A 114,243-nucleotide genomic window follows, 5' to 3' on the forward strand; every position below is an offset into this window, starting at 1 on the left:
AGTCATGATGGCATTCTTAAACGGCTCGGCCGTCCCAACGACTGCGTAACATCAGGGAGTAAAACACCCTCTTGTCATTGCGAGGAGGCACGACGATGCAATCCTTCCTCTCAGAGAGCCAAGTTTCCTACACAGACAAGCCCCTGACGTATGCTAACGCCAGGGGCTTGGTCTTACAAGTGACATTCTCAACTCATTGAGGAAGGATTGCGTCGTCGTGCCTCCTCGCAATGACACGTATCCCCTCACCTGTTACTTGTCACCTGTCAACTCAAAACCAATCACTCTGGCCTTGGCTTGCTTAGCATCAGCTTTAGATTGAGGCGCACGACGTCGCCCATGCTGCGGCAGCGGCGGAACTGGGTGGTACGATGGTGCTCATTTAGCTGCTGTTTTAGCAGCTCTACTTTTTCCGGTGGCGACACGTTGTCGCGGCGCAGGCAGTCGATGAGGTCTTTGAGGCGGTAACGTTCGGAGCGGGCGCGGCGGGCCATGAGCGTGCGTTCCTCGGTTTGATACTGCCGGATCGTTTCGGGCTTAAGCAGGCGGCTGCACAGCTGGACTACGGCCCGATTGTCTTTAAAAAACTGCGGCAGATACATCGTTTTCTTCCCTTCGTAGCACTGCTGGTCGAAGTCGATGGCCCTGACGCGGTACTGCTCATCCTCGAAGTCGGGCGTTACGTCGATGACGTAATTGTAGGCGCGCATGTCGCCGAGTAGGCGCGCAAAGCACCGCTCATTGAATTTCACAAACTCCTTGGCGATGCGCACTTGGTTGAGGTGGGGCGCCGCCAGCCGGTCCCGAATAAAATCGTCCCCGGGAATGCCCACAATATGCTCCTCAATGAGCGTGTCGCTGCCCGATACGCGGTAGTTGAGGTTGTTGGGCGAAAGCAGATGCTCCAGCTCCAAGCCGTACACGCGGGAGGCGTCGGCTTTTTTCACGTAGAAATAGTCGTAGTTGTCGTTGAGTTGGTTCACAATCCGCACCCGAAACGGATTGGAATTGCCGAAGCGGCAGTAGTCGACGCGGTCGGCGAGCAGGTGCTCCGTGAAGCTCAGGTCGCCGTCGGTCTTCAGCTCGGCGTACACCTGCGTAAGTCCTTCACTCAGCTCCAGCAACGTTTGGGGCTCGTAGAACACGGTTTCCCACATGGTGTCGCGGCCTTGGCGGTCGGGGAGCGGAAACGAGCCGCTGGTCCGCGTGAGGTCGGCGTACGTAACGGGCAGCGTAGCTACCCGATCATACTCCCGCAAGTAGGCTTGCAGCGGCTCCTGAATGGGGTAGGTGATTTTCTTCTTGCTGATAATCACGGATCACGGATTAGCACGGATTTTAACGGATTTCACGGATTTTGTGGACGGCGCTGATGGTCCGTTGGTCCGTTGGGGCTCTTACGGCGGCAAGCTAGTCTTTGGGGCAGAATTTGTAGACCATTTTGGCCTTACGACACAATGTAGTATCGCTGGCGCTGCCGGCGCCCTACCTTATCCTGCCTTACCTTATCCTAACCGCAACAGGTAGCGGTAGCGCAGATGATGGGGCGATTGACGGGCAGCAAAGTGGCGCTACAGCGCTACAGATGAAAAACGGCCGCGCTCGGTAAAGCCGGGCACGCGCCGTCCACAAAATCCGTGAAATCCGTTAAAATCCGTGCTAATCCGTGATCTTGGCTAACTTCGCAGAATCCATTTTCAGGTGTTGCCTTTCTACCATGAAAAAACCTTTTCTCCTCCTCTTGTTACTGGCCTTGCTGGTGCCGATTACGTCGCCGGGCTGGGGTTACTTCGGGCACCGGACCATTGCGCAGCTATCGGTGTACACGCTGCCAGCCAGCATGCAAACCTTCTATTTCCACCACATGAAGATGCTGGTGCGCTTGTCGACGGCCCCGGATGAGCGGCGCGACTCCGACCCAAAGGAGGCCAGCAAGCACTTCATCGACATGGACCATTTCGGCGACAATCCGTTCGGGGCCATGCCCAAAGCCTGGGACAAGGCCGAAGCCAAGTATACCGCCGACACGCTACAGAAGTACGGCACCGTGCCGTGGACCATCATGGACGTGAAGGAAAACCTAACCGAGGCCTTCAAGCAACGCGATACGGCCGCCATCGTGCGCCTCTCCGCCGACCTCTGCCATTACGTGGCCGATGCCTACGTGCCGCTGCACACCACCGAAAACTACGATGGCCAGCTCACCAACCAAGCAGGCTTGCACTCCCTGTGGGAAAGCAAGCTGGTGGAGCGCCACATCAGCGAGTATAAGCTGGATGCGGCGTCGGCTAAGTACGTGAAAGACCCGCTAACCGACATCTGGATGGTGATTCAGGAGTCGTATGGCTTCCTGGGCGAGACCTTCGACCGGGAAGAAAAAGTGACCCGTAAGTTCACGCCCGAAACCAAGTACGTCTTCTCCCACAAGTACGGTAAAACCCGCCGCTCCTACTCCGACGCCTTCGCCGATGCGTACCACAAGGAAGTGGGCGGCATGGTGGCCTTTCGCCTGAAGCTGGCGCCCACTTTCGTGTCGTCGTTGTGGCTCACGGCCTGGAAAGATGCTGGCAGCCCCAACCTAAACGAGCTGCTCATCAAGAAACCAAGCAAAGTTGAGAAAGACTCACTCGTGGCGCAGCTAAAAGTGTGGAAGGACAACGGGCTGGTAGAACAGCAGATGCTGCTGGCCATGCGCAAAGAGAAAGCCGTGGTGCAGGCCGACCAAATCAATGCCGCCACCGATATGGCCCCGGTGATTCTGGAAACGGAGGAAACAGCTCCGGCCACTCCGGCTGCTCCGGCCATTGCTGCCGACGCGAAAGGCACGGACAAAGTGAAGGTGAAAACCAAAACTGAAGCCGGCAGCACCAAGGTGAAGGAGAAGCAGAAAGAACCCGGTAAAAAGGAGCCAAACCAGAAACAGAAAGGCGCGAAAAAGAACGAGGATTCGAGCTGGTAGCCCTAGCTCGACCTAAAAAGTTGTACGCCGGCTGGCAAAGCCCAGCCGTTAAGCCAAAGGAACCGCCTGCTCATCAGCGGGCGGCTCCTTTGGCTTTTTTGTTTCTCACCTTAATCCTTCTGTCCTATGATTCTGCGCTATGACCGACTGGCCGTGGAGCTGCCCAAGCCCAAAAATCCTTCGCCCAACGATGCTTCCGCCATCCAGGAACTGCTCGGCGGCAAATACGGGGAAATGTCGACGCTGATGAACTATACGTTCCAGTCGTTCAATTTCCGGGGGCGCAATCGGCTGCGGCCGTTTTATGATCTGACGTGCAGCATCGCGGCCGAAGAATACAGCCACATCGAGGCGGTGAGCTATGCCATCAATCTGCTGCTGAACGGCCAAACACCCCGCGGCAAAGACCCCGTACCGGGGCCACTCAAAGAAATGGCCGACGCCCGCAACCACTACCATTTCCTGAGCAGCGCCCAGGCGGCAGTGCCCTTCGACTCGATGGGCAACCCCTGGACCGGCCAGTACGTGCACGCCAGCGGCAACCTGAAGCTGGATCTGCTGCACAATTTCTTCCTGGAGTGCGGCGCCCGCGCCAACAAAATGCGGGTATACGAAATGGTGACTGACCCGTGCGCGCGGACTATGGTGGGCTACCTGTTGGTGCGCGGCGGCCTACACGTGGTAGCTTACGCCAAAGCCCTGGAGAAACTGACTGGCGTTGAAGTAAGCAAGCTCGTGCCCGTGCCCGATCTGAGCAACGATGCTTTCCCGGAAGCCAAAAAGCTGCAAGACCAGCAGAAGCTGCACCTCAAGCTCTACACGTTCAGCCCCGAAGACTACGGGCAGGTAGACCAGATCTGGAACGGCCGGCACCCCGAAGACGGCCAGCCGCTAGAAGTGCTGCATGGCGGTATGATGGGCGTGCCCTACCCCGAACTCGACGAAGAGCCTCAGCTCAACTCGCCCGGCGCCGACGACTACGACCCGGAGATGTTCAAGGACATTGCCAGGAAGATGGGCGTGAAGCTGTAAGCAGATTTCGGCGCGTTTTGCGGCGGCTGCTACCTTTGGGCGGCGGCCTGGTCCTTCGGGAACCGGGCCGCCGCCTTGTTTTTTCCCGCGCAAGTCAACGGTTCCTTCGAGTATGCACCCCTCCGTTTCCTCTGCTTTGGCGCTGCGGCGCACCTTGTTCCAAACTACCATTCTAGCACTGAGTGGCGTGGGGCTGCTGGCCTGCAACCGGCAGCAGCCAGTAGAAGAAACGGCCCCGGCGCCGGTTTCGGCGGAACGGTCCGGTCCCGGCCCCGGCCTCACGGCCCTCGCCGACAGCAACGCCGCCGCGCTGCTCCTGCCCTATGGCAAGCAGTATCCGGCCTCGGGCGTTGTACTGCACACCCGCCTCGGCGATATCCGGGTGAAGCTCTATGATGATACGCCCATTCACAAAGCCAACTTTCTGCTGCTGGCCCGCCGGGGCGTGTTCGATGAAACCGTCTTCAACCGCGTAGTGAAAGGTTTTGCGGTGCAGGGCGGTAGTTCCGACCACCGCACCATTCGGATGAGCCGCTACCGCCTGCCACCCGAAATTCGGCCCCACCATTTCCACCGCCGCGGCGCCCTAGGCATGGCCCGCTACGACGACAAGCAGAACCCCAATCAACTCTCGTCGAACACCGATTTCTACTTTGTGCAGGGCGAAAAACTGACGCCCGCCCAGAGCCAAGCTATGGCTGGCCGTAAGCTCACCCCCGAGCAGCAAAAAGCCTACGCCACGGTGGGCGGGGTGCCCGCTCTGGATGGTAAATACACGGTTTTCGGCGAGGTAGTGGAAGGCCTAGATGTCGTGGACAAAATAGCCAATGAGCCCGTAGACGCCTACGAATGGCCCAAAAAGGACATCGATATCAAAGTAGAAGTGCTACCGTAAAGCTTGGTCCCTGACGGCAGTCTTGAGCCGACTTTTTCGGCGTGACTGCCAGCCACGAAGCCAGGCCAGTCTTTAGACTGGCTTAGGAGCTGTTGGAGTTAGCTGTAAATCCATTTAGATCGGTCATGTTTCGACAAGCGGACACCAGATCAAGTATGACCAACTGGACTTTTAGATAGCTTCACGTCTTCCCCTGCTTAGGAAGCCAGTCTGAAGACTGGCCTGGCTTCGTGGCTGGCAGTCACGCCGACTGCGTCGGCTCAAGACTGCCGCCAGGACATGCCAGGGCACCATGCTACGGGCGCCGGACTTTGATGAGTTTGCTTTTTGTTACGTCGCCGCGCTGTTCTTGAAGCAACTCCCGTAGTTCGGGATAAGTGTAGACCAAGGAGCTAGCGGCCGGCTCAAAAGCCAGTTGGCGCAGGTCAGCGTCGGGGCTGGGGGAATCTTGGCGGGCGGGGTGCAGGTACACGCTGTCGGGCGTGGCGCGGTAGACGTGGTAGAAATAGTAGCGCATGGTAGTGGCACTCTGGGGCTGAAACTGCACCACGTATACGTCGCCCACTTTGGGATTGGCAATCTGTTCCTCCACCGATTGGTTGCAGGAACAAGCAGCGAGCAGCAGTGGGGCGAAGGCAAGCAGATGAAAGACTTTGTGCATAGCGGCAAGATAGATAGGATTGACTGGCTGGCTGACGGTACAGCAGACATAAAAAAGGCAGCTCTTGCGAGCCGCCTTTTTTGATTGTTCAGCAATTCAAGCAAGTAAACCTACCAAATCTTGGCGCGCTCGGTTTGGGCGCGCACCATCTTGGCGTCTTCCTTGCAGCCGAAAGCCTCGTAGAACTGGGGCATGTTCATGAGTGGGCCGTTGGTGCGGAACTGAGCCGGCGAGTGCGGGTCGGTGAGCACCTGCTGGCGCAGAGCCTCAGGCCGGGCATTGGTGCGCCAGATCTGCGCGTAAGCCAGGAAGAAACGCTGTTCCGGCGTCAGGCCGTCGTATTTCGGGCGGGGCTTGTCGCCGAAATCTTGCTGCAGTTTCTTTTGCAAGGCAGTGTAGGCAATGTTGAGGCCGCCTAGGTCGGCGAGGTTTTCGCCCATGGTCAGCTTGCCGTTCACATACACCGAATCGAGCGGCGAGAAGGCGTCGAACTGCTTGCCCACTACGGCGGCGCGAGCATCGAACTTCTCGGCATCTTCCTTGGTCCACCAGTCTTTCAGGTTGCCCTGCGCATCGTACTGCCGGCCCTGGTCGTCGAAGCCGTGCGTGATTTCGTGGCCGATGACGGCGCCCATGCCGCCGTAGTTCACCGCGTCGTCGGCTTTAGGGTCGAAGAAGGGAGGCTGCATGATGCCGGCCGGAAACACGATTTCGTTCATGCTTGGGTTGTAATAAGCATTCACGGTGGGCGGCGTCATGCCCCACTCCTTGCGGTCAATCGGCTTACCAAACTTCTTCACGTTGTCGTTGATAGCCCACTCACGAGCAGCCAGCACGTTTTTCAGGTACGACTCGCGCGAGATAGTCAAGGCCGAATAGTCCTTCCACTGGTCCGGATAGCCAATTTTCACCGTGAAGGCGTCCAGCTTCTTCTGGGCTTCGGCTTTGGTGGCGGCGCTCATCCAATCAAGCTGCTGAATGTGCTCGGTGAAGGCCGCCTTGATGTTGTTCACCATTGCCAGCGCCTTCTGCTTGGCTTCGGGCGTGAAAGCCTTGTCTACGTAGAGCTGGCCGAAAGCTTCGCCCAGGGCGCCATCCGTAGAACGCAACATCCGCTTCCAACGAGGCTGCTGCTTTTTGGCGCCGGAAAGCACCTGCGTAAGCTTAAAGGCTTCGTCGGCATAGGCTTTTGGCAGCGCCGATGAAACGGACGTTACCAAGTGCCAGCGCATGTAAGTTTTAAGGTCGGCTAGCGGCTCGGCCTTCATCATGGCGCTTACTTCCTTGAAGAAAGCTGGCTGGCCCACAATTACTTCTTTGGCGTTAGCCAAGCCCATCTGCTGCAATGTGCTCGGCAGGTTCAGGTTCGGGAATTGCTTGCTGGCCGCCGCTACGGTCATCTTGTTGTAGTTGGCGTACGGGTCGCGCAGGTCCACGCGGCTTTTGCTGGCCTTGGCCATGCGCGTTTCGAGGCGTAGCACGGTGGCCGCGTTTTTCTGAGCCGTAGCGTCGTTGTCGCCGAGCAGCTTGAACGTGTTAACTAGATACGTGGTGTAGGCGGCGCGAATGGCTTTGGAGCGGGCGTCGTCCTTGAGGTAGTAGTCGCGGTCGGGCAGCGAGAGGCCACCTTGGTAGAGGTTTACGGCGTACTCTTCGCTCTTTTTGTCGTCTTGGCCTACGTAGGCGTTGAAGAACGCGCCGGTTTGAATTTTCTGTCCCCGTACAACGGCAGTTTGCAATCCCTTCAAGTCCTTAACAGCGCTGATGCGGTCTAGCTCTGGCTTGAGGTATTTCAGGCCCGCCGCCTCAATGGCCGCCGAGTCCATAGCCGTAGCGTAGTAGTCGCCTACTTTCTGGGCGTTGGTGCCTTTGGCAGCCGACGTGTTAGCAGCGGCTTCTTGCAGAATCTGCCGCATTACGGCGTTGTTCTTATCGGCCAACTCGTTGAACGAGCCCCAGCGCGTTTCGGCGGCCGGAATAGGATTGTTCTTCAGCCAGTTGCCCGACGCGTACTGAAAGAAATTGTCGCACGGATTCACCGACTTGTCGAGGTTGGCTACGTTCAGGCCCACACCGGGCGTCACGGCTTCGGCGGTGGTGGTCGTAGTGGGAGCAGCGGTAACGGTATCCGGCGCGGTGGTGGGCGTGCTGCTGGCAGCACAGCCGGCCAGCGCCAAACCCGTAGCGGCCACTACGGACAGCGTCAGGCTATTGCGTTTTTTCATTAGGTGTTGAATTAGTGGGAAGGCGGGTTGAGGGGGCCAAAATAAGGCGGGAATCGTAAACGAAATGACCCCTGAGCCGACCTCGGCGCAACGGCAGAGGACGGCCCAAGGGCCGAAAAGACAGTTCGGAGAAGCAACCGTTGCACGAGCAACGCAAACTTCGCTGCTACCAGTCGTAGTACACGCGCCAGGGGCTCAGGTCCAAGTGGTGCGAGAAACGTTTTCCTAGCTCGTTCTCGCCGTCAGTTTCCTCGTTTTTCACGAGCAGCACCGGCCGCAGCTGCAACAACGAATCGAGGCCAGCAGGCGACACCGTATTCAGGTTCACTACGGTGCGGCGCCAACGCTGGTCCCGCTCAAACTGCGTTTCGCGCTGTAGCGCGTGGTTGCCAGCATACAGCGATATAGGTACGCGGCCTTCCGAAAACGCCATGGATGGCAGCAGCTCGTTGTACACCAGCACCGGCCGGTTGGCGAGGTCATGCTGACGCAAAAGCTCAGTTAAGGGCCGCGTACCGTGGAATGCCAGTTCATTGGCGTGCAGCACGGGCTTGGCGGCCAGCAGCAACGCGGCCGTAAACAACGCCGCGCCTAGCAGAATACCATTCTCAGCCAGCCGGTGACGACTCTGCCACACCACTACAACCAGCGCGACCAATCCTGCCCCGGCTCCTACTGCCGTGAGCGGTGGCACGGCGAGATGCAGCGTACGCCCCAGCAGCGGCAGTAACCCAAGAGCCAACAATATCATGCCCCAGAATCCTAGCAGCCCCTTAGCCCAGCTGCGCAGGGCCGCGGCGGGCAGCAGGCTCAGATAATACACCGTAAGCAACGCCACGGCGGGAAAAATTGGGAGAATGTAGAGAATCAGCTTCGACTGTGCCACTGAGAAGAACAACAGCGGCACCAGCACCCCGAAGCCCCAGACGTTACGCCACAGCAGCGGCAACGCGGCCCAGCCGGTGCGCACGGTCCGCACCAGCAACAGCCCCGACCACGGCAAACTGGTAGCCGGCGCAAGCACCAGATAGAACCACCACGGCTTGGCCCGGTCGAAGGCAGCAGGATTGGCCAACCGTTCTAAGGTTTGGCCTACCAAGAAATACCGCAGCAAGCCCGGCGTTTCGCGAATCAGCAGCAAATACCAACTCAGCCCCATCACTACAAACAGCAGCACGCCCAACCCGTGGTGCCACGTGAAGGGCCGCCGCGCTTGTCCGCGCCGGAAGTAGTACCCCATCACCGCCAGCAGTGGCAGCACCGCGCCAACGGGTCCTTTAGTAAGAAAAGCCAGCCCAAGACTCAGCCAAAACATGTACAATCCCCACCAGCGGCCAGTCTGGTAGTAGTGCAGCACGCCGTAGGTGGCCGCCAGCTCCAAAGTAGCCAAGTACACATCCGTCGTGACATTGAGCGCCGATATCAGCACCACGGGTAAGGTCCCGTAAACAACCGCCACTGCCAAGGCCAGGGCTTGGTTTCCCTTGAAAAAAAGTTTACCTAGCCCGTACATCAACCCAACCTGGGCCAGCAAGGCCAGCACGGGCAGCAGCCGTACGCCCGTAGCTGTTGGCCCGGCCAGTGCCAACCCAACTGCCGTGAGCCAATACGTGAATGGCGGCTTATGAAAGTGCTGAATACCCAACAACCGCGGATGCAGCCAGTCGCCGCTCACCAGCATTTCGCGGCCGATTTCGGCGTAGCGGGCTTCACTTGTTTCAAGGGGGCCCCAGCTGTTGAGCCCCACGCCAAACGCAATGGCTAGCAGCAGCAAAAACAGCCATAGTGCCCGACGGGACGAAAAAAACTGACTCGTCGACAAAAATAATTGGTTGGACATTAAAACAAAATTAAAATAAAGTTGGTAGTCGTACGTCTTCTATCTCGTACAGATGCGCATTTCGCTGAATAATGCAACCGTTCATGCCGCCACAACACAATATGGTAGCCAACCGTTATTCAGCCATCGTAATTCTTGTGCTTGACATTCGCCCTCATTCTCTCTCGCCCCGTATGCGCACTATTCTAGTTACCGGCTGTGCCGGCTTTATCGGCTCTCACCTGAGCGAACGGCTACTAGCTAGTGGGCACCACGTAATTGGAATCGACAATTTTGATACTTTCTACGACCGTAGCACCAAGGAAGCCAACCTGTTCACACTGCGTCAGCATCCACTTTTCACGTTCTGCGAAACGGACTTGCGCAGTGGAGCCGCGGCTCTAAGCACAGTCCTGCCCGAGGTGGCCTACGACGCCGTAATTCATCTGGCCGCCAAGGCGGGAGTGAGCCCTTCCCTGCGCGACCCAGCGGCCTACATAGAAAACAATGTCCTGGGCACTACGCACTTGCTGGAATGGATGCGGGAACATGGCGTGAAAACGTTACTGTTTGCTTCCTCTTCCTCGGTTTATGGCAATACGCCCTCTATTCCTTTCCGGGAAGATGAGCCGCTGTTGGCCCGCTGCATTTCGCCTTATGCGGCCAGCAAACTGGCCGGCGAGGAGCTTACCTTCACGTACCACCACCTCTACCAGATGAGCGTACTCAACGCGCGGTTCTTCACGGTGTACGGCCCGCGCCAGCGCCCCGATTTGGCTATTCATAAGTTTACGCGCCTGCTCCGTGCCGGCCAGCCCATTCCTTTGTATGGCGACGGCAATACGGCCCGCGACTATACCTTTGTGGCCGACACCGTAGATGGCATTATGAGTGGATTACGCTACCTGCTGCAACATCCGGGTACTTACGAAACCGTCAACCTTGGCAACAGCCAACCTGTGTCGTTGCTGGAATTGGTGGCGGCCGTAGGAGAAGCCGTCGGTGTAGTGCCAGCTCTGGAGTTTCTGCCCATGCAAGCCGGCGACGTTGACATCACGTATGCTGACAACACCAAAGCGCAGCGCCTGCTGGGCTATACGCCGCGTACGTCCCTGAAAGAGGGTTTACGCCAATTTGTGGCCTGGCTCGATATGACCGACGGTGCCGCGCTGGCCCCGGCGCCGGACGATGCCGGGCGCGTGGCCATTCATCTTTCACCTACTTCATGAGCGAAAAGCTGCTTTTCCGCCATCCTGCCTGGCGCACCGTGGTGGTAGCACTGGTTTGTATCTGCACCTTTTTCCTGCATCTGGGCCCGGCTGAGGTGAACCTGATGGAGTCCCGCAATTTCGTGGCGGCCCGAGAAATGGCGGCCGGCGGCTCCTGGCTCATCCCTACCATGAACGGCGCGTTACGGCTGGCGAAGCCCCCCTTGCCTACGTGGGCCGTGGCTGTCGTCATCAAGCTCACGGGCCAGCCAGCCAACCCAGCGCTGTTGCGGCTACCAGCAGCGGTTATGTCGACGCTGCTGGTCTTTTTCTTCTGGGGCTTGATGCGCGAACTGACCCGTCACCAACCCGGCGAGGCAGCAGCTCCCGGCCGCACGGCTTGGCTGGCGGCGTTGGTGCTGGCCACTAGCCTACTTGTGGTTACGGTGGGCCGCGAAGGGCACTGGGACATTTTCGCCAACAGTTTTCTAATCGGCTCCTTGTGGGCCTTGAGCCGCGGCTGGCACGCCGCCCGGCGGGGTTGGCTGTGGTTTGCATTCGGCGGCCTGTTGTTGGGAGGTGCCATCCTGAGCAAAGGTCCCGTGACGCCTTACGGTATTTTGCTGCCTTTTCTGCTGGCGTTTGGGCTGCCGCGCCTATATCCAAATCGTGGGGCGCTCAAACCGCGCCGCGGGGGGTTGCTGCTGTTTGCGGTGGTAGGCTTGGGCGTGGGTTTGGCTTGGCCGGCGTACTTAGCAGTGCAGGATACGGTGGCGCCGGCGGCGTTGGCAGTGGCCCGCCTGGAAGCCACTTCCTGGGTGGATCGGCATTCCCGGCCTTTCTGGAACTACTGGAATTTTCCGGTTTTTGTGGGTCTCTGGACGCCGCTGGCCTTGGTGGCACTGGCGGTGCCTTTTGCGCGGGGCCGGGCGGGCCGCTACGTGCCCTATGCCGCCGGGCTGGCGTGGCTACTGATTTCCTTGTTCTTACTGAGCGCGGTGCCCGAGAAAAAAGAACGGTACATGCTGCCCCTCATGCCGCCCCTGGCCCTACTAATGGCTGGTCTGCTACGCCACTTCGAAACTGCGTTGCAACAAGACCCTGCACCACTTCTAGAAAAGCGCCTGCTCCGTATTTGGGCCGGCCTGTTGGCCCTTATTTTTGCCTTGATACCAGTGGCGGTGGTCTTGTTGCGGCTGCCTGCGTTTGGGCCGGGCACGCTGGTTTTTGGTGTCACGACAGTGATTTTCGTTGGGCTGGCCGGTGCCATGGGTTGGCTGGCGGCGCGGCAACCGCGTTCGGAGGTGCTAGCCGGCGTTTCTATCACGGCCATGCTGGCTCTGGTAGCACTGTTGATGCCCGCCCACGCCAGTTGGATAGAACGGCGCGCCGACCCTGGTTTACGTCGGGCTGAGCACTTGCAAACCAACCCAGCTTTGGCCAACCTGCCTTGGTATACGCTCGAAGAACTGCACATGAAGCAGGTGTGGCGCGCCGGTCGGGCCACGCCGGCGTGGCCCCGCAACCAAGATTCCGTGCTGTTACGCCCGCCAGGCCCCGTAGCAGTTCTCACCGGCTCCAATGTGGCCGAACAGCTCCCTGCTGCTTGGCGCGAGCAAGTCCGCCTGCGCGTAGTCGACAGTTTCTACCTCGACCGGGAGCGCAAAGAAGGCTACTGGCGCGTGACAATAGTTGAGCCGCGGTAGGTTTTTGGTTGTTGGTTGTTGGCTGCGAACCTGCAAACAGAGGTAGACGGCTAAGACAAAATAGCGCACAACTTCTTTGCGCCAACAACCAACAACTAAAAACCAGCAATCAAGCCCTAACAGCTTTAGTTTCCCGGCGTAGCAGCACGATATTGCGGGCGTAGACTACTGTGCCGAAGATGTTGCCGACTATCAGCACCACATCCATTGGTTCGCGCAGCACGGCGTAGATCAGAATTAGCACCGAGCCTACCAGGCTCACCACCCAGAACCCCAGCGGCAGCACCGATTCGCCTTTGCGCTCCGAGTAGAGCCACTGGTACACGAAGCGTAGCAGGAAGATGGTTTGGCCGACTGCTCCCAGCAACAGTACACCGCCAGGAATGCCGTGTTGCAACATTCCTTGCAAGCTAAAATGCCGATTGCCGACGACAAACCAGACTAGCATAGCCAGCGGAAATACGTAGGCAGCAGCCCGGAACACACCGCTCAGCTTACGCCACTCGCCCAGTAGCTGCAAGTTGCGGATGTAGATGCCGTAGCTGATGAGCTGGGCGGCCAGAATCACGGGGTCGTGGCGCAGCATGCCGTAGAGTATCATCAAAAATGATGAAATCAAGCTGATCTGCCAGAACAGTGTTGGCACCAGTACCCGTTTGGCTCGTTCGCTCTGCACCCATTGCAACACAATGCGGCTGCTGAACAACAGCTGGGAGGTGAGGCCGATGGTTAGCGCCACCTGCGCGGTGCTAAGCATGGGGCTGAGGGCGGTGCTGCTCCCCTATTTCGTAGTTCTTCCAGCGGCTCCGAATCCAGCGGAAGCCAAACGTGTCCACGAGTGGCTTCCAGGCGCGGTTCCAGAGGTTGTATTTGGCCGTGCCCGCAAAACGCGGAAAGTGCCGTACTGGCAGCTGCTTCACCCGGCCGCCCTGCAACTGCACCAGCGCCCCCAGGAAACGGTGCATGCCATGAAACAGCGGCAAGCGGCGGGCATATTCTATCTTAATGATTTTCAGTGGGCAGCCCGTGTCCTCAATACCATCGTTGATGAGGGTACGGCGCACAGTGTTGGCAATCCGGGACGAGAGTTTCTTAATGAGCGTGTCCTGCCGCTTGGCCCGGATACCGTTCACCATATCGTACTCGGGTAGAAACTCGAAAAACAGCAGAAAATCGAGCGGTGTGGTCTGAATGTCCGAATCGATGTAGCCTACCAGCGTGCTGCGGCAGTGGTCGATGCCAGCTTTGATGGCCGTACTCAGGCCCCGGTTTTCGCTTAGACTGATGAACTCGTAGCGCGCGTCTTGCCGGCAGATGTCGCGCAGTAACGCCAAAGAGCCGTCACGGGAGCCATCGTTGACGAACAGCACGGAAGTTGGCAGCGGGCTTTGCGCCAGAAACTTGTTCATTTCCACCACGAACTGCGGCAGGCTTTCTTCTTCGTCGTACACGGGGACGAGGACCGTGAAGGTTTGCTGGGCCAGGTAGGCCGCGGCGGGCGGTTGGGTCATAGGAAACTAGGGCAGGCCGGAAAGTGCTGGCAAGATACGGAAGCCATTGCGGCTAGCCCACCAGGCAAGCGGCGGCCTCCCGTTCCAGGGCCCTGCTCGCGCGGCAACGGCAGGCCGCAAGGTGTGCCGGTAGCCTCATCCACCAGACGGCCTTAGCGGCGCAGACGAACCTCCGACCAAGCTTAAGCATGAAGAAGCAAGGGGGTACGGGATAGTTACAAGGTGTTGTAGCGTAGGTACAAGGTGTTTTACTAGTGTTGCAACGACGGAGCGAGCGGGGATGCGGAGCCTTCGGATAAGTCCGAGTTCCTGTGAGCTATTGTCTGAAGTTTGCACCACAATCTATTCTCTGTATCCCTCCACCACCTGTTACCTTTGCCTACACATGCCCCCACTCTATAACCGTCGTCCTGAACCAGGCCTGCCAGCTTCGGCGCCCGTGGCGCTGCCGCTGGCCGAGCTGCTGCTGCGCGTGAAGCAGAGCCTGAGTGAACGGTTTGCGGACTCGTACTGGGTGGTAGCCGAAATTGCCGACCTCACGCTGCCGCGCTTCGACGGCGCCCACTGCTACCTCACGCTCACCGACCAGCACCAGACGGGCCGCGGCGCCCAGCTTAAAGCCCAGGCCCGTGCTACTATCTGGAGCCAGCGCTACCAGCAATTAGCGCCCGTTTTTGAAGAACACACCGGCCAGGAGCTGCGGTCCGGCCTGAAAATTATGCTGCGCGTGCAAGTGAAATTTCACGAGCAGTATGGCCTGAGCCTCGACGTAGTGGCGCTCGATCCTACGTACACCGTGGGCGAGTTAGCACGCCAGCGCCTCGAAACGTTGCGTAAGCTCGAAGCAAAAGGCTTGCTGGAGCGCCAGCGAGCTTTGCCGTTAGCATTAGCGCCACAGCGGCTAGCTATTATTTCCTCACCTACGGCGGCTGGTTTTCAAGACTTCGTACGGCAGCTGGAAGAGTCGTACTATGCTTTTTCGCTGGTCCTGTTTCCGGCGAGCATGCAGGGAGAAGATGCCCCCGGCAGCATTCGGGCCGCGCTGGATGCCATCCGCCCCCGTCGGCAGCATTTTGATGCGGTAGTTTTGATTCGGGGCGGGGGCTCCAAAACCGACCTGCTTGCTTTCGATGATTACGGGCTGGCAGCGGCCATTGGCGCGTTTCCGCTGCCGGTACTCACTGGTATCGGGCACGAGCGGGACGAAGCTGTAGTGGACCTCGCCGCTCACTTAGCCCTGAAAACGCCCACCGCCGTCGCGGCTTTCCTCGCCGAGCGCCTCGCCCGTCTCGATGCCGTATTCGACGGCTACGCGGGCCGCATCCGGGAGCTAGCCAGCGAACTACTGCAAGCTTCAACCAGCCAGCTCGACCGGCTCAGCCGCCACGTGCACCTCGCCGCCCAAGACCGGCTGCAAGACCAACGTACCACGCTGGAGCAGCGAGTTCGGGCGACGGCGCCGCTAGCCCGTGCCCGCCTGCGGCAGCAGCAACAGCAATTAGGCCAGCAGCAGCAAGCTTTGCAGCGCGCGGCGCGGCAGTCGATGCTGGGGCAAGAGCGCCTTTTGCGCCGGCTAGGCAATACGCTGGCCCAGCGTTTTCGCCGCCTGCACCGCCGCCGCCGCGAGCAGTTACTCCACCGCCGCTTTCAGTTGCAGATTGCCGCCGAGCGCCTGTTGCACCGCGCCGAAATCCGGCTGCTGAAACAGGAAATGAGACGGGCAGACAACGCGGCTACCAAGCAGCATCCCTCAATAGCGCCGTAAGCGAACAACTCTCGCTTATCTGCTCTCCTAACCACTTCATTACCCTATCTTCCCCTTCTCATGGAAACTTCTTATCGCGACGCCATAGCCGAACTGGAAAACATTTTGCGCGCTCTTGAAAATGATACCGTTGATGTGGACGAGCTCACAGCCCGCGTGCAACGCTCCGCAGCCCTTATTCGCCTTTGCAAGCACAAACTCCGCACCGCCGAAGACGCTATCGACCGAGTGTTCGAAAACCTCGATCAAGACGATGAATTACCAATCTCAGCCTCGGAACTAGAAACTCCACCCGCTCCTGTGGTGCCACCAATTAAACGTGCTGCTCGCGCCCCCCGAGAATCGGGCGGTGGGCTGCTATTTTGATCTTAGGCACGCTAAAAGCCTTCAAGAAAGCTTGCTCACGATGTAGTTTGGTATATATTTGAATGCCACAATCTGATGGCGGTTCCGTACCATTCCTTTCTTCCACACCTTTTGCTTTCTTGTATGGCCCGTGATTACACCACATCTGTAGATGCCCCTGCCGGTGCCCCCATCAGCCTGTCCGATGCCAAGAGCTGGACAGCCTCGTACCAGAAAGCTTATCAGGATGAGTTACGCTCCGTGTACTTCTCCCGAGAAGCTTTCGAAAAGCTCTTGGAACAAGCTGACACCCCTGGCATCCGCATCTACCGCGCCAACGATGGCAGCCAAGACACGATGGTACTAGTAAGGGCAACCGAAACCACCGATCTGACAGATGATAAATATACCACCGCTGTAGATGCTACCATTGGTGCTCCTGTCAGTCTCTCCGATGCCAAGAGCTGGACGGCCTCGCACCAAAAAGCTTATCAGAATAAATTGCGCGCTGTGTACTTTTCCAGGGAAGTTTTCGAGAGTCTCTTAAAACAGCCTGGCACCCAAGGCATCCGCGTCCACCTCGCCAACAATGGCAGCAAAGACACGATGGTGTTAACAAGCGCAACCGAAAGCACTGACCTGACAAGCCCTGAATACAAGGTTTATAACCACGGTACGTCAACTCCTCCTAACCCCGTTACGAGTTACCTTAATTAGTAAATTATTGCCATGTCAACGGCGGATTCTGTATCACTAGCTTGGGTCATAAACATACTGACCTATGTGGGCCAATCTTCCATCATACTCCCTATTATAATAGCGGTTCGGCGTTGGCAATTTTTATTTCGAAGCCTGCAAATTTTACTTTATTGCTGCCTGATGTGGTTAACTTTCATGGCTTTAGGTATATATACTGGTAAAGTATGGGGATATAATCTAGCAGTTTGGCAGTTGGTAGATTTGTTGGAAGTATGGTTCATTGGCTGGGTTTACTATCATTCTTTGCGGTTCAGATTTCGGCGGTATTTTCTGCTTATTGCCATCCTGTACTCACTCTTCGCCATATTTGACTCGTTTGTGCTAAATGGGCTCTGGTATGCAGCTTCGCACAAATTGGCCTCTGGTAATACTTATACAATAGCTATCAAAAATTTACTAATAATAGGACTTGTCCTGTTGTATTTCGAACAAACTTTGCGGGATCTACGCAATACACGATTGGCACATGATCCTATGTTTGTTGTAAGCGTAGCATTACTTGTTTTTTTTGCTGGCACCGTTGTAATGTTTTTAGTGCGTACTGGGATAACAGATGGCAATGAGTACATGATGACCTATCCAGTTAACGCAGTGCTCAACTTAGTCCTACATGGTTTGCTAGCTCGAGCGTTCTGGCTAGCTGGCCGGCAGCAGACTCCGGTTTACCCTCAGCCACAGTTGTAGCCTCAGAAACTTGCGAGCAAGGCGGCCCATCCCCTCTCTTTGCGGCGCTTGCTGGGTAGCTAGTGGTGCTAAGCTTGAGTGGCTGTTTGATGATGCTGAACCATTTTTTTGGCGAGGTTCAAGCATCCTAGTGTGTTTTTCGAGTATAGTACTTCTGCTTCTGCTCATGCGGCCATTTACTACTTTTATCGAAGTCTTAGGTAGCGGGATCTTGCTCTTTTTATCTCACTGTTGGCACTACTTTCGTACGGCCTGCTTACTTTGACTTTTCACCGCGCCTCCGGGCCGTATTCGCTGTTGTGTTCATGAGTAGTTGGCTGGTTCCTGTGCTGCTAGCAACCCCAGTGCTCCTGCTGCTGGCGCTAGGCATTGTGGCCTTCGTGCTACGCTACCAGCGGCGGCTGTTGCGCCAGCAGGAACAGCTTCGCCAGGTGCGCGATACCTCGCAGCAACAGGCACTGGAAGCGGCGCTCCTGGCCCAGGAAGACGAGCGCCGCCGCATCGCGGCCGACTTGCACGATGGCGTTGGCACCACGCTCGCTATTGTGAAGCTGCACCTAAGTACCCTGGGGCAGCCCGGCCTCACGCAAGAAGCCACGGCACTGCTCGACCAAGCTATTACCGAGGTACGACGCATTTCGCGCAACTTGCTGCCGGCGGCCCTTCAGAAATTCGGCCTGCCTTTCGCCCTCGACGCGCTGGCCCGCACCGTGCCCGCCGACGGCCCCACGCGCCTCACACTCGAACAACGCGGCCAGCCCCGTCGCCTCGACCCCAAGTACGAGCTTATCGTGTACCGCGTGGTGCAAGAACTGCTCGGCAACGGGCTGCGCCATGCGCATGCGGAACAAATCAATATTATCGTCGATTTTGGGACGGATATGCTTTCCTTGCATTACCACGATAATGGCATAGGCTTCGACTCGGCGCTGGTAGACGTAGCGCCGCTGCCTGGGGCCCGCACCGGCCATGGGCTTACTAATTTGCGCAGCCGTGTGGCCGTGTTACAAGGTTCTCTGCGCTACGAATCGGAAGCAGGGGAAGGCAGTCAGGTTTGGATTTCCTTCCCTATTCCCTATCTTGCTGCCATTCAGGCCCCTACCATCCTCACCGTTCTATGAATCCAACCTCGATCCGCCTTGCCGTAACCGACGACCACATTCTCTTCCGGAAGGGGCTGCGCGCCTTGATAAGTGGTTTTCCGGGCATGGAAGTTCTTTTCGAAGCCGGCGACGGTGAAGAGCTGCTGCAGCGCCTCGACCAAGGCTCATTGCCCGATGTCATACTCATGGACCTGCAAATGCCCAACCTCGACGGCCTGCAAACCGTGCGGCTGCTCCGGGCGCAGTATCCTCGCATCCGCGTCATCATTATCTCGATGCACGATGAGCCCGAACTTATCGAAAGCCTCAAAACGGAAGGAGCACACGGCTATCTACTCAAGAACGCCAGCCCCGAAGAAGTCCGTAGCGCTATTCTAGCAGCTTACAACAGCCAACCACGCGCAGCACTGGCCACCTCAGCCGAGCCTGTAAGAAATTAGGCAGCGAACTGGAGGCTATGAGAGGTGAGACCATCTTCCCGTTGTCATCAAATTCTGCAAGACATACACTTCTCTCGCTCCTCGTGCCCCGTAGCTGATTGCTTCGATACCCTGTTTTGGGCCCAACAAAAACGCCAACTTCTTGTGAGAAGCCGGCGTTTTTTCTTGAACGTGGGTTTGCTCCGGCGCGAAAGCCAGCAGTAAACCTGAGAACCTACAATATTGTGGCTGACAGGCCCACGGTGAAGGTCCGGCCCCGGTTGAAGAAGGCTTGGATAAGGTTAGGATCTATTACGTTGGAGTTGTTGCGGTTCGAGACATCGGTGAAATAATACTCGTTCAGTACGTTGAGCACCGAGGCTTTGAAGCCCAGACGCACCTTGTCTTGCAGTAAAGGCTTTATATCATAGCCAAAGTGCAGATCGAGGTTGCGGCTAGTGGGCAGACGGTAGGAGTCAGTGCGGGTAGCTGGATTAACGATGCTCTCCGGATTGAAGGCAGCATAATATTTAGTGAACAGCAAGAAGGAAGGGCGGATATAGGCACCGCGGAACGGCTCGTAGCGCAGGCCCAACTGAAACTGGTTCTGCGCGGCGTCCCCAACGTGCGTGCCATCGAGGTACACCGGCTGGTCGAGCTGAGTGCCGGGAACCTGAATGCCAGCTTCATCGGTCTGGTTGAGTAAACCTTGGCCCACCCAGCGCCAGTCGCCGAGGGCAATGGCGGCGTTGAGCTGCAAGCGGCGGCTGATTTCTTGCGCCACGCTCAGTTCGATGCCCATGTGGCGGGCATCGATGTTGCGGACGGAGCTATAAATGGCTTCTCCCGTGCTAGTGCTCACCGAGTTAGTTGCCTTATTGGCCCACAGGGTGTAGTAGGCGTTCAGGGTGGCTTTCATGCTCGGGTAGTTGATACTGTAGCCCATTTCCAAGCTCGTAATGCCTTCGGTCTTGACGTTGGGATAGCGCAATCCCTGCGTAGTATATACCTGGTTGAAGAACGGCACTCGGCTGTTATAGCCCGCGTTGACAAATAAGTTGTCGTGCTCCGTGAGATTGTAGTTGGCGCCGGCCTTCACGCTGTATCCGGTGAAGCGGGCCCAGTCGGTTTCCACGGTGCGCGCATCGTCGGCGGTGTATACTTGGCCATCGGAGCCGGTGTAGGTCTGCCCGAAACCGATGCTGCGGTCTTCCCCGTCCACGTTCACTACTTTGGCTTGGAAGTAGTCGATGCGCTTGTAGTTGATGCGGGAAACGGTACCACTGACTACGGCCGATAGCACCGGCGTCTTGTACTCAAGCTGGCCGTAGCCACCTAACCACTGGGTTTTGCCATCGTAGTTGTAGCTAAGCTTATCTCCTTCTCTCAACAGAGTGGTAGGATCCGCATTTCTATCGCCGATAGGCTTGGCATACGTACCCCCAAGCAAATCACGAATCTGGCGATAGTGCAGGCCATAATAGCTGCGGCCATCTACACCAGCCGACAGCGTGAGTTTGTCGCCGAGGCTATAGTCGGCGCCCGTCACGAAACCATACCAGCGGTGGCTGTTGACGTTGTTGACCAGGAACTGCGTGGCCTGGCGCTCTGGGCCAAACACTGTGTCTCTGCGCCCAGTAGCCGGGTTACGCGTAACGGATACAATGTCGTGGTTGCGGATGTTGCGGTTGAAAATGCCTTGGAAGTCGGTTTGACCGGTAGTTGAATTCTGGCTGATGGTACTGGAGTTGCCGCTGGTCAGGCCGCTCACACCCCCACCGTTGCCAAACGAAGCGTACACCACCGTGGAAACAAAGAGTCGGTCATTCACCTGCCAGTAATCGTTGAGGTTGATCTGGGGCTTGTGGTAAAAGTTGCTGCGCTCGTTGAGCACCTCTTCGTTGCCAAAATTGCTTGCCGTAAAGGTCGTGGGGTCCCGGTCGTAGCGTCGGAGAGTGCCCCAGTAGGGATTGTACTGAAAGCCTTTATTGCCATCCTTTACCGGTTTGGCACCTAGTTCCCGAGCTTTCGATTCGGAATACACACCCACATTCGACTGAAACGAACGTGTGCCGTGGCTTTGCGGCGAGCCCAGGCCCGTGAGCGACAGCCGATGCTTGCCCATACGTTTGCTGATGTTGCCGAAGTACGTCCAAGCATCATCAAAAGCCTGATCCACCCACCCATCGGAAGTGCGCCGCGAGCCGTAAAACGTGAAAGCCCAGTCGCCCTTTAGCGTGCCGCTGCTGAGCATAAGCGAGGCTTTACGGTAGTTGTTGGAGCCGGTTTCGAGGCGAGCCAGCGCGCTGCGCTTGTCATCGAAGCCGCGCGTGAGCACGTTGATGGTGCCCCCCACCGAAGGCACGGCAATCTTGGACGCCGACAACCCGCGCTGTACCTGCAACGACTTCGTGACATCTCCCAGGTCCCAGTTCGACCAGAACACATTGCCGTTTTCCATGTCATTCACGGGCACTCCGTTCACCATTACGGCCACGTTGCGCTGGTCGAAGCCGCGGATGTTGATGCGGGAGTCGCCGGTGCCGCCGCCGCCTTGCGTGGCGTACACACCGGGTGTTTCATTGAGAATGAGCGGTAAGTCGCGGTTGGAGAGTGTTTCGCGCAGTTTCACCTCGTTCACGGCCGAGAAGGCTACGGGCGTGGAGCGTTCCACCGCAATGCCGAGCGAGCCTACTACCTGCACCTCGTTGAGCGTCGCGTTGTCGGCGTTGAGCGAGAACGTAGCCACCGCGTTTTGGGAGCTAATTGTGACCTTCTGCTCGCCGGATTTATAGCCGATGAAAGAAGCTCGCACCACGTAGCTACCCGGTTTTAGGCCGGATATGGCATAAGAACCATTAGCTTCCGTGCCGCCACCCGTATTTACGCCGTTGCCGCTCACCTGCACGGTAGCACCGGGCAGACTCTCGCCGGTCAGCTTATCGAGCACCCGGCCGCGGATGGAAAAAGTGCCTTGCGCCGCCGCCGTAAGCAGGGTGAAGCAGGCCAGGAAAAAAGTAGTGAGTAAGCGTTGTTTCATACGGTAAAACAAGAGGTGCGGAGTTTGCGCCAAGCAAAGATAAGCGATTGAAGAGGAGCTAGAAAGAGATATAGAGCAGTTTAGGTAAAGAAATAGACAGCTCTTATATTTGGCTCGACTGAGCACCTGCTGCTCGGATTCTTACCGACCTTTTATTTCGCTTTTCTACCCTCATTTTCGGTGATACTTCTCTACCGAGGCGGCTTTTTAGCAGCCTTGCTGTGGTTGCTGCGTACCAGCTTCGCGCAAGCCCAACTCTACCACTACATAGCTCTTCCTACTGAACTCGCGCAAGGTGCCGGCCCACACCCGGTTTATGTTGCGCAAGTTGTCGACGCCCGCGCCAACAAAAACAGTCTTGGGTGGCTCAACAACGGACTTGAGAATAAGCCTAAGCTAGCTCGTTTTCGGCAGGGTTTGGAACAGGAGCTGACCTCCTTCTTCAGGCAGGTTATTCGCCCCGCCGAAGCTCATCCGCTGATATTGGTGGTGCGTCGGCTCAACATTACCGAGCATATCAACGAGAGCTATAAGGAATACTCTTTGGCCGAATTGGTTGCGGACTTCTATTACCGTAGCGCCGACGGCTACTACTTAGCTCACCACGCAACGGAGCTAGCCAGTTCACACGCCCTGGATGTCACCAGCCAACACCCCCGCATGATTAGCCAGGTGTTACTGCATGGTCTGGCTTCCTTGAAAACCTGGACTCCTGCACAAATCGGTGCCAGCTCTTCTCTGACTTGGGAACAAGTGTTAGCCTTATCTCCCGTCCAGCCTTATCCTATCCAGAATGCAACCGTTTTGCGAGCGGGCGCCTACCGCACTGTAGCTGATTTTCGGCAGAATACGCCACAGCCCGATATCCAATGCATAGTAGGAAATACAAAGGTCATGGGGCTTGCGGGATCTCCCATTCGATGGGTGGATGTGAAGCTGCGTAACGCTGCCGGAAAATGGCTTGCCGAAGAACAAGTATGGGGATTTTCCGACGGTACTCAAGCCTACATCCGCCACGGCACCACCTTCTACCCTCTGAGCTACAAAGAGGGCGGGTACGAGTACCAAGCGCCCGTATACGTCGACCCACGGCGGCAGAGCGTTGCTGTTGTCGTCACTCCGGTTGGCGCATTTACCCGCCAGTCGCCCCAGCTACTAGCAGCCACGATGCGGGTGTCGCTCGACACAGGATTTGCTAGCGAAGATGCACCCGTAACTACCTGGACCGACACTCCGGCTACTGGAGCAACTGTGATAGTGTATCGCCGGCCGGATGCTGTGCCGGATAAGGCAGTGCAGGTACGGCTAAACGGCCAAGTAGTGGGTTCTCTACAAACGGGCCAGTATATTTCCCTGGCTGTACCGGCCGTTTCGCAGGCTGACATTAGCGTGTGCGGCCAGACGGAACGCGAAACCTGTTTCCAATTCCGTCCCGATGCGCACGCTACCAACTACCTAGATTGCCGCTTGAGTACCGCCACTCAGACCGCTCCTACGCTACGCTTGGTCTCAGTAGATATTGGAGCGACGGCCGTGCAGGGCTGTACAGTCGGTTCTAAAAAATAGTCGCTTACACTATTTAGGCACTACTCCAATTCCACGGCCGGGTCCCAGAACAGTTTCTTGAAGTCCACGACTTGGTCGTCTTGCACACGTACGCCTTCGGCTTCGAGGGCTTCCTGCATGGCGGTGGGCGTGGAGAAATGATGGCGGCCGGTCAGTAAGCCGTTGCGGTTAACGACGCGCTGGGCTGGTACCCGCTCCAGGCCCAGCGCGGGCGCGGCGGCGATGAGCGCGTAGCCGACCATACGGGCGCCGTGCTTGGCGCCGAGATAATGCGCGATGGCGCCGTAGGTGGTGACGCGGCCAGGCGGTACGAGGCGTACTACTTCATGCACTTCCTCAAAGAAATTACGGGACGCTTCGGTGGGGTTGCGGGGCAGGCTCATAGGCGTAGTCAGGCGGCGAAATAACTCCGTAATCTGGAAGTTTGGAGTAGAATTTTTACGGCAGCGCAAATACCGAGAAAGTATCCTGTTTACGTCGTGGCTTCTTTAGTTGTCGAGGCTAGTTACTGTTCTGTTTTGCAACCCGGGGGCTTTTTCGGTGTCTTACCGCCGTGCCCACCCAGTCACTTTCATTTTAGAGCAAACTCTAACCGGCCGGTTCGCGTTGTGAACCGTTACTTATGGGTTTCCCGTCTGGATGGACGGAGAAAGATCAGCCGGAACTCTCCCCTAGTATGCAAACCAAGGAACAAGAAGTAGAAGTAGCCCAAGCTCCTGCCGGCAAAAGCCACCGCCTCTTGTGGATACTCGTGGCGCTGGCTTTAGTAGCGGGGCTGGTTTTCGTCAAGATAAAGTATTTCCCCTCCCCCAATGCCGAAGGCAAGGGCGGTGGCCGCGGCGGCGCGGGTGGTCTGGGCGGAGCCGGGGGCGGCAAAGGCGGCCAGAAGTTGCCCGTGCAAGTATACGTGGTACAAGCCACCAATCTCTCCGACGAAGTAGCTGCCACGGGCTCCGTCCAGGCCGATGAGTCGGTGGTAATTAAGAGCGAACTGTCGGGCAAAATTACCAGTCTCAACATTCGCGAAGGCCAGCCGGTGCGCAAGGGCCAACTCCTGTTCAGCATCAATGCCGATGAGGCGCAGGCGGCCATTCGCAAGCAGGAATACAACATCAAGCTCTACCGTGACCAGGAACGGCGGCAGCGCACCTTGCTGGACAAAGAATACATCAGCGCCCAAGAATATGAGCAGGCCAACAACCAGCTGCTCACGGCCCGGTCGGACTTGCAGGCGTTGCGGGCTACCTTGAGTAAAGCATACGTGCGGGCTCCTTTCGATGGCGTGCTAGGGTTGACTACCGCCACGGTGGGCACCTACGTAAGCCCCGGCGCCGAAATCACGACCCTCTCCCGCGTGCGGCCCGTTAAAATTGACTTTGCCGTGCCGGGCCGTTTTGCGAGCAATGTGCGCATTGGCGATGTGGTGAGCGTAACCGATGAGGCGACCAACAAGAAATTCGATGCCAAAGTCTACGCCATAGATCCGCAGATTGACCCCGCGAGCCGCACGCTGCCCGTACGCGCCCGCTATGCCAATACCAGAGACGAGTTGCGCCCCGGGGCCTTCGTGAAGGTGAATCTGCGGCTCGGTGAATCGACGGATGCTTTGCAGGTGCCCACGGAGGCGGTAATTCCCGAAGCCAGCGGCTACAGCGTGTACACGGTAAAGGGCGGCAAGATGGTGCCGAAGAAGGTTAAAATCGGTATTCGCTCGGAACAAGTAATCCAAATAACCGACGGCTTGGCCGTGGGTGATAGCGTGATTCGTACCGGCATTCTTCAGGTGAAACCCGGAGATGCGGTGCGCGTGACCAAGTAGAATTTCTCGCAGTGTTTCGCGGGTGTTAGCGCGGTGTTTCGCAGTGCGCTGACGACTGAGCACTGCGAAACACTGCGTTTTACCACTGCGAAACACCGCGAGAAGCAAACGTATGAGCCTTTCCAGCACCAGCATAAACCGCCCCGTTCTCGCCATCGTGATGAGTCTCGTCATCGTGATTTTTGGCGTGATCGGGTTTCGGTACCTCAGCGTTCGGGAATACCCGAGCGTGGATCCGCCCATCATTACCGTGTCGGCAACCTACACCGGGGCTTCAGCCGACGTGATGCAGGGCCAGGTGACAGAGCCGTTGGAGGAAGCCCTCAACGGCATCGCTGGCATCAAGAACTTGACCTCCAACTCCCGCGACGGCCGCACCCAGATTACGGTGGAATTCGACCTCGACGCCGACCTGGAAACCGCCGCCAACGACGTGCGCGACAAAGTATCGGGGGCGCAGGGCCGCTTGCCGCGTGACATCGACCCGCCGGTAGTGAGCAAGGCCAACGCCGACTCCCAGCCGATTGTGATGACCTACTTGAGCAGCTCCAAGCGCAACCTACTGGAGCTGACCGACTACGCCAACAACACCCTCAAAGAGCGCCTGCAAACCATTCCGGGCGTGTCGGAAATTCGGGTGTATGGCGAGCGGAAATATTCGATGCGCCTCTGGCTGGACCCCGTGAAACTGTCGGCGCTGGGCGTAAGCCCCGTGGATGTGCAGGCCGCCCTGACCCGCGAAAACGTGGAGCTACCCAGCGGCGCCGTGCAGGGTCAGAACACCCAGCTCACGTTGCGCACGATGGGCCGCCTGAGTAGCGTCGAGGATTTCAACAATCTCATCATTCGCAAGGATGCCTCGTCCTTGGTGCGGCTTTCCGACATTGGTTACGCGGAGCTGTACCCCGAAAACGACCAGACCATCTTCAAAGTAAATGGCGTGCCGATGGTGGGCCTCGCCGTAATTCCGCAGCCGGGGTCCAACCAAATCGACATTGCCGACGAGTTCAATAAACGCATTGCGCTCTACGGCAAAGACCTGCCCAAGGACCTCGTACTAAAGCCAGGTTTCGACAACTCAGTGTTCATCCGCCAGTCCATCAACGAAGTGGAGCACACCATCATCGAAGCCTTCGTGCTGGTGGTGATTATCATCTTCCTGTTCCTGCGCGACTGGCGCTCCACGCTCATTCCGGTGGTAGCCATTCCAGTATCGTTGGTGGGTATTTTCTTCGTGATGTACCTGCTCAATTTCTCCATCAACGTGCTCACGCTGCTGGCCATCGTGCTAGCCATCGGGCTCGTGGTGGACGATGCCATTGTGGTGCTGGAGAATATTTACTCGCGCATCGAGGAAGGCGAAGACCCTAAGACGGCGGCCATCAAGGGCTCCGAGGAAATTCTGCTGGCTGTAGTGAGCACGACGGTGGTGCTGGCGGCAGTGTTTCTGCCGGTGGTGTTCCTGACTGGTATTACGGGCCGCCTGTTCCGCGAATTCGGCATTGTGGTGGCGGGTTCGGTGTTGATTTCGGCTTTCGTTTCGCTCACGCTCACGCCCATGATGTGCTCGGTGCTGCTGAAGCGTGAGGAAAAGCATAACTGGTTTTACCGCAAGACGGAGCCGTTTTTCGAGAAGCTGATTGGCGGCTACCAAGACAGTTTGCAAACCTTCCTGCGCAACCGTTGGCTGGCGTGGTTGGTAGTGGCTGGTACGGGCGTTGGCATTTGGTTTTTCATGAAAACCATTCCCTCGGAACTAGCGCCAGTAGAAGACCGGAGCCGCGTCAATGTGAATGCCACCGGCCCCGAAGGCGCTTCTTTCGAGTTCATGGATGCCTACATGAACCAGCTCACTCGGATGGCGATGGACTCGGCGGGCGAAAAGAACCTGAGCAGCGTATTTGCCGTGACTTCGCCTAGCTTCGGCGGCGGCACCAACTCCGGTACGGCCCGAGTGCTATTGCTCAACGCTGATAGGCGCCCGCTCACGCAGGACAAAATTGCCTCTAAGCTGAGTGCGGGTGTCAAGCGGCTTTCGGCGGCCCGGACTTCGGTTTCCCAGGACCAAAGCATTGGCTCTGGCGGAGGTGGCGGCTTGCCGGTGCAGTTTGTGGTGCAGACACAGGATTTTGATAAGCTGCGCACGGCCGTGCCGAAGTTTCTGGAAGCGGCCCGCCAAGATCCCACGTTCCAGTTCGTGGATGTCAATCTGAAGTTCAACAAACCCGAGTTGCGCGTGAACATCGACCGGGAAAAGGCCCAGAGCCTTGGTATCTCGGTGCAAAGCATCAGCCAGACGCTACAATCGGGGTTGAGCGGACAGCGCTACGGCTATTTCATTCGGGAAGGCAAGCAGTACCAGATTATTGGGCAAGTGGCGCGCGAAGACCGTAACCAACCGTTGGATGTGCGCTTGCTCTCCGTGAAAAGCGCCGACGGCCAGCTCGTGCAGCTCGACAACGTGATTCGCCTCACCGAAAGCAGCACGCCGCCGCAGCTCTACCGCTTCAACCGCTACAACTCGGCCACTTTCTCGGCCTCGCTGGCGCCCGGCAAAACCCTCGGCGACGGTATCGCGGCCATGCGGGCCATTGCCGACAAGCAGTTGGACGAGACCTTCTCCACGGAATTATCGGGGGCCTCGCGCGACTTTGAAGAAAGCTCCTCCTCGCTCCTTTTCGCCTTCGGGCTGGCGCTGGTGCTGATTTACCTGGTGCTGGCGGCGCAGTTTGAAAGCTTCCGCGACCCAGTTATCATCATGGTGACGGTGCCGCTGGCCTTGAGCGGGGCGCTGCTGAGTCTATGGTACTTCAACCAGACGCTCAACTTGTTTTCGCAGATTGGCATCATCATGCTGGTGGGTTTGGTCACGAAAAACGGCATCCTTATCGTGGAGTTTGCCAACCAGCGCGTAGAGCAAGGTGTCGATTATATGACCGGTCTTATTGAAGGCGCCACGGCTCGTTTCCGGCCCATCCTGATGACCTCGCTGTGCGCCATTCTAGGCATTCTGCCCATTGCCATTGCTACGGGCGCCGGGGCACTAAGCCGGCGCGCTATGGGTATTGGGGTAGTGGGCGGCTTGTTTTTTGCCACGGGCCTCACGCTTTACGTAGTGCCCGTGATGTACTCGTACTTCGCCACCGCCAAAAAACACAGCCAGAAAGTTTCAGACAAAAAGGTGACGGCCTAGAGACGCGTTGCGCGTCCGCCGAAGCTACTTGCGAGAGTAGCCTCGGCGCCGGAACCACTTACTAGCCCCGTAGTACGGGCATGCACCATCACTATCGGGCGCGTGCGCCACGCTTTCACTTGCAATGCTTCGTTCGTTCCTTATCTCCACTTTCTTACTGCTGCCGCTGCTGAGTTTGGCTCAGCAACCGGCGCAACCCTCGAAACAGCCAGCGCAGAAGCCACAGTCCAAACCACAGACGGCCAAGCCGGAAACGGTGGCCGATGCTGCTCCGTTGACGTTGGCCGAGGCAATCCGGATGGGCTTGGAGAATAATTACAACATTCGATTATCACGCAAGGATGAGGAGATTGCGGAAAACAACGTGACGCGCGGCAACGCTGGCCAGCTACCCGTGGTGAACGGCAACTTTACCCGCACTTTCAACCGCAACAACGTGCGGCAGGAATCGTCGGCTAGGCCGGAAGCTAGCATTGCCAACGGGGCGCAGTCGAACCTCCTCAACGCGAACGTGGCAGCCACCTGGACGATTTTCGATGGCCTGGGCATGTTCATCGCCTACGACCGGCTGAAGGCCCTCGACCAAAGCCAGCGGCAGCTCACCCGCGCCACGATGGAGGAAACAGTAGCCAATATCACGGATGCCTATTACGTGGTCGTGCGCGAGTCGGGCAAAATCAATTCCATTGAAGAAGCCCTGAAAATTGGGCAGGCGCGCATTGACCTGACGCAGGCCCGCGTAGACGTGGGCGCCAGCGCCAAAGTGGAAGTTCTTACGGCCCGCGTCGATTTCAACGCCGACCGTTCGGTGCTTATTCAGCAGCAGGAAGCGCTGCAAACCGCCAAAATCAACCTTAACAACCTACTAGGCCGCTCGCCCCGCCTCGACTTCCGACCTGTAGATTCTATTGTGGTGGCTACCAATCTGAGCCGCGAAGGCGTGGCCCAGGCTGTGCAGCAAAACAACCCGCGCCTGCTGCAAGCCCGCATCAACACGGAAGTAGCCACCTACGACCGGAAGCTGGCGCGCGCCTCTCGCTTCCCGCAGATTGGGCTCACCAGTGGCTACGGCTACAACCGTAACATTAACGGCGCGGCCTTTTTCGGTACTCAACTCGTCACCAACACTGGCCGCACCTACGGCCTCAACTATGGTGTGGTAGCGTCTATTCCCATTTTCGACGGATTCAACCGAACCCGGCTGGAACAAAATGCCCGCATTGCGGAAGAGCAAAGCCAATTGCAGCTCAGCCAAACGCAGCTCCAGCTGGAAGCCGAGGCCGAGCAGGCGTACGCGCAGTACCAGAACCGCTTGCAGCTGCTGGAACTGGAAGAAGCTAATATTCTGCTGGCCCGCGAAAACGTGGCCATTGCGCTGGAGCGTTACCGATTAGGATTGCTTGCGCCCTTGGCTCTGCGCGAAGCCCAACGCACCCAGCTCGATGCCGAAGTCCGCCTGCTCGACATCCGTTACCAGGCTAAGCAAGCTGAAATTGTGTTGCGCCGCCTTAGCAGCGGGCTGGTGCAGGAAGGCAGCTAACTCACTGCATTGATGCAGGCTATTAGAAGCATAGCTGCGTTAAGGAGCCAAGCGGATAACTAGGGCTTATTTGCTTCGTCGGGTAGAATGCGTAGTTGGCGGTATGGCCCCTTTGGCTCGGCGAAAAGCCCGGCAATGCAGCCGTTATCGTGCGTAGGTTTGTTCACTTCCTCGCTGAAACACCACGGTGGTAGCCCGGCAGGAAGCCCGCTCCCCGCAGACCTATTGCAACATGCTCACCGCTATTTACCGTTTGCTCTTACTGCTCGTCGTCGTGGCGGGCAGCGCCCTTTCTGCCCCCGATGCCAATGCTAAGCCGTTCCTGCGGCTGCCCTTGCTTCGGGCTCAAAAACACAAAACACACCTATTGCACCGCCCCAACTACCGGCCCTACCGGTCTTACCGATCTTACTAGCCGGGAAGTTAGAGGCAGCAAAAGGGGAAGGCAGCGAAGCTGCTTTCCCCTTCTTGTTTTACGGCGGGCTGCTGTCGGGCACCATGCTACTTCACTTTCAACGCCTGCAACTGAGCTAATGCTTCCATCGTCTTAGCTCGGGTCTTGTTTTCCTTCTCCTCGGCATCTACCGGCGACTTGGGCGCGGCACCGAAGAAAGTGAGAATATTACGGCGCACGGGTGCCGTCAGGCCATCAAACTTGTTGTCGGCGAGTGTGCGCAGCCATTCACCGTAGGTTTCATCAGTCAGCGCGTACTCACCTACTTTGGTGGGCTGGCCGGTGTCGAAATCGGTGTTGGGCAACTGCTGCGTTGAGGCTGTGGTAGTATCGATGGGCTCGGCTTCTACCCGGCGGCGATATTCCAGCATTACTTCCCGGAAGCTGCTCTTGAATAGGTCCTGCGCCTCGGGGGTAGGCAGCTTGAAAGCAAATGGTTTCAGTGGCCCAATTTTGGGCAGCACTCGCACGAAGTACGATAGAATGCGCGCCCCAGTACCAGGCTGCTGGTAGCTGGTGCCGTAGAGTTTGCGGTATTGTTTCTTGCTCTGCCGATACACGTAATCGCGGCGGCGCGCCCGGGGGCTCAGGCGGCGTATTTCTTTCTTCTGCGACTGCCAAGCCGCCCGGCTGGCAATGGGAATGAGCTGACGCACTGCAAACCGATACGAGCCAATTGCAAGGTCCACGTTGAAAATAACTTGCCCAAGCTCCAAGCCATAAGTCTTGTGGAAGGCGCGCTCCAGCACGGGCTTGCTCACTTGAAAGCCCACGGCTCGCTGGTAATCGGCGGTGCGGTAACGGCCAGCGGCCAGCTGCACCACATCGAAGGCAAACTCCAGCTGGGTGTGCTGAATGGGCGCCTCTTCGTAGGTGATATTGTTGCCGAACTTCTGCTGCAATTCCGGATACACGGAGGGCATGGCCTTATTCGTACCTTCAGAATGCCCGATAACATCGGCCGCGTAGTGAGCCAGCGCACCCAGCGCGAAGGCGTATTCATTCCGGTTGTGGGCCTCGTCAAGCAAATTGCGCACGAAATCGCCGCTGCGCACGTAGTGGGTCAGGTTGGTGAACATCTCCGAGCCAAACGGATAGAAACCCATGTCTTGGATGATGGAGCCGCCGTAGGCGTAGCTTTTGGCTTCGATGAGTTCTGCTTCAGTGGCGCCGGGGTAGCGTTTTTGCAGCAATGGTAGCAGACAGCGCGTCCAGGAAGAGTCGATGTTGGCTTGGTGCGAAAGCACGGAGTAGCCAGCCGCAGACGACGGAACTAGTGCCCACAGCACCAGACTCCAGAATAGCCATTTCCACATAAGAGGCAACGCCCCGCGGCAGGCAGGCAAAGCACCTGAAGCCGCAAAGCGTTGCATCTACGCGACAGTAAGCAAGAAGTTGTACAGCTCAGCTTTCAAGTAGTAAGACCTGTGACAGTAGGACACGAGAAGTGAGACAAGCGTCTGTTTTCAAAGTATGCAACTAGCATGTACAGTTACTACTGGCCGATTGGCTGAACGATTACCAGCACTACCTAGCTACGCCACAATTCAGAAAAACAAAAAGCCCCGCCGGTTCGGCGGGGCTTTTCAAGCTATCAGAAACCTCATGTCGCAGAGGAGGAGGGATTCGAACCCCCGGAGGTTTAACCCTCAACGGTTTTCAAGACCGCCGCAATCGACCACTCTGCCACTCCTCTGGATGTGTGAATGCGTTATGCGGTTTCTGAAGCAAAAAGGTTTTCCAGCAATTCTGAAAAAGTATTCCGCAGAGAGGGGGGGATTCGAACCCCCGATACCCTTGCGGGTATAACGGATTTCGAATCCGTCGCATTCGACCACTCTGCCACCTCTCTAGGTCCCAACCGAGTGGTTTGGGACGACAAAAGTAGCAGCGCCCCGCCCTTGCTACAAGTTTTGCCGACATATTTTTCCGACAGGCGCGTTCTTTTCCGGAAGTTGAGGCTGTCCTTAGCTGATTATCAAGCGCTAAACCTGAGCTTCCCGGTGGCGCAGGCGGGCCAGCAGCCGCAACCCGGGCGCTCCGTTGCGCAGGCGGCCCGTTACGGCATCAATGCTCACGTTGATTTCGAAGCCTAGAATCAGGGTCATGCACACGAAATCCAACCACACCATGAAGCCGACGAGCGTGCCGATGGAGCCGTAGAAGTGATTATAAGAGTCGAAAATCTTGACGTACAGGATGAACAGGAACGACACCAGGAAAATGAGCAGCGTCGCGACTATAGCGCCGGCCGAAAGGAAGGGCCACTTGTCGTGCACGGGCGGCACGTAGTAGTACACGAGGCAGGTGGTGAGCAGGAAGAGGCCCACCACGGAACCGTACTTTATAATAGTAATCAGCTCAGAGGTAAACGTTTCGGGCACAATTTCCAGATACACCAGCGCGTCAATGATGTAGGTTCCGAAGAAGATGCCCGCCACCGACACCAGCAGCACCGACGACAGCACCACCGTGAGTAGCGTGGCAATGACGCGCTTACGGACGTAGGTGCGCTTCTTGAACGAGGGGTACTTTTTCTCGAAAGCGTCGAGCAGGGCCATGATGCCGTTGGAGCTGAGCACCAGCGCTGTGGCAAAACCAAACGACAGCAGGCCTCCGTGCGGAATGTTCACGATATCCTCGATGGTGCCGGAAATAGCCACGTACATCTCCCGCGGAATAAGGTCGGCGAGGAATTGTAGGATGTCCACGTTCAGGTTTGGAATCGGGATGTAGGGAATGAGCGTGAACAGGAAAATAATGGTGGGAAAAAGCGCGATAGTGAAGTTGAACGCCATGTAAGAAGCGCGCTTGGCAATGCCATCGAGCTTGATTTCCTGCATGAGCCGGTCCATCACGTCGTACACGGAGGCCCGCCCGCCCGCAAACCGCAGGCGCTTCAGCCACACGATAAACCGCCGGTAACCACGCCGGCGACGCACATCAGGCAAATGGTAACGACGAACAGGAAGATGCATAGGAGTATTGTTTTGTCATTGCGAGCCGGAGGCGAAGCAATCTTTCCTCTCTTTGCTTTGAGCTTTCCTATGCTCGAAGCGCCCTGGACTATACTATACTAAAAAGATTTAGAGCTAAGGGACGAGTATAGCATGGTGAAGGAAGGATTGCTTCGCCTCCGGCTCGCAATGACAGAAAATCATTTCTTTAAAAATGCCGCGGGGGCGGGAGCGTTGGTGGGTGGCTTGGGGGGCGTGAGCGGACCGGCCGTTTCGTCCTCGGAGAAATACCCGGCCAGCTTTTGCTGAATGTGTTGCGGCACGGGCACCGGGCGGCCGGTGCTCATGCTTACGAACACCATCAACGTATGGCCCTCGGTGAGCAGTTCCTGCGCCTCGTTGTAGATTTCGTATTCGAAGAGCACCCGCGAGCCTTCGGCGGGCTGCTTCAGGAGCAGGCGCACCGTCAGCAGGTCGTCGTAGCGGGCGGGGCGGCGGAAACGGGTGCGAATTTCTCCCACCGGCATACCTACGCCTTCGGCTTCGAGGTCTTTGTAGCTGATGCCGAGCTGCCGGAACGCCTCGGTGCGGCACACTTCGAAATATGCCGCGTAGTTGCCGTGGTACACGTAGCCCATCTGGTCGGTTTCAGCATACCGCACACGGATGTGGGTGTCGGATTGATACATGGGTTGATGTGCTGATGTGCTGATTGTTTGATGTGCTGATTGGTTGATGTGCTGATGTGCTGATGTCGTCCTCAATCAACCCATCAGCACATCAGCACATCAAAACCTATTTCATAATTCCCGCCCTACTCAGGGCGGCTTGGTAGCGGCGGGCATTTACTAGGTGTTCCTGCTCGTTGCGGGCGAAGGCGTGGTAGCCGCTGAAGTCTTCCTTGGCGCAGAAGTAGAGGTAGTCGTGGCTTTCGGGGTTGAGCACGGCGTCGATGCTGGCAATGCTGGGCAGCTTGATGGGGCCGGGCGGCAGGCCGCCGTACTTATAGGTGTTGTAGGGCGAGTCTTTGGTGAGGTGCACGTTCAGCACGCGCTTGATGGTGAAGTCGCGGTTGGCGTACACCACCGTGGGGTCGGCCTGGAGCTTCATGTTGCGCTTGAGGCGGTTGAGGTACACGCCCGCCACGCGGGGCCGCTCGTCGGGGTGCTGCTGCTGCTCGGCTTCCACGATGCTGGCCAGCGTGCTCACTTCGGCGCGGCTCAGGCCCAGCTCCTTGCGTTTGGCGTCGCGGGCGGGGGTCCAGAACTTCTCGTACTCTTTCTTCATGCGCTGCATGAGATTGTCGGCCGAGGAGTTCCAGTACAGCTCGTAGGTATTCGGGATGAACATGCTCAGGATGCTCGTCGTGTCGAAGCCCAGGGACTTGGTGTAACTGGGGCTGCTGAGCAGACTGTCGAACTGGCCGGGGCGGGCGTCGATGGCGGTGTTGAGCTTGCGGGCCAGGTCGGCGCGCAGGCGGATGTTCTGGAACGTGAGCTTGAGCGGCGACTGGCGGCCAGTGCGCAAGTCGTTGATGAGCTGGCGGTTGGTGTAGCCATCTTTCAACTCGTAGCGGCCGGGCTTCACCAGCTTCTCGTACTTCATGAGCTTGGCCACGAAACGCAGGCTGAGCTTGTCGACGATGGCACCGGTAGCTTCCACGGAGTCTAGCACGGCCTTCGCCGACTGGCCCCGGCGCACCAGCACGTAGGTGGGGCGGCCTTTGGTCTCGACGTTGGCCGTGAAGAAAACCTGGTAGAAATAGTAGGAGAACGTAATCAGCAGCAAGCCAAAGATGCCGGTGATGTAGGCGAAACGGTTGCGGCGCTTGAGGGCTTTGGCTTTGTAGTCGATGCGGGGTTTGGTCATCGGGGAGCAGAGAGGCAAGGTTACCGCAACGTTAAAGTTGTGGCAAGCAAATTGGCGGGCGGAGACGTTTGAAGTAGCTTTACAAACCAAAAGTACGCGGAATCCGGCAGTGGCTGGATGGTGGAGTATTAGCCCTTGGCTTGGGAGGCGGAAAGTCGGCTGGCCGTAGCAGCCGCCTCTTTTGCCGCTCCCGAAGCAGAGAGCTTGTCAGCTTTCCGCGGCTATTTGCATCGTCACTTTATTTCCCTTCTTTCTTCTCACGCATGCAACACTCGTACATTTCCCGCTGGCACCGATTGGCGCTGGTAGCAACCCTCGGCCTTTTCGGCACGGCGGCTCATGCTCAGACGCCGGTCAACTTCACGGGCGCCGCTTATACCCAGAACTTCGATGTTCTCACGCCGACCGGCACTACCTATCCCGACGGCTGGGCAGGCATCCGACTGGCCGGAACCGGTGCCGCCAACGCCCCGCTTCCCCCCACGGTACTAACCAGCAGCAGCACTTCGGGCGCAGTCTACAATGCCGGTGACGCCACCGACAACGACCGGGCGCTTGGCAGCTTGGCGTCAGCCTCTACGGCACCAGCTTTTGGCGCGGCGTTTCTCAACCAGACCGGTGCTGCCGTCACGCAGCTGACTCTAGCGGGCCGCGCTGAGCAGTGGCGGTCCAGCTCCAGTGCCACCATCAACGAAAGCCTGGTTTTTGAATACAGCCTCGATGCCACCAGCCTCAGCAGCGGCACCTGGACGGCGGTTTCCGCCCTCGATATTCAGGAGCTAGCCACTGCCACTACTATGGCGGGCCCGCTGAATGGCAACGACGCAGCCAACTCAGCGGCCATCACGGCCTCGCTCACGCTGAACTGGCCCAGCAACACCACGATATGGATTCGCTGGAAAGACACCGACAACACGGGCTCCGACGCCTTGCTGGCCCTCGACAATTTCACGCTCTCGACGGCCACGGCCCCCACGACGCCCGCCGTGTCGTTTGGCGCGGCTTCGGCTACGGTCAACGAAAACGCGGGCACTATCCAGATTCCGGTGCGCCTGAGCGCGGCGAGCACCCAGGCCATTACCGTTGACGTGGTGCTGGCCACGCCGGCCGGTACCGCCACCGCCCCCGCCGACTACACCTACACCACCCAAACCGTTACGTTCCCGGCCAATACTACGGCCGCCCAAAACGTGAATCTGGCCATCGTGGATGATGCCGTAGCGGAAGCCAGCGAGACGATTATTCTGGGCTTGCAAAACGTGCTGCCCGCCAGCGCGGCTACCATCGCCACTGGTAACTATACCATCACCATTACCGACAACGACACGCCCACCGGCCCCACGGTTTCCACGGTTGCGGCTCTGACCGTGAACGACGCGGCCGGCGTACCAACCCAGAACACGCAGGTGGTTTCGGCGCGCGGCACGGTGTACGGCGTAAACCAGCGCACGGCTGGCAATCAGTTCACGCTCATCGACAACACGGGCGGCATCGGCCTGTTCTCGTCGGCTGCCATTGGCACCACTACGCTGCTGGAAGGCGACTCCGTGTTGGTAACCGGCACGCTCGGCCAGTTTAATGGCCTGACGCAAATCACGCTCACCGACATTACGGCCCTGGGCCGCGCCCGCCGCACCTATTTGCCGCGCGCCGTAACCGCCGCTCTCACCGAAAACGAGGAGTCGGAGCTGATTACTACGGCCACGCCCGTAACGCTCGTAACGCCTAGCCAGTGGACCGGCGCCGCTACCGCTTACAACGTAGACGTGGTGACGGCCGGTGGCATTACTTACCAGGTGCGCATCCCGGCTAATTCTGACTTCGCCGGCAAGCCCGCTCCCACCACGTCTTTCCGGCTCACGGGCATCGGCGGGCAGTTCGACAACATGACGCCCTACACCGAAGGCTACCAGATCATTCCGCGACGCTACGCCGATTTGGCGTTTGTGCAGAGCGCCGCAGAGCCGGCTTTCGCCAAGGCAGTGGCGCTGTATCCTAACCCGGCTACCAACCAGCTCACGCTGCGGGTAGACGGGGCTGGCCGCGGTGCGCAGGTGGAAATCCTGAACGCACTGGGCCAGGTGGTCAGCCGCTCGGTGGCTGCTTCGGAGGTTTCCACCCTGAACGTGGCTTCGCTGAAGGCCGGCGTATACGCCGTGCGCCTCACCACCAAGGAAGGCAGCGCGACTCGCCGCTTCGTGAAGCAGTAGAAGCAAGTCTGCTCTCTTACTGAAAAGGCTCCGGCATTGCGCCGGGGCCTTTTTTATGGTCTGAATTCGCCGGTCCGTTCCGAATGCAGGGTCTCAAAAAACCTGAGTGGCGACGTAGCCGCGTAGCGGCGGAAGGTTTGTAGAACGCCAAGCCTACAACGCCCCCGCGCCGCGTAGCGGTGCCAGATGGGCGGGTGCCTCTGGCACCGCTACGCGGCGCTACCTCCGGACCGGCCGGAGGCTACAAACCTTACGCCGCTACGCGGCTACGGCGTAGCTTGGGTTAACAAGATGAAACCGAACCGGCGCCAGCTCCGTCGGACGGCCCGGAAGTCGTGTCGGAGCCTCGGGAAGCCTGTCGGAGCGCCCGGAAACGCCGTCGGAAGCTCCGGCGCCTTTGTCGGAGCACCCAGAAATCGTGTTGGAAGCCCTGGGGTCTTCGCCGGAGCACCCAGAAATCGTGTTGGGAGCATTGGGACCTTCGCCGGAGTGCTCGGAAATCGTGTTGGGAGCATTGAGGTCTTCGCCGGAGTGCTCGGAAACTTTGTCGGAGGCAACCTCTGGCACAAAAACCACGAAGACTATGGCAGTTGTCTGGCGCAAGGGCTACCTTGCCCCGCTCTTTCAACATTCTAGTACGCTCTCCCCGTTTTTCACCTAACCCCTTGTTTTGACATGGCCGCCACGCTGATTCGCATTCACCCCGACAACCCGCCCCAAAACCGTATTCAGCAAGTCGTGGAGGTGTTGCGCAAAGGGGGCATCATCATTTACCCCACCGACACGGTGTATGGCATCGGCTGCGACATTCACAACGCGAAGGCGGTGGAAAAGCTTTGCCGCATCAAAGGGCTGAACCCCGAGAAGGCCAACCTGAGCTTTATCTGCTCCGACCTCTCGCACATTTCCGACTACGCCCACGGCATCACCACGCCCACCTACAAAGTCATCAAACGCGCCTTGCCGGGGCCGTTTACTTTCATCTTCGAAGCCAGCTCCAAAGCTCCGCGTCAGGGCGGCCGCCAGCGCAAAACCGTGGGCATCCGCGTCCCCGACAATCAAATCATCATTCAATTGGTGAAGGAACTCGGCAACCCCATCGTCAGCACCTCGGTGCGGGAAGATGAAAACACGCTCGAAGAATACGTCACCGACCCGGACCTCATCTATGAGAAGTACCGCGCCATGGTTGACATTGTAATCGACGGCGGTTTCGGCGGCAACATCCCCAGCACCATCATCGACTGCACCAACGACGACTTCGAGCTAGTCCGTCAAGGCGCTGGCGACATCGAGCAGTATTTGTAATTAAATGGCTGCATGGCTTAATGGTTAAATGGTTGGTCGTTCTGATGCGTGCATTTAGAACGACCAACCATTTAACCATTCCTCTTATGTTTCCACCTTCTGTGCGACCATAGATATTCGGGTGGGGCAGCTTGAATGTCGCGCTCCAGTTGGCGGGCAAAGGCTTCGGTGAGGGAATGCTCGTTGGCGGGCAGCGGCGTGTCGCCGTCGTGCAGTTCGGTGAGGGTGATATCGTAGTAGCCGCGCCGCACGCGCCGAATGCCCACGTACACGACGGGACACTGAAACTGCCGGGCCAGGCGGTCGGCGCCGGTGTAGAAGGGCGTGTCTTGGTGCAGAAAGGTGGTCCAGTAAGGGTGGTCTTCCGGGCCGGCGGCTTGGTCGGTGAGCAAGGCCAGTGTGCGGCCTGTACGGCGGTGCCGTACCATGTCGCGCAAGGTGGAGAGCATGGGCACCAGCCCGGCCCCGGTGCCGGTGCGTAACTGGTGCATGAAGTCCTCGAAAAAGGGATTCTGAAGCGGCTTGTACACTCCATTAGCCCGCCCCGGCAAATACAGCTCCGCCGACGACAAAATCCACTCCCAGTTGCCCATATGTGAGCCAAGCGTGAGCACGGTACGGTTTTTCTCGAACAGCCGCTCCAGCACCTCCGGGTTACGGAACCGGGCCCGTTGCTTCAATTCCGCCGGCTGCATGGCGAGAAGCTTGAGAATTTCCACTATCACTTGCGCGAAATGTCGGTAGAACCGCCGCTGAATGCTTCGGACTTCAGTCTCGGATTTCTCTGGGAAGGAATTGCGCAAATTTTCCAGCACCACGCGCTGCCGATACCGCAGCACGTACGCCAGTAAAAAGTAAATGACTTCCGCCAACCCGTACAACACGGCTAGCGGCAGCCGGGCCACGGCCCGTAGCAGCCAGCCCAACGGCCGGAAATACCAGGCGTACGGTTTAGGCGTGTAGTAATTCATCGGGCAGGACCCGCCCCGGCCGGAGCGTATTCATCGGGAGCCCGACGCACCGCGGCCGTTTGCGTAGTCAGAAGTTGGTTTTTGGGGTCGCGCACTTCCACCGTCAACGTGTAATCACCGGCGGGTAGCTTGCTCAAGTCCAGCTCGCCAAGCACCGGCGCGGGCCGGCCGGCTTGTCCCCGCACTGTGCCGGAACCAGTCACGGCATCGGTTTTGGCTTTGGCTGGCCGCAGGCGGTAGCGTACTATCAGGCTTTGGTCGGGAGCGAGATTATATAGCTCAGCATACAGCCAAAGCCGGTCGGCGCCGCGGGCGTAAAGGCCACCCGGGGCGCGAGTCAGGCTGTAGCCGCCGCGGCTGAAGTTGCTGGCTTCGGCGCCGCGTGCCGCTGGTTTGGCAAGCAGCACTATGTCGCTCAACGCAGCCTTGACGCCTACCGAAGCCAGGATGAGTGGCTGCTCCACGAGACTTTGTTGGCCCGTGTGGTACTGGTCGCGCACGAGGCCGCGTAGGGTATACTCACCGTCGGGCAGCACGAGGCGCTTCTGGAAGCTGAGCGGGTTTTTGATAACGGCCGTAGTGTCGCTGAGCACGGGCGGCTTGAGCGTAATAGTTTCCTGGTACACCGCCTGCCCGTTGGGCTGAATGACTTCCAGCGTAAGCACGGCCGCCGCCTGGTACATCTTGGGCGCCCGGCGCATATACCGCAACGATTTCCCCGACACGGTGGCGTACAGTTCCACCACGCTACCTTTGATGGCCACATCTTCATTGCGAAAGCGCGCCGCATCGAGCTGGAGCATGGGCAAAGCAGCTTTGGCCGCTGGAGTTAGCGGCGGCAGAAGCAGAAGCAAAAGCAGAAAAAGTACGCGCATAGTGTCAGTTTGACGGACAAAGGTAAAACAGCCGAAAGCACGGCACTATGAGTGCAGCGTCTTTCCGTGCTCCATGATACCTAAATAGCGCTGTTGAGTTGGACCTATTTTGAGCCAGACCGATCCTGTTTCGGGAATGTAGCACGCCAAGGTAGGCTAGTGTGGCGCTAGTTTTTATCTTGCCCGCCGCGCTGTTCGCACGCTTTTTGTGTGCCACGCAGCGTTCCTGTCTTCGGGAAGCCTGCGCCATCTACTTTATGCCTGTCGTTCTATTTGAGTCTCAATACAACCCGCCCAGTGTTTTCTTCGCGCACTTGCTTGGAGCCGAAGCACTGTGGCTGGAGGCGCAGGAGCACTACCGCAAACAGACCTACCGGAACCGCTGCCTCATTCTCACGGCGCAAGGCGTACAGCCTCTGACAGTGCCCGTGATAGATGGCAACCGCAGCGAAAAAGTGAAAACCTCGGAGCTGGAAATTGACTACCGCCAAAACTGGGTCCATCGGCACTGGCGCACCTTGCAAACTGCCTATGGTGGAACCCCGTATTTCGAGTACTACGCCGACTACCTGCACGACATTTACGTACAAAAGCCTCGGCTGCTATTCGAACTCAATCTGACCCTGTTGCAGTTCTACCTCCGCTGTTTGCGGCTGCGGCTGCCCATCAAGCTGACCACTGAATACTTGCCTTTTCACCCTGGTGCTTCCGCGCCATCAGCCACACTTAAGCCTCTCCAGGATTGCCGTGACTATCTGACACCTAAAGCGGCCGGCAGCGCCGAACCTGACAGGAAGTCGGTTCTACCCTACCCGCAAACGTTTGGTAAAGATTTTGTACCCGGGCTCAGCATCTTAGACCTGCTTTTTATGCAGGGCCCGGCCGCCGGCAGTTTTCTCTCGTAGTCCTATTTGCCGCCTCCGAACCTTCGCCCGAACGAATCTGTTTTCAGATTATATCGGCCCAACCCGCAATACAAGCCTACAGTACCATTGCGGGGTACCGTTTTTCTTCACTACCTTATCTGCATGGAAGCTAAATTCTCAAATCGAGTCAAAGAGGTCATCTCTCTGAGCCGGGAGGAGGCAATCCGGCTCGGGCACGATTATATCGGCACCGAACACCTGTTGCTGGGCATGATTCGCGAAGGGGAAGGCACGGCCATTGGTTTGCTCAAAAAATTGGGCGTATCCGTGGACGAGCTTAAATACGCCCTCGAGCAAGCCACCCGTAATACGGCCACGCAGGGCACGAGCATCACCGGCTCGATTCCCCTGACGAAACAGACCGAGAAAGTCCTCAAGATTACCTACCTCGAAGCCAAAATCTTCAAAAGCGAAATTATCGGCACGGAGCACCTACTGCTGTCGATTCTGCGTGATGAAGACAACATTTCGTCTCAAATCCTCAGCAAATTCAACGTGAACTACGAATCCGTGCGCGATTCGCTGGATTACCACGGTAACACGGCGAACAACCCCACCTCCGGCCCCGAAGCCGACGACGACGACAACGACCGCCTCTTTGGGAGCCAAGGCCGCGGCGGCACTGGTGCCGGCGCCGGTGCGGCAGCCCGGAAAGGGGCCGAAAAATCGCGTACTCCCGTACTCGACAACTTCGGCCGCGACCTCACCAAGCTGGCTGAGGAAGACAAGCTCGACCCCATTGTAGGCCGTGAGAAGGAAATTGAGCGCGTTGCTCAGATTCTAAGCCGCCGCAAAAAGAACAACCCCATTCTGATTGGTGAGCCCGGCGTTGGTAAAACGGCTATTGCCGAAGGCCTCGCCCTACGCATCATTCAGAAGAAAGTAAGTCGGGTGTTGTTCGGCAAGCGCGTCGTGACGCTCGACCTTGCTTCGCTGGTAGCTGGTACCAAGTACCGCGGTCAGTTTGAGGAGCGCATGAAGGCTGTGATGAACGAGCTGGAGAAGTCGCCCGACGTGATTCTGTTCATTGACGAGTTGCACACGATTGTGGGCGCTGGTGGTGCTTCGGGCTCGCTCGACGCTTCCAACATGTTCAAGCCGGCGTTGGCCCGCGGCGAAATTCAATGCATCGGCGCTACCACGCTGGACGAGTATCGTCAGTACATCGAGAAAGACGGTGCCTTGGCTCGTCGGTTCCAGATGGTAATGGTGGACCCCACCACGCCGGAGGAGACCATCGAAATCCTGCACAATATCAAAGACAAGTATCAGGACCACCACCACGTCCTGTACACCGACAAAGCCATTGAGGCTTGTGTGAAACTGTCGGACCGCTACATGTCGGACCGTTTCCTGCCGGACAAAGCCATCGACATTCTCGATGAAGCTGGTGCGCGCGTGCACATCAACAACATCATCGTGCCCGAGGATATTCTCAAGCTCGAAGAGCAGATCGAGAACATCAAGGTGGAGAAAAACCGGGTGGTAAAATCGCAGAAATACGAGGAAGCCGCCAAACTCCGCGACACGGAAAAGAAGCTCATTGATCAACTCGACCAGGCTAAGAAGGACTGGGAAGAGGAGACCAAGAAGAAGCGCTACACCGTGAAGGAAGAGAACGTGGCCGAGGTAATTGCTATGATGACTGGCATCCCGGTTTCGCGGGTGGCGCAAAACGAAAGCGCCAAGCTGCTCAACATGGGCGAAGATCTACAAGGCAAGGTGATTGGGCAGGACAAGGCCATCAAGCAATTGGTGAAAGCCATCCAGCGCACTCGCGTGGGCCTGAAAGACCCCAAGAAGCCTATCGGCTCGTTCGTGTTCCTGGGCCCGACCGGCGTAGGTAAAACCGAGCTAGCCAAGGTGCTGGCTACTTACCTCTTCGATAAGGAAGATTCGCTCGTGCGCATCGATATGTCGGAGTACATGGAGAAGTTCAGCGTGTCGCGCCTCGTGGGCGCGCCTCCCGGCTACGTGGGTTACGAAGAAGGCGGCCAGCTGACGGAGAAAATCCGCCGCAAGCCCTATTCCGTCATCCTGCTTGACGAGATTGAGAAGGCTCACCCCGACGTGTATAACTTGCTTCTGCAAGTACTCGACGATGGTATCCTGACCGACGGTCTGGGCCGCAAGGTGGACTTCCGCAACACCATCATCATCATGACCTCCAACATTGGAGCGCGTGATCTGGCTGACTTCGGCGCCGGCATCGGTTTCGGCACTAAGGCTCGTACCGAGAACATGGACGAGCTGACGAAGGGTACCATCACCAACGCCCTGCGCAAGACCTTCTCGCCGGAGTTCCTCAACCGTTTGGATGATGTGATTGTCTTCAACTCGCTGGAGAAAAAAGACATCCACCGCATCATCGACATCAGCCTCAGCAAGCTGCTCTCGCGCATCCAAACCTTGGGCTACCGCGTGGAGCTGACCGAAGCCGCCAAGGACTTCGTGGCCGAGAAAGGCTACGACCCCAAATTCGGCGCTCGTCCGCTGAACCGGGCCATCCAGAAGTACATCGAAGACCCGATTGCGGAGGAAATTCTGAAGGCGGAAATTGCTCAGGGTGACGTCATCACGGCCGACTACACGGAAGGTGCTGAAGAGTTGACCTTCGCGGTGAGCAAGAGCGGCGAAAAGCCTAATCTTGCCAGCGACGAACGGCCAGCCGAAGCGCCCGAGCCGGACGACAGCACGGATAAGAAGAAAGGCGAGTAATCGTCTGAAGTAAATGAATAGAAACGGCCGGCTCCTGCGAAGGAGCCGGCCGTTTGTTATGCCAGGCGCTATTGATTGTCGTCGTCTTCCTTTCGGTATCCTTCATAGTAATAGGACTGCTCTATTCCTTTAAAAATAATTTCCCGATTGTCGATGTCATCAGTCAAGTTAGCTTGAAGCAACGTTCGTAATTCTAAGTCGTTGACCGGGCTGCGCTCCATTGCCTGCAAATACAAAGTTTTATCCACGTGTTGCCAGTCAACCACTTTCTTCAGTCTTGTGCGCAATATCATATCCAGCCAGATGCGCATCGTTCGGCCGTTGCCTTCCATGAACGGATGCGCAATGTTCATCTCTACATACTTGGCAATTACTTCCTCGAAAGTGTTTTCCGGCATCTGCTCAATCTTCACCAGAATTTCCCTCAGGTATAGCGCAGTAGCAAACCTAAAGCCGCCTTTGGATATGTTTAACATGCGTAATTGGCCGGCGAAATCGTAAAGCCCGGCAAACAAATACTGGTGGATCTGCCGCAATCCTTCGGTCGTGCCGGGAATAATTTTGTAAATGTCGCCGGACTCGAATAAACGGTAGGCATTTTGTAGACTTATCTTATCTATATTCTTCATACCAATCTGATAAAAACGAGCCGCTAGCTGTTCATGAGCCCAAAGACTCGTTTGATTCCTCGAGTTGAGTGCTTGCTTCAAAAATACCTAAGTCAGCCTGCTTTCACAAGCTACAAGCAGCCCAACCTTGCCAGCCACGAGCGGCCTGCCGAAGCACCCGAGCCCGACGACAGCACGGATAAGAAGAAGGGCGAGTAATCATCTGAGGTGACTGAACAGAAACGGCCAGTTCCTGCGAAGGAGCCGGCCGTTTTATATTCTACCTTGTGAGAATGTACAAATTACTCCTTCTCGCGCCTTTCTGTTTTATAGCACACAGTGCTCTGGCTCAAACGAGCTTACCATATGACCCCAAGCTTATCACTATTGACTACGAAAATACCAAACGTAGTGATCTTACTGTTGATCAACGAGGAGTTGGTAGAGTGTATTCGCTATAGAAAACTAGCGAAGATGATCCCGTTGTAGAGCTATTCGGTATTCAAGACAAAGAGGGTATAGTTTACTGGCTAGATAATAAGCAACATACGCTTACAGCTTATCGGGAGGCAGTCCTTATTTGGCGGGTAGATTTGACCCATCATTGGGTCACCCTACATAGTACCAACGTTCACTCCATGTGGTTGCGAGGTCCACTCATTTGGGTTTCCTGCCACGTTTGCGCTGTTGGATTTAATCGAAATACAGGAAAAGGACAAAGTGGTGGCTGTGACTGAATGCTTTGATGCCATATCCGCAAAACTGGTTCGACTTTTCTTTACCGGTGCGTTACCTTTGGCCTCCTGACCTAAGTAGCTACATAGACTTCCCCAAGCCCACCCCGCATGTCCGACCCGCACGCTGAAGCCCAACTGAGCAAACTCGAAATCCTCGAACGTAAAAATGCCGAAGCCCTGCTCGGTGGCGGCCAGGCCCGCATCGACGCCCAGCACAAGAAAGGCAAGCTCACCGCCCGCGAACGGGTGGATTTGTTGCTCGATGAAGGCTCGTTTGAGGAAATCGGTAAGTTCGTTATGCACCGCTCCAAGGACTTCGGCCTCGACAAAGAATACTACCTCGGCGACGGTGTAATAACGGGCTACGGCACGGTGAACGGCCGGCTAGTGTACGTGTTTTCGCAGGATTTCACGGTGTTTGGCGGTTCCTTGAGCGAGACGCACGCCGAGAAAATCGTGAAGATTATGGACCTCGCCATGAAGAACGGGGCCCCAGTTATTGGCCTCAATGATTCGGGTGGCGCACGGATTCAGGAAGGCGTGGTGAGCCTTGGCGGCTACGCCGATATCTTCTATAAGAATACGCTGGCGTCGGGTGTGGTACCGCAGCTGTCGGCCATTATGGGGCCGTGCGCGGGCGGCGCGGTGTACTCGCCAGCCATTACGGATTTTATTCTGATGGTGGAAGACACGAGCTATATGTTCGTGACGGGTCCCAACGTGGTGAAGACCGTAACCCACGAAAACGTGACCAGTGAGGAGCTAGGTGGGGCCAGCACGCACTCAGCCAAAAGCGGCGTAACGCACTTTTCTTGCGCCAACGAAGTAGCCTGCATCAACCACCTCAAGCAGTTACTGAGCTACATGCCCCAGAACTGCGAAGAAACTGCTCCCGCCGTACCTTACGAAACCAGCGGCGACGAATCGCGGCTGGTGTTGGACAGCATCATCCCCGAAAACCCCAACCAGCCCTACGACATGCGGGAAGTGATTGAGGGGATTATTGATGCCGATACTTTCCTGGAAGTACACCAGAATTTCGCGGAGAATATCGTGGTGGGTTTTGCTCGCCTCGGGGGCCGCAACATTGGCATCGTGGGCAACCAGCCGGCCGTTTTGGCTGGTGTGCTCGACATCAATGCCAGCACCAAGGCGGCCCGTTTCGTGCGGTTCTGTGATTCCTTCAACATTCCGCTGCTGGTACTGGAAGACGTACCTGGCTTCCTGCCCGGCACCGACCAGGAATGGCGTGGCATCATCACCAACGGAGCTAAGCTGCTGTACGCTTTCTGCGAAGCTACCGTGCCGCGCATTACGGTTATCACCCGCAAAGCCTACGGTGGCGCCTACGACGTAATGAACTCCAAGCACATCGGCGCCGACATGAACTACGCCTGGCCCACTGCCGAAATTGCGGTAATGGGTGCGAAGGGAGCAGCTGAAATTATTTTCAAGCGCGAAATAGCGCAGGCCGTCGACCCCGAAGCCAAGCTACAGGAGAAGGTAGACGAGTACCAGCAGAAGTTTGCTACGCCTTACCGTGCCGCCCACCGGGGTTTCGTGGATGAGGTGATTTTGCCCTCGCAAACGCGCCAGAAGCTAATTCGCGCATTTAAGATGCTGGAAAACAAAGTAGACACGCTGCCACGTAAGAAGCACGGAAACATTCCGCTGTAGTTTGTTATTCCGAGCAGCGCGAGGAATCTGATATACTCCCACTGCTCTCGTTTTCAAAACATGACGCGCAGCAAGATAGTATCAGGTTTTTCACTACGTTCGAAATGATAAATAGTATGCGCCAGGAAAGCTTCGACTTCCTTCAGAAGTACCTCAATAACCCCTCCCCCACCGGCTTCGAGAAAGAAGGCCAGAAAATTTGGCTTGACTACATCCGGCCTTACATCGACGAGTACTTCGTGGACACCTACGGCACAGTGGTGGGTGTTATCAACCCGGAGGCGAAATACAAGGTGGTGATTGAGGCGCATGCCGACGAAATCAGCTACTTCGTTAATTACATCACCAAGGAAGGCTACCTCTACCTGCGCCGCAACGGCGGCTCCGACCCGCTGGTAGCCCCAAGCAAACGGGTGAACATCCACACCAACAAAGGCATCGTGAAAGCGGTGTTTGGCTGGCCGGCCATCCACGTGCGCAAGGTGGAACAAGACAAAGCGCCAACCATTGAAACGGTGTTTTTGGATTGCGGCGCTTCGTCGGCGGAGGAAGTGGAGGCGATGGGCATTCACGTGGGCTCGGTCGTCACGTTCGAGGACGAGTTCATGGTGATGAACGAGAAGTTCTACGTGGGCCGCGCCCTCGACAACCGCGTGGGCGGCTTCATGATTGCGGAAGTGGCGCGCATGCTCAAGGAAAACAGCAAGACCTTGCCCTTCGGCCTCTACATCGTGAATGCAGTGCAGGAGGAAATCGGCCTGCGCGGGGCCGAAATGGTGGCGCACCGCATCAACCCCGACGTAGCCATTATCACCGACGTGACGCACGACACACAGTCGCCGATGTACGAGAAGAAGACTTCTGGCGACATTTTCTGCGGCAAGGGCCCGGTAATTACTTACGGCCCGGCTGTCCAAAATAACCTGCGCGACCTTATCATCCGAACGTCCCACGAGGCGGAAATTCCGTTCCAGCGCGCCGCCGCCACTCGCGCTACCGGCACCGACACCGACGCCTTCGCCTACTCCGGTGCCGGCGTAGCATCGGCCCTGATTTCTCTGCCGCTCAAGTACATGCACACCACCGTAGAAACCGTGCACCAGGAAGACGTAGACAACGTAACCAGACTCATTTACGAGACCCTCCTTCGCATCGAAGACAACCACGATTTCCGCTACTTCACCTGATCACGGATTAGCGCAGATTTTAACGGATTGCACGGATTTTGTGAAAAGCAGCAATGCCACAGCCTTGGGTTGTGGCATTGCTATTTTGACTTTGCTCCTACTTAGCTAACAGCTTCACTTATCTCGCCGGATACTCCGTATAGCTTGTCTATACTAAAGCTTTATCACGGCTCTTTAAACCATCCACAAAATCTGTGAACCCCGAAAACCCAGTCGAATCCGTGGTCCCGTTGACCGTCACTGACCAAATGAACCGGCGCGTGGCGGTACCGTTTCCGCCGGGCCGCATTGTATCATTGGTGCCTTCGCAGACGGAGTTGCTGTTTGATTTGGGCTTGGGCGAGCGGGTGGTGGGTGTCACGAAGTTTTGCATCCACCCGGCGCAGGCTCGCAAGCAAGCTACGATTGTTGGTGGAACTAAGAACTTTGATTTCGACAAGATAGCCGCGCTCAAACCTGACCTCATCCTCGGCAACAAAGAAGAAAACTATCAGGAAGGCATCGAACAGTTGGCAGCGCAATTTCCAGTCTGGATGAGCGACATCAGTACGCTAGCCGCGGCGCTAGACATGATTCGGCGCGTGGGGCTTATCTGCGGGTGCAAGGAGAAAGCCGAGTTGCTAGCCGCGCAAATCAACAAGTCGTTTCAGGCGCTACCAGAATTGGCGGAACTGCTGCCCGCAGCGTATTTTATCTGGCGTAAGCCGTATATGGTGGCCGGCGCGGGTACTTTTATTGATGATATGCTGCAGCGAGCGGGCTTTCATAACGTATTTGGGAGCCTCGCACGCTACCCCGAAATAACACCCGAGCAGCTACGGGTGGCGGCTCCACAGCGCATTCTGCTGTCGTCGGAGCCGTATCCGTTCGGCGAAAAGCATGTGGCCGAGTTTCAGGTGCTGTGCCCAGAGGCAGAAATTCAGGTTGTTGATGGGGAGTTGTTCAGTTGGTACGGGAGCCGACTGCTGCATTCGGCAGCGTATTTCCAAACCCTGTAGCGTACAGGGCCACATCCTAGCTCACCGAAAAGCCGGCTTTCTCTAGCTCAGCCCAAAACTGCGGGTACGATTTGCGCACTACTTGCGGCGCTTCAATGGTGAGCGAGCCGCGCAACGCCAACGGCGCGAAGGCCATAGCCATCCGGTGGTCGTGGTATGTGGCAACGGTCTGTCCGGCTACCTGAAACTGGCTGGAGCTGATGCGGAACTGGCCTTCCGTTTCCTCGGTGAGAAAGGCGCCGAAGTTGGCCAACTCCGTTTGCAGCGCGAAAATTCGGTCCGTTTCCTTGATGCGCAAACTCTCCAGGCCCGTCATCAACACGGACACGCCGAGCGCCGCCGCCACTACGGCCACGGTTTGAGCCAGGTCGGGGCAGTCGGTGAAGTCTTGCGTGAATTCTGTGGTGGTGCCGGTTTGCATCAGGCGCACGCCATCGGCTAGGAATTCGGTGGCCACGCCCAGCTTTTCCATGATGGCCACAATGGCTTGGTCGCCCTGCCAGGAGTAGTGGCGCAGGCCAGGCAGCGTAAGCGAAGAGCCCGTCGGCGCCAGCGCCACCATAGCGTACCAATAACTGGCCGCCGACCAATCGGCTTCTATAGTGTAGTCGGTGGGCCGATAGTGACCAGGCCGGGCTTCCAGCACCGTGCCCAAGTCGCGGCAGTTGCCCCCGAAGTGTTGCATCAAGGCCAACGTCATGCGGATGTAAGGCCGGGACCCGACCTTGCCAGTTAGACGCAGACGCAGGCCGCCGGGCAGCGTGGGGCCTATCATGAGCAGCGCGGAAATGTACTGGCTGCTTATGTCGCCGCGCACCGTCAGTTCGTTCAGGCCGTCGGGCGCCTCATCCGTTTCGGCCGAGTGCCAGCCATTTAGGTGCAGCGGCGGATAGCCTTCTTCCTTCTCATACCGAATATCCGCCCCTAGCTCACGTAGCGCGTCCACCAACACCCCAATGGGCCGCTGCTGCATCCGGGCTGTGCCAGTGAGTTGGGCGTGGCTGTTGGTAGCGGACAGGTAAGCCGTGAGGAAGCGCATAACGGTGCCTGCGTCTTCAGCATCGAATTGCGCGGCCGCGGGATTGGCTAGCAGGCGCTCCATGAGCTGGGTATCGTTGGCGTCGGAAAGGTTGGCCAGGGTGCCGCCGCCCGCTAAGGCCCGCAGAATGAGGGCCCGGTTGCTTTCACTTTTCGAAGCCGGTAGCTGAGCAGTCCCGCGCAAGGGCAGGCCACTCCACAGAAGCGTGAGGGAAGAGTTGATAACGGAGAAGCGTATATCACCAAGCAAAAGCCCGATGACGTGTGAAACAATACGTGTGGCTACGACGCGAACATAAGAGAAGCTGCGCTACAACCGATGATAATAGCGAAGCGAATCGGCCAACTCTTGGATGGTCACTGGCTGGTCGTAGATGCCTTGGCCGATGCCTTGCAACAGGGTGCAGTTGATGATGGAACCAGCATTTTTCTTGTCCTGCCAGGCGTACTCAGCTATGGCTTCGGTTTCCAGAAGCACAAACTGCACCTTCTCAAACACCGAAAACAGAAACGTCTCTATCTGGTCCAGCGCCTCGGCACTGAGCAGTCCTCGCTGCACCGACAGCCACGCCTCGCACACCATACCAGCCGCTACGGCCTCGCCGTGCAGGATTTCGCGGCCGGGCTGCACGAGCAGGTAGCTTTCCAGCGCGTGGCCCACGGTATGACCAAAGTTGAGCAGCTTGCGCGGACCGGCCTCCAGCGGGTCCTGGGCTACAATGCTCTGCTTAAGCGCCACAGATGCCTGAATCGTCGCCGTCCAGCCGTCTACGAACATGCCCGTGCGGCGCTGCTCCTGAAAAGCTGCCGCGTCGGCAATGAGGCTGTGTTTCACGATTTCCGCGTAGCCGGACTTGAGTTGGCGCGGGTCGAGGGTGCGCAAAAATTGCGGGTCTATGCACACGGCGGCCGGCTCTTGAAATATGCCCAACTGGTTTTTGAAGCCTTGAAAATCCACGCCGGTTTTGCCGCCCACGCTGGCATCTACCTGCGCCAGCAGTGTGGTAGGCACTTGCACAAACTGAATTCCGCGCTTATATAATGCCGCGCAAAAACCTCCCAAATCCGTGAGTACGCCGCCGCCCAGATTTACCAGCACCGCAAACCTGTCGGCGCGCCGTTTGGTCATTTCGCTCCACACCACTTCGCAAGAAGCCAGCGTTTTGGCTTCTTCCCCGGCCGGCAATTCAATAACTGTGTGCGCGGCCGGCAAGTACGGCTGCAACAGCGGGTAACACAGCTGGCCTGTATTAGTATCCGTGAGCACAAATACTTGGCTCACGGCCGGACGGCGTAACAGCTCGGCCAGTTCAGTGAGGGCCTTGGGTCCGAAGAATACGGTGCTATTCAAGACTGGCTGGTTTTCTGGTTAGGTGAAATAATCCAAAGCAGATTATCATCAAAGTTGCCGCGTGGCCAACTGCAAAAGTAGAATGCTTTGGTGCAACCTCCTGGACAAGTCCTTACTCCTACGAACGGCACACCTGTTAAATGTCTGTTTTCAATTAACCTTTACTCCTTTGTTTCCCGCCCATGAAACGCTCTTCAACGCTTTTGTTCTTGCTTGGCTTGCTAGGGACAAGTGCCTGTAAGTCTGATAAGGACGTCATTCCAACAGCCATTGTCGGCCGTTGGCAACTCACTCAGCTTGAGTGCTACTGCCCTCCCAATACACCGGTTCCCAACGAAGCAGTAGAGTTTGACGCGGCAGGCAACGCCGTGTTTTATAAAGACGGTCGAGAGGAGTGCCGCGGCACGTATAGGTTCACGGAAGGCAAGTTTTGCGGCAACCCCGAGAATATTTCCGTCATGCGCATCAGCAACCTACCTGGCATTTACGACAACAACATCGCCTACACCTTGGAGCCAACTAAGCTAGTGCTCGACCAGGGCTTATGCACTGATGCTCCTCGCAAAACCTACCGGCGGGAATAAAGCCTCTTACTCCGGCCGCTGCATGATTTCGGTTTGGCGCCGGATGCTTTCCAGATGAATCAGCTTGTACAGTTCGCCCACGAATTTCTCGTTTACGCCCGCCCGATGGGCCCATTCCGGCCGCGACGTAAAAATCTCGTTCCAGCGGTCCAGCTGTAGTATTTTCACGTTGTTTTCCTTCTTGTATTCAGCCAGCTCGGCCACTAGCGCCATTCGCCGGGCCAGGGCTTCAATGATTTCGCGGTCGGCCACGTCCATTTTCTGGCGCAGTTCTTCGGCTTTATTCAGGTAGTCGGCATTATCGGAGGAGCGGTAGCGGTATTGCAATTCCTCTAAAATCTCGCCGAGGCGCTGCGGTGTTACTTGCTGCGCGGCATCGGACAAAGCATGGTCGGGGTCGGGGTGGGTTTCTATCATCAGCCCGTCGTAGTCCAGGTCCAGGGCTTTTTGGGCGATGGGCAGCAGCAGGTCGCGGCGGCCCCCGATGTGGCTAGGGTCGCAGATGAGCGGAATGTGCGGAAAGCGCGTTTTCAATTCGATAGGCAGCATCCAGGTGGGCGCGTTGCGGTACCGCGACGGCGCAAACGTGCTGAAGCCACGGTGAATAGCCGCCAGATCGGTGATGCCGGCGCGCTCCAGCCGCTCCAGCGCCCCAGCCCACAGCGCTACATCGGGGTTCACCGGATTTTTCACCATTACGGGCACGCCGGTTCCCGCCAGCGCGTCGGCCAGTTCCTGCACCGCAAACGGATTAACGGTGGTGCGAGCCCCAATCCACAACACATCAATACCGTGCGCCAGCGCTTCTTCTACGTGGCGCGGCGTGGCTACTTCTATGGTGGTAGGCAGGCCCGTTTCTTCTTTCACGCGGCGCAGCCAAGGCAGCCCCACCGCTCCTACTCCTTCAAACCCGCCCGGCTTGGTGCGGGGCTTCCAAATGCCGGCCCGAAAAAGGTCGACGCGGCCGAGAGCTTGCAGCCCGCGGGCGGTGGTAAGGACCTGTTCTTCGGTTTCGGCGGAGCAAGGACCCGCAATAACTAAAGGATGGCCTTTGGCAGCCAGTAGCCGGGTGAAATAGGTGGTAGGAGCAAGCGGAATTTCCATGAAAACAGGATGCAAAAAAATGAAAGGGCCGGAGCCGAGGCAAAGGTGAATGAAAGGCGACGATACTGCGTTTGTAAAAGCCGGCCAGAGACATAACCTGGTCCGTATAGCCAGGGTTTAACGGCTATATTTGCCTCCCCATCACCCGCCCAAAGCTACCACCCAATGCCTACAACCCAAGCCCCGCCCATCTCCTTCGAAGACACCGCCGTCGCCTTCGCCTCTAAGTCTGATGCCGAGTTGCGCAAGATGTATGCGCTGTTCGCGGCCATGAACAACAATACGCTGGTGAAAACTGGCGGCGGGTTGATGAAAACGGCGCTGAAGTGGCAGTTGCCGGGCACTAAGTTTCTCATCAAGAAGTCCATTTTCAACCAGTTCTGCGGCGGCGAAACCATTAAGGAGTGTATTCCCGTCGTTGGGGAGCTGGGCCGCTACCATATCGGGACCATCCTCGACTACTCGGTGGAAGGCGAAGGCGACGACAAAAGCTTCGACCGTACCCGCGACGAAATCCTGGCCACCATCGACATCGCGCACCGCTCCACCCACATTCCGTTTTCGGTGTTCAAGGTGACTGGCCTGGCCGATAGCGCCATTCTAGAGAAAGTACAGGCGGGCAAGTCGCTCACACCCGCCGAACAAGCCAGCTACGACCGGGGCCACGCCCGTGTGGATGCCATCTGTCAGCGGGCCCACCAGTACGGCGTGCGCGTGTTCGTCGACGCGGAAGAAAGCTGGTTCCAGGCCACCATCGACAATCTGGCCTACGAGATGATGCGCAAGTACAACCGGGAGTCGGCCATAGTCTGGAACACGTATCAGCTCTACCGGCAGGACCGTCTCGATGCCATCAAAGATGCCTACGAAGAAGCCCGGCAGCATAGTTATTTCCTGGGCGCCAAGTTGGTACGCGGCGCCTACATGGAAAAGGAGGCGCGCATAGCTGCGCAACGCGGCTATCAGAACCCCATTAACTCGACCAAGCAAGCTACCGATGCCTTGTACGACGAAGCCCTCCGATATTGCGTGGCGCACGCCGACCGGATCAGCATTTGTGCGGGCACCCACAACGAGGCTAGCTCCCGCCTGCTCACCGAGCTAATGCAGGAATACGACCTGCAACCCAACGACCCGCGCATCTGGTTTGCGCAGCTCTACGGCATGAGCGACAACCTGAGTTACAACCTCGCGCACGCCGGCTACAACACCGCCAAATATGTGCCTTATGGCCCCGTAGATGCGGTAATGCCCTATTTACTACGGCGTGCCGATGAGAACACCGCCATTGCTGGGCAGAGCAGCCGAGAGTTTTTGTTGATTCAAAAAGAAATACGCCGCCGTCAGGGTCGTTAAGTAAGATTGCTGCCGGTTCTGCCTAGGCGGCACGGTTTTGGGTAAGCCCAGTCCGCGATTTAGCAAAATGCAAAATCGCGGACTTTTTTCTTCCTATTTTCCGCACCCCTTACACCTCTCTCTCACCGCCATGCTCGGCCGAATTCGCAGCCATCTAATCCGTTTTGCCCGCCACCAGGTGGGCACCGTCAGCTACCTCAATTTGGTGCAAGACGCCGAACTAGGGTTCAACCTGGATATCTCCCACGAGAAAAGCCGGCTCAATGAGCTATTGGCCGAAATTTCGGAACAAGAACACGCGGCCGGTCGGCCCGTATTGAGCTGCCTTGTAAAAGTCGAAGGCTCCAAAGGACAAGGTGATAATTTCTACAAGTTGTGCGAGCGGTTGGGGATGGGTGAGTGGCGTACGCTTAAGCAACAAGAAGATTTTTTGAAAACCATGCGCCAGGAGTGCCGAGCCTTTTGGCAGGATGCTCGCAACTTCGAATTATACGGATAGAGCTGAACGGTAAGAGAATAAGAAAAGTAAATGTTGAGCAAGCCCGAATTTTTTGTGTAACCCCCACAGAAAAGGTCGCGTTTAGCAACTCAAATCCTAGTGCATCTCACCCTCTCCCGCACTGGATTTTTCTTATCCCTTTCATTTAACTCTCCCACTCATGAACACCAACGATTCGAACAACTCGAACAACCCCATGAACACTGGTACTGGCTCAGGCGCTAACTATGGTACTGGCTCGGCCGGCACTGGTTATGGCACCGGCTCAACGCCTAGTGGCTCCGGCACTAGCACTACCTCGGGAGGCAACCTCGGCAATTCCAGCATCGGTGACTCATCGGTAGCTTCCGGCTCTTCTTATTCTAGCGGCTCGACTGCTAGTGGTTCTTCTACTGGCACTGGCTACACTACGGGCATGTTCCGCGACCGTTCTAGCGCTGAGCAAGCTTACAGCTCGCTCTCGTCGCGCGGTTATACTAAGGACGATGTAAACCTGTTGATGTCGGACGAGACGCGCAAGAAGCATTTCGGCAGCGACTCCGACCAGTCGCACCACACCGAGCTCGGCGATAAGGCGATGGAAGGTGCTGGCGTAGGTTCGGCTATCGGCGGTACTGCCGGTGCTGTAATCGGCGCTATTGCTGCTATCGGTACTTCGGTAGCACTGCCAGGTCTTGGTCTGATTGTAGCTGGCCCGCTGGCCGCAGCATTAGCTGGCGCCGGCGCCGGTGGCCTAACGGGTGGCCTAGTAGGCGCTCTAGTAGGCTCGGGCATCCCAGAAGAGCATGCCGTTGAATACGAAAACGACGTGAAAAACGGCGGTATCGTAATGGGCGTGCGTCCTCGCAACGAGGAAGATGCTCGTTATTTCGAAGAAGAGTTCCGCCGCAACAACGGCGACAAAGTACGTCGCTACTAACTAGCAACTGTTTTTTAAAAAGCTCTCCCCAATGTGGGGAGAGCTTTTTTTTTGCTTGGTCGATCAGTTGGTGCACCTGTAGCCATAAGGGCAGATTTTTTCAACCTGGCTCGGTTTTTAACGATACATTGCGGAGCTTGTATATGCAACTTGGCTGCTGGTTTCGTCGCCTTTTCTCCCAGCGAAAGCAACTTCTGGGCTAGGGCACTTAATAGACAACGTTTGGCGTTTTCCAGTAAAACCAGGGGTCCGGCCGCGCCGTAGGCTTCAGAACGGCTTTTACGTACATTTGATTTTCCTCCTTTTCACCCGACCTTCCATGTCTTCTCCAAGAATTAAGATAGGCTTGTACGCCGCGGTGGTGCTAGCAGTCTTTGTGCTGGCATCGTATAAACTCTACCGCCGTGGCGATGCGCGGACGCCCCAAAAAGACGCCGTGCTGATTCAAGCTATGCTACAAGGCCTAACTGCGGCGCACTACCAACCAGAAAAACTAGATGACTCCTTTTCCAAGCGAGTTTTTGATCTATACCTAAAGCGAATCGATTCCAATAAGAAATTCCTGCTAGCTTCGGATGTAACCCAGCTGCGCAAGTACCAAAACGATATTGATGAGCAAGTGAAGCGTGGTACCCATGAATTCATGGACCAGACCAACACTCTGCTGGACCAGCGCGTGAAGGAGGTCCAGGCCATGTACCGTGACATTCTGGCTAAGCCTTTCGACTTCACCACGGAAGAGTCGTTTGAGACTGAGTCCGATAAGGCGACGTACGCTGCCGATAAGGCTGCTCAACGAGAAGAATGGCGCAAGTTTCTGAAATACCAGACCTTGGTGCGGATTTCGGAAATGATGGACGCGCAGGCCAAGAAAAAAGATAAGCCTTTAGCTTCCACTACTGCGGCGCCTTCAGCGACTACCACCTCAGAGCCTACTCGTACGCCCGCTGAAATGGAAATTGAAGCCCGTAAGCGGGTGCTCAAATACTTTGATGACCAGTTCAATGATTTGCTACAGAACGATGCCAACGACCGGCTTGCGCTGTACGCTAACACCATTGCTAACACCTACGACCCGCACACCGAATATTTCGCTCCGCGCGACAAGGAGACTTTTGATGTAGCCATGACTGGCCGTTTTGAAGGCATCGGCGCTTCGCTGCAAGAGAGAGATGGCCTCATCAAAATCACGGACATTATCCCAGGTAGTGCTTCTTACCGCCAAGGTGAGTTGAAAGCAGGTGATATCATCATGCGGGTTGCTCAGGGCGCCGATGAGCCGGTTTCGGTGGAGGGCATGCGGCTGGATAAGGCTGTTTCGCTCATTAAGGGTAAGAAAGGCACCGAGGTTCGCCTTACGGTTCGCAAGCCCGACAACTCCACTAAAATTGTTTCAATTATTCGAGACGTAGTTATCATCAAAGAAACCTATGCTCAGTCGGCCACGATTAATGAAGCTGGCAAGAAGATAGGCTACATCAAGCTGCCCACTTTCTACGCTGACTTCAGCGATAATGGTGGACGCAGCTCGGCCGAAGACGTGAAGAAAGAGCTAGAAAAGCTCAAGCAAGAAAACGTGCAAGGCGTAGTACTTGATCTTCGCTTCAACGGTGGTGGTTCCCTCCAGGACGCTGTAGAAATGGCCGGCCTGTTCATCGATAGTGGCCCGGTAGTACAGGTGAAGGGCAGCCAAGGCGCCGCCAGCGTCCTCAACGACCGCGACCCACGCGTGCAATACAGCGGCCCATTGGTGGTACTCGTGAATAAGTACAGTGCCTCGGCTTCTGAAATCTTGGCGGCCGCCATTCAGGATTATAAGCGGGGCGTCGTTATGGGTGCTGCCAGCACCTACGGCAAAGGCACCGTTCAGCGCATTTTTGACCTCGACGACGCGATGCCCGCAGAGTTCAACAGCATCAAGCCGTTTGGATCGCTGAAGCTAACGACGCAAAAGTTCTACCGCATCAATGGCGGCTCCACGCAGTTCAAAGGCGTAGTGCCCGACATTATCCTGCCGGATGCTTACAGCTACCTCGATCAGGGTGAGAAGGAACAAGACTACGCTCTGAAGTGGGACGAAATCAGCCCGGCCCGTTACCGCTCTTGGGCACAAGCTCCCGCCATCGACAAGCTTCGCACTTCTAGTCAGTCGCGCGTTGCTGCTAATCAGAGCTTCCGACTCGTGAATGAGCTGGCCCAACGGATGCGCAAGCGCAAGGACGAAACGAAAGTATCGTTGAAGCTAACTGCCTACCGTGCCGAGCAAGAGCAGAACAAGGCCGAGTCTGACAAGTATGACGCTGTACAGAAGTCGGCTCAACCGCTGGCCATTGCACCACTGGCTATCGACTTGAAAGCGCTGAGCAATGATACAGTAGAAGTGAACCGGGCTTCGCGCTTTACTAAAAATCTGAACAAGGACATCACCTTACGTGAGGCGGTGTTCGTGGTAAAAGACCAGATATAAGTAGCTTCAAAGCTGCGCTTGTCATTCAAAAAAGCCTTCGTAGCGTTGCTACGAAGGCTTTTTTGGTGCCTTTTTTAGCACTCAACTACTTCGTCAATATCGTTAGTAAATCGACTCTAATTTTTTATGAGAAACAAATCATTAAAATTATCACTAATGCACTGATTGACAGCATATTAATACCATTAAAATTAACCCAATATTTTTAGCAAAGAGCGAACCATTAGCGGGGTCGTCCTGTTGAACATATATGACGACGAACATGGAAACTCCGATTATTCCGCTCGTTACGGACGAGCAGCAGAAGCTGGCAGATGAGACCTGGCGCAAATCCATTCCGGCACAGGTGTTTCTCAACTACTTCTTCGCTATCAACTACCACATTCAGGAGGGCGATGATGCTACGGGTGGCCTGCAACACCTTCCCTTCTTCCGCGCTCACCAAGCCGAACTGACCGATGCTGATTTGGCTGCCGTTAGCAAACTACTGCACGCGTGCTGGAGCACCGAGTACGCACTACGTTCTACCGCTGAGCTAGGCGACGAAGACTACCTGCGTAACGCGCTGCACTGGACTTTCCCCCAGGCTTACCACACCATCATGGCTGGCTTGCAGGCTTTCCTGTACACGGCCGGCGTGCGGGGCAACAATCCTTCGCTGGTTCGGCGCGAGGTGGGCCGCTTAGTAGTACGCAATGCCTACCCGCGGCCGATATCGTTCTACGCTGCTGGCGCATACGGCGACTTCAGCATTCACCGGCTGCCGCTGGCGGGTTACAAAGCGGGCTTGCACATTGCGAGCAAGGAAATTGATGCCCAGGCTCAGATTGGGCAGTTTCTGCGCACCACTCGCAAGATGAAGGCTCAGTTCACTCGTCAGCAAGTCCAAGCCAACCCGAACACGGCGCTGCGTAGCCAGAAAACGGGCAAGGTGCTGGACAAATGGACGGTGTCGCACTGGCAGCAGATTACGTGGCGCCTTGGCTACACCACGATCTTCGATCTGCTGGGCCGTCTGCGCATCTCTCAGACCAGCCGCGAGATTGAGCGCTACATCGAAGCCGAGATTGACTTCAAGCTCTTCCACCAGTCGTTACTCAACATCGTGAGCTACCTCAACGGCATTCACGAGACGTACGTAGCCAAGGCAATGGGGCTGGAGCGCTATCAGCAGATGGTGGCGGAACTCCCAAAGCACCTGCAGCATAGCTTCGTTGAAGAGCGCCTGCGCACTCGGGTGCAGCCCACACTTACGGGCGAGACTCCGGCTCCGCAGATGGGTATCGCTGCCTAAGGTACACAGTGGTATTTATTAGGTTAGACCTGACTCCATATACACCTAAACGCCGCTCCTATGGGGCGGCGTTTTTTGCGTTTCCTAGAAAGACAGATAGGGCCCAATGCTAATGTTTGCTCGTAGTGTTTATTGGCAGCGAAGACACTACGCGTAATCTGTTAGGTTAGCCGAACAGCCCGCACTACTTTTGTGGCTTAGCGTTTTTGGCCCCGCGGGGCCTTCTTTTTAAGCCTTTCCCCATGCAGCATCTCAGCGAACAGGAAATCATACGCCGCCAGAAGCTGGAGGAACTTCAGAAGCTTGGCATTGAGCCATACCCGTCCGAGCTGTTTGACGTGAACTTCTACGCCCAGGAAATCCACGACAACTACCACCCCGAGCTGAACAACTTCCAGGAAGTGAGCTTGGCTGGTCGGTTGATGTCGGTTCGGGTGATGGGCAAAGCCTCGTTTGCGGAGTTGATGGATACCACTGGCCGCATTCAGCTCTACATCAACCGGGACGAAATCTGCCCTGGTGAGGATAAGACACTCTACAACGTAGTATTCAAGAAGCTGCTCGATTTGAGCGACTTCATTGGCGTGAAAGGCCACGTGTTCAAGACGCAGGTGGGCGAAACGTCCGTCCACGTTACGGAACTGAAGCTGCTCTCCAAGACCCTACGCCCGCTGCCGGTAGTAAAAGAGCGGGTAGACGAAGTGACGGGCGAGAAAACCGTGTACGACGCCTTCACCGACCCGGAGCAGCGCTACCGCCAACGCTACGTGGACCTGGCGGTAAACCCGCAAGTGCGCGAAGCCTTCATCAAGCGCACGCAATTGGTGCAGGCCATGCGCAACTACTTGAACGATAAAGGTTACCTCGAGGTAGAAACACCAATTCTGCAGCCGCTGTACGGCGGCGCGGCGGCGCGTCCTTTCAAAACTCACCACAACACGCTGGACATGACGCTCTACCTGCGCATCGCCAACGAGTTATACCTGAAGCGCCTTATCGTGGGTGGCTTCGATGGGGTGTACGAATTCTCAAAGGACTTCCGTAACGAGGGAATGTCGCGGTTTCACAACCCGGAATTCACACAGATGGAGCTGTACGTAGCCTACAAGGACTACTACTGGATGATGGACCTAGTGGAGGAAATGGTGGAGCGCGTGGCGATGGTGCTGCACGGCCAGACCGAAGTGAAAGTTGGTGACAACATCATCAATTTCCAGCGCCCTTGGAAGCGCTTCACTATGGCCGAGGCCATTGAGCATTACACTGGTTTCAACATCGACGGCAAGAGCGAAGATGAACTGCGCGCCGCTGCCAAAGACCTGAAGGTAGGCTTGGAGCCGAGCATGGGCAAAGCCAAGATTATCGACGAAATCTTCGGGGAGCACGTGGAGCCCAAGCTCATCCAGCCCACGTTCATCACCGATTATCCGGTGGAAATGTCGCCACTGGCGAAGAAGCACCGCAGCAAGCCGGGCCTAGTGGAGCGGTTTGAGGCTATTTGCAACGGCAAGGAAATCTGCAACGCCTTCTCGGAGCTGAACGACCCCATCGACCAGCGGCAGCGCTTCGAGGAGCAGCTAGAGCTTGGCAAGCGCGGCGACGCAGAAGCCATGGTACTCGACGAAGACTTTCTGCGGGCCTTGGAATTCGGCATGCCTCCCACCGCTGGCCTCGGTATCGGCATCGACCGCCTCTCGATGATTATGACCAATTCCAACTCCATTCAAGACGTGCTGTTCTTCCCGCAGATGAAACCAGAGCATGCCAAATCCGAAAACGCTCCTAAACCCCAAGCATAACAAAGCCGGAAGCCTTGACCACGCGGGCCCACACCCAAGCAGTCAAGACTTCCGGCTTGCAACGGCTATAAAGTCGGAAAGCCTCCCACGCATAAATCGTGGGAGGCTTTCCTTTTAGTATAACTGACTTACCATTCCAATCGGGGTCTATCGAAGAAGCTTGCGATGGACTTGCTAGATTTTGCTACCAGAATGTTTGACCATTTCCAGTAGAAGCTCAGCAGCCGGCAATTTTACTTCAATAACATCTCCGATCTTCTTTCAAGCCGGTTATGTGTTCTTTAACGCAGTGTTATCAGAAGGGTTACAACGTGCGCAAACTTTTCTGAAAAAGTTTGCTAGTTGCTATTGGCCATAACCGGCAGAATGCCGCGCATCGCCACCTATACCATCATAATCCGAGTCAGGATCGTCCTGGGCATCAGAGGACTGGGAGCGGTTGCTAAGCGAACTGAGTAAGTCATCGGCAGCGGCTTGGTCGGTACGGTGCTTCTCCGTGTCGGTGCGATGTTTTCCGGTATCTGTGCGGTGCTTCTCGGTTTCGGTGCCCGCGGTACGGGCAGCGTTAGCACGCTCTAAACCATCTTTCAACAGCTTACTTAGGTCATCGGTGAGTTTGGAGGCCGATTTTTTGAGGCTAGCGCGTGTTTCGTCGCCGGTTTCGGGAGCCAGCAGCAGCCCGGCCACCACGCCGGCTGTGGCGCCAGCTAGTAATGAGAGGATTACTTTGCCTTTCGTGTCTTGCATACCGCAGAAAAGTTAGGAAGTGAGAAAATCAGCCGACGCTACACAGCGCTAGTACTTTATAACGGTTCAGACCAGATCTTGGTTAACAAGCAAAGCCCCGATTTTCGGGTGAAAACCGGGGCTTTGCGCAAAGAAGCAGAAAGACCTACAGGTCGTTGAGCATCTTGATTACTTCGTTCTTGGCTTTGCCAAGCTTGTTTTGCAAGCGGCCAACTAATTCGTCGCCCTGGCCTTCGGTGTACTCCAGGTCTTCGTCGGTGAGTTGAGCATATTGCTGCTTCAGCTTGCCTTTCGAGGCGTTCCAGTCGCCTTTCAGCTTGAGGCTGCTGCCAGCGCCGGTTAGGCCCAGGTCTTCGAGTTTCTCGACGTAGCCTTTGAATTTGGCGTCCAGCTCTTCGCCGTACTTCGACAGTTGCTCACCGAACTGGCCGCTGTATTTGGTGGCAGCAGTACCCAGCTTTTCGCGGGTAGCTTTGCCTTTGTCGGGAGCCATCAGCAGGCCAGCAATAATGCCAGCACCAGCACCGGCTAAAGCAGCGAGGAGAATTTTGCCAGAGTTGTCTTCTTCTTGATACGACATGGTGTAGAGGGAGAGAAAGGTGATGAATGAGTTTCAAGTGGGTGGCATCCAGCTGCCAAGTAGCAGTGGGAAGGCCCAAAATCCCTGTCGGGTTTCTGCCAATCTGAGCCTAATACGGCGTTCAGCTACGCAGGTTATGACCTTGGCCTAAAAAAGATAGGCGCTGCAATATACTGCTATACCCAAATGCCGCAACTACTTCTTTGCCTCCATATATGACTCCGAACCTCTACTTTCGTCCCGGCTCCTTTTCTGTCAATGATTTACATGAAAACTTTGCTTCCGCTGTTTCTAGTGCTAGCCAGCGCCTGCACTCGCAGTACGCCGCCCACTAACGCCAAGACATGCATCGACCCGGCTAAAATTCGGAAAGATGCTATGTGCACTATGCAATATGACCCAGTGTGCGGCTGCAACGGCGAGACCTACGGCAATGCCTGCACTGCTACCAACGCCGGCGTAACGAGCTACACGCCCGGCGCCTGCCCCAACAAAACCACTCCTACTTCTCCTCGCTAATGTCAGAAAAACGCTATTTCCGTCAGCAGAATCCGTTTATAGTGCCTACTACTGATGGCAAGCTCATTGAAGAGCACATCGGGCTGGCTAGCACCAGCACTGCGCAGTACAGTGTGGCGCACATGGTAGCCCCGCCCCAGTGGAGCGAGCCGCACCAGCGCCCGGAGTTTGACGAGGTGACCATAGTAGTGCGCGGCCGCAAACGGTTTGAGATAGATGACGACGTAGTGGAGCTAGGCGCAGGTGAGTCGTTGCTGATTAAGGCGGGTGCGCGGGTGCGCTACTCCAACCCGTTTGATGGGGAGTGTGAGTATTGGTCTATCTGCGTGCCGGCCTTCTCGATGGCCACTGTGCACCGGGAAGAAGACTAATATTTCCTCTAAGTCCTACTTGGCACCGGTGGTAGGACTGTGGACCACAGTTCGTATGACACCAGCTTGTCGGAACCTAGAGACAGCCACGAGATTTTGCTGTGCATGCTCGTGCCGCTTGCATGGTGCGGCTCTGCATTGGGTAAAGAAAACCTAACAGGTCTGGAAAAGACCTGTTAGGTTGCAGCCATGAACTTGCTGTATTTGGTGTTTGGGGCCAATGTCCGGAATCATTTTCAGGCCCAGTTTTCCATTCTTTCCTTCCTGCGCCACCGAGGCGGGCTAAGCGGCGTCACGGTAGTGACGGATGCACCGGAGTTTTACCGGCACCTTACTAGCCACGTAACGGTGCTACCCATCGAGCCGACTACGTTAAGCGAATGGAAAGGCGAGTTCGATTTTTTCTGGCGCATCAAAATAAAGGCGCTGGAGTACGTGGCAGGGCAATTTCCGGGGCAGCCCATTTTGTACCTCGATTCCGATACGTTCTTGCACGGCTCGTTTGCGGAACTGCACGCGGCACTGGCAGGCGGCATCGCCTTCATGCACGAACCAGAAGGAGCCTTGGCGGTGCTGGGCAGCAAAACCGAAAAGCTGATGTGGCGGCAGACGGGCGGCAAGGCGTTTGGAAGCATCCGGCTGAACGAACAGCACACGATGTGGAACGCCGGCGTAGTGGGTATTCCGGCCCAGGGCGGCGCGGAGGCTATTGCGATAGCCTTAGCCGTCTGCGACGATTTGAGCCGGCAGGGTGTTACACCGCGCCTCATTGAACAGTTTGCTTTGTCGGTGGCGTTGCAAGAGCGGTTTACGTTGCGCGCTGCCCGGCCCTACATTGGGCACTATTGGAGCAACAAAGATGAGTGGAATGAAGTCATCAGCACTTTTCTACTGGAGTCGAGTTTGAAGAGCCGCACCGTGGAAGAAGAAGTAGCCGCTCTGGCCACGTTCGACTTCCGGGCCGTACCTGTGAAAAAAACGCTTAAAAACACCCGTTGGCGGCTAGTGCACCTCGTAGACCGGCTGTTTCCGCCGCGGGAAACCGTGTACGCCGGCGACGACGCAGCTACGTAACCGAGCTGTCGGGCCGCATTGCAGGAGGGGTTTGTGCGAGCTGTCGGCTTCCTGCTATCTTGGGGGGCCACTTCACTCCCACCGTTATGGATCAGCGCATCATCAACTTATTCGACGAGTACACGCACGCCCCGCTTACTCGCAAGGAATTTATGGCGCGTCTCGTGAAGCTAACCGGGGGTACTGCCTTGGCTGCGGCGGCACTAGCAGTGCTGGAACCCGGCTACGCCCAGGCGGCCACGGTATCGGAGCAGGCCGATGAGTTGCTGCTGGAAGAAGTGAGCTGGACTGGCGCCGCCGACACGTTGATGAAAGGCTACCTGGCCCACCCCAAAGCCAAGAAGAAGCGCGGCGCCGTGGTGGTGATTCACGAAAATCGCGGCCTGACGCCCCACATCAAGGATGTGACGCGCCGCGTAGCTACGGCGGGTTATCTGGCGCTGGGGGTAGATGCCCTTTCGCCGTTCGGGGGCACGCCCGGCAACGAAGACGAAGGCCGCACGCTCATTGGCAAGCTTGATGCGCAGCAGAACCTGCAAAATTACCTCGCAGCCCTGGCTTACCTGCGCCGCCACCCCGAAAGCAACGGCCGCACTGGCTGCGTGGGCTTTTGCTGGGGTGGGGCAATGGCCAATAAGCTGGCCGCGAATGATCCTAATCTGAATGCGGCGGTGTCGTACTACGGTATGCAGCCCCCACTGGAAGACGCGCTCAAAATTAAAGCAGCTTTGCTGCTGCACTATGCGGGCCTCGATGAGCGGGTGAATGCGGGTATGACCGCTTACGAAACTGCTCTGAAAACGGCGGGCATCACGTACGAGCAGTACCTGTACGAAGGCGCCAACCACGCTTTCAACAACGATTCTTCCCCGGCCCGCTACAATGCTGCCGCCGCCAACCTAGCCTGGGACCGGACGTTGCGGCTGTTCAAGGAAAAGCTCGCCTAACTCTTTTACTCGCTGCTGCGCTCATGCCTTCCTTCTCTCCCACCCAAACCGCCATCAACGCCTACCTGCTGCGCAAGCTACAGGATGCGGACTGCGTGCGTGGGCGGTTGGAAGTTAATGGCCAAAGCGCCCAAATGAGCATCTGGGGGCAAAAACCGGATGGCAAAACTATTTTCTTTTGGGAGCAGGATCGAGCCTTCAACGCACTTATTGGCGACTACCTCGAGGCGCACGTAGGCCCCGAAGTGGCGCAGTTTTTTATTGCGGTTGATGCGCAGCAGGGCAGCTTCGTATACTCGCGGGTGACGTGGGCACAGCAAGAAGCAGCTCAGCAACAAGTAAAGCAGCAAGAGTTAAAAGACAAACAAACTCGCCCTCGTCGTACCACTCTTTACGGCTCCGAACTAGCCGGGCAGGTAGCGGATGCGCTTGGGCAGGGCCGCAGCCTCGGCTACAGCCACCGCGACTACTGCGGCATGGGCCTCGATTACGCCGCCGGTAAGTATCGTTACGTGGAGCTGTGGGACGGTTATCCGGAGCCCAAACAGACCTTTAGCAGCCGCGAGGCTTTTGTGGCCTGGCTAGCCCAACAGTCGGACAAGACGCTGGCCCGACTGGAAGAGGAAAATCCGTGGTACTGGGACAACCAGACCATAACCCGGCAGCGACTGATAGAGTTAGTAGCGGCATAAGCCCTGCACTAATTCGGTCTTCAAGTGGTTTTCCCTTTTTCAGGATGCCAGCTGTAGCGCCGGATGAGGTGGCGCTAGGACGTTTCTAAAAACTTATTTATTTCAACCACCGCAGCTTCGAGGTTTGCCTTGGTAGACCATTTCGCTACCGCTCTACCTGCCAAGCTGTTGCTAAATCAGGTAGTTTCATTCTACTGTTGAGATTTCAAGAACATTTTGCTCAACAATGATAGAGAAGTGTTAATATTTTCATTAAAAATACTGAAATTGTAGGCGCGCTCCTTCTCCCTCCGCCGCTCCTTTTGCCATTATGCCCTTTTTTACTCCCTCCCGCTTAGCCGTGGTACTGTCGGTTCCGGCTCAGTTGTTTAGTTTTTTCTCGACCTCCGCTGCCCCGCGGCCTAGTTCTCACCCGGCAGAAATACCCGCTGCCATCACCAAGATAGGGGTCATTCAGGGCTCCGGCGACGCGGCCAAGCCGGGCACTTACACCATCGAAGGCATTGTGACCGGGGTATACGCGGGGCTGGGGCCAGCCGGCTTTTACGTGCAAGAAGTGGCGGCGGCTTCCGATGGCAATTCAGCTACCTCCGACGCTATATTCGTGGTGCAAAACAGCCCCATCGTCCGCATTGGCGAGCAAGTGCGCGTTACGGGTACGGTGCTGGAAGAGGCCGGCGCACCATCTTTCGGCCAGGCAGTCCTAACCCGCGCGACTAGCCTCGTCACGCTGTCGGAAGACAACACGCTGCCCAACTTCCGAACCATTCCTAACTCCACCTTTTCGGCGGCGGCACTAGAGCCGTACGAAGGAATGCGTGTGCAATTTTCGGGGCCCATGACGGTATCGGACGTATTCAGCTTGCGGTACCGCGGTGAGCTGACCCTGACGCCTTCCGGCCTACTGTATCAGCCCACGCAGTTTATTGACCCCAACGACGACCAGGCAACGGGCACTACTAGCACGGGAGTTGGCAACGTTGCCGCCATCGACGCCTATCAAACGGCCAACTTAAACACTTCCATCGTGCTCGACGATGGAAGCTCAGCTAATAATCCCAAGTCCATTCCTTACCTCGATGCCAAACTTGGTACGGCGCGCGTGGGCAGCACTATTGCTCAGCTGCGAGGCATTCTGGGGTATGGCTTCAATCGGTGGCGCATACAGCCGCTGCCGGGCACCGATGCTCCCGTATTGAAAGCCGTGCGGCCGACGGTACCGCAGTTTGGCTCGCTGGATCTGAAACTAGCCAGCTTCAACGTCCTCAACTATTTCAACGGCGACGGCGCGGGCGGTGGTTTCCCCACCCAACGCGGCGCCAAAACCCCGGCCGACTTCGCTCGGCAGCGAACCAAAATCATTACGGCGCTGGCGCAGATGGATGCCGACGTGGTGGGCCTAACGGAGATAGAGAATGATGGTACCGGCCCTGAATCCGCCATTCAAGACCTAGTGAACGGCCTAAACCAGCACATGGGGGCCGGCACCTATGCTTTCGTGAATGATGGCGGGGCCAAGCAGCAGCCCAATAATACGGACGTTATTCACTGCGCCCTCATCTATAAGCCCGCAACGGTGAAACCGCTAGGCAAGGCAATGATAGCTACCGTGACGAACGTGTTTGAGCGGCCGCCGCTGGCCCAGCTGTTTGCCACCCGCAAAAGCCGCCCCGATACGCTGGGCATCGTGGTCAACCATTTCAAGTCGCGGGTGGGCGGCACCGGTATTGACGCCGACCAGAACGATGGGCAGGGCGGCTACAATGACCGTCGCCGCGCGCAGGCCCGGGCGTTGGTGCAGTTCATCAATAGCCGGGTCAGACCAGCCGGCGCGCAACGCATCATGAGCATCGGCGACTACAACGCCAACTACGAAGAAGACCCCATCGACATCCTGCGGGCGGCGGGCCTGGTGGCGGCTACACCACCAACCAGCGCCTCTTTCGTGTTCAAGGGCCTCACCGGCTCGCTCGACCATTGCGTGATAACGTCGAATTTGGTAGGCTTCATCGACGTGAAGAAGTGGAATATCAACTCCGCGGAGCCGGTCTTTTTGCAGTACGATGTAGCCGGCGAGGCCACCGATATCAAGAGCCCGTTCCGTTCCTCTGACCACGACCCAGTGCTCATCGGCGTGAACTTCACCGGCCTGGCTTCTACTTCTGCCAAAGGCCGCCTATTCGTGTATTCCACTACGGCTGGCGCCGGAGAGTCCTCAGCTTTCCGGGTGCCGACTGGTTCCACTCCTTTGCAGCTGGAATTTTCCTTGCTCCAAGGCCAGCCGCTACTGTCTCTCAATGGTTCACCTTCCCTATTGCAAGCCGAGCTTGACCGTTACACCGCACACCTCGCTCCTGGTATTTACATGCTGCGTCTGCGTGGCAACGGCATCAACCAAACTCAGCGTGTGGTAAAAGATTAGCGCTACTTACACAGCAAACTTATTTCCAATGCGATATGTGGACGCCTTTACGAGAAGAGATTGAAACTATTCGCAAGCAGTTTCAAATACCAGAATCAGACTTTCGGCCGCTGCCACACACCACTAATTGGCGGGAGTTAGAGGAAAAAATATATCAGGCGTTTTGTCAGCTCGACCACCCTACTGCCCGGCCCATATGGCTCTGGACGGCCTTCAAAAATGACTACCACGTTATCAGCTCAGAGGAACGCCCTTATTTATTGTTAGATAAAGTGGTTCCTAAAGAGGAGACTATTTGGCTTATGCTGAATGAGTCGGCTGATGGAGGAAACAAATTCTGGCTGTATGAAGGCAGAGTAGAAGCTATGCAAACTATCTACGCGGAGACATGCCATACAGATGAATTATATCTTATTTCAAAGAAGTATGAATGGATACTTTGCATTGATCATCATGATTGTCTTATTGGGTCTGGAAATGCAGTTGTTGAAAAGATGAAACAATTAGAACCAATGATAAGATAGGTATTACCATTTGCCCATTCAGGATTTTAGTGACGATGGTAATATGACAGTCGAACAAGTACACTACATCATTACAGCCTTAGCCGAAAAAGGAATTGAATTTGATCCTGGTTTGACTGACAGCGAAGTTTCGGACGTGGAGGAGAAATTCGCCTTCCGGTTTCCGCCCGACTTGCGGCTATTGCTCCAAACTGCGCTACCTGCTTCCACTGGGTTTGTGCATTGGCGGCTTGGCTTAGTCTCAAAAGCAGCGGCTAATACTATAATTTCGCGACTTAACTGGCCCTTGGAGGGAGCACTATTTGATGTAAGAAATAATATATGGTATAGCAGCATGTGGGGCCCGAAGCCAGCTATGTATCTGGAGCAGGCCGCAGTGGTAAAACAGCACTATGCTGCCTACCCGAGGCTTATTCCAGTATACTCTCACCGCTACTTACCAGACCGGCCACATGCAGTTGGCAACCCCGTACTATCAGTTTACCAGACGGATATAGTTTACTACGGCTACGACTTGGCAAGCTATTTTGCGCACGAATTTAAAATTCGTCTATCCAATTCCTTCTGCAGTGCTGAGAATCCTAGAGTAATTGAGTTTTGGAACAATTACACAGAGTAGTTTCAGCTATTTCCTGGTTGCTTTTGACATTCTACCCCGCTAAAATAAGCTCACTAAGTATTACCAAGCACAAATAATCAAATACATACTTCTCCAACAATGGCTTTAGACTTAACCTTGTGCATCGTTCCCCGACAGATATATTTAATCATCAGCAAGGCATTGGAGAATGACGACTATGCTGAGCTAGTGTCCTTCGCACCTACTGCCTTACATAAAAATAATTTTAATGACTTTGATGATGAGGTCGGGATTCAATTTAATCAGGATGTGCAAGGCTTGAAAACAGTGTACCATGCTACTGAGTCAGACTATTTCTACGACAAATGGAGATGCTCCTCCATGCTTGATTATCTTATCGATGAATATCTGATAAGCAAGAATATAAGCTTTCCGCCGCGCTTTATCTGGAACAGCGGAAACGTTATTTCGCCCAGCATCAAGGGTGGCCAAGGTGCGTTGGTCCGGTTGTACGACAGAGTGCAGATACAAACCATGCACGGCCTGCTTACGGGATTCGGCTTTAGCAGCTTGCTGCCTTTTTTTCAGTATGAAAAAATGCTTGAGGAAGGCGTGTATAAGCTCAATGGCTCTGCGGAATCCGTCGAAGCAACAGAACAAGTCTTTCTCAAAATCAAGGCCCTCTTCAAAAGAGCAAACGATGACGAGAATCTGCTGGTCTTTAAGAGCATTGACTAGCCTCACCTGCGCTGCGCATTACGCCTTCTATCTAACAGTTGCTTCCGCCCAGAACAGCACCCCACAAAGCTGAAGTTACAGCTTGGGGCGCCGCCGATTCGGTACTAACGACACCCTATTTACGGACGAATGGGGCGCATTTTCTCATCCCAGCAAGCCAGAAGAACGTCGTGTGGAGGTTAGCTGCAACAGCTTTCTAAGCGGCGGCTGGTTTGAGGGATTCTCCCCAGGCATTGAGGTGTTCCAGCACGGGCACCAGCGACTCGCCTTTGAGCGTGAGGCCGTATTCTACGCGCGGCGGCATTTCGGGGTAGATGGTGCGCGTGATGAGGCCGCTGGCTTCCAGCTCGCGCAGCTGCTGGCTCAGCATTTTGGTGGTAATGGCGGGCAGGAGCTTGCGAAAGGCGCTAAAGCGCAGCACCCCGCTGTGGATGTACCACACGAGCAACAATTTCCAGCGCCCGCTAATCAGTTGCAGGGCGAGCTGCATGGGGCAGGAGTCGGCGAGCTGCTGCTCGTTCTCGAAATTCTTCGAGGTTAACTTTCTCATTTTCAGCTTTAGTTACTTTTAGGCTAGTGGGCTACAATTTGGTAATTGGTTGTCAGATAGCAAGCAAGGCCACTAGGTTTGTCGGCGAACTTCAACCTAACCTTCACACTCGCCAATCATGGAAACCCAACTCCTCCAGGAACTGCTGGACCAGGAAGCCATCCGCCAAGTCCGCTACCGCTTCGCTCAGGCGCTCGACACTAAAGACTGGCCCCTGCTGCAAAGCCTGCTCACCGACGAACTCCACACCGACTACACCGACTACGGCATGCCGCCCCGCACCATGACGAAGCAGGAGTTGGTGGCCATTTTCCAATACGCGTTCAGCAAGCCGGGCCTGGTTACCCAACATCTGTGCACCAACTTCCGCATTCAGCTGCATTCCAACGGCCACGCCACGAGCGTTTCGCAGTTTGAAGGCAACCACCTGATTCCGGGCTTCGCGGACGGGCCTGAGTTTACGCTCCGGGCCGAGTACACCGATACGCTCACCAAAACCACCGGGCACTGGCAGATTGCGGGACTCGCTTTGAAGGTGCTTTATACCACCGGCAACCCGCACGTGCTGGCCAGCTAGCCAACAAATAGCGCGACGTTTGTAGTGAAGTTGATGAGCTATTCTGCCTGCGGCCGTTCTGCCGCGCTATTTCCTCCGTGCACACTTACATATAATTGTAAAAATATACTTTCGTTCTGGTGCTTAAATAAGCTCCGCAATACTCTACCTTATACCCGGCCCGGGCTCGACGGTCCGGGCTATTTTTTCACTTCTCATTCTTTATTTCATGCCTGCTTACCAGAGTTATTTTGACAATTTCTTCGCGACCCTGCCTATCTCGCGGGTCAACTTCAAAGCCCTGGGCACCGCAGCCCTCGCGGCGGGCCGACAGGCCGAACTAGGCCCGGAATTCACGGCCCACTTCACCGCGCTGGAAGCTGCCCTCACTGGCTTCGATGAGAACCTGGGCGACGCCGATGGCTCGACGGCGGGCGATACGGAGGCCTTCCGCACGGCCCGCAAGAACTGGCTCACCTTCGTCGATGACACCACCAAGGACCATGTAACGCCCAAGCTGCGCAAACTGCCCATCTACGCCGATTTCAAGAAGTACTTCAAAAGCAAGCTGGCGAAACTGCCGCAGCCCGAGCTACTCCAGGAGTCCAAGCTGCTGCTGGCGCTCTATACCGAGCACGCCGCGGCCATGAACCACGCCCCCCTGGCCGCCGAGGCCCAGGCCGCGTACCAGCAGCTGGCCAATGCCGACGAGTCGCGCACCACGGCCGGCGCCGCTATTTCCGGGGCCCGCGTAGCCCTGGCCGCCGACTGGCTGGCCCTGGCCCGCGCCCTGCGCCGCTTCAAGGCCCAGCTAGAGCTGCGCTTCGATGATTCGGCGCAGGTGTACCGCTTTTTTGATTTTGGCAGTACACGGGTTGCTAAGCGACCAGCCAAACAGAAGCAGCCACAGCCTAATATGTAAACGCTCCGGGACAAGTCCCGGAGCGTTTACATGCGCTTAGGATGAGTACCGGGACTTGTCCCGGATAGCTCTAGTATCTCGTGAAGACCCTCGGGACAAGTCCCGGGGGTCTTTTTGCTTTACGACAGTGTCCCGGGACTTGTCCCAAGGGACTTCCGCACATATAAAATATCCTCGGGACTTGTCTCGGGGTGCTTTTCACTGTGCGGAAGCGAGTCAGCACTTGTCTTGGTGCATGTGAACTAGTCAGGACGCGAATCGAAGAGAGACGTGTAGTCCTAGCGGCCGCGCCGCCGACGCCCAAACCGCTGCTACCAGCACTTTGCTAGCTTATGCCGTTTACGGGGTGGAGGCCGTTTCCGGCAGCACACCGTACGTCACCAAATCTGCGCGCAGCTGCTCGGGCGAGCGAAACTGAATGGCCTTTAGTCCTACTTCCTGAGCGGCGCGCACGTTGGCCGCGTTATCGTCGATGAAGATGGTGTGAGCGGGGTCGAGGGCGTAGCGCTGGAGCAGGGTTTGGTAGATGGCCGGGAAAGGCTTGCGCGTCTTTTCAGCGCCCGATACCACGATGCCTTCAAACCAGTGCAGGAAGTCGAAGGTCTGTAGCGCGTACGGAAACGTTTCGTGCGACCAGTTGGTGAGGGCGTAGAGCCGGTGCTGCCCGGCCTCTTTGATTTCGGCCAGCACTGCCACCGTGCCGGCAATGGGCCCGCTAAACATTTCATCGAACCGGCCATAATACGCCTCAATGAGGGCCGCGTGCTGCGGATACTGCGCCACGAGCAGGGCAGTAGCTTCGGCCAGCGGCCGGCCCGCGTCCTGCTCCTCGTTCCAGGCCGCGGTACACACGCGGGCAATGAAATCTTCCATTTCGGCCTCTTCCGCGAATAGTTTGCGGTACAGGTAGCGCGGATTCCAGTCAATCAGAACCCCACCCAGGTCGAACACGACGGTGGTATAAGAGGAATGAGTCATGCAGGGAAGCAAGTTGTAGCCAGCCGAATGGCCGGAAGGTTAAATGTAAGATGCTCAGACGGTGATTTCCACTGGATTACCGTCGGGGTCGGCCACCACGCTCTCGTAGTAGCCGTCGCCGGTGGTGCGGGGTTCGCCTAGCACGGAGTAGCCGTCGTTGCGCAGCCGCTCGGTGAGGTCGTTTACGGCTTCCTGGCTACCCGTCGAAAAGGCCAGATGGGCATAGCCTACTACAGGAGCGGTACCAGCCGTTGCTGGTACCGCTCCTGTAGTAGGCTTGTGCATCAGCTCCAAGCGGGCCCCGGACGCAAAGCGGAGGAAGTACGAGGTGAATTGCTTCGTGGGGTTGTGGTATCTCTCTCCCGCCACAGCCTCAAAATAGCGAGTGTAGAAGTCCTTAACCCCCTCCAGATCGGTCGTCCATAGGGCAACGTGTTCGATGACCATGCAAGATGTGTTAAGATTTATAGCAACAGATAACCGTTTGTGGGCTGCTTGGTTGGTTGACAGCGTGCTGGGCTAGCACCAGTCGTGCTTCTTGCAACGGGCATTCACTGCTCCAACGCCGTTGGCCCGTTTCGCAAATGTGGTACACGTGGTATTCTAGCTCGAAGGTGCTTCCCTCGGCCTTGTCGTAAGTGCCAGCCCAGGTGTTATAGGCTTCTAAAATGCTCATGGCCGTGAATTTCAACGCCCCCGCCAAACTACATCTGCGTGTGGCGCGGAGGCAGTGGTTAATTCAGCTGGCGGTGGGTGGGTTGCGGTTGTCGGAGGGTGGGCCGCCGGCTAGTTGGCTCACCATGTCATCGAGGATGTCTTTGCTGTAGCCGATGCGGTTGGCGTATTCCATGCACAGGCCGTATTCACGCGGGTCAATCTGGCCGTCTTGGAGCATCATCTGCACCAGCGTTTGCAGTTCCAGGGTGCGTTGCAGGCCATCAGCGGGAACGATGAAGCTGAGTACGGCGAGGTTGTCGGCAATGGGCTGTACCTCCTCGGACTTGAGGCCGAGCTGGTTGCCAATCTGGAGCAGCAACTGGCTTTCTTGCTCGTCCAGCTCGCCATCGGCAGCGGCTACCAGCACCAGATTTTGATAAAATGCCAGCTTCTTCTGCGGCGTGTTCAGGACTTCCTGTAGGTCGTGGGAGGATTGCATATGGGTGGGGTTCGTCGGTGCTTATTCGGGAATACTGACTTCACTCAACGACACCCTTCCGGGAAGGTTTTGCCTGCCAGCTACTGTCGGGATACACTTTTGGCTACTTACAGGCGGTTTTTGAGCCGCCTTGGGGTATCAAGAGCAGTTTTGCGGGACCTCACCCCCGACCCCGCAAACGCTTCATGCGCGTTACCTCAAGGAAAGAGGTCGAGGGTGAGGTCCCGCAAAACCGGTGCCCCCTCTTCCTAAGGAGAGGGGGTCAGGGGGTGAGGTTCCGCGAAACCGCTTTAAGTTGCCACGTAGCGGTGTCAGAGTGGCGGGCGTCTCTGGTTCCGGGGCTAATAGCGTGTCGCCCCGCCGGGGCTTGAGAATTACGTAGTCATTAGGCTACTACCGATATGACGCCCCGCTGGGGCTAGCAGAACCCCACCAGCTAAGTCTCACTAAAAAGCACTGGGCTCGATGGTGGCACGGCGAGCGGTAGGACCAGGCACTCAACAACGACGAGCGGACAAACGGCGAAAAGCCGTCAGCCCGCGCAGGCGTCCGCGCAGGTGTGCGGTGGCCCTAAATGGTCAGACAAAGACCCCATAGTAAAGTATTTTACCCGGCTGCCAGCTAAACTCTCACCTCTCATATCCCACCTCTCATATCTCACGTCTCATATCTCACGTCTCATATCACCAGCCGCACTTGCTCCGGGGCCGGGCCAATGGTGGCAATGGCGCCGGCATTGAACTGGAGAAAGTCGGTTTCGATACCATCGGAGAAGATGACGCCGCCGGCCGGCATCCGCGACTCTATCAGCAGCGGCGCATCGGTTCGTACTCGCCCGGCCACCAACTCACACTGCGTGCGTCGGCTCCGAAACGGCTCCCGCACCACAAATAACAACTCCCCTTCTAGCGGGCGCGGATATTCACCGATGCTAAACGGAGCACCCGCAAAGTCCTCCACCCCGGCCGCCATGTTATACACGGAGCTAAGCCAGCCCGTAGCCCCGGCCGGCGTGCTCACGATAATACCCGACGAAGAATGCTCCTCGGCCTGCTCCCCAAACGACACCTTATACCGCGCCGACACGTGCGAAGCCGCACCCACGAACAGGTCGTTGAAGGCCAGCAGACGCTGCCCGTCGTTGAGGCGGGCTTCGGCCAGCCCCACGGTTCGGACTTGATGCTTGCCAGCCATCACCTGCTGCACGGCCCGCAGGCACGTGTCGGGGCGGAACGGCAGCAGCTGCCCGTCGTAGCGGTCCGGGTCTGGGTTGACGGCCACAATGGGCCGGTCGCCGACGTACTTGGCCGTATTCGCCACCAGCCCGTCTTGGCCCACCACGACCACCACCTGGTTGTCAGCGAAGATGAATGAAGGCAGGAACGCCCGGTCCACCACCTTATTCTTCACAATGCCCGCCAACTGCCGCTGCACCAACGACAGTGCCGCCTCAAACCGCTCGTGCTCCTGCTCGTACTCGGCAAAGTCGCCGCCCGAGCGCTCGATGTAGAACCGCGCCTGCGCGGCTGTATTGAAGCGCTCAATCAGGGCTTCGAGACGGGTTTTGTTGCGGATGACGATGGCGTACTCAATCCGGCTCATCCCCGGCGCCCTCCTTTGCCGACGCCCGACCTGTTGCCGCCCTGCCCGTCGTTGCCGGAGCCGGAATCGGGCCGGTTGTCCGGGAAGCCATCCGTAGAGCGGTTGCGGGTGTTATCGGCGCCCAAAATGCTTTCGAGCAGCTCAGGGCTGATGTTGAGCGTGCCGATTTTGCCGGCATTTTCGGCCAGCTCCCGGAAGGCCAGCGCGATGTTGAAGCGCGGGTCCGGGTTGTTGTTGAGGGCCACGAGCGTGCGCCAGTCCAGGTCGCGGTAGGGCTTGAGCGTGGTGTCGATGACGTAGCCCTGGGTTTCGGCTTCCTGCCGCTCGTTGGTGGTTTTCTGCTCCAGCAGCTGGGCCCGCTGGGTTTCCACCGCAATGTCGGCCTGCACCTGCATCTCGCGCAATTTTCGCTCGTTGTCGGCGCGCTGAATCTGGGCTTCCATCTTCTTCTCGTCGATCTGCTTGCGCTTTTCCTCCACCGCAATGTCGGTGTTCAGCTCGCTCTCCTTGATGCGGCGCTCCTGCTCCACGGCGAAGTTGCGGCGCTCGTAGATAGCCTGGTCGGCGTCCTGTTGCAGACGCTCACGGGTTTCGGTTTCGAGGGCCCGCGCCATTTCGGGGTTGGCCTTGATGGCTAGAATATTGACGCCCAGCACTTCAATACCCAGCAGCGCCACCGCCGGCGACGTTTGCAGCCCCTCCTGAATCCGGGCCTCCACCGCCTTGTTCGACCGGATTGCCTCCTTCAGCCCCAACTCGTGCACCAACGACGAAGTAGCCGCCTGCGCCTCATTCACGAGCCGCTGATTGAGCTTCTCGATATCGTTCTTCTTGTACACGCCCGCCGCATTAACCGTAAAATCGAGCAGTTCGGCCAGTTGCTTAGGGTTGCTGATCTTATAGGTGATCTGGCCCTGAATGGACAGGCTTTGGTAGTCGTTGGTGGTGTCGTTGAAAATGAATGGCAAGTCGTTGCTACCAATCGGAATGGCAACGATAGAGCTGTTGAGGGTAGCGTAGAAAAAAGACAAACCCCGTCCCTCCCGCACGATACGCCCGTTTTTGTACTGGATGACATAGGTCATCGAATCGAACTTGCTGTAGCTGATGCCGAACATGCGAGAGGCGGAGAAGATGAATTGTTGAGCAATATTCTCATAAAACGTATCACCTCCAACGTGGCGCTTATACAACTCAACTACAAGCTTAGGCTATAGCTACTCTTAGCTACCTGCCTCGGTTAAGTGCGCGCGGCTAACCTGACAAACAACAAAAGGGTGGTGCTAAGTAGCACCACCCTTTTGTGTGTCCTGTAATACGGCTTCGAACAAGGCTCGAAGACGCGGTTAATGCCAATTGCGCATCTCGCGGAATGGCACCAACCTCATTTTGTAGCGGCGCAAACGCCACGTATTCAGAATGGCTAGTGAGGAAATGGACAAGCCGATACTGGAGTTGCGGCTGGGTCGGCTGGTACGGCAACGGCGGTAGGGGCGGGCTTGCCAGTGCCTTTCACTCGGGTCATGATGAAGCCGCTGGTGGGCAACGTCGGTAGGCGCGTCAGGTCGTAGTGCAGGTTTTGGAGAGGCACGTCGAAGGTGATGCTGTCATTGAGGAAGCCCACGGCCTGCTTCATGGCTTCGATGGTAATCCATTCACCGGCGCACCGGTGGCCGGTTAGATAGTCGCCGCCACCTTGCGGGATGAAGTCGAAGGCGCTGCCTTGCCAGTTGCGGAAACGGTCGGGCCAGAACACGTTGGGATCTTGCCAGAGCCGCTCGTCGTGGTTGGCGCCGTACACATCGAGCAGCACCAATGTGCCCTTCGGAAACGGAAAGCCGTTCCAGGTGAAATCTTCGCGCACTCGGGCACCCAAAAACGGCGTAAACGGGAAATAGCGGCGCACTTCCTGCACAAATAGCTCGGTGTAGTCGTCGTTGGGGTTGCGCAGCAGCTGCCGATACGGCGGGTACTCGTACAAAGCCAGTGCCGCGAAGGTGATGTAGGTAGCAATAGCCACGATGGGCCGCAGCAAGTTGATCAGCTCAATGGCCGCCATTTGGGTTGTCAGCAGCTCACCATCCGGCTCATGGTGCCAGGCCACCACGTAGGCCGGCATGCCTTCCTCAATCGGCAACTCGCCCGACCGAATATCCCGGATGATGCCACGAATCCACTTTTCGGCGCGGTTACGGGCCTGCTTGCCCCGGCCGTGCCGCGCTCCCACCCCACCGAAAGCATCTACCATAGCTCCAAAGTCGCGGGCGCGCAGGCGCACTTCCTTCTCGCGCAGTGGCACGCCCGTCCAGGCACAAGCCGCCCGGCAAAGGATTTCTTCGGCCTCCGAAAACAGCTCTACCCGTTCCATCTGCTCCCATTTCTGGGCGTAGGTCTGCCACTGCTCGGCCAGCAGACGCGTAAGCCGATGCCGGCTGCCGGGCCCCATCACCGACATAAACATATCCTTGCGGCAGCGGTGTTCGTCGTTGTTGCGGGTCTGAATACCATCTTTGCCCATGAGGGTGGTTTGCACCCGGCGCGGTATGGCCCCCGTTCGCGTGAAACGGTTTGGGTCGTAGAGCAGCTCGGCAGCTTCCGGGCCGTGCATGCAAATGACCTCCTGCCCCATCAGCCGCATCCGAAAGAGGTCGGTGTCGTAGAGCTGGTGGCGGCGCTGCAAAAAAGGATAGCCCTCGCGGAGCAGCTTAAGCGTGTTATCGAGGCCGGGAACGTGAAAAATCTTGGGCATGAGGGCTACGGAGCAAGAAGAAATGGACCAGCGCATATGAGCCGGCTTGTCTTCTTTTCCTACGTAGGCACCGGCATTGGGATATTGCGCAGCTTTCACGCTAACCCTGAATGGCAAAACGTGAGAAGTGAGATATGCGCTTGCTGTAGGCCCATTACTTAACCCACGTTGCCGAGTGAAGAGTCGTCAGTAGGTGAGCCCCGGAGGGGCGACATAGCGGTAGCAAAAGCAAAGCATAAACAATCAAGCCCCATCGGGGCGACACCCTTCGTTGGCCAGATTGTGTCGCCCCAATAGTGCTTTTCCCAACTTCACCGGCGGTATCTTCTACCGCTATATCGCCCCTCCGGTGCTCACCTACTGACGACTCTTCACTCAACAACGTGAGTTATTTTAGGAAAGTCATAAGCGGCATTGTATACTGACGTTCAAACAAAAAGCCTGGCCACAGGACCAGGCTTTTTTCCATAAGGAGGTATAGCAACCTATGCTTTCAGACTCGTAATGGCCTCTACTATCTCCTCCGAAATGCCGGTAGTGCTGAAACCGCCGTCGTGCATGAGGTTCTGCATGGTTACGTAGCGGGTCAGGTCCGAAAATAGGCTGATGCAGTAATCGGCGCAGGCTTCGGCGGGCGCGTTACCGAGCGGAGCCATCCGGTTGGCGTATTCGAAGAAAGCATCAAAGCCGCTGATACCGGTGCCGGCCGTGGTTTTGGTGGGCGACTGCGAAATGGTGTTCACGCGCACCTTTTTGAGCTTGCCGAGGCGCTGGCCGTAGCTGCGGGCAATGCTTTCCAGCACGGCTTTGGCCTGCGACATATCGGTGTAATCGAGGAAGGCCCGCTGGGCGGCAATGTAGGACAAGGCTACTACCGAGCCCCACTCGTTGAAGGCGTCCTGCTTCTCGGCCACGGCCAGCATCTTGTGAAACGAGAGGGCCGACACGTCCAAGGTCTTCTGGAACCACTCGTAGTTCAACTCGCCGTAGTGCTTGCCTTTGCGGATGTTGGCACTCATACCGATGCTGTGCAGCACGAAATCGAGCTTGCCGCCTAGTTGCTCCTGCGCGCCGCTGAAGAGCTTCTCCAGGTCTTCCATTGAGGTGGCATCGGCCGGAATGATGGGCGCGTTGCACTGCTCGGAAAGCTTGTTGATTTCGCCCATGCGCATGGCCAGCGGAGCGTTGGTGAGCACGAAACGAGCCCCTTCGGCGTGCGCCTTCAAGGCTACTTTCCAGGCAATAGAATCCTCGTTCAGAGCGCCGGATATGATGCCGACCTTGCCAGCGAGTAGATTAGACATTGGTTTTTCGTTTTGAGTTTTCGTTTTTGGCCTCCGCTGCTGCCTGGTTTCGGGCTTCAAGTTCACAAATAACCAATAACCAACAACGAAAAACCAAAAACGCCTCTATCCCACCAGTTCCTCGCCGCGCATGGCCAGCAGTTCCCGGGCGCTTTGGTAGGCGTGCTGGCTGGGTTTGGCCCCCGAAATCATCTGGGCTATTTCGTGGATACGCTCTTCCAGGTTGAGCAGCCGGATGCGGCTCACGGTACGGTCGGCGCGGTCTTCCTTGTACACGAAGTAGTGGGCGTCGCCGGCGGCGGCCATTTGCGGCAGGTGGCTGATGGCAATGAGTTGGTGCTTGCGCGCCATCTGCTGCATCATGCGGCCCACCTTCACCGCTATTTCCCCACTAATGCCGGTGTCTATTTCGTCGAATACTATGGTTGGCAACGCGGTTTTATCAGCCAGCATGTACTTGATGCACAGCATGAGGCGCGAAAATTCCCCACCCGAAGCTGCTTTGCTCAAGGTCTGCGGCTGGGCGCCTTTATTGGCCGAGAACAGGATGCTCACTACGTCGATGCCGCTGGCGCTGGGCTGGCTTTCGTGGTGCTGCACTACAATGCGCGAGTGCGGCATACCCAGGTCCACGAGCAGCGAGGCCAGTTCTTTCTCAAACTTCGGGAACACCTTGCGGCGGGCTTCGGAAAGACGTACCGCCTGCTTCTGCACGGTCGCCAGCGCAGCCTCCGCGTCGCGGCGGAGACGGTTGATTTGCTTGTCGAGGTTGAGCACGGAACCTACTTTGTCACGCAGGTCGCCGCGGACGGCTAGCAAAGCTACTACGTCGCGCACTTGGTGCTTGCGTTGCAGGCTGTAGAGCACGTTGAGGCGGCTTTGCAGCTCGTCGATGCGGGCGGGGTCGCCTTCGGTGCGACGCTCTACGGCTTCAATCTCGTCTACTATATCGTGCACTTCAATCAGGCAGCTGTCGAGGCGGTGTTTTAGCTCCCGGGCCGGCTCGGAGTAGGGCGCAATCTGGCCTAGCAGCGTGGTAGCTTCCTTGAGGGCCGTGGTAGCGCAATACTCACTCTCGCTCAGGCTTTGCAGGGCGCTGGTCAGCTTATACTTGATTTCCTCGGCGTGCTCCAGCTCTTTTACTTCCTGTTCCAGCTCGTCTTGCCGCTCGTTGTCGAGGCGGGCATCTTCCAGCTCGGTCAGCAGGAAGCTGTGGTAGTCCAGCTCTTTGTTGGCCTGGGCTACTTGGTCTTCCAGGGTTTTGAGGTCGGCTTCGAGCTTGCGGTACTGGCGGTAGGAGTTGCTGTACTGCGCCCTAGTCGGGACCAAGCCCGCGTACAGATCCAGCAGGTTCAGCTGAAACACGGCATCGGCGAGCAGCAGCGTGTCGTGCTGCGAGTGGATGTCCATGAGGTTGGCGCCAATGCTGCGCAGCGTTTCCAGCGTCACGGGCGTGTCGTTCACGAAAGCCCGCGATTTACCAGCCGGGCTTATTTCGCGGCGCAGAATGCACTGTGTATCATAGTCGAGGTCCGCGGCTTCGAAGATGTCCTGGAGGTGGTAGCCGCTGATATCGAACTGGCCTTCAATCACGCATTTCTTTTCGGTGTCGAAGAGCATACGCAAGTCGGCGCGGTTGCCGAGCAACAGGCCAATGGCGCCTAGCATGATAGATTTACCGGCGCCTGTTTCGCCGGTGATGATGTTCAAAAGAGCCGAGGGTTGCAGCTGCAGCTGCTCAATCAGGGCGTAGTTCCGGATGCGAAGGTCAACCAGCATAGCAATCCACATGAGGGCCGGATACCCGACCGTAGCTGACGAAGAAAAAAAGCTACCACGCAGCCATAGCGGCGTAGTAGCTTTTGCAAAGCTACTAACTCATTTAGCGAATTGCCAATAATTTTCGCAATAAAGATTTTTAATGCCTCAAAGGAGAGGAAAACTCTAGTTTTTCTTTCTGCGGAACGAGCCCGACTTCTTGCTCTATTCCTGGGCTAAGGCTGCCGCAGCATGGCCTGGTACTTGGCCGTGTTGGTAGGATCTACCTCTATCATCATGTTGGTGAGATTCTGTTTCTGCTGAACGTCCGTTGCGCTACGGAAGATATTGGCTATTTCCTCGGCCTTGGTATCAAAAAAGGCGCGGGCCAGCAAGGTGCCGGGCCGCCGGAGTGCCGCCTTCTGCACGCCTTGCAGCGCCGTGAAAATACTAGCGCGGGCTTCTTCCGGCTTCTCGATGAATACGTCGAGCCCCTGGCGATAATAGGCGTAAATACCCGTGCGGAAGGCCTCAAGCTGCGGGTCTTGTAAGTTGTTGAGCAGCCAATAGCGGTTTCGTGGCTGGCTGTCTTTCCAGGCTTCATCTGCTTCGTTGGTTACCGTCTGCGATGAAGCATTTTGCAGCACAATCCGGGCCCGGTCGTAGTAAGGCGAGCCGCCAAGACGCGAGAAACTGTCCTGGTCGATGCCGATAGTAAGGTAGGCGTAGAAAGTCAGCAGCGCCGATAGATTGCCCACGAAGTTGTTTTCGGAGAAATCAATGGGGGTTTGCGGCGAGTAGTTGAAAAGGAAGTTACGGTCGGAAAAGCTCAGCAGGTTGGTTTCTGTGCCAGTGCCATATACCGGCCGCGTCGACACGATGCGGGCCGTAGCCAAATACTGTCCGTTCTGCGGAATGGCGGTAATGCCCACGAATATTCGCATTTGAATTCGCTCCTCGGGCCGGTAGGTCTGGCTGGTAAAAGAGCGGGTGTTGATGAACGTCTGCATGTCGTTCTGCATCTGCTGCACCAGCTGCCGGTCCGCAATGGTCACGTTTTCGGTGGTGACGCGCACTTGAGCCTGGATTTCCTGCGCCTGGCCGGAGTGGCTGGTCAGCAGCGCAATCAAGATAACGAGTAAGGCAGACAGCGGAGATTTATGCTTCACGGGGCAAACGGGCAAGAACAGCTTCAACAATGTCGCGGGCCACTTCGGCCTTGGGCTTTACTTCAAAGATACGAGTTTGGCCCTGCGCGTCCAGCAGCGTCACTTTGTTGGTATCGTGGCGAAACCCGGCGCCGGCATCGCGCAGGGAATTGAGCACCACGAGGTCGAAGTTCTTGCGGCGCAGCTTGTCGCGGGCGTGGGCTTCCTCGTCGTTTGTTTCCAACGCAAAACCCACGGAATATTGTTCGGGCCGCTTCATTTTCCCGAGCGTGGCGGCAATATCCACGTTCTTCACTAGATCCAGCGTGAGCGTGTCGCCGTCCTTTTTGATTTTCTGCTCCGCCACCTGGGCTGGCTTATAGTCGGCAACGGCCGCCGCGAATACCCACACATCGGCTTGGGACGCCACCGCTGCTGCCGCCGCATACATCTGGTCGGCAGTGGTTACGCGCTGCGTCTGAATGTGCGGATTCGCAGGGTCGGGTAGGTTGCTGGGGCCACTGATGAGCGTCACTTCGGCCCCAGCCGCCGCAAACGCCTCGGCCAGCGCGTAGCCCATCTTGCCGGTGCTATGGTTGCCGATAAACCGCACCGGATCAAGCGGCTCGTACGTGGGTCCGGCAGTAATAAGCACAAGCATCTTTTAAATTCTGAATTATGAATGAGGAATTATGAATTGGGGAAGCGCTAGGCTGTATTCAATGAACAATTAGCAATGAGGAATGAGCAATTGGTAGCACGTCCCGGTCTGCCCGCTTTTTCGGCGGGCTGACCGGTCGAAGGGCGCGCCATCCGTTCATTCTGAATTCTGAATTCTGAATTCTGAATTGCGGCAGTTAAGTAAACGAAGCAACCTCAGCTCGCGGCGACCGGTCAGCTCGCCGAAAAAGCGAGCAGACCGGAACCAACGGCAACAAACAATTGCCTGCTTAGGCCATCCTTCATCCTTCATCCCTCATCCCTCCAAAAAACCGCTCCAGCTCGACTACAATGTCTTCGGGTTCCAGCATGCGGCCAGGGCCGGAAAGGCCGCTGGCTAGCTCGCCGGCGGGGGAATCGAGCACGATGTTGCCGTAGGAACGGAGCTTGGCTAGGTTGGCAGTGGTAGCGGGATGGGCGTACATGTCGAGGTCCATGGCGGGGGCCAGCAGCACGGGGCAGCGCGCCGAGAGATACACAGCGTCGAGCAGCGAGTCGCAGAGGCCGTGGGCGAAGTGGGCCACCGTGTTGGCCGAAGCTGGCGCTACCAGTAGCACATCGGCCCAGAGGCCCAGGTGCACGTGATTGTGCCATTCGCCGGCGGCTTCATCCTTGAGGAACCCTTGCAGCACGGGATTTTTGGAGAGCGTGCCCAAGGTGAGGGGCGTAACAAAAGCCGAAGCCGAGGCCGTCAGAATGACTTGCACCTCGGCTCCGGCCTTGACGAGCAGCCGCACCAATGGCGCGGCTTTATAGGCGGCAATACTACCGCACACTCCCAGTAAGATTTTGCGTTTTTGCAGCATCACGCAACAATGCTGTCATTTCCAGCGCAGCGGGAAATCTAATCTGGCACCAAACGGCGTTCCTCAGATTTCTCGCTGCGCTGGAAATGACAATTACTCGGCTTTACGGCCTTCGGTCAGGTCTTCTTCGGCGGGCGTGCGATAGTGTACTTTACCTTCCAAAAACTCTTCAATAGCGAGGTTGGTAGGTTTGGGCAGACGCTCGTAGTGCTTGCTGATTTCGATTTGCTCCCGGTTTTCGAACACCTCTTCAAGGTTGTCGACGGTGGTAGCGAATTCGGCCAGCTTGCTATTTAGCTCCTCTTTCAGCTTTACAGCCAGTTGGTTGGCACGCTTCGAGATGACAGCAATGGACTCGTATACGTTGCCGGTTTCGGCCGCGAATTCCGACATGTTGCGGGTCACGATGGAGGCGGAGGCGTTGTTCGGGGTTTTCATGGGGTCAATAGTTAAATTGTTGTATTGCTTAATTGTTGATCAAGAACGGCTAACCATTCAACCATGTAACAATTAAGCCATTCCTATTACTTTGCGGCCGTCGGCTCGGCGGGTTTGAGCTTGGCGGCCTGGTCGCGGGCATCGGTGTACATCCGCTCGGCTTCTTTCAGGCGCCGGCTCTGCGGGTAGGTGTCGATGAAGTGCTGGTAGAACGCTGTTACTTCCAGGTACCGCTCCCGCTGCTTCTCCGGCACGCTTTCCCGGGCCAAATCGTACTGGGCGCTAACCTTTAGGAAATCCGCTTCTTCGTTGAAGGCTGAAGCCGGAAACTGCTGTTGGAACGTGGTCAGAGCCACTACGGCCGACTGATAGTAGCGCAGATTGTAGTAGAGCTTGGCGCCCTGGTAGGCTTTGTTTTCCAGCTTCTTTTGCAACTCCTGCGACATATTTTCCGCTTCGGGACGGAAGGTACTGCTAGGGTAGCCGTTCAGGAACTCCTGGAGGGTTTCCAGCGCCGAATAGGTGTTCGTTTGATCTAGCTCCCACTCTGGCGAGTCGCGAAACAGCGACTTGGCTTGCAGGAACTTAGCTTCCTCGGCGTACTGGGAGTTGGGATACGTGTCGGCGAAGGACTTGAAGTAGTAGGCGCTGAGCGTGTAGTTGCTTTGGCGGAAGTTGGTGTTGGCGAAGTAAAACTGGGCTTTTTCAGCTTCCGGACGACCTTTGAGTAGCGGCACGAGGTCTTCGAGCAGCGTACCGGCTTTGAAGAAGTCGCCTTTGTCGTAGTACTGAATGGCAGCTTCGTACTTCTTGTTCACATCGTTGCTCTTAAGCAGCTTCTGGTAGCCGCTGCAGGCGCCGAGCAGCAGCGTGCTCAACAACAGAACAAAAAGGGTCGGGCGAAAAGTATGCATAAGGGGCGCAAAGGTAACGGATTCTGCCTGAATGGCTGAAGGTGTTTACGGGTTGAGGAAAGAGACCCTACCGCGCGGCCGGCGCCTTACTGCCCGGCACTGCTGGCCGAGCTACCGGTTTCGGGGTGGCCTTGGGTGGCGCAGGCGACTTTGAAGGCGGTTTCGGGGTGGCTTTGGCTTTCGGTTTGGCGCTGGTTTTAGTTGCCGGTTTGGTTTTCTTTTTAGGCTTGGCTTTCACTGGCAAGGCAAAGTGCTTGCCTAACACCGCGCGGCGGGTTGGGCGTTCCGTGGCCCGCCACTGGAAACCCTTCAGCTTTTGATCCTCGGGTTTTAGCTCATGGGGCGGAATAAAGCTGGCGTCGGGGTTGGTGAGGAAGCTGATGGTTTGCAGCTTGCTTTCGGCAAAACGCAGCACCATCGTGGCCGATATGGCTTTGTTCATACCACTTACAGCCGTGTCAGCCTCAAGAGCATAGTAGAGGCTCTCGGCGTTGCCAAGCACGTCCACTTTTTTTATCGAGTTGTTCTGGAAGTAGGCCACCATGTTGCGGCCCTTCACCTGGTTGAAGTTCAGCAGCGTGTCTTGCCCGATGATGAATGCGTTGGCGTAGAGCCGCATCTGGTCTACCTTGCCCTTGCGCTGCCGAATATCCATGCTGTCGGCGGTGAGCTGGTTTTTGTCGTTCCAGAGGATGGGATTCTTGTTGAGGTAGATGATGGAATCCTGCCGGTCGTAGGTGAGCGAGTCGCAGCGGCCTTGCAAGTCGGTGCGAAAGATTTTGGCTTTCGGATAGGCGTAGAGCACGCCGGCCTCGTTGCGCGGCGGGCGGCCTTCCTGGCTGATAAGCGTATCGGCGGCCAGATAGAGCGTGTCTTTGCCGGAAATGTTGCGCATCACGGGCGCTCCGTGCACCTGGGTGCGGCCCAGCGTGCGCCAGTAGCGCCCCACGTCCCCCCGAATCACGAGGTTGTCTTTCTTCGACGTCATCGAGACGTGGCCGGTGGCAACGCCGTACTGTCGCGCCTCGTCATAGACCAGCTTGTCGCCGCCGAGCAGATAGTTGGGCGTCTCAATTTTGGCGTTCTTCTGGAAGTTGGAAACCCGCGTGATGGTGTTATAAGTGCCGTTTTCCGCGTAGAGCGTGCCGTCCTTACCCTTGATGCGCGTAGGCCCGAGGAAGACGGCAATCTTGGATACCGTATTGTATTGCAGCGTGTCGGTATCGATGGTATTGTCTTTGGTCACCAGCTTCACGTCGCGCTTGAAGCTGAACACCTTGGTCTGGGTGTTGTAGTAGCCGAAGCGGCTGTCGAGCGTGTTTTCGGGGTCGGTGAGGTGGCCGCCGGTGCTGTAGTAGGCCAGATTGGTATTCAGGTCGTAATCGAGCACCTGGGTGGTGAGCGTTATGCGTGGGTCGCGCAGGACCACGTTGCCGGTGATGCGGGCCTTGCGGGTGTCGCCGTCGTAGGTGCCCCGGTCGCCGGTGATGGTGATGGTATCATTCTGGATGATGCGCACGTTGCTGAAGGCCTCCAGCGCGTTTTTGTCGAGATACTGGTAGGCGGAGTCGCAATACAGGAGCGTGGTGCCCTGCCGAAAGCTCACGTTGCCAATCAACTTGCGGATTTCAACTCCATTAAACGTGCCCCCTATCAGACGCTCCGTGCCGGGTAGCAACTCAATGCGTTGGCGTTTGGGCGGGGTGGGTGGCGTAGCTGGTTTGCGTTGGGCCACGGTCAGTAGGGGCAACGAAACCAATAAAAGCAGCAGAAGAAATCTAGGTGAAAGCATTTCAGAGCAAAGGTAGGGAATCTGCCCCCGTGCGGCGGCGCGCTGAGGGTGTCTTGCGCGAAGCTGCCGCCTCCCGTTGAGCGATACGCACTGGTAGAATGAGGCGGTGACAGGTCAATACAACGCAGCAAGGCCAACGCGCTGCCCCGTGCTGGTTCTGGTATCAGCGTGCTTAGCCAGGTTCTTACTCCTGCACCGGCCGGCCCAGCAACGTGAGCATGTTGGGCACATTGTCCACCTCAATGGCATCGGGCTGACAGTCTAACAGCCGTTGGATGGTTCCTTTGGAGCGCCCGCCAAACGTGATAACCTGCAAGCCAGCTGCGCGCGCCTGCACCGTGCGTTCTGGCGTTATCAAGTCCTTCGGAACCACAATGGCTTGCACCTTCTCCGATTTGGCCACATCAAACTGCTTGCCGAAATTCTCGGTTATCTCCAGCCCAACCGGAATACCGGGCAGCGCCTGGCGTAGCGCCGCCAGGGAAGACTGGTTCGTGGTAACAAGCAAGAGCCGCTCCGGGGGCCAGGGATACTGGGCCAGCAAACGGCCCAGTGCCCGCGCCAGCGCCGGTGCCCGGCCAAGCGGCTGCCTGGCATTGCAGGCGTTGGTTTCGTGCAGGTCGAAATGCAGATAAGGCAAGGTGGGACGCTTGCTGAGCGTGTCGAGCAGGGTTTGCAGCGTGACGGGCCGCTCCTCGTGCCACAAATCGTAGAACCACCCACCCTGGTAGTCCAGCTGTTGCAGCGCCGCCGCGGGTTGCTCGTACACGCAGCCGTGCCCGTTGGTGATGGACTCCAGCGTCTGGTCGTGATAGAGCATCACTACGCTGTCCTGGCTGAGCTGGAGGTCCACTTCCACCCCATCGGCGCCGTGCGCCAGCGCCAGCCTGATGCTGGCCATGCTATTGGCGGGCAGCGGATTGAACGGCATGAGCGGGGTTATGAAACCAGAGCCAGCATGGCCAATTACCAGGGGTTGTTGGCTGGCGGGCCGCGGCTTAGTAGGCCGATTACAACCGGCCAGCAGCGGCAGGCTTATCACCAAAGCAAAATACCGTAAGCGGCACAGCAGATAGGGCATCATACAAGGCTCAAACTTCGCACCTCCGGTAACCATACCATTCAGGTGGTCTTTGGTTTGAAATGCCTAACGCCCAACAAGGCATCCTCCGTATTTTTGCGGTTCGCTTCATTGCTTTATATGCTCGACCAAGTCCGCCGCTACATCGAAGAACACGACCTTTTCTCCCTGCAAACCGACACCTTACTCGTGGCCGTGAGCGGCGGGCAAGACTCCGTGGCGCTGGCCGACGTGCTGCACCGACTGGGCGCGCAATTTGCCATAGCGCACTGCCATTTCGGGCTGCGCGGCGAGGAGGCCGATGCTGATGAGGAGTTTGTGCGCAAGCTGGCCAAGAAGTACGAGGTGCCTTACTTCGCCGAGTTTTTCCAGACCAAGGCGTTTGCCGCGCAGGAAGGCATTTCAACGCAGATGGCAGCCCGCGCCTTACGCTACGAGTGGTTTGAGCGGCTGCGCCAGACCCAGGGCCTCACCTACATTGCCACCGCCCACCACCAGCGCGACGCCGCCGAAACCATGCTGCTCAACCTCACGCACGGTACCGGGCTGGCGGGTTTGCATGGCATCCGGCCCAAAAATGGCCGCCTCGTCCGTCCTCTGCTGGGCATCGGCAAGCCGGCGCTGTTCGAGTATTTGGTGGAGCACCACCTCATCTGGCGCGAAGACGCCTCCAACGACAGCCCCGTGTACCAGCGCAACCGCCTGCGCCAGGAGGTGCTACCCGTGCTGCGCGCCATCAACCCCAACCTCGACCAGACCCTGCAATTCACGGCCGAGCGGGTGGGTGGGGCCGAGGAAATCGTGCGGCGCTACGTGGCCGATACCGCCGCCCAGGCCCAGCGCACCGAGGAGGAAGTCACCTACCTCGACATCCGGCTGCTGCAAAAAACGGCCGCTACGGCCCTGGTGCTGCACGAGCTGCTGCGGCCGTTCGGGTTCAGCTTTCCGGTGGTGAAGGACATCGTGGCCGCCTTCAGCGCCGAGCCGGGCCGCCGCTTCGAGTCGCCGACGCACCGACTGGTGAAGGACCGGGAGCAGCTGGTGATTACGCGCCGCAACCTCACCAAATTCGGGACCCACCAAGTACAGGCGGGGCAGGAAGCACTCAAGATGGATGGGCTGCACCTGCGTCTGGAGCTGCAAGAAGTGGCCGAAGGCTTTGAGGTACCCCGCGGCAAAGCCGTAGCCGCCTTGGATGCCGATACCCTGAAATTCCCGCTCATTGTGCGCCCCTGGCAGGAAGGCGACTGGTTTATGCCCATCGGCATGAAAGGCAAAAAGAAGCTCTCCGACTTCCTCATCGACCAGAAAGTGCCGCTCAACCTCAAAGACAACGTGCACGTGCTCTGCTCCGGCGACGGCAAGATTGCCTGGGTCATCGGCTTCCGTCCCGACGAGCGGTTCCGCGTGAGCGACGATACCGAGCGGGTGCTGGTAGTGAAGCGGATGTAGTTGAATGGCTACATGGTTTAATGGTTAAATGGTTGGTCGTTCAACATTCACTAGAGCGGTTTGGGGATGCGTGTACCCTGAGGAGGCAACAGCCTCCGCCCCTCCCCTAACGCCGAAACCGCTCTCGGTACGCGGCCGGGATACGGGCGGTAGGGCGGGCTACGGACTAAAGTCCGTGCCACAACACAACGACCGGGCACCTGCTTGTGGCACGGACTTTAGTCCGTCGCCCCACTCCGTAGAGCGGTGTAGCAATGAGCAGACGCCGAGGCCAGCCCCCGCCCCTACCCCGCCGTACTCCGACGCCCAAACCGCTCTAACGCCTAATTTTTTTACCTCGCCCGTAAATCGAATCTATAACAGCCTGTTTGTAAATGACAGGAGCCGGTCTGGGAGAGAGACGACATGCTTCACCAGAGAGTAGAGGTGTGTTCACTAGTGCCGGAGGTATGTTCGCCGGTACTGGAGCCGTGTGCGGCGCGTCCGGACCTGTACCCGCCGCAACTTGACCCGTGCCTTTTGTTGCCGGACCCGTATCCGCCGCTGCCGGACCTGTACCCGATGCTGCTGGCCCCGTACCCACGGCTAGTAGAGGCGTATTCGTTGCTACCAGACTCGTACCCGCCGCTGCTGGACCTGTGTTTTTTGCCGCTGGACCCGTGCGCGCCACTCCCGACGCTGTACCAACCAGCAAAACGTGTGACCAGCCAGTGCGGCACGCCCCATGACCGGGCCCGGCAGCCATTCAGCCCTTTAACAATTCGACCAGTAAGCCATTCAATTCAACCATCCAAGCAGTAGCTTTACGCCCGAACCTAAATCGTACAACCCAATTCCTCACCCGATGAAAGTTACCGTAGTTGGAGCTGGCAACGTGGGCGCTACCTGCGCCGATGTATTAGCCACCCGCGAGATTGCCAACGAAATTGTTCTGGTCGACATTAAAGAAGGCTTCGCCGAAGGCAAGGCCCTCGACATCTGGCAAAAAGCGCCCATCATCGGGTACGACTCGCGCACGGTGGGCGTAACCGGCGACTACAGCCGCACCGCTAACTCCGACGTGGTGGTGATTACCTCCGGCCTGCCCCGCAAGCCCGGCATGACCCGCGACGACCTGATTTCGACCAACGCCGGCATCGTGAAATCGGTGACCGAGCAGGTGGTGCAGCACTCGCCCAACGCCATCATCATCATCGTGAGCAACCCGCTCGACGTGATGACCTACCAGGCCCACCTCACCTCCGGCCTCGACCGGACCAAGGTGTTTGGCATGGCCGGCATTCTGGACACGGCCCGCTACCGCGCCTTCCTGGCCGAAGCCCTCAACGTAAGCCCCAAGGACATTCAGGCGGTACTCATGGGTGGCCACGGCGACACCATGGTGCCGCTCCCCCGCTACACCACCGTCGGCGGCATTCCAGTCACAGAACTCATTGACAAAGCCTCTCTCGACGCCATCGTGGCCCGCACCACCAACGGTGGTGGGGAGCTGGTGAAGCTCATGGGCACTTCGGCCTGGTACGCGCCTGGCGCCGCCGCTGCCCAAATGGTAGAAGCCATCGTGCGCGACCAGCGCCGCGTGTTCCCCGTCTGCATCCGCCTCGAAGGCGAGTACGGCATCGACGGCGTGTACCTGGGCGCCCCGGTTATTCTCGGCAAGAACGGCATCGAGAAAGTAATTGAGCTGCAACTCAATGACGAGGAAAAAGCCCTGCTGGAAACCTCCCGTGGCCACGTGAAAGAAGTAATGGACGCTCTGGACAACATGAGCAAGGCATCGGCCTAAGCTTCCTATTCTTCGGATAAGAAACCGGCCGTTCCGCTAGCGCGGGGCGGCCGGTTTTGCTTTATGCCATCACGCGCAGCTTCGCTAGCGTCTGGAACCTTGGTAAGATTATATTCTCACAAGTGGCGAGAAGCACTCAAGTACCCTTGTTTGGATATACCCACTATATACTCACTCCGAACCTTCTCTTTAAGGCCTGAATTCGGAAAATTCAATTTACCGAGTTCGACGTCAGTACGCTACAGACGATTCGCTTGGGGGCGCTGCCAGCATTCAGTATCTTGTGAGCACGAAACCCGATACATGCACGTAAACCTCATCGACACCAATCCAGAAGTAGCCGAAGCCTGGGCGAAAGTATTCGCCGACGTCCCGGAAGTCACCGCTCATCACGGCTCCATTTTCGACCATCCCGCTGATGCACTCGTCAGCCCCGCCAATAGCTTCGGCTACATGAATGGCGGCATTGATTTCGCCATTTCCAAGCACCTGGGCTGGCATCTGGAGAAGGACTTGCAGCGCGTCATTCGCGAGAAATATTACGGCGAACTGCTGGTGGGGCAGGCCGAAATTATCGACACGGGAAGCACCTTGTTTCCCTATCTCATTGCTGCTCCCACCATGCGCACGCCCATGACCATCACGCGCGGACCCAATGTGTACCAGAGCATGAAGGCTGTGCTGCTGCTATTGCAACACGGCAAACTCAGTACTGGAGAAAGTGTGCGGGAAAAAGTGCGGACTGTGGCTATTCCGGGGCTCGGTACTGGCGTGGGGCAGGTAAGGCCGCTGGTATGCGCCCGGCAGATGCGCATTGCCTGGGAAGATGTGATGCACCAGAAGTACGCTACCAAAGCCGGCTGGGAAGAAATGTGCTCCAACTACGCCTACTTCTACACCCACAATGAGTCGGATATTAAATACGATATCGGCTAGATCAACCAGCTCGAACGGCTTCCTCATGACTGCCCAGACCGTTGAAGCCGCCCTCCGTACCCTGGCCGATAAGGCCCGTGCGGCGCTGCTGCAACGCTTCTTCCAAACCGGCCCCGGGCAATATGGCGAGGGTGACCAATTCCTTGGTCTCACCCTGCCGCAGCAGCGGCTCGTGGCGCGGGAGTTTCGGGCGTTGCCACTGGCGGAAGCGGAATATCTGCTGCACAGTCCCTGGCACGAGTGCCGCCAAACCGCTCTCATCATCTGGACGCTGCAATTCGCCAAAGCCGGCCCTGCTGGCCGCCAGGCCATTCATGAGGCATATCTGGCCAACCGGCGCTTCGTCAACAACTGGAACTTGGTGGACATCACGTGCCCGCTGCTGCTCGGCACCTACCTGCTCGACAAGGACCGCACCCCACTCTATGACCTGGCCGCTGAGCCGCACCTCTGGAGTCAGCGCATGGCTATTGTATCGACGCTGGCCTTCATTCGCCAGCACCAATTTGCCGACACCTTCGCACTAGCTGCCCAGCTCCTCTCCCACCCTCACGACTTGATTCATAAGGCCACCGGCTGGATGCTGCGCGAAGTGGGCAAGCGCAACGAGGAAGCACTGGAGGAATTTCTGGCTGACCACCGCGGCCAGCTACCACGGACGGCGCTGCGCTACGCCATTAAGCGACTCCCGCCCGCGCGGCGGCAGTGGCACATGAGCAAATAGGCTAATAGTGCTTAGTTGGTTGCTTCTTGCTTCACGCGGGACGAGCGGCTAGCCATTTCTACACTGGTGCGCAACTAACTAAAAACCCAAGCCAGCGGATGCTGGCTTGGGTTTGAGCACTATGGAGCAGCCCTGCGATTACGCTTCGGAAGCTATTTCTGGCTGGCTTTGAAGAGTCGCTGCTTTTCTTCTTTCGACAGGCTTTCGTAGCCAGAGCGGGAAATCTTGTCGAGGATGGCGTCGATGTCTTCCTGCTCAGGTTTAGCCGGGCTGCCTTTGCGCGCCGCCGACGTTGCGGCACCACCACCGCGGTGCGTTACACGGACGCGGGACTGCCCGGAGAATAACCTTCCCACCCAGTCGCCGACGGCTTGCACAGGGCGGCCCAGGTCGCGGCCCCGCTGGAGCTGTTTAATGAACAAGAAGCCAATAAAAGCGCCCCCCAAGTGCGCGATTTCGCCGCCGGGGTTGCCACCATCAATGCCGGCAATGGAAAGTACTACCACCACGGCCGCAATGTACTTAATGCGCACCGGGCCCAGCAGAAGCAAGCTGAAGGTGTAGTCGGGCAGTAGCGTGGCGGCTCCCACAATGATGGCCATAACGCTGGCTGAGGCACCAAACAGAATGGCATGGCGCTCCTGAAACACCGGTATCAGGTTGAAGGCCAGCAAGTACAATATAGCTCCCGCCAACGCCCCTAGCACATAGAGACTTACCAGTTTACGGTCGCCGAGGTATTCGCGCAACAGGGCGCCGAACCAGTACAGGTTCAGCAGATTGAATAGAATGTGGAAGAAATCGACATGTAGGAAGCTGTAAGTCAGCAGGGTCCAGGGACGCGTAAGCAGGCGAAACGGCTCACTCGGGACGGCCAGCCATTCCAGCACGGGCATGTAGGCAAATTGCTTCGTGAGCAGATACAGACCCACGCGCACCAGCAACAGTGCCACGAAGGCCAGCACGTTAATCAGCAGCAGTTGGGTCAGGGCATTGTCGCGCCGGGTGAAAGCGGCGCGGATGTCATTCAGAATACTCATGGATGGGAAGGCAAAAGAAGCGGCGCAGGTGGGTACCCCAACGGTACCATTCGGCTTGTTCGGAAGCCGGGTCAGCCATAGTGCGTGCCATTGCGCTGCCAGATTTTCAACACGATGAACCCAATCAACATTCCGCCCAAATGCGCGAAGTGCGCCACATTGTCGCCAGGTGTGCGGTGCAGGCCGGAGTATAGCTCGTAGGCCGTGTACAGAAACACAAACAGCCAGGCTTTGATGGGAATGGGCAGGGGAAAGATGAAAAGTGTCTGCTGCGGAAACAGGAAGCCAAACGCAAACAACACCCCAAACAGCGCCCCGGAAGCCCCCAGCATACCAGCCGAGGGACTATTGAGCACGATGTCGTAGGCATTATCAACAGCTTCGTTGGCATCCTTTAAAATAGCGGTATTGCCAGGGTTGGCCTTCATGGATCTGGCCATTGCTACAGCCCCCGGCTCATAGATAGGATAATGAGCCCGGAAATAATCGGCCAAGGCAATATCCGAAGGCGCCTCATGGAAGGCTAGGCGGGCCTCATTCATTTGGTGCAGTTCGTAGTAGCGCACCCCTTCGTAAAGCACCCCAGCTCCGATGCCACAGATCAGCCAGAACGTCAGAAAACGTTTCGGGCCCCACACGTTCTCCAAAGAAGCGCCAATGAACACCAGTCCCAGCATGTTGGAAATTAGGTGCCCAATGCTACCATGCAGAAACATATACGTTACGAACTGCCACGGCTGAAAGTACACCGACCCCAACGGGTACAGGGCCCCTAATACATCAACCCGCGCCCCGAACTGGCTTTGCAGAAAAAACACCAGTATATTGGCAATAAGCAAGTTGCGGACGATGGGAGTGAGTTGAAACATGAAGTGCGGGGTTGCGCAGATGAAGGTATTGTCGTTGATTTTTGATTTTCCTTACGCTGATTAAACAGATTTCGCCGAGCATATTCTGTGGCTGCCGGTTGCATGCCTGGCCCTTTACCGAGCACTAAGGGGTCCGTTCAAACCACCGGTACGGCAAAATCAACGAGTAAAGAAAGACTGAAGCTGGCTCAGCTCCAGCAAGACCAGGGTGCGACGGCCATCGGGCGTGTAGCCGGGCACCTCGCAGGCAAAGAGCTTATCAACCAAGGTGGTCATTTCGGTGTCGGAGAGGCGGGCGGAGGCAGCCGTGGCAGCCACGCGGCGGGCCAGGGCGCGGGCCATTTGCTCGCGCCGGTCTAGCTTCACGGGGCCGGCGTGGGTGCGAAACTGCTCAATGAGTCCTTCGAGTAGCTCCTTCTCGTCGCGGGCGGGCACGTCGGCCGGGATTCCTTCTACCGCAATGGTGTGTTTGCCAAAGTCGGTGAAGCGGAAGCCGAGGCTGCGTAGAGCTTCTTCTACTTCGCGCAGCACGGCAAAATCCTGGGGCGTGAACGTGACAGTACGCGGAAACAGCAAGGTTTGCGAAGCGCCCGTGTCGCGCTCCAGCGTCTGAGTGTACTGCTCATATAAAATTCGCTCCCGCGTCGCCGCTTGGTCTATCAGCATCAGCCCCGATTTCACGGCCACCAACAGGTACTGCCCGTGCACTTGCAGCACTTTATTGCCGGGGTTGGCGGCGGTTTCGCGTAGCGGCAACTCAGGCGTGGCAGCCGTAGCTACTTGGTTAATTGCTGCTGTTACCTGCGCTGTTAGGGCCGAGGCCGACGGTACCGGCTCGCCTTTGACCGTGGCTTCGCGCTCTACCTCGGGCACGTTCACCTGGCTCAGGGTCTTGTAGAATTCCTCTAGCTCGCGCTTAGCCTGCTCCGTGGGCCGGGGCGGCAGTTGCCGCTCGTAGGCATCGGCCCGGGCGGCGCTGGGGCGGGTTTCGCGGGGTGCGGACGTAGCCGCCTGCGAAGCCGCCGAGGCCAGGGCATCGGGCCGGAAGTCGTCGGCGGAGAAGGAGTTGCTTTGGGGACCGGAAGAACGCAAGGGCTGAATAGGCGCAAAGTTCACGTCGCCCTCGAAGTCCAGGGACGGCGCCATGTTGTGCAGGCCCAGGCTTTGCTTCACCGCCGACCGCACAATGGCGTAGACGGTTTTCTCGTCCTCAAACTTTATTTCCGTCTTAGTGGGGTGCACGTTGATGTCGATGGCCTTGGGGTCGAGGTCCAGAAACAGCACGTAGAACGGGTGCGTCTCCTTGGGCAGCAGCCCCTCGTAGGCCGCCAGCACGGCGTGGTTGAGGTAGGCTGAGCGAATGAAGCGGTTGTTGACGAAGAAGAACTGGTCGCCCCGGCTCTTCTTCGCCGACTCCGGCTTGCCGATAAAGCCCTTCACCGACAGAAACGGCGTCACTTCTTCGCAGGCCGCCAACTGCTCCTTGTAGCCGTTGCCGAGCAGGGATACGATGCGCTGGCTGAGCTTGCCGGCTGGCAGGTTGAACACCTCCATGTCGTTCTGAAACAGCGAAAACGCCATCTGCGAGTTTGCCAGCGCCACGTGCTGAAACTCGTCGAGGATGTGGCGCATCTCCACGGCGTTGCTTTTGAGGAAATTGCGCCGGGCGGGCACGTTAAAGAACAGGTTCTTCACGCTGATGCTGGTGCCATCTGGGCAGGCGGTGGGCTGCTGGCTCGTGATTTGGGAGCCTTCCACGAGCAGCAAGGTGCCGGTTTCGTGCTCGCGTTGTTTGGTACGCAGCTCCACTTGAGCTACGGCGGCAATGCTGGCCAGAGCCTCCCCGCGGAAGCCAAGCGTGCGAATACGGAACAGGTCGTCAGTAGTGCGGATCTTGCTAGTGGCGTGGCGCTCAAGGCTCATGCGCGCGTCGGTGGCACTCATGCCAGAGCCATTATCGACTACTTGCACCAGCTGCTTGCCGGCATCCTTGACGATGAGCTGCACTTGGGTGGCCCCCGCATCGACGGCGTTTTCGAGCAGCTCCTTGACCACCGAAGCCGGACGCTGTACCACTTCCCCGGCGGCAATCTGATTGGCCAAATACTCGGGAAGCAGCTGGATTATGTCAGCCATGGCAGTGATAGAGAAATGATACAAAAGATGAAAAGAAAGGCGGTAACACGTTGAGCAATTGGATTCACTCGTTGAGTTGCCAACCAAGGGCCGGAATTTCTCCGTAAGTTTGCGGCCAACATTCGTGTGCGTTGCGTCGGCTGGAGACCCAGGTTGGCGTGTTGGAAAGAGCGGCAGACCGGATGCCTCGGGCCCACCTCTCACGGTGGCCGGGCCCGCCGGACCACCCTTTTTCCCGCCCGCGAACTGGAACAAAAGTAGGGCGAATTCTGCTTGCTTTCAACCATACTATCATCCGCCAGACACCATCACGGGAGCCCATGCTCAAGGATTTTCGGATTAGAATCTTATTGCTGCTGCTGGCTGCCACGGGTCTCCTCATCTCTTCGGCGGTGCCGTATGAGGACGCCGCTCGCCCCCGTTCCGTGGCGGAGCAGAACTGGGTTGATAGTGTTTTCAGTTCCCTCACCCCCGACCAGCGCCTAGGCCAGCTGTTCATGGTGGCCGCTTACTCCAACAAGGACAAACGGCACGTGCAGAGCATCGAGGCTTTGGTGCGCAACCAGGGCATTGGTGGGCTCATGTTTTTGCAGGGCGGCCCGCGGCGGCAGGCTATTCTCACCAACCGCTACCAAGCGGCCGCCAAAGTACCGCTGCTCATTTCGATGGATGCCGAATGGGGCCTCGACATGCGCCTCGACTCATCGACGCACTTCGCCAAGCAGATGACGCTCGGCGCCATGGACGACGACCAGTACGTGTACCAGATGGGCCGCGAAATTGCCCTCAAAATGAAGACCCTGGGCGTGCACATCAGCTTCTCGCCCGTCGTCGATGTCAATTCCAACCCCGACAACCCGGTTATTGGCAACCGCTCATTTGGTGAAGACAAAGAGCAGGTAGCCAAACGCAGCGTGACCTACATTCGCGGATTGCAGGACCACGGCATCATTGCCGTCGTGAAGCACTTCCCCGGCCACGGCGACACCGACGTGGACTCGCACGTGGCGCTGCCAGTTATAAACTCCGACCTGGCGCGGCTTACCAACGTGGATTTGTACCCGTTTCAGCAGTCTTTTCAGGCCGGCGTGATGGGCGTGATGGTAGGCCACCTGTACATGCCGCTGTTTGATACCGTGCGCTCCGTGTCGGCTACCATCTCCCGGAATCTGGTGACGGGGCTGCTGAAGGAGAAGATGGCCTACAAGGGGCTGGTGTTTACGGACGCGCTCAATATGAAGAGCGTAGCCAACCTCTACAAACCCGGCGAACTGGACGTACTGGCATTGCTGGCCGGCAACGACGTGCTGCTTTTCTCGGAAGACGTACCGATAGCTATTCAGAAGATCAAGGAAAAGCTGGCCGAAGGCAAACTCTCGCAGGAGGAAGTGGACCAGCGGGTGCGCAAGATTCTGCGGGCCAAGTTCTGGGCCGGCCTCAACCATACGCAGCGCATTGACGTGCCCAACCTGATGACCAACCTCAGCCGGCCGCAAAGCCGCACCGTGGCGCAGGAAATCTTCGAGCACGCTACGACCGTCGTCAAAAACAACGACGACCTGCTTCCCTTCCACCGTCTCGATACGCTCCGCATTGCCACCGTAACGGTGGGCGCCGGGGCGGGCAGCACGCTCGGCGAAATTATGGGCAAGTACCAGAACGGGCCGGTGTATCCGGTGCCGAACCGTTACGCGCCGGACTCCACGTTTGCGCGTATTCTGCCGCGCTTGGAGCCTTACAACGTGGTGGTAGTGACGCTGCACAACATGAACAACACGCCCACCCACAACTACGGTTTGGGCGATGGAGCGCTGAAGTTTATCAAGCAATTGCAGGCCAACCCCAAGGTGAAAACCGTGGTGGTGACGATGGGCAATGCTTACGCGCTGAAGTACCTCGACAGCGCCCGTACGCTGGTGTGCGGCTACGAAGACAATTACGCCTCGCAGCTAGTAGTGCCGCAGGTGCTGTTTGGCGCGCTGCCCGCCGTGGGCCGCCTGCCCGTAACCGTAACGCCCGAGCTTCCCGTGGGCACCGGCCTACCCACACCGGACTTGCGCCGCCTGCGCTACGCCACGCCGGAAAGCGAAGGACTGGATTCGCGCGTGCTGGCGCAGATAGACAACATCGCGCTGGAATCGGTGGCGTATGCGGCGGCACCGGGCTGCCAGGTGCTGGTGGCGAAAAATGGCGCCGTCATTTTCGACAAAAGCTACGGCTACTGCACCTACGACAAGACGCAGCCCGTGAACAGCAGCACGCTCTACGACTTGGCTTCGGTGACCAAGGTGGCGGGCACCTTGCAGGCCATCATGTACCTCAAGGACCAGGGCAAGCTCAACCTGGACAGCAAAGTATCGGCTTATCTGCCGGAGCTGAAGCAAACCAACAAGAAGGACATGACCGTGCGCGACGTGCTGCTGCACCAAGCGGGCCTCAAACCCGGCATTCCAACCTGGGAGCGGACCATCACCAAGAACGGCCTCAAGCCTACTTTCTACGCCAGCACCAGCTCGGCAGCGTTTCCCAACGAAGTATCTCCCGACGTATTTAGCTTGCAGACGGCCGAAGATTCGGTGTGGACCTGGGTGCAGCGCTCCGGCTTGTTGCCCAAAGCAAAAGGCAAGTACCCCACCGAGTACAGCGACTTGAGCTTCATTGTGCTGAAGCGCATAGCGGAAAAGCTGCTGAAGCGCTCCATCGAAAACTTCCTGGCCGAAACCTTCTACCAGCCGCTGGGCCTCGGCACCATGAGCTACAACCCGCTGCAAAAGTTTCCCAAGTCCTGCATCGCGCCCACCGAAAACGACACCTACTTCCGCCGCACGCAGCTCCAAGGCACGGTGCACGACCAAACGGCGGCTCTTGTGGGCGGCGTGGGCGGCCACGCGGGACTTTTCGCCAATGCCAACGACTTGGCCATTCTCATGCAAATGAACTTGCAGAATGGCCGCTACGGTGGCATGCGCTACTTCCAAAACCCCGTCGTGACGGAGTTTGCGCGCAGTGCTGAAACGGGCAGCCGCCGCGGCCTAGGCTGGGACCACGGCGACCCAAGCAAGCCCGAAGGCCCCACCAGCAAATTGTCGCCGGCCAGCACCTTCGGCCACACTGGCTTCACGGGCACCTGCGTGTGGATGGACCCCGAAAACAAAATCCTCTACATCTTTCTTTCCAACCGGGTGTACCCCGACGCGGGCAACAATAAGTTGCGCCAATACAACATCCGCACCCGCATTCACGACGTTATCTATAAGTCGCTGCAAAAGACATGATCTGTTGTCCAGCTTTTGTTTTTCTTTGATCCGCAAAAGGCGGCAATGCATCTTCCTCGATGAATTGCCGCCTTTTTTGTAGCACGAAGCTCCAGCTTCGCGCCGCGTGGCTGCTGCACCAACGACTACCATTCAACGACGCCCGAAGCTGGAGCTTCGCGCTACTCTCCTCCGCTACATGAATATCGGCATCGTTTGTTATCCCACTTTTGGCGGCTCCGGCGTGGTGGCCACCGAGTTGGGCAAAGCCCTAGCCCAGCGCGGCCACCGCGTGCACTTCATCACCTACAGCCAGCCGGTTCGTCTCGACTTCTTCAACGAGAACCTGTTCTACCACGAAGTGTACGTGCCGCCCTACCCGCTCTTCCAGTTTCCGCCCTACGAGCTGGCGCTGGCGAGCAAGATGGTCGACATTGTGCAGAACGAGAAGCTCGACGTACTGCACGTGCACTACGCCATTCCGCACGCCTCGGCAGCCTTCATGGCCAAGCAAATCCTGCTCACCCGCGGCATCCGCATCCCAGTCGTCACCACGCTACACGGCACCGATATTACGCTCGTGGGCAAGGATGCCAGCTACGAGCCGGTCGTGACGTTCAGCATCAATCAGTCGGATGGCGTGACGTCGGTTTCGGCGGATTTGCGGCGCGAGACCTACGAGTATTTTGCGGTGGAAAAAGACATTGAGGTGATTCCCAACTTCATCAATCTCAGCCGCTTCCAGAAGCAGAACAAGAGCCACTTCAAAGCGGCCATCGCGCCCGAAGGTGAGAAGCTGCTGGTCCACACCTCCAACTTCCGGTCCGTAAAGCGCGTCGATGACGTGGTGCGCATTTTCGCGGGAGTGCGGGAGCAGCTGCCGGCTAAGCTCCTACTCGTGGGGGATGGGCCAGACCGGCCGCGCATCGAGAAGTTGTGCCGCGAAATCGGCCACTGCAACGACATCCGGTTCCTGGGCAAGCTCGAAGCCGTGGAAGAAGTGCTCAGCATCGCCGACCTATTCTTGATGCCTTCCGAAAAGGAAAGCTTCGGTTTAGCAGCCTTGGAAGCCATGGCTTGCGAAGTGCCCGTCATCAGTACCAACGCCGGCGGCATTCCGGAGCTGAACGTGCACGGCGTGACTGGCATGGTAAGCGAAATCGGCGACGTGGCCGATATGGTCAAGAACTCGCTCTACGTGCTCGACGACGAGAACCTGCCGCGCTTCAAAGCCGCCGCCCGCGCCCAGGCCGAAACCTTCGCCGTCGAGAACATCGTGCCTCTCTACGAAGCCTGCTACCAGCGCGCCATTGATGCCGTGCTGACGGCCGTATAGCAAAGCAAGAAAAGCATTGGCAAAAAAGGCTCTGAAACGTATTCAGAGCCTTTTTTGTGCATATGGTCAAAGAAAGATGTCCGCTACTTCCTGCCAGGTATGCACCCGACGGTAGCGCCTTTCGTGGGCGTTGTGCGGCGCGTCGAAGAGGATGCCTTCCCCGCGAAATCCCTCGAAGTTGTAGGCGTTGTCGTCGATGAGGTAGTCGGCGTTGAGGATGCTTTTGTCGCCGCAGAACACGAAGTTGCGCCACGAAAGAAAATCGAAGTGCTGTTGGAGCCAGTCGTACTTTTCGCGGAAGGAATTGGGAAACTCCATGGCCGCCGTGGTGATGAAGATGTCGTGGCGTTGGGCCATTTCGCGCAGTACTCGCTGGCTGTCGGCTATCACGGGTAAGTTCTGGAAGAAGCCGGGCCGGTTGGGGTAATCGCGCAGAGTGGCTTGGTGTTCGGGCGCCACGGCTTCATGGACGCTTTTGCCGCGTAGCTGTTCACGAGTCAACTGGAGTTGAAATTCCGCTCCGTACCATTCTTGAAACCGGGCAATGGCGTCGGCAATTACCTCGTCCATGTCCACGGCAATGCGTGTCTTAGTCATATCGTAAATGCTTAGCAAAACGAACTTACAACACCAAACAGCCCGCTTTGTCTGGGCTAGCTCCCAAGCTCCGCTGCTAAAACAGCCCGGCTGCTTCGCGCTTCACTATTAGCAGAGCCCGCTCGGTGAGGTCAGTTTCGTCGGCAATCAAGGTTTCGAGGACGCGCTTGGCTAGCTCAGTGCCGCGGCTTTGCTGGGGCTGAGGCAGCGTTTGGTAGGCCTTGTTGATGGCAGTGAGGACATTTTCCTTGGCGGCTTTCACCTCGCCCCACGTGTCGGGACTCATGTAGAGCTGTTGGCTGATGTTGTGCTCGTATTCAGCCCGAATTTCTTGAAGCAGCAGCCGGTGGTATTCGGCGGCGGTTTGGCCGGAACTGCTCAGGCGCACGAGCAGGTTGTTGGGCGTGATACGCTCCAGCAGCAGCGTAACGCGCTCCAGGGCTTGCAGGCGCAGCGGCAAGGTGGTCTTCGAGTTTTCCAGTCGCAACTCAATCAGACGGCGTTGCTGCTCCTTTTCCAGGTATTGCTGCACCAGGTAGAAAATGGAACCCGCCACGAGTAGCGCGGGCAGAATGATTTTGAGCAAGTCGAAAATGTAGGCGGTAGTATCCATGCAAGTGGGGCCGCAACGCGGCAGCGGTGGCTGTGGTGAGTGACAACAAATAAACGGACGGGGAGGGCGAAGGTAGACAAGCTACGTCGATGCTACCGCACAAAAAAGGTGCAGTCCTGCATCTGTTTCGCGCGCCGCAAAGCGCATTAGCTACCCACAAACCAATGACGCGACTTCTCTTTGTATATCACCGGTTTTAGAGTTATTTGTCTTTATCTTTGTCACCCAGTATCTTCCAGCCGGCGTACCTTGCTGGTGTTCACTACTTTTGCTGCCCATGAAGAATCTTCTACTGGCAACTGGCCTACTGCTGTTATCGCCCGATCTTAACGGCGGCGGGCAGACATTGGGGCCGTACCAGTCGCCGCCGGAACAAGATTGGGAGCAAAGCACTGAGTCGTACAACGGGCCGCTCATGCAGACGCTGCGGGACAAGATGGAAGAGAAAGTCTTCAAGCAAATCAACAGCGTCGTGGTTATCAAAAAGGGCAAGCTACTGATTGAGGAGTATTACAACGGCACCACCAACAGCACATTACACGACACACGCTCGGTGGGCAAATCATTTACCTCGGCCCTGACCGGCATTGCGCTGAAAGAAGGCCATTTGCGAAGCATATCTCAGCCCCTTTCTGATTTCTACCGCCTGCCACGGTACCGCAACTACAGCCCCGCCAAAGCCAGCGTCACGCTCGACCAACTACTAACAATGAGCTCGGGCTTTCTAGGTGACGACAACGACGACAAGTCGCCGGGCAACGAAAACAACATGTACCCCAGCCCGAACTGGGTGGAGTGGACGCTCAACCTGCCCATGGCGCCTGACCGCCAACCAGGCGAACAATGGCGCTACTTCACGGCCGGCGTGGTGGTGCTCGGCGACGTACTTAACCAGAAAGTGCCCGGCGGCCTGGAAAAGTACGCCACAGAGAAGCTGTTTCAGCCCCTGGGCATTACGCGCTACCGCTGGAACTACACACCGCAAGGCGTGCCTAGCACTGCCGGCGGCCTGCGCATGACGCCCCTCGATCTGGCCAAGTTCGGGCAGTTGTACAAGAATGGGGGCCTTTGGCACGGGCAACAGATTCTGCCCGCGGGTTGGGTCAAGGAATCCTTCCGGAAGTATCACTCCACGCCCTTCGGCGATTCTTTCGGCTACTTGTGGTGGAATAAGACGTACAAGGTTGGCGGAAAAAAGCGCGAAACGTTCTATTGCAGCGGCAACGGCGGCAACAAAATCTTCGTTTTCACGGACCTCGATTTAGTGGTAGTCGTGACAGCCAGCGCCTATAATCAGCCCTACATGCACAAGCAGGTGGATGAGTTGATGGAGCAATACGTGTTGCCGGCCGTTACGAGCAGCCAGTAGCCACCGTGGCGCGAAACAGATTTCCGCGCTACGCGGAATAGCCTGAACCCCCAACCGACTACTGCTGTTATAGCCACAACGAGTCCGGCGGGAAAGTCACTTCACTCCTGCGCCGACTTCGTATATTTGTCGCCTTACTTCTCTAAACACGAACAACATATGGCAACGGCCGTCTCCACGAAACTTGCTCCCATCAGCCTCACTTCCCGCGCGTTGGAGGAGGTCCGTATTATTCTCACCGAAAAGAACGTGCCCGGCGAATACGGTTTGCGCGTGGGTGTGCAGGGCGGCGGCTGCTCGGGCCTGAGCTACCTGCTCGGCTTCGACAAGCCCAAAGACCAGGACGAAACTTTCGATATCGACGGCGTAACGCTCATCATGGATAAAAAGCACGCCATGTATGTAATGGGCATGGAAGTCGATTTCCAGGATGGCCTCAACGCCCGCGGCTTCGTTTTCAACAACCCCCAGGCTAAAAGCACCTGCGGCTGCGGCTCGTCGTTCTCGGCTTAATTCGCTGCTCAACGCTAGCCGAATCTATTTCGCTGATACAAATGAAAATGCCCTAGCTGCGAGGCTAGGGCATTTTTGTGTTTACGCGCTTGGTGTTGCGTACGAGGCTTTTTAGACATCAAAAAGTCTCGCTTCTCATATCTTACGGTCTCACCTCTCGCTTCTACAGTGAATAACCACCCGAAGCTTCGAGGCGCTGCGCGTTCACCCAGCGGGAACTATCGGAGCAGAGAAAGGCCACTACTCCGCTGATGTCCTCGGGCTCGCCGATGCGGCCTAGCGCGGTTTGGGAAGACATGTAGGCTTCGAGTTGCGGATGGGCTTCCCGCGCCGCTTTCGTGAAATCCGTCTTCACGATGCCCGGCGCCACGATATTGGCCCGAATGCCGCGGCTGCCTAGCTCCTTGGCCAGATATTTCGTGAATACTTCAATGGCGCCTTTCATGGAAGCATACGCCGCGTAACCGGGCGTAGTGAAGCGCGTGAGGCCCGTGGAGAAATTGATGATGCCGCCCCCGTCAGCCAGCAATGGCAATGCCTTTTGAGTCAGGAAGTACACGCCTTTGAAGTGCACGTTCAGTAGCTGATCAAACGCCTCTTCGGTGGTTTCGGCGAAGGGCGAGGCGGCATCGATACCGGCATTGTTGAGCAGGAAGTCGAAGGTGGGGCGCTGCCAGTACTCTTGCAGTTGCTGGCTCACCTGGGCCCAAAAATCATCGAACGAGTGGCTGTCGGCGGTATTGAGTTGCAGAGCTACGGCTTTGCGCCCGTGGCTTTCGATTTCGGCTACTACGGCGGCGGCTTCTTGCTGGCGGCTATGGTAGGTCAGGATGATATCGGTGCCGTTTTGGGCCAGTTCCAGGGCTGCGCTTTTGCCCAGGCCGCGGCTGCCGCCGGTTATCAGGGCTATTTTGTTGGTGGCGTTCATGGGGTTTGTATCACTGATTAAGTACGATACAAAGGTGCGCCCCGCATCCCCGCAAATTCTGGTGACTGTTTCCGTTTAAATGGTAACAGTTTCAGTTTTTTGCGCCCGCTGCTTGGCTAGCTCTTGCTCCCGGTACTGCTTGGGTGTGAGGCCCTCGAAGCGTTTGAAGAACTTCGTGAAGTTGGAAGCATCAAACGTGAGGCCCGCAGCAATTTCGGCAATAGATAGGCTGGTTTCGCGCAGCTGTTGCCGGGCCACGTCCATAATACGCGCCTCGAAGAAGTAACACGGCGAGTGGCCCGTGGTCAGCTTGATGGTGTTGCTCAGGTGCGTAGGATGAATAAATAGGCGCTCCGCAAGGTCGCGCACTTCAAACATCTCCGTAGCCCGCCCAGCCACGATATCGTCTAGGTGCTTGTCCACCTCCCGCAGGTAGTCCGCGGTGATTTCGTGCTGGCGAGCGAGTATTTTCTGCGGAATGCGAGTTGCCATCGAGAGTAAGTTGATGAGGTTTGTAGTAGTAACAACGGGCGGCCGCTTTGTTCGCTCCGGGCAGGCGGCTTTTCGCCGTCCGCCCGGTTGCCATCCGCCCCGAGCGGACAGCCACGATAAGCAGGTGGCTTTTTTTGCCGGATACCGGTGTACGACGAGCGGGCGGGCGGCGAAAAGCCGCCTGCCCGCAGCCCCTACCGCAGTGGCTTGATGCTGATAGCCGCTCCACCACCCGCGGCTAGTTGCAGCTTCAGGGTTGTTTTGCTGTTTACTTTCTGCTTGCGAATCTGATAAGCCATGGGGTTCTGGTCCCAAGATGCGCCTTTGCCATCGGCGTAGATGGTGGCTTCGTAGCGTTGGCCGGGCGTGAGAAAATCGAGCTTCACGTTCTGCTGGCGGGCGTTTTCGTCGGTGATGCTGCCCAGGTACCATTCCTCTTTGCCCTTGGCTTTGCGGGCCGTGGTGAGGTAGTCGCCGGGCTCGGCGGCTAGAATGCGCGTATCATCCCAATCAACGGGTACGTCTTTGATGAACTGGAAGGCGTCGAGGTGCTTTTCGTAGGCTTCGGGCAAGTCGGCGGCCATTTGCAGCGGCGAGTACAGCGTCACGTAGAGGGCCAGCTGCTTCGCCAGTGTGGTGTGCACCTGCCGGCCCTTGTTGGCAGTAGCGTTCCAGGGTTCCAGCTTGATCTGGAAAATGCCGGGCGTGTAGTCCATGGGGCCACCCATGAGGCGGGTGAAGGGCAGAATGGTTTCGTGCTCGGGTGGGTTGCCGGTGCTCCAAGCGTTGAACTCGTTGCCGCGGGCAGCTTCACTAGCCAGCCAGTTGGGATACGTGCGGTGCAAGCCCGTTGGCCGCACCGACTCGTGCATGTCGACCATAATCTGCTGACGGGCCATGTTGGCGGCGGTGCGGTTGTAGTGGTTCACCATCCATTGCCCGTCGTGATGCTCGCCGCGCGGAATGATGCGGCCCACGTAGCCGGTTTTCACGGCGTCGTAGCCGTTCTGCTTCATGAAGCGCAGGGCTTCGTCCTGGCGCCGCTCGTAGTTCGTGACGGAGCTGCTGGTTTCGTGGTGCATCATCACCTTCACGCCCTTGCTGGCGGCGTAGCGCTGCAATTCCTGCACGTCGAAATCCGGGTAGGGCGTCACGAAGTCAAATACTTCTTCCTTCCAGTTGCCGGCCCAGTCTTCCCAGCCCACGTTCCAGCCTTCCACCAACACGCTTTGCAGGCCGTGTTTGGCGGCGAAGTCGATGTAGCGTTTCACGTTGGCGGTGTTGGCCCCGTGGCGGCCGTTGGGTTTGAGTCTGCTCCAATTGGTGCCCGCCAGCTTGATATTGCTGGTATCGGCGTAGTTCCAGCTGGCTTTGTTGACGTGCATCTCCCACCACACGCCCACGAATTTCTGCGGCTTAATCCACTCCGTAGCGGTAAGTGCGGTGGGCTCGTTCAGATTCAGAATAAGCTTGGACGCCAGTACTTCGGGCGCTTTGTTGCTCACCACGATGGTGCGCCAGGGCGTGTGTTCCGGCGCTTGCAAATACGCCTTGGCCCCAGTGGCATCGGGCACGAGCTGACTGCTCAGACCGAAGGCTTGCGTATTCACGTTCAGCATCATGGCCGGGTAGTTGACCAGCGCCGCCTCGTGAATGTTCACGTACAGCCCGTCGTCGGACTTGAGCATGAGCGGCGTTTGGACCGTGGTGGGCGCGGCTTTTAGCTGAATGGGGGTAATAGGAGCAGTATTTACCTCGCTGAGCCGGGTGGTGCTGTAAGTGTATTCGTTGGAATCGTAGTCGCCCGGAATCCAGAAGGCTTTGTGGTTGGCGGGCAGGTTGAACTCCGTCTTCTCGTCCTGTACCACAAGGTAGGTGAGGCCGGCTTGCTGCGGAAACTCGTAGCGAAAACCCAGGCCGTCGTCGTACAGGCGAAAGCGCAATACGAGGCGGCGGCCGGTAGCCGCGGGCTGCTGGAGCGTGACGGCCAGCTCCTTATAGTAGTTGCGAATCTGCTTCACCTCGCCCCACACCGGCGTCCAAGTGTCGTCGTGCTGGCTGGAATCGGTTTGCGCAATGGTGAAACCCTGATCGAGGCCCGGTTGGCTTTGCAGTAATATTCCGAGCCGACTGGGCTTCAGTACCGGCTTCGTTCCGTAGCTGAGCTGGTAGGTTGGCTCACCGGCCGGGCTGAGCTGGAATTTCAGCATGAGCTTGTTGCCGGGTGAATGGATGGTTTGGGCCAGCGCCGGAACGCTCAACAGCGCGGCAGCAAGAAGTAAAGCAGCTTTCGTCATGAACGGGCAGAGAATGTCGGCGGAAGGTAGTTCAATCTACCTAGCTAACCCAAGTCCGAAGCACATAGTTGAGCCCTGACGGGGCGACACATGGCTGGCCGGGTGTCGCCCCGATGGGGCTTGCCTACTATCTTTGCAATCTTCGAAACCGTAATTTAACTAGAGCAATTTCAGCAGCATACATGCTTCTAGCTAGCTCGGAACTGGAAGGCGCAATTGAGCCGGCTCACTCGTATCAGAGCTTGCTCGCTTCACCTTCACTACGAACCACGGTACTGGCTCGGATCCGTTTTGCTCATTATTTAGATAATCGAGTACTGGCTGCCAGTCATCACATTGGTTTAGGAGCCCCCATTCATTTACTTGAAGCTTAAATTTATCTGCCACTTCTTTCCAATCCTGGCACTGAAAACTATGAAAATTGCCGCTTGCTTCCACCGCAATTAAATCGAATCCAATAGTAGTTTCTATCTCGCTGAACTGTTCAACTGTCTTGCGAACAAGTATGTCGTGAAGTCCTGTCGAGCTCAGATTCTCATATTTCACTTCGGCCGTACAATGACTTAAAAATTTCTTAAGCTGCTCTTCCTCGAAGTAGACAGACATCAATTGCACAGAAGGCAAATGTGCGAAAAATTGCTGTTGATACGCTTTTGCTGCATCAACATCCGCAAATACATTAGTGCAGCCTACCCTATTTGCATCATATTTTTCATCTACCCATTCCCGGATATTTTTGATTATCTGATCTGTAATATCAAACTCCTTTTTAATTTTTCGCTCGGTCCTATAGCTTCTAATTGCCCAAGAAAAAGACCAATCAGCTAATAAACTTTTATTGATGCATGTGCTACATGTGTATGATGTTTTACCTTTCTGCAAACCATAATCTATAGCGCGAAGAATAAGTAGATACCAGCCACCGAGATAGTACTGCGCCATGATTTTACTTGATTACTTTATAAGCTAAAACTCCAGCTTTTTGCCTTGCTCCGCGAATGCCAGTTTCAGCTGTAGCTTATTCGCTTCCGTGAGCTCCTTGCGAATGGTAGCTTCGTTGCCCGGCGTCGGCTTTAGGTGAGTGATGACGACTGGCAGCCCGCGCAAGGCATCAAGTCCAGCCAACTGAGCAAGACTGTTCATTTCCTGCATCAATAGTTTGGGCGTGAGGTGGCCGAACAGCTGGGTTACCGGTTGTGCGTTGGGGTACGATACTTCCATGAAAACCGCCCTCAGCTGCCGGGCCTTTACCAACGGTGCCACCGCCTGCCACAACTCCCGCAAATTAGGCGCCTGCTCGATTTCGTCGGCACCAGTGTCGCCGAGGTAGAGGAGGTAACTGTTCTGGCTGCGCACCAGAAAAGCCGTGCTTTGGTAGTTTTTGCCGTGGCTCAGGACGAATGCCTGCACGCTCATTCCGGTGTTTTCGATGGGCGTTGCCTGCCGCGGCGTTAGTTCCCGCAACTGGTATTTCCGTAGCGCGGGCGGGTTGCCACCATTACCGAAATTCGGCCAAGCCCGCCAGTTGAAATAGTCGTTCTGGATGGTTGTGAGGCAGCTGGCTAGGCCGTAGATGGGCTTAGGTGCATCGTCGGGGGAGTTGAGCAGTAGGCCGGCTACATGGTCGAGGTGGGCGTGGGAAATGAGATACGCTTTGATATAGTTGCGCAACACTGTATCGACGGGCACCGCGAAAACCTGGTTGGCAACGGCTTTCTCCGCGCCTGTCCGGAAGCTTCCTGCGTCGAGGCAGACGAAGGTGGTGGTGCCAGCCGGCGCCACTAAGTACGCCGACAGATTGCCTTCTTCAAGGCCACCCTTCACGCCCAGCGGCACCACGGTAAAGGCCGGCGCGGCCGGCCGTTGCGCCAGCACGGCGGGGCCCCAAAGTAGAACCAAAAGAAAGCAGTAACAAAGGCGCATGCGGCGTGGTGGAATAGCAACTGTCTACTGATCTTGCTGACCGGACTGGCGCAGCCATTCTGCCGCCGTCATTTCAAAGCGCACTTCCCCGCTGGCCGTTCGGCCCACGTCTTGCCAGCCGTGGCGGCGGTAAAATTCCTCAGCGCGGGTACCGGGCCCGGTACTGAGCCAGACAGTTTCCGAAGTTTGCGCAAAGTACCAGTTCAGCATGAGCGCGTGCAACTGCTTGCCCACTCCGTGGCCCACGTACTCGGGCCGCACGAAACGGGCCGCACGAAAAGCGCCCAAATGTTATGGTCCTGCAAATCGGCGATGCTAAACCCTACGAGGCGGCCATCTGCCTCGCACACCCAACCTTTCCCACGCCGGGTTAGGTAGTCTTCGCAGTCGGCTACCGTGACCAGGGACCGGTTACGCAGTACATTTTCCGTGACAGAGAAACGCACATCGAAGATTTCTGGGATGTCGGTGAGCTGGGCTTCGCGGTAATGCATGAGCTTCACTTGGGCTGAAGTGGCCGAATCAAAAGCGGCCCGCTATACGGCGGCAAGCTAACAGCTAACACGTGGGGCCTTGAGAAGCCCCGCCTGTGTCGCTTAGCACAGTGCGCAGGTAGAGCTGCCCGAAAGTAGCGGCGGCGGATACCAGCGGCAGAGCGGCCCGGCCGGCGTCCGTGAGGGCGTATTCCACGCGGGGCGGCACCTCACCATAGTTGCATCGGCTGAGTAGCTCGGCATCGGTAAGATACTTCAGCTCCTGCACCAGCATTTTCTCACTGATGCCAGGTAGTACACGTTTCAGCTCTCCAAACCGCAACGGGGCGGCGCTGAGTTGATGCAGAATGAGCAGGCGCCATTTCCCCCCTACCAATTCAAGCGTGGTGCGAATGGGGCAGCGCGGGGTGATGGATACGGGCGTAGAAGCCATTTCTTACTTGGAAGTCAGTACGTGCCATAGCAACCGGTACCTCTAGGCTTTGGTTATTGCGTAGAACTCCCTGTACTCGATGCATCTATGAAACGAATTGCCCTCTTCGGTGGCTCTGGCCTCACCGGCCAGCAATTTCTCAACTTGGCGCTTTCCAAAGGCTACACCGTCCGGGCCCTGGCCCGCGACCCGCTGAAAATCCCGCAACAGTCGCGCAACCTCGAAGTCGTGCGTGGCGACGTACTCGATGCCGCCACCGTAGCCGACACTGTGCGCGACACCGACATCGTGATAAGTTTGTTCGGGCAGGTGAAAGGCTCGCCCAAAGACGTGCAGACGCGCGGCACCGCCAACATTGTGGCGGCCATGAAGCAGCACGGCGTCCGGCGCATCATTAGCCTCTCGGGTGGGGGCCTGCCTTACGCCGAAGACCAACCCAAATTTGCCGACAAGCTCATTCGCGGCATCATGCGCATTGTGGTGCCCCACGTCCTGACCGATGCGCAGGGCCACGCCGAAGTGCTGCGCAACAGCGGCCTAGACTGGGAAATCGTGCGGGGTCCGCGCCTCACCACCGAGCCCGCCAAAGGCAAGTACCGCGTGGGCTGGGTGGGCGTGAATGCCAGCACCAGCGTCGGCCGCGCCGATCTGGCTGATTTCATTCTGCAACAAGTTGAAAGTGAGGAGTTTGTGGGCAAAATGCCGTTCGTGAGCTATTAGCGCGGTTTGCAGAGGAAAGATAGAGCCCCGAGTGACTTGGCATCATCAGCCAGTGGCTCGGGGTTTGTCATTGGGCAGGAAGCAATACGTTGGATAGGAAGACCCGCAAACTCCACTACATTCGCGGCCTTCTCCCCTTCTCTTTCGTCATGCAGGTATACACGTTTTGGGCCCGAGCAACGCAGGATTACGCGGCAGCAAATGGAAACCCCGCCTCCCCGGCCTATGCCGGCAGCGACGTTAGCCTCGCTGATGCTCAACGGCAAGCCGCTGAACTGTTGCGGCAACGCCCTGAGTGGCTACAAACCAACAAAAATTGGTTGCGGGAATATCCGGTTGGTTCGCGGCCGTTGCGGGAGCAGCTGGAACAACGCCTACTGAACGACCGGAGAGAACTAATAGCGGCCATTACGCGCAATCACTACGGCAGCCGGGTGCTCAATTCAACTCAGGTGATGTTCATCGACGTTGACGACCGGGATTTGCAACGGCCGGCCCCCGACGCCAC

99 protein-coding genes, 2 tRNA genes and 1 pseudogene (1 of these 102 only partly in view) are annotated in these 114,243 nt (G+C 57.1%); 50 read left to right on the plus strand and 52 right to left on the minus strand.

The features are described from left to right. Nucleotides 1-281: 281 nt before the first annotated feature. Nucleotides 282-1,316 (minus strand): hypothetical protein, encoded by a 1,035-nt coding sequence (locus ACYSMN_RS18195; protein WP_488925344.1) that lies wholly within the window; start codon nt 1,314-1,316, stop codon nt 282-284. A gap of 401 nt (nt 1,317-1,717) precedes the next feature. Between ACYSMN_RS18195 and ACYSMN_RS18200 the strand changes: the two genes are divergently transcribed. From ACYSMN_RS18200 to ACYSMN_RS18210, 3 genes are all read left to right on the plus strand, one after another. Continuing rightward, the gene (locus tag ACYSMN_RS18200; protein WP_488925345.1) at nt 1,718-2,959 is read left to right on the plus strand and encodes a zinc dependent phospholipase C family protein; all 1,242 of its coding nucleotides are present in this window, start codon (nt 1,718-1,720) and stop codon (nt 2,957-2,959) included. A gap of 126 nt (nt 2,960-3,085) precedes the next feature. Next, complete coding sequence (locus ACYSMN_RS18205) at nt 3,086-3,991, plus strand: manganese catalase family protein (protein WP_488925346.1); 906 nt, start codon at nt 3,086-3,088, stop codon at nt 3,989-3,991. 112 nt (nt 3,992-4,103) lie between these two features. Next, complete coding sequence (locus ACYSMN_RS18210) at nt 4,104-4,886, plus strand: peptidylprolyl isomerase (protein WP_488925347.1); 783 nt, start codon at nt 4,104-4,106, stop codon at nt 4,884-4,886. 295 nt (nt 4,887-5,181) lie between these two features. On the opposite strand, the gene ACYSMN_RS18215 is transcribed toward ACYSMN_RS18210, so the two are convergent. From ACYSMN_RS18215 to ACYSMN_RS18225, 3 genes are all read right to left on the minus strand, one after another. Continuing rightward, nucleotides 5,182-5,547, minus strand: coding sequence for a hypothetical protein (locus tag ACYSMN_RS18215; RefSeq protein ID WP_488925348.1), 366 nt, complete (start codon nt 5,545-5,547; stop codon nt 5,182-5,184). A 110-nt stretch (nt 5,548-5,657) separates the two neighbouring features. After that, nucleotides 5,658-7,772, minus strand: a complete 2,115-nt coding sequence (locus tag ACYSMN_RS18220) for a M13 family metallopeptidase (protein ID WP_488925349.1) — start codon at nt 7,770-7,772, stop codon at nt 5,658-5,660. 166 nt (nt 7,773-7,938) lie between these two features. Beyond that, nucleotides 7,939-9,612 carry an ArnT family glycosyltransferase gene (locus tag ACYSMN_RS18225; RefSeq protein ID WP_488925350.1) on the minus strand — a complete coding sequence of 558 codons (1,674 nt, stop codon included), beginning with the start codon at nt 9,610-9,612 and terminating at the stop codon, nt 7,939-7,941. Between the two features lie 173 nt (nt 9,613-9,785). Here ACYSMN_RS18225 and ACYSMN_RS18230 point away from each other — a divergent pair, with 173 nt between their 5' ends. Beyond that, nucleotides 9,786-10,820 carry a GDP-mannose 4,6-dehydratase gene (locus ACYSMN_RS18230; protein WP_488925351.1) on the plus strand — a complete coding sequence of 345 codons (1,035 nt, stop codon included), beginning with the start codon at nt 9,786-9,788 and terminating at the stop codon, nt 10,818-10,820. Next, on the plus strand, nt 10,817-12,505 hold the full coding sequence (locus ACYSMN_RS18235) for an ArnT family glycosyltransferase (RefSeq protein WP_488925352.1): 1,689 nt from the start codon (nt 10,817-10,819) through the stop codon (nt 12,503-12,505). The genes ACYSMN_RS18230 and ACYSMN_RS18235 overlap by 4 nt, the downstream gene beginning before the upstream one ends. A gap of 109 nt (nt 12,506-12,614) precedes the next feature. Here the strand turns inward: ACYSMN_RS18235 and ACYSMN_RS18240 are convergent, their stop codons facing one another. Next, nucleotides 12,615-13,262, minus strand: a complete 648-nt coding sequence (locus tag ACYSMN_RS18240) for a lipid-A-disaccharide synthase N-terminal domain-containing protein (protein WP_488925353.1) — start codon at nt 13,260-13,262, stop codon at nt 12,615-12,617. After that, a complete protein-coding gene (locus tag ACYSMN_RS18245; protein ID WP_488925354.1) occupies nt 13,255-14,016 on the minus strand; it encodes a glycosyltransferase in 762 nt (253 codons plus the stop codon). Before ACYSMN_RS18245 ends, ACYSMN_RS18240 begins: the two co-directional genes overlap by 8 nt. Nucleotides 14,017-14,401: 385 nt before the next feature. Between ACYSMN_RS18245 and xseA the strand changes: the two genes are divergently transcribed. The 6 genes from xseA to ACYSMN_RS18275 all read left to right on the plus strand — a co-directional run bounded on the left by xseA (nt 14,402) and on the right by ACYSMN_RS18275 (nt 19,112). After that, the gene (xseA, locus tag ACYSMN_RS18250) at nt 14,402-15,781 is read left to right on the plus strand and encodes an exodeoxyribonuclease VII large subunit (RefSeq protein ID WP_488925355.1); all 1,380 of its coding nucleotides are present in this window, start codon (nt 14,402-14,404) and stop codon (nt 15,779-15,781) included. A 60-nt stretch (nt 15,782-15,841) separates the two neighbouring features. Then, nucleotides 15,842-16,147, plus strand: a complete 306-nt coding sequence (xseB, locus tag ACYSMN_RS18255; RefSeq protein ID WP_488925356.1) for an exodeoxyribonuclease VII small subunit — start codon at nt 15,842-15,844, stop codon at nt 16,145-16,147. Nucleotides 16,148-16,270: 123 nt separating this feature from the next. Next, the gene (locus tag ACYSMN_RS18260; RefSeq protein ID WP_488925357.1) at nt 16,271-16,843 is read left to right on the plus strand and encodes a hypothetical protein; all 573 of its coding nucleotides are present in this window, start codon (nt 16,271-16,273) and stop codon (nt 16,841-16,843) included. Nucleotides 16,844-16,855: 12 nt separating this feature from the next. Next, nucleotides 16,856-17,569: a hypothetical protein gene (locus ACYSMN_RS18265; protein ID WP_488925358.1), complete on the plus strand. Its 714-nt coding sequence runs from the start codon at nt 16,856-16,858 to the stop codon at nt 17,567-17,569. 305 nt (nt 17,570-17,874) lie between these two features. After that, on the plus strand, nt 17,875-18,690 hold the full coding sequence (locus ACYSMN_RS18270; RefSeq protein WP_488925359.1) for a sensor histidine kinase: 816 nt from the start codon (nt 17,875-17,877) through the stop codon (nt 18,688-18,690). Further along, nucleotides 18,687-19,112 (plus strand): response regulator, encoded by a 426-nt coding sequence (locus tag ACYSMN_RS18275; protein WP_488925360.1) that lies wholly within the window; start codon nt 18,687-18,689, stop codon nt 19,110-19,112. Before ACYSMN_RS18270 ends, ACYSMN_RS18275 begins: the two co-directional genes overlap by 4 nt. A gap of 214 nt (nt 19,113-19,326) precedes the next feature. Here ACYSMN_RS18275 and ACYSMN_RS18280 read toward each other — a convergent pair whose 3' ends face one another. Beyond that, nucleotides 19,327-22,131, minus strand: coding sequence for a TonB-dependent receptor (locus ACYSMN_RS18280; RefSeq protein ID WP_488925361.1), 2,805 nt, complete (start codon nt 22,129-22,131; stop codon nt 19,327-19,329). Between the two features lie 180 nt (nt 22,132-22,311). Here ACYSMN_RS18280 and ACYSMN_RS18285 point away from each other — a divergent pair, with 180 nt between their 5' ends. After that, nucleotides 22,312-23,697, plus strand: coding sequence for a hypothetical protein (locus ACYSMN_RS18285; RefSeq protein ID WP_488925362.1), 1,386 nt, complete (start codon nt 22,312-22,314; stop codon nt 23,695-23,697). 20 nt (nt 23,698-23,717) lie between these two features. Here the strand turns inward: ACYSMN_RS18285 and ACYSMN_RS18290 are convergent, their stop codons facing one another. Next, a complete protein-coding gene (locus ACYSMN_RS18290) occupies nt 23,718-24,080 on the minus strand; it encodes an MGMT family protein (RefSeq protein WP_488925443.1) in 363 nt (120 codons plus the stop codon). 293 nt (nt 24,081-24,373) lie between these two features. Between ACYSMN_RS18290 and ACYSMN_RS18295 the strand changes: the two genes are divergently transcribed. The 4 genes from ACYSMN_RS18295 (at nt 24,374) to ACYSMN_RS18310 (ending at nt 30,664) form a co-directional block, all read left to right on the plus strand. Then, complete coding sequence (locus tag ACYSMN_RS18295) at nt 24,374-25,516, plus strand: efflux RND transporter periplasmic adaptor subunit (RefSeq protein WP_488925363.1); 1,143 nt, start codon at nt 24,374-24,376, stop codon at nt 25,514-25,516. Between the two features lie 112 nt (nt 25,517-25,628). Beyond that, complete coding sequence (locus ACYSMN_RS18300; RefSeq protein WP_488925364.1) at nt 25,629-28,709, plus strand: efflux RND transporter permease subunit; 3,081 nt, start codon at nt 25,629-25,631, stop codon at nt 28,707-28,709. A gap of 124 nt (nt 28,710-28,833) precedes the next feature. Continuing rightward, a complete protein-coding gene (locus tag ACYSMN_RS18305) occupies nt 28,834-30,249 on the plus strand; it encodes a TolC family protein (protein WP_488925365.1) in 1,416 nt (471 codons plus the stop codon). 232 nt (nt 30,250-30,481) lie between these two features. Continuing rightward, complete coding sequence (locus ACYSMN_RS18310; protein ID WP_488925366.1) at nt 30,482-30,664, plus strand: hypothetical protein; 183 nt, start codon at nt 30,482-30,484, stop codon at nt 30,662-30,664. An 86-nt stretch (nt 30,665-30,750) separates the two neighbouring features. Here the strand turns inward: ACYSMN_RS18310 and ACYSMN_RS18315 are convergent, their stop codons facing one another. The 6 genes from ACYSMN_RS18315 to mltG form a co-directional block, all read right to left on the minus strand. Further along, nucleotides 30,751-32,019 carry a zinc dependent phospholipase C family protein gene (locus tag ACYSMN_RS18315; RefSeq protein ID WP_488925367.1) on the minus strand — a complete coding sequence of 423 codons (1,269 nt, stop codon included), beginning with the start codon at nt 32,017-32,019 and terminating at the stop codon, nt 30,751-30,753. Nucleotides 32,020-32,314: 295 nt separating this feature from the next. Beyond that, nucleotides 32,315-32,399, minus strand: a tRNA-Ser gene (locus ACYSMN_RS18320). 69 nt (nt 32,400-32,468) lie between these two features. After that, nucleotides 32,469-32,555 (minus strand) — tRNA-Ser (locus tag ACYSMN_RS18325). 133 nt (nt 32,556-32,688) lie between these two features. Continuing rightward, on the minus strand, nt 32,689-33,501 hold the full coding sequence (locus ACYSMN_RS18330; protein ID WP_488925368.1) for a YihY/virulence factor BrkB family protein: 813 nt from the start codon (nt 33,499-33,501) through the stop codon (nt 32,689-32,691). A 359-nt stretch (nt 33,502-33,860) separates the two neighbouring features. Continuing rightward, on the minus strand, nt 33,861-34,349 hold the full coding sequence (locus ACYSMN_RS18335) for an acyl-CoA thioesterase (RefSeq protein WP_488925369.1): 489 nt from the start codon (nt 34,347-34,349) through the stop codon (nt 33,861-33,863). A gap of 106 nt (nt 34,350-34,455) precedes the next feature. Continuing rightward, nucleotides 34,456-35,529, minus strand: coding sequence for an endolytic transglycosylase MltG (gene mltG / locus ACYSMN_RS18340; protein WP_488925370.1), 1,074 nt, complete (start codon nt 35,527-35,529; stop codon nt 34,456-34,458). 263 nt (nt 35,530-35,792) lie between these two features. Here mltG and ACYSMN_RS18345 point away from each other — a divergent pair, with 263 nt between their 5' ends. After that, nucleotides 35,793-37,739, plus strand: a complete 1,947-nt coding sequence (locus ACYSMN_RS18345) for a T9SS type A sorting domain-containing protein (RefSeq protein WP_488925371.1) — start codon at nt 35,793-35,795, stop codon at nt 37,737-37,739. Nucleotides 37,740-37,997: 258 nt separating this feature from the next. Here ACYSMN_RS18345 and ACYSMN_RS18350 read toward each other — a convergent pair whose 3' ends face one another. Further along, nucleotides 37,998-38,306, minus strand: a complete 309-nt coding sequence (locus tag ACYSMN_RS18350) for a hypothetical protein (RefSeq protein ID WP_488925372.1) — start codon at nt 38,304-38,306, stop codon at nt 37,998-38,000. A gap of 108 nt (nt 38,307-38,414) precedes the next feature. On the opposite strand from ACYSMN_RS18350, the gene ACYSMN_RS18355 reads away from it, so the two are divergent. Next, on the plus strand, nt 38,415-39,047 hold the full coding sequence (locus tag ACYSMN_RS18355; RefSeq protein WP_488925373.1) for an L-threonylcarbamoyladenylate synthase: 633 nt from the start codon (nt 38,415-38,417) through the stop codon (nt 39,045-39,047). A gap of 71 nt (nt 39,048-39,118) precedes the next feature. On the opposite strand, the gene ACYSMN_RS18360 is transcribed toward ACYSMN_RS18355, so the two are convergent. Then, a complete protein-coding gene (locus ACYSMN_RS18360) occupies nt 39,119-40,018 on the minus strand; it encodes a lysophospholipid acyltransferase family protein (RefSeq protein ID WP_488925374.1) in 900 nt (299 codons plus the stop codon). Next, nucleotides 40,015-40,893: a hypothetical protein gene (locus ACYSMN_RS18365; RefSeq protein ID WP_488925375.1), complete on the minus strand. Its 879-nt coding sequence runs from the start codon at nt 40,891-40,893 to the stop codon at nt 40,015-40,017. Before ACYSMN_RS18365 ends, ACYSMN_RS18360 begins: the two co-directional genes overlap by 4 nt. Before the next feature lie 257 nt (nt 40,894-41,150). Here ACYSMN_RS18365 and ACYSMN_RS18370 point away from each other — a divergent pair, with 257 nt between their 5' ends. Both ACYSMN_RS18370 and ACYSMN_RS18375 read left to right on the plus strand, forming a co-directional pair. Next, a complete protein-coding gene (locus tag ACYSMN_RS18370) occupies nt 41,151-41,798 on the plus strand; it encodes a WbqC family protein (protein ID WP_488925376.1) in 648 nt (215 codons plus the stop codon). Nucleotides 41,799-41,921: 123 nt separating this feature from the next. Beyond that, nucleotides 41,922-44,537 (plus strand): ATP-dependent Clp protease ATP-binding subunit, encoded by a 2,616-nt coding sequence (locus ACYSMN_RS18375; protein WP_488925377.1) that lies wholly within the window; start codon nt 41,922-41,924, stop codon nt 44,535-44,537. 68 nt (nt 44,538-44,605) lie between these two features. On the opposite strand, the gene fic is transcribed toward ACYSMN_RS18375, so the two are convergent. Continuing rightward, nucleotides 44,606-45,247: a protein adenylyltransferase Fic gene (gene fic / locus ACYSMN_RS18380; protein WP_488925378.1), complete on the minus strand. Its 642-nt coding sequence runs from the start codon at nt 45,245-45,247 to the stop codon at nt 44,606-44,608. Nucleotides 45,248-45,990: 743 nt separating this feature from the next. Between fic and ACYSMN_RS18385 the strand changes: the two genes are divergently transcribed. The 3 genes from ACYSMN_RS18385 (at nt 45,991) to ACYSMN_RS18395 (ending at nt 49,744) form a co-directional block, all read left to right on the plus strand. Continuing rightward, nucleotides 45,991-47,559 (plus strand): acyl-CoA carboxylase subunit beta, encoded by a 1,569-nt coding sequence (locus tag ACYSMN_RS18385; RefSeq protein WP_488925379.1) that lies wholly within the window; start codon nt 45,991-45,993, stop codon nt 47,557-47,559. 116 nt (nt 47,560-47,675) lie between these two features. Then, nucleotides 47,676-48,746 carry a M42 family metallopeptidase gene (locus tag ACYSMN_RS18390; RefSeq protein ID WP_488925444.1) on the plus strand — a complete coding sequence of 357 codons (1,071 nt, stop codon included), beginning with the start codon at nt 47,676-47,678 and terminating at the stop codon, nt 48,744-48,746. Nucleotides 48,747-48,994: 248 nt separating this feature from the next. Next, a complete protein-coding gene (locus ACYSMN_RS18395; RefSeq protein ID WP_488925445.1) occupies nt 48,995-49,744 on the plus strand; it encodes an ABC transporter substrate-binding protein in 750 nt (249 codons plus the stop codon). 16 nt (nt 49,745-49,760) lie between these two features. Here the strand turns inward: ACYSMN_RS18395 and ACYSMN_RS18400 are convergent, their stop codons facing one another. Beyond that, nucleotides 49,761-51,032 (minus strand): 3-phosphoshikimate 1-carboxyvinyltransferase, encoded by a 1,272-nt coding sequence (locus ACYSMN_RS18400; RefSeq protein ID WP_488925380.1) that lies wholly within the window; start codon nt 51,030-51,032, stop codon nt 49,761-49,763. Nucleotides 51,033-51,092: 60 nt separating this feature from the next. Then, the gene (gene aroB, locus ACYSMN_RS18405; protein ID WP_488925381.1) at nt 51,093-52,133 is read right to left on the minus strand and encodes a 3-dehydroquinate synthase; all 1,041 of its coding nucleotides are present in this window, start codon (nt 52,131-52,133) and stop codon (nt 51,093-51,095) included. A gap of 182 nt (nt 52,134-52,315) precedes the next feature. Here aroB and ACYSMN_RS18410 point away from each other — a divergent pair, with 182 nt between their 5' ends. Beyond that, the gene (locus ACYSMN_RS18410) at nt 52,316-52,717 is read left to right on the plus strand and encodes a hypothetical protein (RefSeq protein ID WP_488925382.1); all 402 of its coding nucleotides are present in this window, start codon (nt 52,316-52,318) and stop codon (nt 52,715-52,717) included. 6 nt (nt 52,718-52,723) lie between these two features. Here the strand turns inward: ACYSMN_RS18410 and ACYSMN_RS18415 are convergent, their stop codons facing one another. Continuing rightward, nucleotides 52,724-53,821, minus strand: a complete 1,098-nt coding sequence (locus ACYSMN_RS18415; protein WP_488925383.1) for a chorismate mutase — start codon at nt 53,819-53,821, stop codon at nt 52,724-52,726. A 165-nt stretch (nt 53,822-53,986) separates the two neighbouring features. On the opposite strand from ACYSMN_RS18415, the gene ACYSMN_RS18420 reads away from it, so the two are divergent. The 6 genes from ACYSMN_RS18420 (at nt 53,987) to lysS (ending at nt 62,155) form a co-directional block, all read left to right on the plus strand. Continuing rightward, nucleotides 53,987-55,177 (plus strand): proline dehydrogenase family protein, encoded by a 1,191-nt coding sequence (locus tag ACYSMN_RS18420; protein WP_488925384.1) that lies wholly within the window; start codon nt 53,987-53,989, stop codon nt 55,175-55,177. A 130-nt stretch (nt 55,178-55,307) separates the two neighbouring features. After that, complete coding sequence (locus tag ACYSMN_RS18425) at nt 55,308-55,676, plus strand: hypothetical protein (protein WP_488925385.1); 369 nt, start codon at nt 55,308-55,310, stop codon at nt 55,674-55,676. 160 nt (nt 55,677-55,836) lie between these two features. Then, the gene (locus ACYSMN_RS18430) at nt 55,837-56,595 is read left to right on the plus strand and encodes a hypothetical protein (protein WP_488925386.1); all 759 of its coding nucleotides are present in this window, start codon (nt 55,837-55,839) and stop codon (nt 56,593-56,595) included. Nucleotides 56,596-56,914: 319 nt separating this feature from the next. After that, nucleotides 56,915-59,062 carry a carboxy terminal-processing peptidase gene (locus ACYSMN_RS18435; RefSeq protein WP_488925387.1) on the plus strand — a complete coding sequence of 716 codons (2,148 nt, stop codon included), beginning with the start codon at nt 56,915-56,917 and terminating at the stop codon, nt 59,060-59,062. Nucleotides 59,063-59,324: 262 nt separating this feature from the next. Next, nucleotides 59,325-60,356, plus strand: a complete 1,032-nt coding sequence (locus ACYSMN_RS18440) for a hypothetical protein (RefSeq protein WP_488925388.1) — start codon at nt 59,325-59,327, stop codon at nt 60,354-60,356. Nucleotides 60,357-60,598: 242 nt separating this feature from the next. Continuing rightward, nucleotides 60,599-62,155, plus strand: a complete 1,557-nt coding sequence (gene lysS, locus ACYSMN_RS18445) for a lysine--tRNA ligase (protein WP_488925389.1) — start codon at nt 60,599-60,601, stop codon at nt 62,153-62,155. 345 nt (nt 62,156-62,500) lie between these two features. Here lysS and ACYSMN_RS18450 read toward each other — a convergent pair whose 3' ends face one another. Then, nucleotides 62,501-62,902, minus strand: a complete 402-nt coding sequence (locus tag ACYSMN_RS18450; protein ID WP_488925390.1) for a YtxH domain-containing protein — start codon at nt 62,900-62,902, stop codon at nt 62,501-62,503. 145 nt (nt 62,903-63,047) lie between these two features. Next, on the minus strand, nt 63,048-63,482 hold the full coding sequence (locus ACYSMN_RS18455) for a YtxH domain-containing protein (RefSeq protein WP_488925391.1): 435 nt from the start codon (nt 63,480-63,482) through the stop codon (nt 63,048-63,050). Nucleotides 63,483-63,749: 267 nt separating this feature from the next. On the opposite strand from ACYSMN_RS18455, the gene ACYSMN_RS18460 reads away from it, so the two are divergent. From ACYSMN_RS18460 to ACYSMN_RS18495, 8 genes are all read left to right on the plus strand, one after another. Next, entirely contained in the window at nt 63,750-64,001 is a 252-nt protein-coding gene (locus ACYSMN_RS18460; protein ID WP_488925392.1) for a Kazal-type serine protease inhibitor family protein, read from the plus strand. Continuing rightward, nucleotides 64,001-64,372: a cupin domain-containing protein gene (locus ACYSMN_RS18465; protein WP_488925393.1), complete on the plus strand. Its 372-nt coding sequence runs from the start codon at nt 64,001-64,003 to the stop codon at nt 64,370-64,372. The genes ACYSMN_RS18460 and ACYSMN_RS18465 overlap by 1 nt, the downstream gene beginning before the upstream one ends. Before the next feature lie 189 nt (nt 64,373-64,561). Continuing rightward, on the plus strand, nt 64,562-65,446 hold the full coding sequence (locus ACYSMN_RS18470; protein ID WP_488925394.1) for a hypothetical protein: 885 nt from the start codon (nt 64,562-64,564) through the stop codon (nt 65,444-65,446). Between the two features lie 86 nt (nt 65,447-65,532). Next, nucleotides 65,533-66,393, plus strand: coding sequence for a dienelactone hydrolase family protein (locus ACYSMN_RS18475; RefSeq protein ID WP_488925395.1), 861 nt, complete (start codon nt 65,533-65,535; stop codon nt 66,391-66,393). 23 nt (nt 66,394-66,416) lie between these two features. After that, on the plus strand, nt 66,417-67,085 hold the full coding sequence (locus ACYSMN_RS18480; protein WP_488925396.1) for a hypothetical protein: 669 nt from the start codon (nt 66,417-66,419) through the stop codon (nt 67,083-67,085). Nucleotides 67,086-67,395: 310 nt separating this feature from the next. Next, the gene (locus ACYSMN_RS18485; RefSeq protein ID WP_488925397.1) at nt 67,396-69,507 is read left to right on the plus strand and encodes an ExeM/NucH family extracellular endonuclease; all 2,112 of its coding nucleotides are present in this window, start codon (nt 67,396-67,398) and stop codon (nt 69,505-69,507) included. Between the two features lie 35 nt (nt 69,508-69,542). Next, nucleotides 69,543-70,031, plus strand: coding sequence for a DUF6756 family protein (locus tag ACYSMN_RS18490; RefSeq protein ID WP_488925398.1), 489 nt, complete (start codon nt 69,543-69,545; stop codon nt 70,029-70,031). A 718-nt stretch (nt 70,032-70,749) separates the two neighbouring features. Next, nucleotides 70,750-71,349, plus strand: a complete 600-nt coding sequence (locus ACYSMN_RS18495; protein ID WP_488925399.1) for a hypothetical protein — start codon at nt 70,750-70,752, stop codon at nt 71,347-71,349. Nucleotides 71,350-71,545: 196 nt separating this feature from the next. Here ACYSMN_RS18495 and ACYSMN_RS18500 read toward each other — a convergent pair whose 3' ends face one another. Next, nucleotides 71,546-71,899 carry a winged helix-turn-helix transcriptional regulator gene (locus tag ACYSMN_RS18500; RefSeq protein ID WP_488925400.1) on the minus strand — a complete coding sequence of 118 codons (354 nt, stop codon included), beginning with the start codon at nt 71,897-71,899 and terminating at the stop codon, nt 71,546-71,548. A gap of 118 nt (nt 71,900-72,017) precedes the next feature. Between ACYSMN_RS18500 and ACYSMN_RS18505 the strand changes: the two genes are divergently transcribed. Together ACYSMN_RS18505 and ACYSMN_RS18510 are read left to right on the plus strand one after the other, a co-directional pair. Next, complete coding sequence (locus ACYSMN_RS18505; RefSeq protein WP_488925401.1) at nt 72,018-72,476, plus strand: nuclear transport factor 2 family protein; 459 nt, start codon at nt 72,018-72,020, stop codon at nt 72,474-72,476. A gap of 208 nt (nt 72,477-72,684) precedes the next feature. Next, a complete protein-coding gene (locus ACYSMN_RS18510) occupies nt 72,685-73,377 on the plus strand; it encodes a hypothetical protein (protein WP_488925402.1) in 693 nt (230 codons plus the stop codon). Between the two features lie 339 nt (nt 73,378-73,716). On the opposite strand, the gene ACYSMN_RS18515 is transcribed toward ACYSMN_RS18510, so the two are convergent. From ACYSMN_RS18515 to ACYSMN_RS18590, 16 genes and pseudogenes are all read right to left on the minus strand, one after another. Continuing rightward, entirely contained in the window at nt 73,717-74,355 is a 639-nt protein-coding gene (locus ACYSMN_RS18515; RefSeq protein ID WP_488925403.1) for an HAD family hydrolase, read from the minus strand. Nucleotides 74,356-74,409: 54 nt separating this feature from the next. Then, complete coding sequence (locus ACYSMN_RS18520; protein ID WP_488925404.1) at nt 74,410-74,802, minus strand: VOC family protein; 393 nt, start codon at nt 74,800-74,802, stop codon at nt 74,410-74,412. A gap of 10 nt (nt 74,803-74,812) precedes the next feature. After that, on the minus strand, nt 74,813-75,031 hold the full coding sequence (locus ACYSMN_RS18525) for a hypothetical protein (RefSeq protein WP_488925405.1): 219 nt from the start codon (nt 75,029-75,031) through the stop codon (nt 74,813-74,815). 63 nt (nt 75,032-75,094) lie between these two features. Then, nucleotides 75,095-75,511: a tellurite resistance TerB family protein gene (locus ACYSMN_RS18530; protein WP_488925406.1), complete on the minus strand. Its 417-nt coding sequence runs from the start codon at nt 75,509-75,511 to the stop codon at nt 75,095-75,097. Nucleotides 75,512-76,189: 678 nt separating this feature from the next. After that, nucleotides 76,190-77,113 carry an NAD(+)/NADH kinase gene (locus tag ACYSMN_RS18535; RefSeq protein ID WP_488925407.1) on the minus strand — a complete coding sequence of 308 codons (924 nt, stop codon included), beginning with the start codon at nt 77,111-77,113 and terminating at the stop codon, nt 76,190-76,192. Further along, nucleotides 77,110-78,231: an SPFH domain-containing protein gene (locus ACYSMN_RS18540; RefSeq protein ID WP_488925408.1), complete on the minus strand. Its 1,122-nt coding sequence runs from the start codon at nt 78,229-78,231 to the stop codon at nt 77,110-77,112. The genes ACYSMN_RS18535 and ACYSMN_RS18540 overlap by 4 nt, the downstream gene beginning before the upstream one ends. A 305-nt stretch (nt 78,232-78,536) precedes the next feature. Beyond that, nucleotides 78,537-79,862: a CYP152 family fatty-acid peroxygenase CypC gene (cypC, locus tag ACYSMN_RS18545; RefSeq protein ID WP_488925409.1), complete on the minus strand. Its 1,326-nt coding sequence runs from the start codon at nt 79,860-79,862 to the stop codon at nt 78,537-78,539. 485 nt (nt 79,863-80,347) lie between these two features. Beyond that, nucleotides 80,348-81,166 (minus strand): enoyl-ACP reductase FabI, encoded by an 819-nt coding sequence (locus tag ACYSMN_RS18550; protein ID WP_488925410.1) that lies wholly within the window; start codon nt 81,164-81,166, stop codon nt 80,348-80,350. Between the two features lie 105 nt (nt 81,167-81,271). Continuing rightward, nucleotides 81,272-82,945 carry a DNA repair protein RecN gene (gene recN / locus ACYSMN_RS18555; RefSeq protein WP_488925411.1) on the minus strand — a complete coding sequence of 558 codons (1,674 nt, stop codon included), beginning with the start codon at nt 82,943-82,945 and terminating at the stop codon, nt 81,272-81,274. Between the two features lie 215 nt (nt 82,946-83,160). After that, nucleotides 83,161-84,093: a type IX secretion system protein PorD gene (porD, locus tag ACYSMN_RS18560; RefSeq protein WP_488925412.1), complete on the minus strand. Its 933-nt coding sequence runs from the start codon at nt 84,091-84,093 to the stop codon at nt 83,161-83,163. Then, complete coding sequence (locus ACYSMN_RS18565; protein ID WP_488925413.1) at nt 84,083-84,733, minus strand: phosphopantothenoylcysteine decarboxylase domain-containing protein; 651 nt, start codon at nt 84,731-84,733, stop codon at nt 84,083-84,085. Before ACYSMN_RS18565 ends, porD begins: the two co-directional genes overlap by 11 nt. Nucleotides 84,734-85,058: 325 nt before the next feature. Continuing rightward, nucleotides 85,059-85,598 (minus strand): annotated as a pseudogene (locus tag ACYSMN_RS18570) (flavoprotein); the annotation flags it as partial. Nucleotides 85,599-85,691: 93 nt separating this feature from the next. Then, nucleotides 85,692-86,036, minus strand: coding sequence for a DNA-directed RNA polymerase subunit omega (locus tag ACYSMN_RS18575; protein WP_488925414.1), 345 nt, complete (start codon nt 86,034-86,036; stop codon nt 85,692-85,694). A gap of 86 nt (nt 86,037-86,122) precedes the next feature. Then, nucleotides 86,123-86,950, minus strand: coding sequence for an outer membrane protein assembly factor BamD (locus tag ACYSMN_RS18580; RefSeq protein WP_488925415.1), 828 nt, complete (start codon nt 86,948-86,950; stop codon nt 86,123-86,125). A 67-nt stretch (nt 86,951-87,017) separates the two neighbouring features. After that, nucleotides 87,018-88,742: an OstA-like protein gene (locus tag ACYSMN_RS18585; protein ID WP_488925416.1), complete on the minus strand. Its 1,725-nt coding sequence runs from the start codon at nt 88,740-88,742 to the stop codon at nt 87,018-87,020. A gap of 184 nt (nt 88,743-88,926) precedes the next feature. Then, entirely contained in the window at nt 88,927-89,826 is a 900-nt protein-coding gene (locus ACYSMN_RS18590) for a glycerophosphodiester phosphodiesterase (protein WP_488925417.1), read from the minus strand. Between the two features lie 117 nt (nt 89,827-89,943). Here ACYSMN_RS18590 and tilS point away from each other — a divergent pair, with 117 nt between their 5' ends. From tilS to ACYSMN_RS18610, 4 genes are all read left to right on the plus strand, one after another. Continuing rightward, a complete protein-coding gene (gene tilS, locus ACYSMN_RS18595) occupies nt 89,944-91,275 on the plus strand; it encodes a tRNA lysidine(34) synthetase TilS (protein WP_488925418.1) in 1,332 nt (443 codons plus the stop codon). A gap of 844 nt (nt 91,276-92,119) precedes the next feature. Beyond that, nucleotides 92,120-93,061 carry a malate dehydrogenase gene (gene mdh, locus ACYSMN_RS18600; RefSeq protein ID WP_488925419.1) on the plus strand — a complete coding sequence of 314 codons (942 nt, stop codon included), beginning with the start codon at nt 92,120-92,122 and terminating at the stop codon, nt 93,059-93,061. Between the two features lie 303 nt (nt 93,062-93,364). Beyond that, complete coding sequence (locus ACYSMN_RS18605; protein WP_488925420.1) at nt 93,365-93,997, plus strand: macro domain-containing protein; 633 nt, start codon at nt 93,365-93,367, stop codon at nt 93,995-93,997. A 25-nt stretch (nt 93,998-94,022) separates the two neighbouring features. Further along, nucleotides 94,023-94,721, plus strand: coding sequence for a DNA alkylation repair protein (locus ACYSMN_RS18610; protein WP_488925421.1), 699 nt, complete (start codon nt 94,023-94,025; stop codon nt 94,719-94,721). Between the two features lie 152 nt (nt 94,722-94,873). Here ACYSMN_RS18610 and ACYSMN_RS18615 read toward each other — a convergent pair whose 3' ends face one another. The 3 genes from ACYSMN_RS18615 to mutL form a co-directional block, all read right to left on the minus strand. After that, the gene (locus tag ACYSMN_RS18615) at nt 94,874-95,761 is read right to left on the minus strand and encodes a rhomboid family intramembrane serine protease (RefSeq protein WP_488925422.1); all 888 of its coding nucleotides are present in this window, start codon (nt 95,759-95,761) and stop codon (nt 94,874-94,876) included. 71 nt (nt 95,762-95,832) lie between these two features. Then, on the minus strand, nt 95,833-96,630 hold the full coding sequence (locus ACYSMN_RS18620; protein WP_488925423.1) for a rhomboid family intramembrane serine protease: 798 nt from the start codon (nt 96,628-96,630) through the stop codon (nt 95,833-95,835). 159 nt (nt 96,631-96,789) lie between these two features. Continuing rightward, nucleotides 96,790-98,766: a DNA mismatch repair endonuclease MutL gene (gene mutL, locus ACYSMN_RS18625; RefSeq protein ID WP_488925424.1), complete on the minus strand. Its 1,977-nt coding sequence runs from the start codon at nt 98,764-98,766 to the stop codon at nt 96,790-96,792. Between the two features lie 320 nt (nt 98,767-99,086). Here mutL and ACYSMN_RS18630 point away from each other — a divergent pair, with 320 nt between their 5' ends. Both ACYSMN_RS18630 and bshA read left to right on the plus strand, forming a co-directional pair. Next, on the plus strand, nt 99,087-102,041 hold the full coding sequence (locus ACYSMN_RS18630; protein WP_488925425.1) for a serine hydrolase domain-containing protein: 2,955 nt from the start codon (nt 99,087-99,089) through the stop codon (nt 102,039-102,041). Between the two features lie 178 nt (nt 102,042-102,219). After that, the gene (gene bshA, locus ACYSMN_RS18635; protein WP_488925426.1) at nt 102,220-103,356 is read left to right on the plus strand and encodes an N-acetyl-alpha-D-glucosaminyl L-malate synthase BshA; all 1,137 of its coding nucleotides are present in this window, start codon (nt 102,220-102,222) and stop codon (nt 103,354-103,356) included. Nucleotides 103,357-103,422: 66 nt separating this feature from the next. Here bshA and ACYSMN_RS18640 read toward each other — a convergent pair whose 3' ends face one another. Together ACYSMN_RS18640 and ACYSMN_RS18645 are read right to left on the minus strand one after the other, a co-directional pair. Next, the gene (locus ACYSMN_RS18640; RefSeq protein WP_488925427.1) at nt 103,423-103,953 is read right to left on the minus strand and encodes a 5' nucleotidase, NT5C type; all 531 of its coding nucleotides are present in this window, start codon (nt 103,951-103,953) and stop codon (nt 103,423-103,425) included. Between the two features lie 76 nt (nt 103,954-104,029). Then, nucleotides 104,030-104,566 carry a DUF7935 family protein gene (locus ACYSMN_RS18645; protein WP_488925428.1) on the minus strand — a complete coding sequence of 179 codons (537 nt, stop codon included), beginning with the start codon at nt 104,564-104,566 and terminating at the stop codon, nt 104,030-104,032. 277 nt (nt 104,567-104,843) lie between these two features. Here ACYSMN_RS18645 and ACYSMN_RS18650 point away from each other — a divergent pair, with 277 nt between their 5' ends. After that, on the plus strand, nt 104,844-105,935 hold the full coding sequence (locus tag ACYSMN_RS18650; RefSeq protein ID WP_488925429.1) for a serine hydrolase domain-containing protein: 1,092 nt from the start codon (nt 104,844-104,846) through the stop codon (nt 105,933-105,935). A gap of 159 nt (nt 105,936-106,094) precedes the next feature. Beyond that, nucleotides 106,095-106,448, plus strand: a complete 354-nt coding sequence (locus ACYSMN_RS18655; RefSeq protein WP_488925430.1) for a HesB/IscA family protein — start codon at nt 106,095-106,097, stop codon at nt 106,446-106,448. Nucleotides 106,449-106,611: 163 nt separating this feature from the next. Here ACYSMN_RS18655 and ACYSMN_RS18660 read toward each other — a convergent pair whose 3' ends face one another. The 7 genes from ACYSMN_RS18660 to ACYSMN_RS18690 all read right to left on the minus strand — a co-directional run bounded on the left by ACYSMN_RS18660 (nt 106,612) and on the right by ACYSMN_RS18690 (nt 113,015). Next, on the minus strand, nt 106,612-107,376 hold the full coding sequence (locus tag ACYSMN_RS18660) for an SDR family oxidoreductase (protein WP_488925431.1): 765 nt from the start codon (nt 107,374-107,376) through the stop codon (nt 106,612-106,614). A 75-nt stretch (nt 107,377-107,451) separates the two neighbouring features. Beyond that, complete coding sequence (locus ACYSMN_RS18665) at nt 107,452-107,868, minus strand: helix-turn-helix domain-containing protein (RefSeq protein WP_488925432.1); 417 nt, start codon at nt 107,866-107,868, stop codon at nt 107,452-107,454. 194 nt (nt 107,869-108,062) lie between these two features. After that, nucleotides 108,063-110,165, minus strand: a complete 2,103-nt coding sequence (locus ACYSMN_RS18670) for a glycoside hydrolase family 97 protein (RefSeq protein ID WP_488925433.1) — start codon at nt 110,163-110,165, stop codon at nt 108,063-108,065. 192 nt (nt 110,166-110,357) lie between these two features. Further along, complete coding sequence (locus ACYSMN_RS18675; protein ID WP_488925434.1) at nt 110,358-111,107, minus strand: hypothetical protein; 750 nt, start codon at nt 111,105-111,107, stop codon at nt 110,358-110,360. Nucleotides 111,108-111,131: 24 nt separating this feature from the next. Then, nucleotides 111,132-112,064: an MBL fold metallo-hydrolase gene (locus ACYSMN_RS18680; protein WP_488925435.1), complete on the minus strand. Its 933-nt coding sequence runs from the start codon at nt 112,062-112,064 to the stop codon at nt 111,132-111,134. A gap of 48 nt (nt 112,065-112,112) precedes the next feature. Next, entirely contained in the window at nt 112,113-112,376 is a 264-nt protein-coding gene (locus ACYSMN_RS18685; RefSeq protein WP_488925436.1) for a GNAT family N-acetyltransferase, read from the minus strand. Nucleotides 112,377-112,646: 270 nt separating this feature from the next. Then, a complete protein-coding gene (locus tag ACYSMN_RS18690) occupies nt 112,647-113,015 on the minus strand; it encodes a winged helix-turn-helix transcriptional regulator (RefSeq protein ID WP_488925437.1) in 369 nt (122 codons plus the stop codon). Between the two features lie 87 nt (nt 113,016-113,102). Here ACYSMN_RS18690 and ACYSMN_RS18695 point away from each other — a divergent pair, with 87 nt between their 5' ends. Further along, nucleotides 113,103-113,735, plus strand: a complete 633-nt coding sequence (locus ACYSMN_RS18695; protein WP_488925438.1) for an NAD(P)-dependent oxidoreductase — start codon at nt 113,103-113,105, stop codon at nt 113,733-113,735. Between the two features lie 149 nt (nt 113,736-113,884). After that, a protein-coding gene (locus tag ACYSMN_RS18700; RefSeq protein ID WP_488925439.1) for a hypothetical protein crosses the window boundary here: on the plus strand, nt 113,885-114,243 show its 5' end (the start). The gene runs 520 nt beyond the window's last position; 359 of the gene's 879 nt are visible here — the first part of the coding sequence; the start codon lies at nt 113,885-113,887; the stop codon falls past the right edge of the window.

The organism is Hymenobacter sp. M1-2 (assembly GCF_057808495.1).

What these genes read in the sequence shown, in the direction of transcription:
- ACYSMN_RS18200 (WP_488925345.1), top strand. Translation starts at nt 1,718, where the DNA reads ATGAAAAAACCTTTTCTCCTCCTCTTGTTACTGGCCTTGCTGGTGCCG.
- ACYSMN_RS18205 (WP_488925346.1), top strand. Translation starts at nt 3,086, where the DNA reads ATGATTCTGCGCTATGACCGACTGGCCGTGGAGCTGCCCAAGCCCAAA.
- ACYSMN_RS18210 (WP_488925347.1), top strand. Translation starts at nt 4,104, where the DNA reads ATGCACCCCTCCGTTTCCTCTGCTTTGGCGCTGCGGCGCACCTTGTTC.
- ACYSMN_RS18215 (WP_488925348.1), bottom strand. Translation starts at nt 5,547, where the DNA reads ATGCACAAAGTCTTTCATCTGCTTGCCTTCGCCCCACTGCTGCTCGCT.
- ACYSMN_RS18220 (WP_488925349.1), bottom strand. Translation starts at nt 7,772, where the DNA reads ATGAAAAAACGCAATAGCCTGACGCTGTCCGTAGTGGCCGCTACGGGT.
- ACYSMN_RS18225 (WP_488925350.1), bottom strand. Translation starts at nt 9,612, where the DNA reads ATGTCCAACCAATTATTTTTGTCGACGAGTCAGTTTTTTTCGTCCCGT.
- ACYSMN_RS18230 (WP_488925351.1), top strand. Translation starts at nt 9,786, where the DNA reads ATGCGCACTATTCTAGTTACCGGCTGTGCCGGCTTTATCGGCTCTCAC.
- ACYSMN_RS18235 (WP_488925352.1), top strand. Translation starts at nt 10,817, where the DNA reads ATGAGCGAAAAGCTGCTTTTCCGCCATCCTGCCTGGCGCACCGTGGTG.
- ACYSMN_RS18240 (WP_488925353.1), bottom strand. Translation starts at nt 13,262, where the DNA reads ATGCTTAGCACCGCGCAGGTGGCGCTAACCATCGGCCTCACCTCCCAG.
- ACYSMN_RS18245 (WP_488925354.1), bottom strand. Translation starts at nt 14,016, where the DNA reads ATGACCCAACCGCCCGCCGCGGCCTACCTGGCCCAGCAAACCTTCACG.
- xseA (WP_488925355.1), top strand. Translation starts at nt 14,402, where the DNA reads ATGCCCCCACTCTATAACCGTCGTCCTGAACCAGGCCTGCCAGCTTCG.
- xseB (WP_488925356.1), top strand. Translation starts at nt 15,842, where the DNA reads ATGGAAACTTCTTATCGCGACGCCATAGCCGAACTGGAAAACATTTTG.
- ACYSMN_RS18260 (WP_488925357.1), top strand. Translation starts at nt 16,271, where the DNA reads ATGGCCCGTGATTACACCACATCTGTAGATGCCCCTGCCGGTGCCCCC.
- ACYSMN_RS18265 (WP_488925358.1), top strand. Translation starts at nt 16,856, where the DNA reads ATGTCAACGGCGGATTCTGTATCACTAGCTTGGGTCATAAACATACTG.
- ACYSMN_RS18270 (WP_488925359.1), top strand. Translation starts at nt 17,875, where the DNA reads ATGAGTAGTTGGCTGGTTCCTGTGCTGCTAGCAACCCCAGTGCTCCTG.
- ACYSMN_RS18275 (WP_488925360.1), top strand. Translation starts at nt 18,687, where the DNA reads ATGAATCCAACCTCGATCCGCCTTGCCGTAACCGACGACCACATTCTC.
- ACYSMN_RS18280 (WP_488925361.1), bottom strand. Translation starts at nt 22,131, where the DNA reads ATGAAACAACGCTTACTCACTACTTTTTTCCTGGCCTGCTTCACCCTG.
- ACYSMN_RS18290 (WP_488925443.1), bottom strand. Translation starts at nt 24,080, where the DNA reads ATGAGCCTGCCCCGCAACCCCACCGAAGCGTCCCGTAATTTCTTTGAG.
- ACYSMN_RS18295 (WP_488925363.1), top strand. Translation starts at nt 24,374, where the DNA reads ATGCAAACCAAGGAACAAGAAGTAGAAGTAGCCCAAGCTCCTGCCGGC.
- ACYSMN_RS18300 (WP_488925364.1), top strand. Translation starts at nt 25,629, where the DNA reads ATGAGCCTTTCCAGCACCAGCATAAACCGCCCCGTTCTCGCCATCGTG.
- ACYSMN_RS18305 (WP_488925365.1), top strand. Translation starts at nt 28,834, where the DNA reads ATGCTTCGTTCGTTCCTTATCTCCACTTTCTTACTGCTGCCGCTGCTG.
- ACYSMN_RS18310 (WP_488925366.1), top strand. Translation starts at nt 30,482, where the DNA reads ATGCTCACCGCTATTTACCGTTTGCTCTTACTGCTCGTCGTCGTGGCG.
- ACYSMN_RS18315 (WP_488925367.1), bottom strand. Translation starts at nt 32,019, where the DNA reads ATGTGGAAATGGCTATTCTGGAGTCTGGTGCTGTGGGCACTAGTTCCG.
- ACYSMN_RS18330 (WP_488925368.1), bottom strand. Translation starts at nt 33,501, where the DNA reads ATGGCGTTCAACTTCACTATCGCGCTTTTTCCCACCATTATTTTCCTG.
- ACYSMN_RS18335 (WP_488925369.1), bottom strand. Translation starts at nt 34,349, where the DNA reads ATGTATCAATCCGACACCCACATCCGTGTGCGGTATGCTGAAACCGAC.
- mltG (WP_488925370.1), bottom strand. Translation starts at nt 35,529, where the DNA reads ATGACCAAACCCCGCATCGACTACAAAGCCAAAGCCCTCAAGCGCCGC.
- ACYSMN_RS18345 (WP_488925371.1), top strand. Translation starts at nt 35,793, where the DNA reads ATGCAACACTCGTACATTTCCCGCTGGCACCGATTGGCGCTGGTAGCA.
- ACYSMN_RS18355 (WP_488925373.1), top strand. Translation starts at nt 38,415, where the DNA reads ATGGCCGCCACGCTGATTCGCATTCACCCCGACAACCCGCCCCAAAAC.
- ACYSMN_RS18360 (WP_488925374.1), bottom strand. Translation starts at nt 40,018, where the DNA reads ATGAATTACTACACGCCTAAACCGTACGCCTGGTATTTCCGGCCGTTG.
- ACYSMN_RS18365 (WP_488925375.1), bottom strand. Translation starts at nt 40,893, where the DNA reads ATGCGCGTACTTTTTCTGCTTTTGCTTCTGCTTCTGCCGCCGCTAACT.
- ACYSMN_RS18370 (WP_488925376.1), top strand. Translation starts at nt 41,151, where the DNA reads ATGCCTGTCGTTCTATTTGAGTCTCAATACAACCCGCCCAGTGTTTTC.
- ACYSMN_RS18375 (WP_488925377.1), top strand. Translation starts at nt 41,922, where the DNA reads ATGGAAGCTAAATTCTCAAATCGAGTCAAAGAGGTCATCTCTCTGAGC.
- ACYSMN_RS18385 (WP_488925379.1), top strand. Translation starts at nt 45,991, where the DNA reads ATGTCCGACCCGCACGCTGAAGCCCAACTGAGCAAACTCGAAATCCTC.
- ACYSMN_RS18390 (WP_488925444.1), top strand. Translation starts at nt 47,676, where the DNA reads ATGCGCCAGGAAAGCTTCGACTTCCTTCAGAAGTACCTCAATAACCCC.
- ACYSMN_RS18395 (WP_488925445.1), top strand. Translation starts at nt 48,995, where the DNA reads ATGAACCGGCGCGTGGCGGTACCGTTTCCGCCGGGCCGCATTGTATCA.
- ACYSMN_RS18410 (WP_488925382.1), top strand. Translation starts at nt 52,316, where the DNA reads ATGAAACGCTCTTCAACGCTTTTGTTCTTGCTTGGCTTGCTAGGGACA.
- ACYSMN_RS18415 (WP_488925383.1), bottom strand. Translation starts at nt 53,821, where the DNA reads ATGGAAATTCCGCTTGCTCCTACCACCTATTTCACCCGGCTACTGGCT.
- ACYSMN_RS18420 (WP_488925384.1), top strand. Translation starts at nt 53,987, where the DNA reads ATGCCTACAACCCAAGCCCCGCCCATCTCCTTCGAAGACACCGCCGTC.
- ACYSMN_RS18425 (WP_488925385.1), top strand. Translation starts at nt 55,308, where the DNA reads ATGCTCGGCCGAATTCGCAGCCATCTAATCCGTTTTGCCCGCCACCAG.
- ACYSMN_RS18430 (WP_488925386.1), top strand. Translation starts at nt 55,837, where the DNA reads ATGAACACCAACGATTCGAACAACTCGAACAACCCCATGAACACTGGT.
- ACYSMN_RS18435 (WP_488925387.1), top strand. Translation starts at nt 56,915, where the DNA reads ATGTCTTCTCCAAGAATTAAGATAGGCTTGTACGCCGCGGTGGTGCTA.
- ACYSMN_RS18440 (WP_488925388.1), top strand. Translation starts at nt 59,325, where the DNA reads ATGGAAACTCCGATTATTCCGCTCGTTACGGACGAGCAGCAGAAGCTG.
- lysS (WP_488925389.1), top strand. Translation starts at nt 60,599, where the DNA reads ATGCAGCATCTCAGCGAACAGGAAATCATACGCCGCCAGAAGCTGGAG.
- ACYSMN_RS18450 (WP_488925390.1), bottom strand. Translation starts at nt 62,902, where the DNA reads ATGCAAGACACGAAAGGCAAAGTAATCCTCTCATTACTAGCTGGCGCC.
- ACYSMN_RS18455 (WP_488925391.1), bottom strand. Translation starts at nt 63,482, where the DNA reads ATGTCGTATCAAGAAGAAGACAACTCTGGCAAAATTCTCCTCGCTGCT.
- ACYSMN_RS18460 (WP_488925392.1), top strand. Translation starts at nt 63,750, where the DNA reads ATGAAAACTTTGCTTCCGCTGTTTCTAGTGCTAGCCAGCGCCTGCACT.
- ACYSMN_RS18465 (WP_488925393.1), top strand. Translation starts at nt 64,001, where the DNA reads ATGTCAGAAAAACGCTATTTCCGTCAGCAGAATCCGTTTATAGTGCCT.
- ACYSMN_RS18470 (WP_488925394.1), top strand. Translation starts at nt 64,562, where the DNA reads ATGAACTTGCTGTATTTGGTGTTTGGGGCCAATGTCCGGAATCATTTT.
- ACYSMN_RS18475 (WP_488925395.1), top strand. Translation starts at nt 65,533, where the DNA reads ATGGATCAGCGCATCATCAACTTATTCGACGAGTACACGCACGCCCCG.
- ACYSMN_RS18480 (WP_488925396.1), top strand. Translation starts at nt 66,417, where the DNA reads ATGCCTTCCTTCTCTCCCACCCAAACCGCCATCAACGCCTACCTGCTG.
- ACYSMN_RS18485 (WP_488925397.1), top strand. Translation starts at nt 67,396, where the DNA reads ATGCCCTTTTTTACTCCCTCCCGCTTAGCCGTGGTACTGTCGGTTCCG.
- ACYSMN_RS18490 (WP_488925398.1), top strand. Translation starts at nt 69,543, where the DNA reads ATGTGGACGCCTTTACGAGAAGAGATTGAAACTATTCGCAAGCAGTTT.
- ACYSMN_RS18495 (WP_488925399.1), top strand. Translation starts at nt 70,750, where the DNA reads ATGGCTTTAGACTTAACCTTGTGCATCGTTCCCCGACAGATATATTTA.
- ACYSMN_RS18500 (WP_488925400.1), bottom strand. Translation starts at nt 71,899, where the DNA reads ATGAGAAAGTTAACCTCGAAGAATTTCGAGAACGAGCAGCAGCTCGCC.
- ACYSMN_RS18505 (WP_488925401.1), top strand. Translation starts at nt 72,018, where the DNA reads ATGGAAACCCAACTCCTCCAGGAACTGCTGGACCAGGAAGCCATCCGC.
- ACYSMN_RS18510 (WP_488925402.1), top strand. Translation starts at nt 72,685, where the DNA reads ATGCCTGCTTACCAGAGTTATTTTGACAATTTCTTCGCGACCCTGCCT.
- ACYSMN_RS18515 (WP_488925403.1), bottom strand. Translation starts at nt 74,355, where the DNA reads ATGACTCATTCCTCTTATACCACCGTCGTGTTCGACCTGGGTGGGGTT.
- ACYSMN_RS18520 (WP_488925404.1), bottom strand. Translation starts at nt 74,802, where the DNA reads ATGGTCATCGAACACGTTGCCCTATGGACGACCGATCTGGAGGGGGTT.
- ACYSMN_RS18525 (WP_488925405.1), bottom strand. Translation starts at nt 75,031, where the DNA reads ATGAGCATTTTAGAAGCCTATAACACCTGGGCTGGCACTTACGACAAG.
- ACYSMN_RS18530 (WP_488925406.1), bottom strand. Translation starts at nt 75,511, where the DNA reads ATGCAATCCTCCCACGACCTACAGGAAGTCCTGAACACGCCGCAGAAG.
- ACYSMN_RS18535 (WP_488925407.1), bottom strand. Translation starts at nt 77,113, where the DNA reads ATGAGCCGGATTGAGTACGCCATCGTCATCCGCAACAAAACCCGTCTC.
- ACYSMN_RS18540 (WP_488925408.1), bottom strand. Translation starts at nt 78,231, where the DNA reads ATGTTCGGCATCAGCTACAGCAAGTTCGATTCGATGACCTATGTCATC.
- cypC (WP_488925409.1), bottom strand. Translation starts at nt 79,862, where the DNA reads ATGCCCAAGATTTTTCACGTTCCCGGCCTCGATAACACGCTTAAGCTG.
- ACYSMN_RS18550 (WP_488925410.1), bottom strand. Translation starts at nt 81,166, where the DNA reads ATGTCTAATCTACTCGCTGGCAAGGTCGGCATCATATCCGGCGCTCTG.
- recN (WP_488925411.1), bottom strand. Translation starts at nt 82,945, where the DNA reads ATGCTGGTTGACCTTCGCATCCGGAACTACGCCCTGATTGAGCAGCTG.
- ACYSMN_RS18565 (WP_488925413.1), bottom strand. Translation starts at nt 84,733, where the DNA reads ATGCTTGTGCTTATTACTGCCGGACCCACGTACGAGCCGCTTGATCCG.
- ACYSMN_RS18575 (WP_488925414.1), bottom strand. Translation starts at nt 86,036, where the DNA reads ATGAAAACCCCGAACAACGCCTCCGCCTCCATCGTGACCCGCAACATG.
- ACYSMN_RS18580 (WP_488925415.1), bottom strand. Translation starts at nt 86,950, where the DNA reads ATGCATACTTTTCGCCCGACCCTTTTTGTTCTGTTGTTGAGCACGCTG.
- ACYSMN_RS18585 (WP_488925416.1), bottom strand. Translation starts at nt 88,742, where the DNA reads ATGCTTTCACCTAGATTTCTTCTGCTGCTTTTATTGGTTTCGTTGCCC.
- ACYSMN_RS18590 (WP_488925417.1), bottom strand. Translation starts at nt 89,826, where the DNA reads ATGATGCCCTATCTGCTGTGCCGCTTACGGTATTTTGCTTTGGTGATA.
- tilS (WP_488925418.1), top strand. Translation starts at nt 89,944, where the DNA reads ATGCTCGACCAAGTCCGCCGCTACATCGAAGAACACGACCTTTTCTCC.
- mdh (WP_488925419.1), top strand. Translation starts at nt 92,120, where the DNA reads ATGAAAGTTACCGTAGTTGGAGCTGGCAACGTGGGCGCTACCTGCGCC.
- ACYSMN_RS18605 (WP_488925420.1), top strand. Translation starts at nt 93,365, where the DNA reads ATGCACGTAAACCTCATCGACACCAATCCAGAAGTAGCCGAAGCCTGG.
- ACYSMN_RS18610 (WP_488925421.1), top strand. Translation starts at nt 94,023, where the DNA reads ATGACTGCCCAGACCGTTGAAGCCGCCCTCCGTACCCTGGCCGATAAG.
- ACYSMN_RS18615 (WP_488925422.1), bottom strand. Translation starts at nt 95,761, where the DNA reads ATGAGTATTCTGAATGACATCCGCGCCGCTTTCACCCGGCGCGACAAT.
- ACYSMN_RS18620 (WP_488925423.1), bottom strand. Translation starts at nt 96,630, where the DNA reads ATGTTTCAACTCACTCCCATCGTCCGCAACTTGCTTATTGCCAATATA.
- mutL (WP_488925424.1), bottom strand. Translation starts at nt 98,766, where the DNA reads ATGGCTGACATAATCCAGCTGCTTCCCGAGTATTTGGCCAATCAGATT.
- ACYSMN_RS18630 (WP_488925425.1), top strand. Translation starts at nt 99,087, where the DNA reads ATGCTCAAGGATTTTCGGATTAGAATCTTATTGCTGCTGCTGGCTGCC.
- bshA (WP_488925426.1), top strand. Translation starts at nt 102,220, where the DNA reads ATGAATATCGGCATCGTTTGTTATCCCACTTTTGGCGGCTCCGGCGTG.
- ACYSMN_RS18640 (WP_488925427.1), bottom strand. Translation starts at nt 103,953, where the DNA reads ATGACTAAGACACGCATTGCCGTGGACATGGACGAGGTAATTGCCGAC.
- ACYSMN_RS18645 (WP_488925428.1), bottom strand. Translation starts at nt 104,566, where the DNA reads ATGGATACTACCGCCTACATTTTCGACTTGCTCAAAATCATTCTGCCC.
- ACYSMN_RS18650 (WP_488925429.1), top strand. Translation starts at nt 104,844, where the DNA reads ATGAAGAATCTTCTACTGGCAACTGGCCTACTGCTGTTATCGCCCGAT.
- ACYSMN_RS18655 (WP_488925430.1), top strand. Translation starts at nt 106,095, where the DNA reads ATGGCAACGGCCGTCTCCACGAAACTTGCTCCCATCAGCCTCACTTCC.
- ACYSMN_RS18660 (WP_488925431.1), bottom strand. Translation starts at nt 107,376, where the DNA reads ATGAACGCCACCAACAAAATAGCCCTGATAACCGGCGGCAGCCGCGGC.
- ACYSMN_RS18665 (WP_488925432.1), bottom strand. Translation starts at nt 107,868, where the DNA reads ATGGCAACTCGCATTCCGCAGAAAATACTCGCTCGCCAGCACGAAATC.
- ACYSMN_RS18670 (WP_488925433.1), bottom strand. Translation starts at nt 110,165, where the DNA reads ATGACGAAAGCTGCTTTACTTCTTGCTGCCGCGCTGTTGAGCGTTCCG.
- ACYSMN_RS18675 (WP_488925434.1), bottom strand. Translation starts at nt 111,107, where the DNA reads ATGGCGCAGTACTATCTCGGTGGCTGGTATCTACTTATTCTTCGCGCT.
- ACYSMN_RS18690 (WP_488925437.1), bottom strand. Translation starts at nt 113,015, where the DNA reads ATGGCTTCTACGCCCGTATCCATCACCCCGCGCTGCCCCATTCGCACC.
- ACYSMN_RS18695 (WP_488925438.1), top strand. Translation starts at nt 113,103, where the DNA reads ATGAAACGAATTGCCCTCTTCGGTGGCTCTGGCCTCACCGGCCAGCAA.